The sequence below is a fragment of the Aerosakkonema sp. BLCC-F183 genome, from assembly GCF_041929145.1.
Lineage (GTDB): Bacteria > Cyanobacteriota > Cyanobacteriia > Cyanobacteriales > Aerosakkonemataceae > Aerosakkonema.
On record NZ_JBHFNU010000088.1, the window covers coordinates 1 to 95,218 of the forward strand.

General features: G+C 43.3%; 86 protein-coding genes, 1 pseudogene and 1 riboswitch. Of the genes and pseudogenes, 53 read left to right on the top strand and 34 right to left on the bottom strand.

All coding sequences use genetic code 11. From position 1 onward, the window contains the following. The first annotated feature begins 158 nt into the window (after positions 1–158). Both ACE1CD_RS26660 and ACE1CD_RS26665 read left to right on the top strand, forming a co-directional pair. The gene (locus ACE1CD_RS26660) at positions 159–2,741 is read left to right on the top strand and encodes an AAA-like domain-containing protein (protein ID WP_374826778.1); all 2,583 of its coding nucleotides are present in this window, start codon (positions 159–161) and stop codon (positions 2,739–2,741) included. A gap of 202 nt (positions 2,742–2,943) precedes the next feature. Then, positions 2,944–3,285 (top strand): hypothetical protein, encoded by a 342-nt coding sequence (locus tag ACE1CD_RS26665; RefSeq protein ID WP_374826779.1) that lies wholly within the window; start codon positions 2,944–2,946, stop codon positions 3,283–3,285. Between the two features lie 212 nt (positions 3,286–3,497). On the opposite strand, the gene ACE1CD_RS26670 is transcribed toward ACE1CD_RS26665, so the two are convergent. After that, positions 3,498–9,392 (bottom strand): AAA family ATPase, encoded by a 5,895-nt coding sequence (locus tag ACE1CD_RS26670; protein WP_374826780.1) that lies wholly within the window; start codon positions 9,390–9,392, stop codon positions 3,498–3,500. 304 nt (positions 9,393–9,696) lie between these two features. Beyond that, the gene (locus tag ACE1CD_RS26675) at positions 9,697–10,818 is read right to left on the bottom strand and encodes an HBL/NHE enterotoxin family protein (RefSeq protein ID WP_374826781.1); all 1,122 of its coding nucleotides are present in this window, start codon (positions 10,816–10,818) and stop codon (positions 9,697–9,699) included. Positions 10,819–11,278: 460 nt separating this feature from the next. Here ACE1CD_RS26675 and ACE1CD_RS26680 point away from each other — a divergent pair, with 460 nt between their 5' ends. The 6 genes from ACE1CD_RS26680 to ACE1CD_RS26705 all read left to right on the top strand — a co-directional run bounded on the left by ACE1CD_RS26680 (position 11,279) and on the right by ACE1CD_RS26705 (position 21,985). Continuing rightward, positions 11,279–12,709 carry an AAA-like domain-containing protein gene (locus ACE1CD_RS26680; RefSeq protein WP_374826782.1) on the top strand — a complete coding sequence of 477 codons (1,431 nt, stop codon included), beginning with the start codon at positions 11,279–11,281 and terminating at the stop codon, positions 12,707–12,709. Positions 12,710–12,947: 238 nt separating this feature from the next. Continuing rightward, positions 12,948–13,865 carry a tetratricopeptide repeat protein gene (locus ACE1CD_RS26685; protein WP_374826783.1) on the top strand — a complete coding sequence of 306 codons (918 nt, stop codon included), beginning with the start codon at positions 12,948–12,950 and terminating at the stop codon, positions 13,863–13,865. Between the two features lies 1 nt (position 13,866). Further along, positions 13,867–14,754, top strand: coding sequence for a tetratricopeptide repeat protein (locus ACE1CD_RS26690; protein WP_374826784.1), 888 nt, complete (start codon positions 13,867–13,869; stop codon positions 14,752–14,754). An 83-nt stretch (positions 14,755–14,837) separates the two neighbouring features. Next, a complete protein-coding gene (locus tag ACE1CD_RS26695; RefSeq protein WP_374826785.1) occupies positions 14,838–15,785 on the top strand; it encodes a hypothetical protein in 948 nt (315 codons plus the stop codon). Between the two features lie 61 nt (positions 15,786–15,846). After that, positions 15,847–16,116 carry a hypothetical protein gene (locus ACE1CD_RS26700; protein WP_374826786.1) on the top strand — a complete coding sequence of 90 codons (270 nt, stop codon included), beginning with the start codon at positions 15,847–15,849 and terminating at the stop codon, positions 16,114–16,116. A 10-nt stretch (positions 16,117–16,126) separates the two neighbouring features. Further along, entirely contained in the window at positions 16,127–21,985 is a 5,859-nt protein-coding gene (locus ACE1CD_RS26705) for an AAA family ATPase (RefSeq protein WP_374826787.1), read from the top strand. Between the two features lie 4 nt (positions 21,986–21,989). Here ACE1CD_RS26705 and ACE1CD_RS26710 read toward each other — a convergent pair whose 3' ends face one another. After that, complete coding sequence (locus ACE1CD_RS26710; protein ID WP_374826788.1) at positions 21,990–22,478, bottom strand: DUF1622 domain-containing protein; 489 nt, start codon at positions 22,476–22,478, stop codon at positions 21,990–21,992. Between the two features lie 180 nt (positions 22,479–22,658). After that, complete coding sequence (locus ACE1CD_RS26715) at positions 22,659–24,083, bottom strand: type IV pilus twitching motility protein PilT (RefSeq protein WP_374826789.1); 1,425 nt, start codon at positions 24,081–24,083, stop codon at positions 22,659–22,661. A 300-nt stretch (positions 24,084–24,383) separates the two neighbouring features. On the opposite strand from ACE1CD_RS26715, the gene ACE1CD_RS26720 reads away from it, so the two are divergent. The 8 genes from ACE1CD_RS26720 (at position 24,384) to ACE1CD_RS26755 (ending at position 32,530) form a co-directional block, all read left to right on the top strand. After that, the gene (locus tag ACE1CD_RS26720; RefSeq protein ID WP_374826790.1) at positions 24,384–25,541 is read left to right on the top strand and encodes a DUF58 domain-containing protein; all 1,158 of its coding nucleotides are present in this window, start codon (positions 24,384–24,386) and stop codon (positions 25,539–25,541) included. 263 nt (positions 25,542–25,804) lie between these two features. After that, positions 25,805–26,170, top strand: coding sequence for a ferredoxin thioredoxin reductase catalytic beta subunit (locus ACE1CD_RS26725; protein ID WP_374826791.1), 366 nt, complete (start codon positions 25,805–25,807; stop codon positions 26,168–26,170). Next, positions 26,167–26,589 (top strand): DUF309 domain-containing protein, encoded by a 423-nt coding sequence (locus tag ACE1CD_RS26730; RefSeq protein WP_374826792.1) that lies wholly within the window; start codon positions 26,167–26,169, stop codon positions 26,587–26,589. The genes ACE1CD_RS26725 and ACE1CD_RS26730 overlap by 4 nt, the downstream gene beginning before the upstream one ends. 194 nt (positions 26,590–26,783) lie before the next feature. Next, positions 26,784–28,184: a hypothetical protein gene (locus tag ACE1CD_RS26735; RefSeq protein WP_374826793.1), complete on the top strand. Its 1,401-nt coding sequence runs from the start codon at positions 26,784–26,786 to the stop codon at positions 28,182–28,184. Positions 28,185–28,434: 250 nt separating this feature from the next. Beyond that, on the top strand, positions 28,435–28,920 hold the full coding sequence (locus tag ACE1CD_RS26740; RefSeq protein ID WP_374826794.1) for an LptA/OstA family protein: 486 nt from the start codon (positions 28,435–28,437) through the stop codon (positions 28,918–28,920). Positions 28,921–29,013: 93 nt separating this feature from the next. After that, positions 29,014–29,742: an LPS export ABC transporter ATP-binding protein gene (gene lptB / locus ACE1CD_RS26745; protein WP_374789319.1), complete on the top strand. Its 729-nt coding sequence runs from the start codon at positions 29,014–29,016 to the stop codon at positions 29,740–29,742. A gap of 240 nt (positions 29,743–29,982) precedes the next feature. Continuing rightward, positions 29,983–31,152 (top strand): LptF/LptG family permease, encoded by a 1,170-nt coding sequence (locus ACE1CD_RS26750; RefSeq protein WP_374789318.1) that lies wholly within the window; start codon positions 29,983–29,985, stop codon positions 31,150–31,152. Between the two features lie 142 nt (positions 31,153–31,294). Further along, positions 31,295–32,530, top strand: a complete 1,236-nt coding sequence (locus tag ACE1CD_RS26755; protein WP_374789317.1) for a hypothetical protein — start codon at positions 31,295–31,297, stop codon at positions 32,528–32,530. Between the two features lie 112 nt (positions 32,531–32,642). Here ACE1CD_RS26755 and ACE1CD_RS26760 read toward each other — a convergent pair whose 3' ends face one another. Then, positions 32,643–34,067, bottom strand: a complete 1,425-nt coding sequence (locus ACE1CD_RS26760; protein WP_374794866.1) for an NADP-dependent isocitrate dehydrogenase — start codon at positions 34,065–34,067, stop codon at positions 32,643–32,645. A 449-nt stretch (positions 34,068–34,516) separates the two neighbouring features. Here ACE1CD_RS26760 and ACE1CD_RS26765 point away from each other — a divergent pair, with 449 nt between their 5' ends. From ACE1CD_RS26765 to ACE1CD_RS26790, 6 genes and pseudogenes are all read left to right on the top strand, one after another. Next, positions 34,517–35,188, top strand: coding sequence for a response regulator transcription factor (locus tag ACE1CD_RS26765; protein WP_374794867.1), 672 nt, complete (start codon positions 34,517–34,519; stop codon positions 35,186–35,188). A gap of 386 nt (positions 35,189–35,574) precedes the next feature. Further along, positions 35,575–36,276 carry an RNA-guided endonuclease InsQ/TnpB family protein gene (locus ACE1CD_RS26770; protein ID WP_374794868.1) on the top strand — a complete coding sequence of 234 codons (702 nt, stop codon included), beginning with the start codon at positions 35,575–35,577 and terminating at the stop codon, positions 36,274–36,276. 8 nt (positions 36,277–36,284) lie between these two features. Beyond that, complete coding sequence (locus ACE1CD_RS26775; protein ID WP_374826795.1) at positions 36,285–36,779, top strand: adenylyltransferase/cytidyltransferase family protein; 495 nt, start codon at positions 36,285–36,287, stop codon at positions 36,777–36,779. A gap of 173 nt (positions 36,780–36,952) precedes the next feature. Then, positions 36,953–37,423, top strand: a pseudogene (locus ACE1CD_RS26780) (GUN4 domain-containing protein); the annotation flags it as partial. A 144-nt stretch (positions 37,424–37,567) separates the two neighbouring features. After that, the gene (locus tag ACE1CD_RS26785) at positions 37,568–39,061 is read left to right on the top strand and encodes a GAF domain-containing protein (protein WP_374826796.1); all 1,494 of its coding nucleotides are present in this window, start codon (positions 37,568–37,570) and stop codon (positions 39,059–39,061) included. An 85-nt stretch (positions 39,062–39,146) separates the two neighbouring features. Beyond that, entirely contained in the window at positions 39,147–40,586 is a 1,440-nt protein-coding gene (locus ACE1CD_RS26790; RefSeq protein WP_374826797.1) for an IctB family putative bicarbonate transporter, read from the top strand. An 846-nt stretch (positions 40,587–41,432) separates the two neighbouring features. Here the strand turns inward: ACE1CD_RS26790 and ACE1CD_RS26795 are convergent. The 3 genes from ACE1CD_RS26795 to smpB all read right to left on the bottom strand — a co-directional run bounded on the left by ACE1CD_RS26795 (position 41,433) and on the right by smpB (position 43,274). Further along, positions 41,433–41,951 (bottom strand): DUF29 family protein, encoded by a 519-nt coding sequence (locus tag ACE1CD_RS26795; protein WP_374826799.1) that lies wholly within the window; start codon positions 41,949–41,951, stop codon positions 41,433–41,435. A gap of 31 nt (positions 41,952–41,982) precedes the next feature. Beyond that, positions 41,983–42,498: a DUF29 family protein gene (locus ACE1CD_RS26800; RefSeq protein ID WP_374826800.1), complete on the bottom strand. Its 516-nt coding sequence runs from the start codon at positions 42,496–42,498 to the stop codon at positions 41,983–41,985. Positions 42,499–42,806: 308 nt separating this feature from the next. Further along, positions 42,807–43,274 (bottom strand): SsrA-binding protein SmpB, encoded by a 468-nt coding sequence (gene smpB, locus ACE1CD_RS26805; protein ID WP_374794876.1) that lies wholly within the window; start codon positions 43,272–43,274, stop codon positions 42,807–42,809. A gap of 127 nt (positions 43,275–43,401) precedes the next feature. Then, positions 43,402–43,487: riboswitch (Glutamine riboswitch) on the top strand. A gap of 36 nt (positions 43,488–43,523) precedes the next feature. On the opposite strand from smpB, the gene ACE1CD_RS26810 reads away from it, so the two are divergent. Both ACE1CD_RS26810 and codA read left to right on the top strand, forming a co-directional pair. Further along, entirely contained in the window at positions 43,524–43,679 is a 156-nt protein-coding gene (locus ACE1CD_RS26810) for a hypothetical protein (protein WP_374794877.1), read from the top strand. Positions 43,680–43,872: 193 nt separating this feature from the next. Beyond that, positions 43,873–45,120: a cytosine deaminase gene (gene codA / locus ACE1CD_RS26815; RefSeq protein ID WP_374826801.1), complete on the top strand. Its 1,248-nt coding sequence runs from the start codon at positions 43,873–43,875 to the stop codon at positions 45,118–45,120. A 118-nt stretch (positions 45,121–45,238) separates the two neighbouring features. Here the strand turns inward: codA and ACE1CD_RS26820 are convergent, their stop codons facing one another. Beyond that, a complete protein-coding gene (locus ACE1CD_RS26820) occupies positions 45,239–46,963 on the bottom strand; it encodes a protein kinase (RefSeq protein WP_374826802.1) in 1,725 nt (574 codons plus the stop codon). Positions 46,964–47,522: 559 nt separating this feature from the next. Here ACE1CD_RS26820 and ACE1CD_RS26825 point away from each other — a divergent pair. From ACE1CD_RS26825 to ACE1CD_RS26835, 3 genes are all read left to right on the top strand, one after another. Beyond that, on the top strand, positions 47,523–49,379 hold the full coding sequence (locus tag ACE1CD_RS26825) for a CHAT domain-containing protein (RefSeq protein WP_374826803.1): 1,857 nt from the start codon (positions 47,523–47,525) through the stop codon (positions 49,377–49,379). 128 nt (positions 49,380–49,507) lie between these two features. Then, positions 49,508–51,271 carry a type IV pilin-like G/H family protein gene (locus ACE1CD_RS26830; RefSeq protein WP_374826804.1) on the top strand — a complete coding sequence of 588 codons (1,764 nt, stop codon included), beginning with the start codon at positions 49,508–49,510 and terminating at the stop codon, positions 51,269–51,271. A 494-nt stretch (positions 51,272–51,765) separates the two neighbouring features. Next, on the top strand, positions 51,766–53,121 hold the full coding sequence (locus tag ACE1CD_RS26835; RefSeq protein WP_374826805.1) for a Uma2 family endonuclease: 1,356 nt from the start codon (positions 51,766–51,768) through the stop codon (positions 53,119–53,121). Between the two features lie 112 nt (positions 53,122–53,233). Here ACE1CD_RS26835 and ACE1CD_RS26840 read toward each other — a convergent pair whose 3' ends face one another. From ACE1CD_RS26840 to ACE1CD_RS26850, 3 genes are all read right to left on the bottom strand, one after another. Continuing rightward, on the bottom strand, positions 53,234–54,088 hold the full coding sequence (locus tag ACE1CD_RS26840; protein WP_374826807.1) for a hypothetical protein: 855 nt from the start codon (positions 54,086–54,088) through the stop codon (positions 53,234–53,236). A gap of 139 nt (positions 54,089–54,227) precedes the next feature. Then, the gene (locus ACE1CD_RS26845; RefSeq protein ID WP_374826808.1) at positions 54,228–54,611 is read right to left on the bottom strand and encodes a type II toxin-antitoxin system VapC family toxin; all 384 of its coding nucleotides are present in this window, start codon (positions 54,609–54,611) and stop codon (positions 54,228–54,230) included. Then, positions 54,608–54,844 (bottom strand): type II toxin-antitoxin system Phd/YefM family antitoxin, encoded by a 237-nt coding sequence (locus tag ACE1CD_RS26850; protein WP_374826809.1) that lies wholly within the window; start codon positions 54,842–54,844, stop codon positions 54,608–54,610. The genes ACE1CD_RS26845 and ACE1CD_RS26850 overlap by 4 nt, the downstream gene beginning before the upstream one ends. 609 nt (positions 54,845–55,453) lie before the next feature. On the opposite strand from ACE1CD_RS26850, the gene ACE1CD_RS26855 reads away from it, so the two are divergent. The 3 genes from ACE1CD_RS26855 to ACE1CD_RS26865 all read left to right on the top strand — a co-directional run bounded on the left by ACE1CD_RS26855 (position 55,454) and on the right by ACE1CD_RS26865 (position 56,184). Further along, positions 55,454–55,666, top strand: a complete 213-nt coding sequence (locus ACE1CD_RS26855; protein ID WP_374826810.1) for a hypothetical protein — start codon at positions 55,454–55,456, stop codon at positions 55,664–55,666. After that, on the top strand, positions 55,666–55,857 hold the full coding sequence (locus ACE1CD_RS26860; protein WP_374826811.1) for a type II toxin-antitoxin system RelE/ParE family toxin: 192 nt from the start codon (positions 55,666–55,668) through the stop codon (positions 55,855–55,857). Before ACE1CD_RS26855 ends, ACE1CD_RS26860 begins: the two co-directional genes overlap by 1 nt. Positions 55,858–55,965: 108 nt before the next feature. Next, a complete protein-coding gene (locus tag ACE1CD_RS26865; RefSeq protein ID WP_374826812.1) occupies positions 55,966–56,184 on the top strand; it encodes a hypothetical protein in 219 nt (72 codons plus the stop codon). A 76-nt stretch (positions 56,185–56,260) separates the two neighbouring features. Here ACE1CD_RS26865 and ACE1CD_RS26870 read toward each other — a convergent pair whose 3' ends face one another. Together ACE1CD_RS26870 and ACE1CD_RS26875 are read right to left on the bottom strand one after the other, a co-directional pair. After that, on the bottom strand, positions 56,261–56,695 hold the full coding sequence (locus tag ACE1CD_RS26870) for a type II toxin-antitoxin system VapC family toxin (protein ID WP_374826813.1): 435 nt from the start codon (positions 56,693–56,695) through the stop codon (positions 56,261–56,263). Then, complete coding sequence (locus tag ACE1CD_RS26875) at positions 56,692–56,994, bottom strand: hypothetical protein (protein WP_374826814.1); 303 nt, start codon at positions 56,992–56,994, stop codon at positions 56,692–56,694. The genes ACE1CD_RS26870 and ACE1CD_RS26875 overlap by 4 nt, the downstream gene beginning before the upstream one ends. A gap of 20 nt (positions 56,995–57,014) precedes the next feature. Between ACE1CD_RS26875 and ACE1CD_RS26880 the strand changes: the two genes are divergently transcribed. After that, positions 57,015–57,140: a hypothetical protein gene (locus ACE1CD_RS26880; protein ID WP_374826815.1), complete on the top strand. Its 126-nt coding sequence runs from the start codon at positions 57,015–57,017 to the stop codon at positions 57,138–57,140. A gap of 36 nt (positions 57,141–57,176) precedes the next feature. On the opposite strand, the gene ACE1CD_RS26885 is transcribed toward ACE1CD_RS26880, so the two are convergent. Beyond that, the gene (locus tag ACE1CD_RS26885) at positions 57,177–58,241 is read right to left on the bottom strand and encodes a tyrosine/phenylalanine carboxypeptidase domain-containing protein (protein WP_374826816.1); all 1,065 of its coding nucleotides are present in this window, start codon (positions 58,239–58,241) and stop codon (positions 57,177–57,179) included. Positions 58,242–58,267: 26 nt separating this feature from the next. Next, a complete protein-coding gene (locus ACE1CD_RS26890; RefSeq protein WP_374826817.1) occupies positions 58,268–61,024 on the bottom strand; it encodes a tetratricopeptide repeat protein in 2,757 nt (918 codons plus the stop codon). Positions 61,025–61,176: 152 nt separating this feature from the next. Between ACE1CD_RS26890 and uvrA the strand changes: the two genes are divergently transcribed. The 8 genes from uvrA to ACE1CD_RS26930 all read left to right on the top strand — a co-directional run bounded on the left by uvrA (position 61,177) and on the right by ACE1CD_RS26930 (position 67,539). Next, complete coding sequence (gene uvrA / locus ACE1CD_RS26895; RefSeq protein ID WP_374826818.1) at positions 61,177–64,137, top strand: excinuclease ABC subunit UvrA; 2,961 nt, start codon at positions 61,177–61,179, stop codon at positions 64,135–64,137. Positions 64,138–64,188: 51 nt separating this feature from the next. Then, a complete protein-coding gene (locus ACE1CD_RS26900; RefSeq protein WP_374794888.1) occupies positions 64,189–64,563 on the top strand; it encodes a hypothetical protein in 375 nt (124 codons plus the stop codon). A gap of 92 nt (positions 64,564–64,655) precedes the next feature. Further along, a complete protein-coding gene (locus ACE1CD_RS26905) occupies positions 64,656–65,867 on the top strand; it encodes an AAA family ATPase (RefSeq protein ID WP_374794889.1) in 1,212 nt (403 codons plus the stop codon). Then, positions 65,861–66,574, top strand: a complete 714-nt coding sequence (locus tag ACE1CD_RS26910) for a DUF4276 family protein (protein ID WP_374794890.1) — start codon at positions 65,861–65,863, stop codon at positions 66,572–66,574. Before ACE1CD_RS26905 ends, ACE1CD_RS26910 begins: the two co-directional genes overlap by 7 nt. A gap of 24 nt (positions 66,575–66,598) precedes the next feature. Further along, entirely contained in the window at positions 66,599–66,721 is a 123-nt protein-coding gene (locus ACE1CD_RS26915) for a hypothetical protein (protein WP_374794891.1), read from the top strand. Next, positions 66,718–66,945 carry a type II toxin-antitoxin system HicB family antitoxin gene (locus tag ACE1CD_RS26920; RefSeq protein WP_374826819.1) on the top strand — a complete coding sequence of 76 codons (228 nt, stop codon included), beginning with the start codon at positions 66,718–66,720 and terminating at the stop codon, positions 66,943–66,945. Before ACE1CD_RS26915 ends, ACE1CD_RS26920 begins: the two co-directional genes overlap by 4 nt. A gap of 1 nt (position 66,946) precedes the next feature. Beyond that, complete coding sequence (locus tag ACE1CD_RS26925) at positions 66,947–67,210, top strand: element excision factor XisH family protein (RefSeq protein WP_374826836.1); 264 nt, start codon at positions 66,947–66,949, stop codon at positions 67,208–67,210. Beyond that, positions 67,198–67,539, top strand: a complete 342-nt coding sequence (locus ACE1CD_RS26930) for a XisI protein (protein WP_374794893.1) — start codon at positions 67,198–67,200, stop codon at positions 67,537–67,539. Before ACE1CD_RS26925 ends, ACE1CD_RS26930 begins: the two co-directional genes overlap by 13 nt. On the opposite strand, the gene ACE1CD_RS26935 is transcribed toward ACE1CD_RS26930, so the two are convergent. The 3 genes from ACE1CD_RS26935 to ACE1CD_RS26945 are packed head-to-tail and all read right to left on the bottom strand — an operon-like array spanning position 67,536 to position 69,701. Next, on the bottom strand, positions 67,536–67,682 hold the full coding sequence (locus ACE1CD_RS26935) for a hypothetical protein (RefSeq protein ID WP_374794894.1): 147 nt from the start codon (positions 67,680–67,682) through the stop codon (positions 67,536–67,538). The genes ACE1CD_RS26930 and ACE1CD_RS26935 overlap by 4 nt on opposite strands. A gap of 16 nt (positions 67,683–67,698) precedes the next feature. Beyond that, positions 67,699–68,382, bottom strand: coding sequence for an RloB family protein (locus ACE1CD_RS26940; protein WP_374794895.1), 684 nt, complete (start codon positions 68,380–68,382; stop codon positions 67,699–67,701). 2 nt (positions 68,383–68,384) lie between these two features. Beyond that, positions 68,385–69,701: an ATP/GTP-binding protein gene (locus ACE1CD_RS26945; protein ID WP_374826820.1), complete on the bottom strand. Its 1,317-nt coding sequence runs from the start codon at positions 69,699–69,701 to the stop codon at positions 68,385–68,387. 193 nt (positions 69,702–69,894) lie between these two features. Between ACE1CD_RS26945 and ACE1CD_RS26950 the strand changes: the two genes are divergently transcribed. Both ACE1CD_RS26950 and ACE1CD_RS26955 read left to right on the top strand, forming a co-directional pair. After that, the gene (locus ACE1CD_RS26950) at positions 69,895–70,077 is read left to right on the top strand and encodes a hypothetical protein (protein WP_374794897.1); all 183 of its coding nucleotides are present in this window, start codon (positions 69,895–69,897) and stop codon (positions 70,075–70,077) included. A gap of 33 nt (positions 70,078–70,110) precedes the next feature. After that, positions 70,111–70,338 (top strand): type II toxin-antitoxin system HicB family antitoxin, encoded by a 228-nt coding sequence (locus ACE1CD_RS26955; protein ID WP_374794898.1) that lies wholly within the window; start codon positions 70,111–70,113, stop codon positions 70,336–70,338. On the opposite strand, the gene ACE1CD_RS26960 is transcribed toward ACE1CD_RS26955, so the two are convergent. The 4 genes from ACE1CD_RS26960 to ftsH4 form a co-directional block, all read right to left on the bottom strand. Next, positions 70,316–70,474: a hypothetical protein gene (locus ACE1CD_RS26960; RefSeq protein WP_374794899.1), complete on the bottom strand. Its 159-nt coding sequence runs from the start codon at positions 70,472–70,474 to the stop codon at positions 70,316–70,318. The genes ACE1CD_RS26955 and ACE1CD_RS26960 overlap by 23 nt on opposite strands. Positions 70,475–70,825: 351 nt before the next feature. Beyond that, complete coding sequence (locus tag ACE1CD_RS26965) at positions 70,826–72,265, bottom strand: ATP-binding protein (protein ID WP_374794900.1); 1,440 nt, start codon at positions 72,263–72,265, stop codon at positions 70,826–70,828. A 207-nt stretch (positions 72,266–72,472) separates the two neighbouring features. Then, on the bottom strand, positions 72,473–72,862 hold the full coding sequence (locus ACE1CD_RS26970) for a response regulator transcription factor (RefSeq protein ID WP_374794901.1): 390 nt from the start codon (positions 72,860–72,862) through the stop codon (positions 72,473–72,475). 343 nt (positions 72,863–73,205) lie between these two features. Continuing rightward, positions 73,206–75,077 carry an ATP-dependent zinc metalloprotease FtsH4 gene (gene ftsH4 / locus ACE1CD_RS26975; protein WP_374826821.1) on the bottom strand — a complete coding sequence of 624 codons (1,872 nt, stop codon included), beginning with the start codon at positions 75,075–75,077 and terminating at the stop codon, positions 73,206–73,208. Positions 75,078–75,278: 201 nt separating this feature from the next. On the opposite strand from ftsH4, the gene ACE1CD_RS26980 reads away from it, so the two are divergent. After that, complete coding sequence (locus ACE1CD_RS26980) at positions 75,279–75,503, top strand: hypothetical protein (protein ID WP_374826822.1); 225 nt, start codon at positions 75,279–75,281, stop codon at positions 75,501–75,503. 346 nt (positions 75,504–75,849) lie between these two features. Beyond that, positions 75,850–76,068: a winged helix-turn-helix transcriptional regulator gene (locus ACE1CD_RS26985; RefSeq protein WP_374794903.1), complete on the top strand. Its 219-nt coding sequence runs from the start codon at positions 75,850–75,852 to the stop codon at positions 76,066–76,068. A gap of 21 nt (positions 76,069–76,089) precedes the next feature. Here the strand turns inward: ACE1CD_RS26985 and ACE1CD_RS26990 are convergent, their stop codons facing one another. Beyond that, positions 76,090–76,770, bottom strand: coding sequence for a M48 family metalloprotease (locus tag ACE1CD_RS26990; protein ID WP_374826823.1), 681 nt, complete (start codon positions 76,768–76,770; stop codon positions 76,090–76,092). Positions 76,771–77,012: 242 nt separating this feature from the next. Here ACE1CD_RS26990 and ACE1CD_RS26995 point away from each other — a divergent pair, with 242 nt between their 5' ends. Beyond that, on the top strand, positions 77,013–77,567 hold the full coding sequence (locus ACE1CD_RS26995; RefSeq protein WP_374826824.1) for a hypothetical protein: 555 nt from the start codon (positions 77,013–77,015) through the stop codon (positions 77,565–77,567). Between the two features lie 190 nt (positions 77,568–77,757). On the opposite strand, the gene ACE1CD_RS27000 is transcribed toward ACE1CD_RS26995, so the two are convergent. Beyond that, entirely contained in the window at positions 77,758–77,967 is a 210-nt protein-coding gene (locus ACE1CD_RS27000) for a hypothetical protein (protein ID WP_374794906.1), read from the bottom strand. An 857-nt stretch (positions 77,968–78,824) separates the two neighbouring features. On the opposite strand from ACE1CD_RS27000, the gene ACE1CD_RS27005 reads away from it, so the two are divergent. Together ACE1CD_RS27005 and ACE1CD_RS27010 are read left to right on the top strand one after the other, a co-directional pair. Beyond that, complete coding sequence (locus tag ACE1CD_RS27005; protein WP_374826825.1) at positions 78,825–79,571, top strand: tetratricopeptide repeat protein; 747 nt, start codon at positions 78,825–78,827, stop codon at positions 79,569–79,571. A 48-nt stretch (positions 79,572–79,619) separates the two neighbouring features. After that, positions 79,620–80,993, top strand: a complete 1,374-nt coding sequence (locus ACE1CD_RS27010) for a sensor histidine kinase (RefSeq protein ID WP_374826826.1) — start codon at positions 79,620–79,622, stop codon at positions 80,991–80,993. Positions 80,994–81,102: 109 nt separating this feature from the next. Here ACE1CD_RS27010 and ACE1CD_RS27015 read toward each other — a convergent pair whose 3' ends face one another. From ACE1CD_RS27015 to ACE1CD_RS27030, 4 genes are all read right to left on the bottom strand, one after another. After that, positions 81,103–82,380, bottom strand: coding sequence for a retroviral-like aspartic protease family protein (locus ACE1CD_RS27015; protein ID WP_374826827.1), 1,278 nt, complete (start codon positions 82,378–82,380; stop codon positions 81,103–81,105). Between the two features lie 61 nt (positions 82,381–82,441). After that, positions 82,442–83,503, bottom strand: a complete 1,062-nt coding sequence (gene mtnA, locus ACE1CD_RS27020) for an S-methyl-5-thioribose-1-phosphate isomerase (protein ID WP_374826828.1) — start codon at positions 83,501–83,503, stop codon at positions 82,442–82,444. A gap of 624 nt (positions 83,504–84,127) precedes the next feature. Then, positions 84,128–84,304, bottom strand: coding sequence for a hypothetical protein (locus ACE1CD_RS27025; protein WP_374826829.1), 177 nt, complete (start codon positions 84,302–84,304; stop codon positions 84,128–84,130). Positions 84,305–84,306: 2 nt separating this feature from the next. Then, positions 84,307–84,651 carry a hypothetical protein gene (locus ACE1CD_RS27030; RefSeq protein ID WP_374826830.1) on the bottom strand — a complete coding sequence of 115 codons (345 nt, stop codon included), beginning with the start codon at positions 84,649–84,651 and terminating at the stop codon, positions 84,307–84,309. Positions 84,652–84,727: 76 nt separating this feature from the next. Between ACE1CD_RS27030 and ACE1CD_RS27035 the strand changes: the two genes are divergently transcribed. Both ACE1CD_RS27035 and ACE1CD_RS27040 read left to right on the top strand, forming a co-directional pair. Further along, positions 84,728–84,913, top strand: a complete 186-nt coding sequence (locus ACE1CD_RS27035) for a hypothetical protein (RefSeq protein ID WP_374826831.1) — start codon at positions 84,728–84,730, stop codon at positions 84,911–84,913. Beyond that, positions 84,900–85,370: a type II toxin-antitoxin system VapC family toxin gene (locus tag ACE1CD_RS27040; protein ID WP_374826832.1), complete on the top strand. Its 471-nt coding sequence runs from the start codon at positions 84,900–84,902 to the stop codon at positions 85,368–85,370. Before ACE1CD_RS27035 ends, ACE1CD_RS27040 begins: the two co-directional genes overlap by 14 nt. 423 nt (positions 85,371–85,793) lie before the next feature. Here the strand turns inward: ACE1CD_RS27040 and dxs are convergent, their stop codons facing one another. Then, entirely contained in the window at positions 85,794–87,701 is a 1,908-nt protein-coding gene (gene dxs / locus ACE1CD_RS27045) for a 1-deoxy-D-xylulose-5-phosphate synthase (protein ID WP_374826833.1), read from the bottom strand. Positions 87,702–88,308: 607 nt separating this feature from the next. Between dxs and ACE1CD_RS27050 the strand changes: the two genes are divergently transcribed. The 3 genes from ACE1CD_RS27050 to ACE1CD_RS27060 are packed head-to-tail and all read left to right on the top strand — an operon-like array spanning position 88,309 to position 89,767. Beyond that, on the top strand, positions 88,309–88,482 hold the full coding sequence (locus ACE1CD_RS27050) for a hypothetical protein (protein WP_374794916.1): 174 nt from the start codon (positions 88,309–88,311) through the stop codon (positions 88,480–88,482). Continuing rightward, positions 88,479–88,847, top strand: a complete 369-nt coding sequence (psb28, locus tag ACE1CD_RS27055) for a photosystem II reaction center protein Psb28 (RefSeq protein WP_374794917.1) — start codon at positions 88,479–88,481, stop codon at positions 88,845–88,847. Before ACE1CD_RS27050 ends, psb28 begins: the two co-directional genes overlap by 4 nt. Next, positions 88,844–89,767, top strand: coding sequence for a TIGR01777 family oxidoreductase (locus ACE1CD_RS27060; protein WP_374794918.1), 924 nt, complete (start codon positions 88,844–88,846; stop codon positions 89,765–89,767). Before psb28 ends, ACE1CD_RS27060 begins: the two co-directional genes overlap by 4 nt. A 118-nt stretch (positions 89,768–89,885) precedes the next feature. Here ACE1CD_RS27060 and ACE1CD_RS27065 read toward each other — a convergent pair whose 3' ends face one another. The 3 genes from ACE1CD_RS27065 to ACE1CD_RS27075 form a co-directional block, all read right to left on the bottom strand. After that, positions 89,886–90,134, bottom strand: a complete 249-nt coding sequence (locus tag ACE1CD_RS27065) for a hypothetical protein (protein WP_374794919.1) — start codon at positions 90,132–90,134, stop codon at positions 89,886–89,888. Positions 90,135–90,179: 45 nt separating this feature from the next. Continuing rightward, positions 90,180–90,602: a tetratricopeptide repeat protein gene (locus tag ACE1CD_RS27070; protein ID WP_374826834.1), complete on the bottom strand. Its 423-nt coding sequence runs from the start codon at positions 90,600–90,602 to the stop codon at positions 90,180–90,182. A gap of 120 nt (positions 90,603–90,722) precedes the next feature. Further along, entirely contained in the window at positions 90,723–91,079 is a 357-nt protein-coding gene (locus ACE1CD_RS27075; RefSeq protein ID WP_190464773.1) for an iron-sulfur cluster assembly accessory protein, read from the bottom strand. A 227-nt stretch (positions 91,080–91,306) separates the two neighbouring features. Here ACE1CD_RS27075 and ACE1CD_RS27080 point away from each other — a divergent pair, with 227 nt between their 5' ends. Together ACE1CD_RS27080 and ACE1CD_RS27085 are read left to right on the top strand one after the other, a co-directional pair. Beyond that, positions 91,307–92,944, top strand: a complete 1,638-nt coding sequence (locus ACE1CD_RS27080; protein ID WP_374826837.1) for a hypothetical protein — start codon at positions 91,307–91,309, stop codon at positions 92,942–92,944. 658 nt (positions 92,945–93,602) lie between these two features. Continuing rightward, on the top strand, positions 93,603–94,700 hold the full coding sequence (locus tag ACE1CD_RS27085) for a hypothetical protein (RefSeq protein WP_374794921.1): 1,098 nt from the start codon (positions 93,603–93,605) through the stop codon (positions 94,698–94,700). 30 nt (positions 94,701–94,730) lie between these two features. Here ACE1CD_RS27085 and ACE1CD_RS27090 read toward each other — a convergent pair whose 3' ends face one another. Further along, complete coding sequence (locus ACE1CD_RS27090; protein WP_374826835.1) at positions 94,731–95,099, bottom strand: hypothetical protein; 369 nt, start codon at positions 95,097–95,099, stop codon at positions 94,731–94,733. Positions 95,100–95,218: the final 119 nt, after the last annotated feature.

Here is a 95,218-nt window from a genome sequence, read left to right on the forward strand (position 1 = left end):
CTTGCTTGAACATTGTTTCCAAGTTCAGGTAGAGGGTCATCTCTCCACAAGCGTTAATTTCGGTATGCCCTACCGTATTTGATACATAGCCAAGTATTTGCAATGCTTTAATTAGGATATTAATCGCAGCATTCTCATCCCGATCGCAAGGTGTATGAATGAGAGCAGACCCGAACTTAGCTTATGATTACCAAGTTGGCGGTAGCTTGCCCCTGGATGCACCTACCTACGTCACCAGGCAGGCGGACTTCGATTTCTACAAACACATGATGGCGGCAGAGTTCTGCTACGTCCTCAACTCGCGACAGATGGGCAAATCCAGCTTGCGGGTGCAGATGGTGCGACGCCTTGCCGCCAATGGCGTTGTTTGTGCTGTAGTTGACCTGACAGCGATCGGCAGTCAGAATATCACTCCCGATCAATGGTACGCAGGGATTACCTACACCTTGGCAAATAGTTTCAACCTTTTAGATAAAGTCGATCTTGGCGCTTGGTGGTGCGATCGCGAATTTCTCTCTCCCGTACAACGCTTGAGCGAATTTATCTGCGAAATCCTGCTAAAAGAAATTCCCCAAAAAATTGCTATCTTTGTCGATGAAATAGACAGCGTTCTCAGTCTCAATTTCAAAGTAGATGATTTTTTTGCTTTAATTCGTTCCTGTTTTGAAAAGCGTCACTATCATCCCGAATACAAACGCCTGATATGGGCGCTCTTAGGAGTAGCGACTCCCTCAGAATTAATTCAAGATAGAAGTCGCACACCTTTTAATATCGGTCAAGCGATTCGTTTGACTGGCTTTCAACTGCACGAATGCTTTGCTTTAGCCGCAGGATTAGCCCCCAAAGCCGACAATCCCAAGGCAGTGCTTAAAGAAATTTTAGATTGGACGGGTGGCAAACCTTTCCTCACTCAAAAGCTTTGTAAAATGTCGATCTCCTCTTCAAATTTTATTCGTGAAGGTGCGGAAGCAGAGGCGATCGAAAACCTCGTGAAAAATTGTATAATCGAAAACTGGGAAGCCCAAGACGAACCAGAGCATTTGCGGACGATACGCGATCGCCTCTTGGGGCGCGACCCCAACAGCAGTAAACTTTTAGCTTTATACCAGCGAATTTTGCTTGCCGGGGAAATTCCTGCTAATGACACTCCCGAAGAAATGGATTTGCGCCTGAGCGGTTTGATAGTCAAACAGCAAGGCAAGTTAAGGGTTTATAATAACATTTACAAGTTAATCTTTAACTCTAATTGGGTTCAACAAAAATTAGCAGAAAGACGACCTTACAAAGCAGATTTTGAAGCTTGGTTAGTTTCAGGTCGTCTGGATGAATCGCGATTCTTGAGAGGAGAAAAATTACAGGCAGCTTTAGCATGGGCAGCAGATAAAACATTAACTGCTCAGGACTATGATTTTTTGAATGGCAGTCAGAAAAAGGTCTTAGTCACAATCAAACAAAATAATTATTCTAGATATGATGAGAATCGCTCTACAAACAGCGATGCTCAGTTTTTATACGATCACTTCCTCTACTTAGTACAAAAAGAGTCACCGACGAAGTTAATTGACCGTTTTCGCAAGTTGTTTATCGACGGCATGGGTTATCCCGATCCAGAAATTGAAGCGGCTCTATACAGAGTTATCGCTTTTTTAGGTAACGAACAAGAATTTATCAATTTGCTCAACCGTTGCTGCCATATCCTCATCAATCGCTGGCAATTGCACTCGCACAAACAAAGTGCGATCGCTGACTTAGTGGCTTTGTTTAAAAATTCCTCCTCCCGTTTTATCTACTTAGCATCTCGTTCTCACTTAGTCAAGCGCTTGCAAGAGTTGCTATTACATTTCACTGCCAGTGAAGAGTATCACACTCTCCAACGTTTAGCGCAAGTTGTAGAGCCTAATCTGCTTGTAAATGTGGAAGAAGTCAATAATTATTTAGGGCAATTAATTGGCCGATATCCTTATTTGTATACTCATTATCTGCTACCTGAAAATAACTCTTACGAACACAGACAAACAATCCGAGAAATTCAACGCCAAAAGCAGCGCGAATATGAGCTAAATCTTGCTCAATATATGCCTTATTTGATTGGGCGAATGCAAATGAATTATTCTGTCTCATCAATACAAGGAACAGAATTTTCTCTCGCCAACCCCACCTTGCTAAGCGATGGAGAATTGTATTCGGCTATTAAGGAATTTGTCGGCAAAGTCGAAGAATCTTACACATACCGAGATTTGGCAAGAGTCTTCCTAACTCGTGTAGCAAGGGCGAAATCTTACCGAGCATTTAAAGCAGAGCTATACGAATACCTGATTGCTTCTATTGAGACGAAATACGGCAAGCATCAATTTAACGATCGCTTGTACAATCAATTAAAAAATACATTTCCGGAAAACGATAACCAAAAATTAGATGAATTTTTATTGATGCGGACTTGCAGCCAATTATTCAACTTTTTGGTGGAAAGTCCCCAGCACTCCAATTACTATCTTTTTATTGATATGATTTCTAATATGGGTACGCTCCGCACAATCGGCTTGTTGCTCAAAATCGTCTTGCTTTCCAGCAAAGTTAAACCGCATCTAGAAAAGCGATTTTCGCTTTTGTTTAATTACTATGAATCTAAAACTGTAAATGAAATCTTGTGGCTGGTCAAATCTCTGGAAAATTTAAATGTAGCTTTGGTAACTAATTTTGGTGCGTTGGATTTGTCTTTTATAGAACGCAATCTTATTTAAACAAAATTCAGCTACTTTAAGCAAATGGTTGATGGATTTAGAAAAAATTTGACAAAATGCGACTTCTCGATCTGAATCTATCTACCAAAAGAGGGATAGCACTTCAGAATTTACGAAAGAGAAACTCTCTCTAGAGAGCGGTTTAAACGATCGGCCAGATCGGGTACGAATAGGATATTAAATCTCATGGAGTTTGTATTCAATGAAACTGAATTTTGTGACAAAACGACTATCAACTGTTGGACAGTGGATGGTTACATCTCTGTTTTGCGTATCGGCGATCGCCTTCTTTTGGGTAGGAGCATTCTTCGCGAACAGCCCCGCAATGGCTGCACCTCTTACAAACGCGATCGCATCAGCAGATGTGGGCAGTCAGGCTCAAGGAAAAGCCAGTGAAGATGCTGGACGAACCAAGAATTTTGTCCGAGATGCGGCAGAGCAAGTTAAGGAAACGGCAAATAAAAATGCCAGTCGCGTTGAGCAAGCAACAGACAGCGATGGAAATTTCATCGAGCGCAAAGCTAAGAGATGCAGATCGAATTGAGAAACGCGCAAATGAAGACTCCGCTCGCACTCAAGAAGCAATAGATAACACCAAGAATGCTTTTGAAAGCGCTATTGATGGCATCAAAGATGCTTTTGGTAAGTAGAAAATAGTTACTAATTTGAAATATCGATGTACGTTGAAATATGTTCAATGTACATCGTTTGGTTTATTTCAGTATCAAAAAACAGCACAAAATGCTTACCTAAAATTTAAAATCGATTGATGGGAATTTCAATTACAAATTCTGTCCCCTTACCGAGTTCGGAATTACAATTTAACTGGCCACCATGTTTTTCGACTACAATCTGGTAGGAGATAAATAAACCCAAACCCGTACCGGAACCTACCGGTTTAGTGGTGAAAAAAGGCTCGAATATTTTAGAAAGGATAACTGGATTCATGCCGATACCGTTATCTGCGATCGCTATAGCTATGCGTTCTGAATTAATCTGATAAGTCCGAATCCAAATTGTTGGCTGTTGATTATATCCTTTCTTATATCCTTCCACCAAAGCATCAATAGAATTATTGAGCAGATTCATAAACACTTGGTTTAATTCGCCTGGGTAACAATTGATTAAAGGCAACTGCCCGTACTCTTTATTAACTTGAATTTCTGGAATTTTTCCTTGTTCTTCTTTCTTGGTACAAATCGGAGAATGCAGACGATGCTGTAAGATCGGTAGCGTACTATCGATACCGGAATGAATGTCCACTTGTTTGGCGGCGCTTTCATCGTGGCGAGAAAAATTCCTGAGCGATCGCACTATTTCGCTGATGCGTAATGCCCCCAGACTCATGGAAGTGAGTATTTTTGGCAAATCTTCTCTGATAAAGTCTAACTCTATTTCTTCGGTAATTTTTTTTACTTTCGCTGTTGGATTTGGGTATTCTCTCTGATATATCTGAATCAAATCCAGCAGATTTTGAATGTAATTACAAGTATATTCAACGTTGCCGTAAATGAAATTAATCGGGTTGTTAATCTCATGGGCAATCCCCGCTACCATCTGCCCCAAACCAGACATTTTTTCACTTTGAATTAGTTGAGCTTGAGTTTGTCGTAGCGAGTGCAAAGTCAGATGTAATTGCTGGGCTTGCTCTCTTAACTGCGCTTCCGATTGACGCAAAGCTTCTTCTGCTAATTTGCGATCGCTGATATCCTGTATAGTGCCAAACAGCTTAATCGTTTTACCTTCATAGTTTTTAATAGCCTGTCCTTTACCCACCACATATTTGATACAATCAGGACGGACGATCCGAAATTCTATTTCATAGGATTTTCCTTTATGAATAGCTGACTCTATTGCAGTATTTAAAAGTTTCCAGTCATCTGGATGAATCAACTGTTGGTGTTCTAAAAAAGTTGGCTCTAGTTGTTCTGGATGACGCCCGAAAATGCGAAATACTTCATCCGACCAAGTAATTTTATCTGCGATTAAATCGAATTCCCAATTACCTAAACGTGCCAATCTTTCAGCCTCAGCCAGACGAGCTTCTTTCGCTTTTAATTGCCGCGTGCGCTCTTCTACCCGCTGTTCCAGTTTATGGGAATAATCTTCTAATTGCCGATTGGCTGTGGCTAAATTTTCGTAAAGTAGCGCATTTTCTAATGAAATAGCAGCTTGAGTAGAAATTATGTTTAATATCTTCAACCTGTCCAAAGTAAAAGCACCGACAATCAGATCGTTTTCTAAGTAAAGAATAGCGATAAATTTGCCTTGATTAAAAATAGGCTGGCATAAAATAGATTTAGCTTTGTGCCTTACAATATAAGAATCGCTGGTAAATCTTCCTTGCGTGCTAGCATCACTTAAAACTACATTTGATTTTGTTCTCAACACATAGTTAATTACTGTTAATGGCAAATTTTGATTGGATTCCAATGGAATAGATTGTCGTACAACAACTTCTTCTGTATCTACGGATGCAACAGCTTCGATCGCTATTTTTTTACCTTTAGGTAAAAGTAAGAATCCTTTTCTAGCGCCGGCATTCTCTATCGAAATTTTGATTAAAGAAGCCAGTAGTTTATCTAACTGGATTTCTCCCGATATTGCTTGCGTTGCTTTTACCACTGTAGCCAAATCCAGCATTGAATCTGTGGAATTATTCACAGTAGTTGCAGTGGATATTGTCGAAAATTGGTTGCTGGATTGCATCAAGTTTAAATTGGGAGCTTCTGTGCGGTAAATTAGATCTGGATATCTTGAGTCCAAATCTTTAAGTTTTGCCACCGCACCCCAGCGCATATAGGCATAGTAAGCATCAGTCATGTATGTTTTAGCAATTTTTTGTCTGCCAAGTCCCAAATGAAACTCTGCGGCTAGTTCGCAAGCTAAAGCTTCTTCTTGCACATATCCTTGTTTGATAGCGCCGTGGATTGCTCTTTCATACAAATCCATTGCTTTTTCATTTTGCCCCAAAGCTTTGGCTTTCTCTGCTTCTACTAGATCGTATTTATGCTGAAAGTTACAGGGAGCAAAAGATGCCCAATTTTCTAACATTTTTTGGTTTTCTTCCATAATTTCCAGTTGGGTATTTGTTTGCGGGTACTGTGCTAAGATAGCCAGAGATTGGTAGAAATTGAGTTCGGAAACGTAGTGTGTGCCGCCAACAGAGGAGATGTGCTGTTTTGCTAATGCGGCATTAGTAACGGCTCCGTCATATTGTTTAAATAAATACAAAATAATTGTTTTAGCTATGTAGAGAATGGCTAGCAAGCTATCATGATGAGTTTCTTGTAAATATAGCAAAGTTTCTTGTTCATTTAAAGCATCCCCAATCAAAATACAGTTATCGATCGCACCTCCTCTTAGGTTTAATACAAATTGTTTCCATATTTTTAGTGCGATCGAACTACTATTTTGTTTGAAACTGTCAACCAATTCAATGTATTTAGAGCATCTTTCTTCGACTAACTCTAAATTTATACCACCAAACAAAGAAAAGGTACAATAGTGGAGGGTAGAGTCGCAGGTATAATCTATATCTCCAGTTTCAAGACCGCTTTGAATTCCTTCAATTAGAGGATCTAGTATTTCGAGAAATGGTTCTTTCCAGTGCCTAACCATTGTATTAAATAAGAAATAAACTTTACATTTTAGCTCTTTAGCATTAAACCGATCCAACAGTTTTACGCTGAGTTTGCCAAATTGGTATCCATCGTTAAAATTAAACAATACTGCACTCATGAGTTTGGCATATTCTGCATATACCAGTGGAGCTAAAGGAGAGTTACCATATTCAATACATAGCTCGACCATTTTAAAAATAACTAATAAATAAAGATGGGGAGATGTCACATAAACTGGAATAGCGATCGCAGATAAAATTCGGAGTGCCGCCATTTTATCTAGATCTGTCATTAACGGGAGATTTTGTAAATCTTGAATATGCTTAATTTTTCCGTTTAATTGCTCGTAAAGAATGTCTGGTAAGTTTTTTTCAGTTTCTAATTGATTGTCCAGAGTAACTCCTAGCATTGCTAAAACTTCCAAGCCTGTGTCTCCAGCTTGGAGCATTTTATTTTGATAATAATACAACTCAATTAATTTGTAGTAAATTTTAACTTTGTCAAGCAAACTTTTGGCTTGCAATAAAACTATTTTGGCTAAGTTTTCCGCTTCTTCAAAGTGGGAGTTAAGGTATTGCGCTTCTACTGCTGACTCATAAATTGCCAAGGTCAAGTCGTAGCAATCTTCCCAACAATCGTCAGCTAAAAGTTCCAAAGCAACATTCAAATACCTAAGTGCGGCTTCGTAAGCAGTTGCGGCTTTAGCTTTTTCAGCAGCGACATAATTAAGATGAGCTAGTTCGCATTTTTCGGATACTTCGGTAATTAAATCTACTCCGAAATTAAGTTGATTTACCAGTGCGAAAATATTTTCTTTTTGTTGTTCTGGCGTAGTATGTTTTAGTAAGAGTTGACCGATCTGGAAATGAGTAGATTTTTTTTCTGTTTCTGGAATTAGAGAATAAGCTGCTTGCTGGACGCGATCGTGCAAAAATTTATAGGGTATGTGCAAAGAATTACCAGCATTGAAAACGATATCATCAAGTTGTTCGTTAGCCGATATTTCTGGCACGAAAAACAAAGGTATTTTGTAAGCATCGTTTAACGGCAAAATTAAGCCTGCTTGCAGTGCTGACCAAAGTAGTGCCGAGGTAATTAAAGGAGATTCTTCATTGACGATCGCCAGCACATCTAAACTAAAGCGATTGCCGAGACAAGCAGCCAATTTTGATACTTTTTGGCTACTTTCTGGCAGTTTTTCAATCTGGCTTGTGATTAACTCAATCACCGTTTTATCAGTAATCCCAATTGCTTGAATTTCTTCAATATCCCACTGCCACTGCCGCTTATTGAAGTTATAGACAATCAGCTTTTCTTGATAAAGATTTTTGAGTAATTGAATTAAAAAGAAGGGATTGCCTTGAGTTTTACTGTACAAAAGCTCGGCTAAAATTTTGACTCTTTGTCTAGAATCTGGGTTGACAAAAGTATCGGCGATTAATTGCTTGTAATCATCTATTTTCAGAGGTTTTAGGGTAATTGTCGTCAAACAATCGTTAGTTTCTCGAATTTTATCTAATGTATCGATTAAGGGATGAGTGGCGCTTACTTCGTTATCTCGGTAAGCACCGATGACCAGCAAGTATTGACTATCGGGATCGGTCATCAGCAGGTAAATTAAATTGAGCGATGCGGAATCTACCCACTGTAAATCGTCCAAAAAAATAACTAAAGGATGGGATTTTTGGGTAAAAACATGAATGAATTGCTTGAACACCCGATTAAATCGATTTTGGGATTCGGTTAACCCGAGTTGCGGTACTTCTGGCTGTTCGCCAATAATTAATTCTAGTTCGGGAATAACTTCGGTGACAATCCTGCCTTGCTCTCCTAATGCAGCGAGAATTTTTTGTTTCCAATTTTCTATTTCTGACTGACTTTCTGTTAATAGCAACCGCATGAGTTCGGTAAAAGCTTCAATTAAAGCAGCATAAGGAATATTGCGCTTGAATTGATCGAATTTACCAGAGATAAAATAGCCGCGCCGTCTCACAATCGGTTTGTGGATTTCATGGACTAAGGCAGATTTGCCGATTCCGGAATAACCTGTTACGAGAATCGTTTCTGCGTTGCCGTTGCAGATGCGATGGAAAGATGCTAAAAGTTGCTCAACTTCTGCCTGCCGACCGTACAGTTTTTGCGGGATAAGTAATTGGCTGGATAAATCTTCTCTACCGATGGTAAAATATTCAATTTTACCTGTCTTTTCTAGCCGATCCAAACAATTTTCTAAGTCCACTTTCAGACCTTCTGCGCTTTGGTAGCGGTCTTCAGCGGTTTTTGCCATCAATTTCATTACAATGTCAGAAAGCACTTGAGGAATGTGGCTATTTATCTCTACTGGCGGTACTGGTTGAACTGCGATATGGCAGTGAATTAATTCGAGAGCGTCAGTGGTTTTAAATGGTAGTTCTCCTGTGAGCATTTCATAAAAAGTAGCACCTAAAGAATAAAAATCGCTGCGATAATCAATGCTACGATTCATCCGACCAGTTTGTTCCGGTGGCATATAAGCAAGAGTGCCGGAGAGTTGATTGGGATGACTGTTATTTTGGGTTTCTTTTGATAGGCTGCTCGCAATGCCAAAATCGTTGAGCTTTACCTGCTTTGTTGGCAAATTTATCAGTATATTGTGCGGTTTAATGTCTTTGTGAATTATCTGATTTTTATGTATTTCGGCTAGCGTTGATGCTAATTTAATCCCGATTTCTAAAATTTCTTTGATATGAAGCGATCGCAAATAAATTATTTCCCGAATAGAGACACCTTGAAAATACTCTAGAACCAATATAAATTTATTACCAAACTCTTTGATTTCTAGAGCTTTAACAATACCTTTTATATTTAAATCCTTAGTGATTTTATACTCTTGTCTTAAGCGGGTAACTTGTTCTATTCTAGGATGTTCGCTAGCGATCATCTTGAGAATTACAGGCTGTTGGTCTGACTCTCGGAACGCTTGATAAACGATCGTGTGTATACCTTGATAAATTTTTGAAATGACTTGATAACCAGGAATATGAAGCATAGTTTAGTACCGATTTTGTGTATGCAAAAGCTTCAAATGTTTGTTCGTTAGTTTGAATTTGACAGCGTACTTGAGCAGATGCGAAACAGAGACGGTGAGCTATGCGATCGCCATTTTAGAGAAGATTCAAAACTTCTTAATTTGGCTTGCTTTTAGATTTGCCATAAATTGTCTAATTTTACCTAAAAATAGATAAAATTATGTTGGTTAAAAAAGTTTATCCTGCTCGTTTATAAACACGAGAAAATGGAAAATTTTTAGCAGGAGATTGGGTATTTATGAACGTGTCGATCGAACTGGTATTCTAATTTGACAAATTTAGCACCTGATTTACCTCTTCTGGCTTGAGAAAGACAACGCGGAATAGCATTTTTTGCGCTCTTTGGCTGATGATATGCCACTCTCTACTAGCAAAGTTTAAATAGTCTTCTAGGTGGGCAATTTTTGACATATCGTATGCGCGAATTATTTCTTGTTTAAATCTCCTAATACCAGTAACGATCGATGACCATTCTAGACTGAGGGACTTGTGAGATTCAAGTATGTAATTTGTGGTTTCGCACAATGACTCAAAATGCTCTGCTAGACTATTTGCCAAGACAATATCTGTGTATATTCCTGGATTTTGTTGGTAATTTTTCCGCAGTTTATTACTATAATCGACGAGAGCGCTACCGATATGGATTAATGCTCCCGATCCGGCAATAATTACCGATATCGCACCCACGATAATTGATATTGCCGTCGTATTTGAGGTCAGAGCGGTAAGAGACTCAAATCCTATTATTCCTGCACCGCTAATAATCAACAATGATGCAGCGAGAACACCAGTAATCTTTTTCTGTATTTCTTGTTGAAGAGCTTTGCTTGGATCGGGAAGTTTGTCAAGTACTTCGATTGGATTGCTGATATTTTGCTTTAATCGTTCCAATTCAAAATTAAATTTCTCCTTATCGAGTATAATTCGAGCATTAAAATCATGTAATGCTGTTACCATCTGCTGAGCAGCATCTTTTCTTTTTTTTGCTTCCATCTCTAATTTATCTAATAAAGGGATTAGGCGATCGAAAGGATCATTTTGTTTAGTTGTTTTGGCAGCCATATCAAAAAAATCAACATAAAACTCTTGAAATAATTGGGCAAAACCATCGATATCTGATATGGCTGAAATAATAGAAGGTGTCAGGGAATTTAAAATATAATTTGCGTGCCGATCGCATAATTGTCGATAAAAATTTAAATCGCTAGCAATTGCTTGATGACCGTGCAAATTAAAGTATAATTCCGATTGCTCGAGTATTCGTGTGGCGTATGTTTGCATTAATAGCAGAGCGCCGCTTGTTTTTGAGATATCGTCCTTTATGTATCTGGGTACGAGGAGGTTGTTAGCTACTTTTGATGAATTGATTGTTCTCGATAAAGTCATGGCGATTACCCTTTTTCATTCAATTTAGAGAAGATACGATCTGCCTGATTCTTTTAAAAGCGGCTATAAAGCTTAGATCTGACGCAAGTGTTACAAGACAGAAACAGATTTCTAGGTATGTTGTTGAGTTTTAGCGATAAAGCTCAACAATAGACATCTCCAAAAATTCTTGTGGGGTAGGCATTCTGCCTGCCTTTGATATTCTTTTTTGGAGAGGTCTAATAGACCTTTGTGCGATCGCACACTCGTTCCTTCCAGCAAGCGCGTAAACTTTTGTCTAGCTTGCTTTTATTGGTTCAGTGAAAACACTGTATTTAGTTTGCACCACCTCACCGGATTGCACCACTCAACTTTTGCTATTTAAGATCGCAAGTTAAGATCGCAAGTTAACATTTGTCTGGATTATTTAATCAAACTCGCTGCTGGCTTGGGTTTTGGGGATGATAAACTTTTTGGGATCGTGAAAGTTGAGCTCCTTAACTTGCTAAAATTTTTCTTATCTTGGGAAATCGAGTGCGATCGCATGATACTCTTGCAACATCAACACAAAGAAAAGCGCAAACGCGGTGTAATCCTTACCCTACAAGGATTGCAGAAGTTAGAAGCAGCTAAAGCCGAGTCAGAATCGAAGGACAATAACGGCAATCGGTATACTCTGGAACAAATGAGCGATCGCACGCGGTTAGCCATCAATACCGTGATGAAGATCTACGCTCGCGAAATAGGGGTCGATCGCAGCACGCTGAAAAGGTGCTTCAGCGCTTTCAATCTCGTTTTGGAGCAAAATGATTATTCCTGGGTGTTTCCGCAAGGTGAGGAAGTGGAAGAACCGGAAATCCCACCACCACCAGAAAAAGAAGAAAAAGACATCGAGCCGGAATTACCGGGGGGTCAAGTTCCCCTCAACTCGCCTTTTTATGTGGAGCGCGACTCAATTGAATCTGAGTGTTACAAGGCAATTTTGCAACCGGGAGCGCTGATTCGCATCCAAGCTCCCCGGCGGATGGGGAAATCTTCCCTGATGGCGCGGATTCTCCACAAAGCCGCCGAGCAAGGTTATCGGACGATTACGATCGATTTTCAGTTGGCGGATAGAGAAATTTTTCAAGATTTGGATAAATTCTTGCGGTGGTTCTGCGCTAACGTCGGTTTGGGATTGCAACTTCGCAATCAGATAGAGGATTATTGGGATGAGCTTTTTGGCAGTCAGGTTAGCTGCAAGATGTACTTCGAGCAGTATTTGTTGACCAGCACAACTAAACCTGTAGTGTTAGCGTTGGACGATATCGATCGCTTGTTTCCCTATCCTAACCTGGCGAGCGACTTTTTCGGACTTTTGCGAACTTGGCACGAGGAAGCCAAAAATCGGGAAATTTGGCGAAAACTGCGTTTAGTTGTGGTACACTCCACTGAGATATATATCCCGCTGACTGCCAATAAATCGCCCTTTAATGTAGGACTGCCGATCGAATTACCGCCATTTAACAGCGAGCAAGTGCAGGATTTGGCGAAACGGCAAGGACTGGATTGGTCAGCTGAAAATGCTAAACAACTGACGACTTTTGTAAACGGAAATCCCTATTTAGTACGATTAGCTCTTTATCATATCGGGCGCGGCGATGTCACCCTAGAGCAAGTTTTGCAAACCTCTAGTATCTCAGCGGGAATTTATGGCGATCGCCTACAGCGAGAACTGTGGAACCTACAACAGGAGCCTGATTTACTAGCAGCTTTCGTGCGAATTGTCAACAGCAGCACACCTGTGGAGTTAGATTTAGTGCAGGCATCTAAGTTACAAAGTATGGGGTTGGTAAATTTACAAGGCAATTTGGCAACGGTAAGTTGCGAGTTGTACGGGCAATATTTTCGCGATCGCTTTCGTAGCAATTGAGCGGATTTTTCAGGTTTAGCTATGGGCAAGAAACCCGGTTTCTTGCACTGGTGCAAGATGTGAGTTAAAGAAACTTAAGGTACTTTGCCAAACAATGTAGCTTTTGATACATTGTTTCTTTACTCGTAGATGAAAAGTTTAATTTTATTAAATATGTGTAATAGGAGAAAAAAACCTGGTAATGTGATTTCATCTTCTTCTGAAACTAGAGACAAAAAAGCCATGTATGGAGAGGAATATGGCTTCTGCACGCTGGGGCGATATGCCATCCGGCACGCTACGCAAAGGCGAAACTTTAGCTGACATGAACCGAAGAATAAAACAAAACCCTGACGATGCTAAGGCTCTGGCTCATCGTGGTGAAAACTATCGGCTGACGGGACAGTTTGAAGCAGCTCTAAACGATTTTAATCGATCGATCGAGTTGGAGCCTGATTATGCTTGGGCTCACGCACACCGGGGCGAAACTTATCGGCTGATGAAATGCTACGAGGAAGCCATAGCTGATTTGAGCCGTTCTCTCGCACTTAACCCCAAACACGCCTGGACGCTTGCACACCGAGGCGCGAGTTATTACCAATTAAAGCAATACAGGAATGCTTTAATTGATATTAATCAAGCCATCGGCTTGCAGCCTGATTACCCTTGGGCGCTTGTTTACCGGATTAACCTTTATATAAGAATGGGGAGCTATGAAGAAGCATTAGTAGATTTCGATCGAGCGATCGCTCTTGACAAGACTATCATTGCCCATTGGCCTGGTGAGCGCGGATTGCTACTCAGTTATATGGGGCGATATGCGGAAGTAATTTCTTGTTGCGAACAAGGATTAAAGGATAACTCAAACGACTATATTACTCTGTATACCCTTGCTGTTGTCAAAGCACGCTTCGAGGGTAGGGCGGCGGCGCAAACAGAGATCGAAACAACGCGAAACGTTTTACAAGCGGTCAAAGATCGATCCAAACGTGCTGGTGTTGTTTACAGATTAGGTGGTTTAGCTGCTCTTGAGGGCGACTGGGATCTGGCATTGAACTGTCTCCAAGAAGCTATTTCTTTAGACAATGAGCCACTGGAATTAGCCCGTCGCGACGTAGCTTGGCTTGAGTTACGGGAACATCCACGTTTTCAATCATTAATTAATCAGGAGGGTTAACTTGAGTAGCTATGGAGAAATTCTGGCCAACTTGAATGAAACTATCGCATATAATCCCAACGACATTAAAGCGATCGCCCATCGGGGAGACATCTACCGCTTACTTAAAAAGTATGAAGAAGCACTAGCTGATTTTAGCCGAGCGGTTGGACAAAATCCCATCTACGTTTGGGCTATTGCCCGCCGAGGGGAAGTATACCGCATGATGAAACGCTATCCCGAAGCCCTAGTTGACTTCGATCGGGCTATTGAATTAAAATCTGACTATGCTTGGGCGATCGCTCATCGAGGCGTAACTTATCGCTTCATGGGACATCGTTATTACGAAAAAGCTTTAGCGGATTTTAGCCGCTCTATTGAATTAAAGCCAGACTATGCTTGGGCAATTGCTTACCGCGCTCGCATTAATGATATGCTGAGACGGTATGAAGAGGCGTTAGTAGATTTCGACAGAGCGATCGCCCTCGATCGAACCCTGTTTAACGATCGGCTTAGCGAGCGCGGGATGTTACTCAGTTATTGCGGGCGATATGCTGAGGCGATCGATTGTTGCCGAGAAGCGTTATTAGAGAATTCTGACGATAGTTTTGCTCTTTACAACATTGCTGTATTCAAAACTCGCTGGCAAGGATTAGTTGAGGCTCAACCAGATATCAATACAGCGCGAAGCGCATTACTAGGTCTAGTAAATTCTGAAGCGCGAGGTATAGTTCTTTACCGATTAGGAGGTTTAGCTGCCCTGGAAGGCAAGACCGAGCAAGCGTTGAATTATCTTCAAGAAGCCATCTTACTTGATGATGAAGCGATCGAGTTTGCACCGCACGATATAGCATGGCTGGAACTGCGAAGTTCTCCTAAGTTATTAATGCTAATTGCCGAACACAACTAGAAACATAATTTCAATGTAGAGAACTCAAGTTAGTTGCTCGATCAGTTTTTTGAACAATCACTCAACACATAAGGAGACACACAATGGGCAGAAAAGAAGCCATATCTAAAGCCAGAGAAGGAGAGAATTTGCGGTTGATGGCTAGGTATAATGAAGATGAGTATATTGAGGATAACATCAGTCAAATACTTAACAATGCAGCACAGTATTTTGAACAAGCAACTGTAGCGGATAGCACCTATGCGTGGGCGTGGGCTCACTGGGGTGCAACTCTCTCTTACTTAGGCGGTATTGAGAAACGCCTAAATCCTAGTAAATCTCACTTTTACAACGAAGCAGACAAAAAGTATGAGAAGGCAATTCAATGCAATCCTAATTATGCCTGGGCTTTGGCGCATCGGGGTGAAAACAAGATTTGGTGGGCTATAGACCAAAAAACCAGAAGCATATATAAGAACGTAAAAATTCTTTTAACGGACGCAGAACAGCATTTGAACCAAGCGATCGAGATCGACACAAACTATACTTGGGCTTACGTCCGAAGGGGTTTCCTCTACCGCTTTCTTGGGCTACTCAATGGAGAGGACGGTGGAGGACAAGGCACACAACAACAGCCATACTACGATAAAGCAATACAGGATTTCGATAGAGCAATTCAGTGCAATGATAAGTATGCCTGGGCGAGGGCTTTTCGGGCTGTAGTTCATAGGCAGAAAGCTCGCGCTTTGCAAGACGCTGGACTTATCGAAGAATCACGACGAGAATGGGAGCTTACCTATCAAGATGTAGAGATAAGCTTAAAAACTTATGCAAAAGTTTTTAAACGGCCTGAAGTTTTAGACCTTGGCGATCTGTTTCTTCCTCCGTATGAGAATCCTAGAGAAACCTATAGTTTTGATGAGTCGCCTTCTGGACAGTACGCTGAGCTTGCACTCCATGCTTATGAGGAAGGGTATGAGCGCCTCAACAAAGAGGAAATTGATAGAGTGTTAGCAAAGATAGCTGAGGAGTGGGCTAGCGTCGATCGATAAAATAATTCACTTTTAGTGTCGTGTTGAAATTATTCTCAAATTGTTAGGAGACATATCGACTATGAGCAAACTACTCAATTTTTTGACCGATATCGCCATTAATCCCAAACAGCAGATAGCATTTGCTCAGCAGCCTAAAACCGTGACAGATGCGTTCGGATTATCTGAAATGGACAAGGCGTTGATTGAGAGCAAGAGTCGTACAAAAATTACAGCTTTCTTTGCCGATAACCTTACTCCATTGGCAGAAATTTGCAACGATCCTAACCCAGAAGATCCTTTTCCCGATCCAGACCCCGAACCAGAGCCCGAACCTTCTAAAGAAAATTAACTTAAGATGAATGTTGACATCCTTTCCAGGCTACCGAATCACCGAAAAACTCTATGAGAGTGCCAATTCCTTTGTCTATCGTGGATATCGGATAGAAGATTCGCAACCGATCGTACTCAAAATTCTCAAACCAACCTATCCCTCACCGGAAAGAATAGCTTGGTTTAAGCGAGAGTATGAGACGACACAATCCTTCACTCAAAAAGGAGTGGTAAAAGCCTATGGCTTAGAAAACCATTTGTATCAGTGGATAATGGTGTTGGAAGACTTTGGCGGTGAATCTCTCAATAGTGCAATCCCGAACCAACCGTTTGCTCTCGCTGAGTTTCTCCCACTTGCCATTCAGGTTGTTGAAATTTTAGGTCAAGTACATCAGCAGCACGTTATCCACAAAGATATTAACCCATCGAATATTGTTTTCAATCAGACCACTAGACAAGTCAAACTAATTGACTTTGGCATCTCTACAACACTTTCACGCGAAAACTCAACATTTCGCAATCCGAATTTGTTGGAGGGGACACTGGCCTATATCTCGCCCGAACAAACTGGGAGAATGAACCGGGCGATCGATTATCGAACTGATTTTTACTCACTGGGGGTGACATTCTACGAGTTACTGACAGGTCAATTACCGTTTCCTATCCAAGATGCACTGGAATTAGTGCATTGTCATCTTGCCAGACAACCAGAGCCACTGCACGAATACAAACCAGATATTCCGCCAGTAATCTCAGAGATAGTTCTGAAGTTAATGTCCAAAAATGCTGAAGAGCGTTACCAATCAGCACATGGGCTAAAAGCAGATTTAGAAGAATGTTTGCGACAGTGGCAGGCTAAAGGACAAATTGACCTTTTCCCACTCGGTCAGCAGGATGTTTCTGACAAGTTTCAAATTCCGCAAAAGCTGTATGGACGAGAACGGGAAATTGAGACATTGTTAGCTGCTTTCGTTCGCGTAGCGTGTCCGGAGGACAATCGCGTTAGCCAGGGAACTAGCGAAATGATGCTGGTGTCCGGGTATTCCGGCATTGGCAAGTCAGTCTTAGTGCAGGAAATCTATAAGCCTATTACTCGCGAGCGCGGTTACTTTATCTCCGGTAAATTTGACCAGTTTCAACGCAATATTCCCTACGCCTCACTCATCCAAGCATTTCGCTCATTGGTGCTACAACTGATAATGGAAAGTGAGGCAGATATTGCCACTTGGAAAGAAAAACTTCTAGCGGCTTTAGGTTCCAATGCACAGGTAATAATTGAAGTTATTCCTGAAGTGGAACTAATTATTGGTTCGCAACCTGCTGTCCCTGAACTACCACCGAAAGAAGCAAAAAACCGCTTTAACCTAGTCTTTCAAAACTTCATTAAAGTATTTACCCGTCAAGAACATCCACTGGTACTTTTCCTAGACGATTTGCAATGGGCAGATGCGGCTTCATTAAAATTAATCGATCTGTTAATGACGGCAGCAGATAGTAAATATCTATTTTTGATTGGAGCTTATCGGGATAACGAAGTTAATGCAGTTCATCCCTTAATGTTAACTCTAAATGAAATCGAGAAAGCCAAAGTAACAGTCAATCGGATTTCGCTTTCGCCTTTAGGCTTGCCACACATTACCGAGTTAATTAACGATATTTTTCACTGCCAATCAGCAACCGCCCTATCTTTAGCTGAATTGGTGCTAACCAAAACAGGTGGTAATCCTTTTTTTATCGGTGAATTTTTAAAGTTTTTGTATGCCGAAGCATTAGTCATTTTTAATTATGAACGAGCTGCTTGGCAATGGGATTTAGGACAAATACAAGCCCAACAAATAACCGATAACGTAGTAGAATTGATGGTGGCTAAGGTGCAAAAATTACCACCACAGACACAAGCTGTTTTGAAATTAGCAGCTTGTATGGGAAACAAATTTGACTTGAAGCAGTTGGCAATTGTTTATGAGAAAGCAGCACGAGAAACAGCAACGGATCTTTGGGCAGCGATCGCAGAAGGCTTAATCTTACCACTGAATGATGCCTACAAATTGATAGAAATGGATGTGGCAGCTCTGTCCGAGCAGTTAGCGGTAGAATACAAGTTTGCCCATGACCGAATTCAGCAAGCGGCTTATTCCCTCATTCCTCAAGCAGATAAACAATCGGTACATCTGCGAGTCGGTCAATTGTTAATAAAGAATACGTCGCCAAGGGAACTTGAAGATAATCTATTTGATATTGTTAACCAATTGAACATCGGTCAGATGCTAATTGACCAACAAACTGAACGGGATGCTTTAGCGAATTTGAATCTACAGGCAGGGAAGAAAGCTAAAGCTTCAGCAGCCTATCAACCAGCATTTAACTATTTTAAATTTGGTCTGGATCTGCTAGAGGAAGGCAGTTGGCAAAGGCAGTACGATCTAACACTAGAACTCTATGTAGAAGCAGCAGAGGCAGCTTACCTGAGTACCGATTTTGAGGAAATGGAGCGCTTAACGGAGATAGTCCTGAAACAAGCCAAGACGCTGCTAGACAAAGTAAAAGTCTACGAAATTTCTATCCAAGGGTATGGGGCAGAGAACAAACACCTGGAAGCTGTTAACACTGCGCTCAAAGTGCTGAAGTTGTTAGGAGTGGTCTTTCCAACACAGCCAAGTCTGGCGAATACGATGCTTACTCTGGAGGAGACACAGTTAATTTTAACAGGAAAAGCGCCCTCGGACTTAATTGACCTGCCAACAATGACCGATCCGATCGCACTAGCAGCCATGCAGATTATGACCATTGTATGGAATTCTGCTTACATAACAGTGAATGAACTGATTCCCCTGATTGCCTGCAAACAAGTTAATCTTTCGGTTACGAAAGGCAACGCACCCGAGTCAGCTTTTGCATACGCTAACTATGGATTGATTATCTGTGGCAACGGACAGATTGATACAGCATATCAACTAGGTCAGCTAGCTTTATATCTGTTAGAACGGTTCAATGCCAAAAAACTTCAAGCTAGAATCCACGTTTTCTGTAACTTTGTAAGACATTTGAAAGAGCATCTCAGGAAAGTGTTGCTATACGAGTTAGAAGCCTATCAAAGCGGACTGGAAAGCGGAGATTTTGAATTTGCTGCCGGTGGTGCAATGGGTTACTGCATGATGTCTTATTTGAGTGGCAGGGAATTGTTAGAACTCGAACGAGAACAGGCAACCTACAATCAAGCTATTACTCAACTCAAGCAAGAAGGATTCCTTCATTGGCATCAAATATTTTGGCAGGTAGTCCTAAACTTGATAGGACGGTCTGGAGAGCCGTCTTGTTTAATTGGTGAAGTATACGATGAGAGGAAAATGGTGCCGCTTCATCTTAAGGTCACAGATAGAACCGCAATGCTTCACTTGTATACTAATAAACTTACTCTGTGTTATCATTTTTATGAGTTTCAGCAAGCAGTTGAAAATGCAGTTCAGTTGGAAGAATATATAGTTAATGCGTCAACAACTTGCTTTGCTCCTCCAGCCTATTTATATGATTCGCTAGCTCGGTTAGCAGTTTTTCTTAATGCCTCAGAGACAGAACAAAATCGCATTCTTGAAAAAGTCACTGCCAACCAAGAAAAGATGGAACTATGGGCGAAGCACGCTCCCATGAATTACCTACACAAATTCTATCTAGTCGAAGCAGAACGCGATCGCGTATTAGGCAACGATAAAGATGCCAGAGAATATTACGACAAAGCGATCGCCCTAGCCCAGGAAAACGAATATCTCAACGAAGAAGCCCTCGCTTACGAACTAGCAGGAAGATTTTATTTAGCCAGAAATCAAAATCATCTTGCTCGTCACTATTTGCAAGATGCCCACTATGCCTATCAGCGTTGGGGCGCTGTAGCGAAAGTAAAAGATTTGGAAGCGCGATACCCGCAGTTTTTAGCTCTCCAGTCGGTTGGTTCAACTCAAAATACCAAAAATTCGATTACCACAACATCTGGAAGAGCGGGCGAAACCTTGGATTTTGCCGCCGTAATGAAAGCATCCCAAGCTATCTCCGGCGAAATCGTTCTAGAACAATTGTTAAACCAGGTGATGCAAGCTGCGATCGAAAACGCAGGCGCAGAAAAAGGTTTTCTCATCCTGGATAAAGGCGGGAATTGGGTTATAGAAGCCCAAGCAGCCGTAGAGTCGGGAGCATCCCGATTGGGTAGTGCGAGCGTCTCGCTCGCTACTGAATTGAATAGCGAGCGAGACGCTCGCACTCCTGAAAAAAACGTCTTTTTGCCAAAACGGGATGCTCCCGTAGAGGGCGATCGCATTACCATTTTACAATCCATTCCCGTAGATTCTGTAGACCCTGCAACTGGAATTCCCCTCCTATCAACCGCCATCGTTAACTACGTCGCTCGCAGCCAGGAAAACGTAGTATTAAATAACGCCACCGAAGAAGGACAATTTACCCGCGATGCTTACATTATCGCTACTCAAGCCAAATCGATCCTCTGCACTCCCCTACTCGATCGCGGCAAACTAACAGGCATCCTCTACCTAGAAAATAACCTCGCGATCGGCGCATTTACCCCCCAACGAGTCGAAACTTTAAAAATCATTGCCGCTCAAGCCGCCATCTCCATTGAAAACGCTCAACTCTACGAACAATTAGAAGATTATAACCGAACTTTGGAGCAAAAAGTAGAAGAACGCACCAAAGAATTGTCGCACACCCTGGAAATTCTCAAAGCAACTCAAGCCGAATTAGTAATCGAAAATGCGCTGCTCAGGAGTGCAGACGAACCGCCGAATTACGATTACCAAGTAGGCGGAAGTTTGCCCATCGATGCACCTACTTATGTAGTGCGATCGGCAGACCGACATTTATACAAAGCTTTAAGACTCGGACAACTTTGTTACATCCTCAATACCCGACAGATGGGTAAATCCAGCTTGCGCGTCCAAATCATGAAAAAGATGCAAGCAGAAGGCTTTGCTTGTACTGCGATCGACATTTCCGTAATTAGCAATCCCCAGGCAACTTTAGAACAGTGGTATGCAGGTTTTGCTTACCTCCTAGTCAGTGGTTTGCAACTATTAGATAAAGTGAATATCCGCGCTTGGTGGCGCGATCTCCAAATATTATCTCCCCCACAACGTTTATCAGAATTTATCAACGAAGTCTTGTTACCTAATATTTCCGAAAAAATTATTATTTTCATCGATGAAATCGATAGCATACTCGACCTTCAGTTTGACAGCAGTGCATTTTTTGGCATCATCCGCACTTGCTATAACAAACGCGCTGACAGTTCCGACTATCAGCGTTTGAATTTTGTTCTGTTAGGCGTAGCGACTCCTTCCCAACTAATTCAAGATAAAAACCGCACTCCTTTTAATGTCGGTCAAGCAATTCAACTCAAAGGTTTCCAAGCGCATGAAGCGCAACCTTTACTGCAAGGATTGACCAAACGAGTCACCAATCCCCAAACCCTACTCACAGAAGTAATCGCCTGGACGGGAGGACAGCCTTTTCTCACCCAAAAAGTCTGCAAGTTCATTTGCACTTCCGACTCTCCCATCCCCACTAACGATGAAGCAGCTTATGTGGAAGAATTAGTGCGATCGCATATTATCGAAAATTGGGAATCCCAAGACCAACCAGAACATTTGCGAACAATACGCGATCGGATTCTCAAAGATAAACAGCGTGCGATCGAACTGCTCGAACTTTACCAACAAATTTTACATACTGGACAAATTGTCGCGCTTGATAATTCCGCAGAAACAGAATTAATCATGTCCGGCTTAGTAGTCAAGCGAGACGATTATCTCCAAGTCAATAACCGTATTTACCAATTGGTATTTGACGATCGTTGGGTAGAGAAACAAATCAATCTTCTTTAATCTTTTAACTCGATTCGCGATCGCCTACCCGGCTTTCCTCTACCTGCCTAATTTCGCGTTCTAAAAAATAATTCAATAAAGTTCGTAACAGAACGATCGCACCCAAATTTAAAATATCTTGGCGAGTGGGCGCAACTGCCGTGCGAAGGATATCGCTAGCAACCGTAAATTCCAATCCCAACGTCAGCACACGCCCCAATTGCAACCGGATCGACTCCGTAGAATCAATATGCTGTCGCCCTCGCGAAAACAATTGACGAAAATAAGCCGCAATTCCGCGAATAACCGCACCTCCAATCACCACCGCAGCCGCAATTTCTGCCCCTGCTGCTAAATAGCCAACAATCAGCTTAAGCGATGACTCCAGCGGCGTACTCAAAACTTCTGCGTCACTTTCTTCCACATTCAAACTCAAGAGGAGAACCAACCCAAAAATTAATCCCAGCGGCAATATAATATTTAGTAAAGAATCGCGTATCGGCTCTCGTTTCATGGAATTTTCGGTCTATTTTTGCTGGGATAACTTTAGTAAGTTTGCATCACTACTGCTTGTGCCTTTTGAAAGATTTTATAGCCAGCTAATAAGCTGGGGGATTTCGTATTAGGGACGGTCGCGACCGCCCCTTCTGTTCTTTCCATGAAATTGAGAAGCACCCTGTTGATTCCCTTGCCGCTATAACGGTCTGTAACCACTATCGTGACTGCTAAACTCGCGACTGGCACGAGCTGGATCGACCCCTTCATTGCGAACCCGACGACGCAAATCGCCCACATCTGAAGAAGCTTTCACAGCTTCATCACCGCTGATTTTACCCATCAGCACCAATTCGCAGAGAGCTTGGTTAAGCACCTGCATACCCTCATCAATGCCATTTTCAATTAAATGATAAGCTTCCTCCTCATTGCCCTTCATCAAAAAGTCCTGCATAGCAGGAGTATTGATTAAAATTTCGTGAGCTGCCGTCCGACGCCCATCAGTTGTTTGTAGCAATATTTGAGCAACCACTGCTACCAAAGAATCGGCGATTTGAATACGCATTGATGGCTGTTCGTCTGGATTGTAAATACCCAGCAACCGATTCACAGCATTGAGAGCGTTACGAGTGTGCAGAGTACCGAAGACCAAGTGACCGGTTTGTGCAGCTTTTAAAGCTATGTCAACTGTAACGCGATCGCGCATTTCCCCGATCAGAATCGCATCCGGGTCTTCCCGCAAAGCCGCCCGCAGCGCATCGTGAAACTCATGCGTATGCAAACCGACTTCTCTCTGACTGACAAGACACTTGTGGGAAGAGTGAACGAATTCTATGGGATCTTCGATCGTAATAATGTGCTTTGCCAATGTTTCGTTCATATAACGAATCATTGCCGCCAGACTCGTTGATTTCCCCGAACCCGTTGGCCCCGTAACCAAAATCAGTCCTTGCGGGCGCTGCACAATTTCTTTCAAAATAGGTGGCAACCCCAAGCTATCAATAGAAGGAACATCCAACGGAATCAACCGCAGCACCATCGCCCCGCCCAGCAGCGTTTCAAAACAATTCACCCGACAGCGCACAACGCCGGGGTAGTAAAGGGCAGTATCCAATTCCTTCGTTTCCGCAAACCGCTGTCGCTGCGCTGGAGTGACAGTTTCAGATAGATAGTGTTCAAAAAGTTCCGGCGTTACCTTGTCATGATTCCCCAGCGGTACCATCTGACCCCGAATTCGATATCTCGGCACTTCCCCAACTCGGATGTGAATGTCAGACACTTGCTGAGAATGAGCGTGCTTCACCATCCGTTCGATCGAAGGCAAAACGTTAGCAGCATTTCGGGGCTGTGCTGACTGCCCTTGACCCGGTGGTGGTACTGGCGGATTGCTTCCTTGAACTTGAGTTCTCTGTTTTGTGGCATCCGGTGCTTGGCCCGCAATTGGCCGATCGGAGCCTTCCAACCGAGTTCTCTGCCTTGTGGCATCCTGGATATTATCTGCCGCTGTCGGCTCGTGCGGTTCTTGAAACCGAGCTCTAGACGTTTTTACACCCTGCAATTGACTCGGTGGTATGGGCGGTTTCTCCTGAGAATTCTCCAGAAGGTTTCCAGATGTTGTTGACATTTTTGTTCTCTTCCTTAGTACGCTGAAACGAATAACGTCAAAGGGGGTTAGGGGTTAGGGGTTAGGGGTTAGGGACTAGGGGTTAGGGGTTAGAGGACAGGGTACAGGGGAGAGGGAGGACTTTTGACTTTTGACTTTTGACTTTTGACTTTTGACTTTTGACTTTTGACTTCCCATGCCCCTATTCCGTAAATATACTTAAATTCTATGTTTACCCAAACAAACTTGTGGGAAATTACTTAATATTTAGAGAAACTTTACAAATTTTTTCAATGTTTACGCATAAATTAGAGAGCATTTATGAGCATGGTGCATCGATTTGCCAATTGGTTAGAAACCCACTGGGTTATCCCCGCTTACAGCGGTTGGGTTCTAGCCGCTTTTTCCATCTGCTTTTTAGCTTCGGCAATCAATACAATGGCTGGGTGGCTGTATGTAATTAGCGGCATCAGTTTTGCTTTATTGGGAATAGCAGCACTTTTGCCTGTGCGATCGCTCCGAGGAATTCGAGTGCAAAGGCGACCGATCGATCCAGTCAGTTCCGGCGATCGACTCACCATTGAATTAGAAATACAAAATCAGAGTAAAGACCCGAAAACACTGCTGCAATTTCAAGATATGATTCCCTTCGTACTCGGTCAGCCGATACAGAGAACGATCGAAACAATTGCCCCCCAAGAAACTTACCGCTGGATTTATTACCAACCCACTCAACAGCGCGGCGTTTATCGCTGGTACACAATGCAACTGAGAACCGCAACGCCATTAGGATTGTTTTGGTGTCGCCGCCACCGTCACGCCCCTGCCACAGCCATAGTCTACCCCACCGTATTGCCACTCGTCGCCTGTCCTCTGGTAGATGAAATGGGGCAAGAAGATAGCCCAGAATTTCACAGTCGCGATCGGCGATCCAACGCAGCCAACGAAAACATCACGCGATCGCTCAGACCCTACCGCTGGGGAGACCCCATCCGTCTCGTCCACTGGCGAACTAGCGCCCGTTACGGCCAATTGCGGGTACGCGAATTAGAAGTCTTTACAGGCGGTCAAGAAGTCGTTATCTGTCTCGACAGCGCCCATATCTGGCAACAACAAGATTTTGAACAAGCTGTAATAGCCGCCGCTTCTCTTTACTTCTACGCCGCACGGCGTCAGCTCAATACCCGACTCTGGACAGCCGACACCGGTTTATTGCAAGGCTACCGCGTTGTTCTGGAAGCTTTGGCATCCGTTAACCCCGGCGAAGAACCCAGCAAAAGTGGCCCACCAAACCGGCCTTTAATTTGGCTCACTCAAAATCCTTTAAGTATAAATACGCTTCCCGCCGCTAGTCGTTGGGTGCTATGGCCTTCAGCATCGCCAACAGAACAAAAAAACTTACTCACCAGAGAACATTCCGGCATCTTAATCAACCCCGAACAACCACTGCACAGTCAACTGCAATCCCCCCTCAGATAGAAAGTCAAAAGGAGCAGGGGAGCGGGGAGTGGGGGAGTGGGGGAGTGGGGGAGTGGGGGAGTGGGGGAGTGGGGGAGTGGGGGAGTGGGGGAGTGGAAGAATTAATATTTTCCCCTCTTCCCTCTCCCCTTTCCTCTTCCCGACGCCCGACGCCCGACGCCCGACGCCCTAACCCCTAACCCCTAACCCCTAGTCCCTCTGCTAACCCCTACGGTAGAATCTAACAATGTCAGCTGACCTAGAGAGAAGAGAACGCGATCGCAATGCAATCAACAGAAAACGAAACTAAATCCACCGACAAAAACCTAGAGGCAATGCGGCAGTTTTCCGAACAGTACGCCAAACGCACTGGAACATACTTCTGCGTTGACCCCTCAGTAACTGCCGTCGTTATTGAAGGACTCGCCAAACACAAAGATGACTTGGGATCGCCTCTGTGTCCCTGTCGCCATTACGAAGACAAAGAAGCAGAAGTAAATGCCGCTTTCTGGAACTGCCCTTGCGTCCCCATGCGCGAACGCAAAGAATGCCACTGTATGCTGTTTCTCACCGCAGATAACGATTTTGCCGGTGATAAGCAGGAAATTTCCTTAGAGGAAATCAAAGCTGTACGAGATAATATGGGATGATGGAAGCAGTGCCTCAAGAATTCTGGCAAGGCGTAGAGCAGTTTAACAACAAAGATTACTACGCCTGTCACGATACCCTAGAGGCTCTGTGGATGGAGTCAACAGAGCCACAAAAAACTTTCTATCAGGGGATTTTGCAAATTGCTGTTGCCTTATATCACCTTGGTAATCATAACTGGCGCGGTGCGGTAATTTTGTTAGGAGAAGGTATCAATCGATTGCGGTATTACCAACCAACTTATGCCGAGATCGACGTTGAACAATTCTCGATCGAGAGTCAGCAACTCTTGACGGCGCTGCAACAAGCAGGCCCAGAAAAAGTAGCTGAATTTGTGCAACAATTTCAGACATCTGACACTTACATAGATAGTAACCGCACTTTACAATTACCAAAAATAGTCAGAGTTGCTCTACAGTAAGCGATCGCCATCAACCAAAAACTTATTTCTAATCTTTGAACGCGCCTAAAACCTTCAGGGTTGCTTTGAAAAAAAGAAGGTAACAGACCCAGATTTGGTATACACCAAATCTGGGGAAAATCTGGGCTCTCAAAAATCAGTAAATTCAATTAACTTAATTCAACAAAACTTTTCACCTTAATCAGGAGAAACTTATGGCCATTTCCATTTTAGGCTCCAAGTTTATGAAGAGTAAGTTTTTTCCCAATTCTTCTACTGACACTTCTTCAGTCAATTTTAATATTTGGGGTGATGGTTCGATCGACCCTTCGGGGCGTATCAATACTGACGAAGCAACCTATGTCATCATACATGGCTGGCGCAACACTGGTGGCAACGCAGGCAATAACTACACACCTACCGACTGGATGGCAGGGCAAGCTCAAACCATTCGCCAGCGAGAATCTAACGCTAATATCATTTTGGTAGACTGGGAAGCACTCGCAAGTAACTCCTTCTATTTCCCTTCTGCTAACAATACGGATGATGTTGGCAATCACCTAGCTGCTTACTTGAAAAATAGCGGTGTAGATCCTAATTACACCACCTTAATCGGACATAGCCTGGGAGCGCACGTTGCTGGATTTGCTGGCTCTGCTTATCGTCAATCGACCGGAAGTTCTATTTCCCAAATTGTCGGATTAGATCCTGCTGGCCCTGGCTTTGAAAAAAAAGGTGCAGACGATCGCTTAGATCCAACAGACGCTACTCGCGTTGTAGCTTTACATACCAGTGTGCTTGCGGGTTTCAACGATCCGCTGGCTACTCTAGATGTGTACGCTAACAAAAAGAACTTAAACCAGCCCGGACAGTTCGGCCCTAGTGAAAACCATAGCTATGCTCATATCCTCTTCGCGGAATTGCTCCAAGGCAACAGTTTTACCCAGCCTAATAGCTCTCTCCTGAATCTGAACACAGTAGTCAACGCGGCATTTATTGGAGAGAACAACGCTACCACTAAAAACAATAAAACCGTTGTTGCCCTCAACTTATCGGGTACTGGCAACAACGATAACCTAGCAGGTGGCGCAGCCGACGATACCATTAGTGGCGGTGCGGCAAATGACAAAATTAGTGGTGGGGATGGCAACGATTTGCTCTTAGGGGATAGTGACAGCGATATCCTTAATGGCGGACGCGGTAATGATTCTGTTTTCGGCGGTACTGGAGGCGATCGCGTATTTGGAGATGTAGGCGACGATATACTGACAGGAGCGGATGCAGCAGTAGGAAGAGGTTTTGGCGAAATCGATCCCTTGACTGGTGGTGTTGGGAGCGATCGCTTTGTCCTGGGCGCTATTGAAGCAACCTTCTACAGCGATGGTAATATTAGCAGTTCCGGTATCGGGGACTACGCCCTAATTACTGACTTCAATGCCTTGGAAGACACGATCCAACTGTCCGGCTCCAAGTCGAGTTACAGTCTGGGAGAGTCACCGACCGGTTTAGCTGCGGGTACAGCCATCTTCCTGAATGAAAGTCTTCCCGAACTGATTGCGATCGTTCAAGGTTCCACCAGCCTCAGTCTCAGCGCCAACTACTTCGTAACTGTCTAGAAAATTGGTTTGGTAGAAGGCACGATCGTTACTTACCGAAAAACTGGAATTTTTTATATTTTATGAGGTATGTGGTGATTTCCACATACCTTATTAATGGCTAATCGCATTTGGCAGCATCATCCCACGTAATTTATCGATTCGCGGTTGACAGGACAGGTTAAACTACCTAGAGAACTATAGCAATAACTTTTCAGTCATAACTATTGTCCCCCAGACAAATCAACTTCCTCAGCTTGCACGATACATGATGCCTGCCGCTCGATTACCTGAATTCTGGTTGCGTCGCCTTGGGATAGTCTTAACGGTTCCAGCTGCTTTAATAATAAGTGCGATCGCCCTTTTCCCCCAACCTCAAAGCGCCAAAGCCCAAAACCCCGGTGACGGTCGCGCCCTCACCGTTCGCGCCGACATTCAAGAAGCCAATCAACAAACTGGAGTGGTAACAGCACGGGGTAACGTGCAACTTTTCTACCCCGCCCGCCAAATTCAGGCTACAGCCGCCCAAGCCCAATACTTCACCAAAGAACGCCGCATCGTACTCACCGGCAACGTTTATATATTGCAGCAAGGCAACAGCATTCGCGGTGAGCAAGTCGTCTATCTTATCGATGAAGGTCGATTTATCGCTCAACCTCAACCCAATCGGCAAGTAGAATCGATTTATATTATTAGCGACCCCAACCCTTCCACCCAATTGCCAGGGACATCTGCGCCCAGACCCCCCCAAAGATAACCATCCCACTTTGGCTAGCGATAACTTTTGCGATCGAGTGCTAAAATCAAGACCAATTTTCCGACCCAGCACCACTGAGGGGGAGAGTGTAGCGTGAAAATTGTCTTGGAAAATATTCACAAGTATTATGGCAAGCGAGCGATCGTCAATCGCGTCAACCTCTCCGTTGCTAGAGGGGAAGTAGTGGGATTGCTGGGGCCCAACGGTGCGGGTAAAACGACAACATTTTATATCGCCACAGGTCTAGACAAACCAAATCAGGGTAAAGTTTGGCTCGACGACCTGGACATCACCGAAATGCCAATGCACCGACGCGCAAATTTGGGTATTGGTTATCTCGCTCAAGAAGCCAGCATTTTTCGCAACCTCAGCGTGCGGGAAAATATTCTCTTAGTTCTAGAGCAAACCCAAGTGCCTCGAAGAGAGCGCCAGCAGCGTCTGGAAGAATTATTGCAAGAATTTCGCTTGGAAAGAGTTGCCTACACCAAAGGAATACAAGTTTCTGGGGGAGAGAGAAGGCGAACCGAACTGGCAAGAGCCTTGGCATCTGGGCGAGAAGGGCCAAAATTTTTGTTTTTGGACGAACCCTTCGCCGGTGTTGACCCGATAGCTGTAGCAGAAATTCAGGAAATGGTGGCCCAATTGCGCGATCGGCAAATGGGAATCTTAATTACAGATCACAACGTCCGCGAAACTTTGGCAATCACAGACCGAGCCTACATCATGCGAGATGGGCAAATCCTCGCCTCTGGCAGTGCCGACGAACTCTACAACAATCCGCTTGTGCGGCAGTACTACCTCGGCGATAACTTTCAAATATAGCAGGAAGTCAAAAGTCAAAAGTCAAAAGTCAAAAAAAAGGGGCTAGGGCTAGGGCGTCGGGGATAGGGAAGAGGGAAGAGGGAGAGGGAAGAGGGATTAGGGAAAATACTAATTCTTCTGCACCCCTGCACCCCTGCACCCCCGCTCCCCCACTCCCCCACTCCCCCGCTCCCCCTCTTCCTTCTTCCCTAACCCCTAACCCCTAATCCCGACGCCCTAGCCCTATACCCTTCCTAAATTATGAAAATCGTCACTCAATATTTCAATCCATTCAGATCGCTAACTTTCGGTACGTCAATCATGGATCGCTACCTGATCGGCGAACTGATACCACCATTTTTGTTTGGCTCGGCGCTTTTTTCATCTGTAGCAGTGGCGATCGGCTCTCTCGATCTGGTTCGGAAAGTTACAGAAGCAGGGTTACCGCTGTCCACTGCGTTAAAAGTTTTTGTGTTAAAAATGCCCTTCTTCATCGCTTTTTCCTTACCGGCATCAATGTTGCTTGCCACCTTACTAGCTTACAGTCGTCTTTCCAGCGACAGCGAACTAATTGCACTACGCAGCTGTGGTGTGAGCGCCTATCGGCTGATTTTGCCGGCCATATTTATGAGTTTTGCTGTCACGGGCATCGCCTTTACTTTTAACGAATTGGTTGTACCCGCAGCTAATTACCAAGCGGAGTTAACTCTAGATATAGCTCTGAAACAGGACAGGAAAGATTTTCAGGAAAACAACATTATTTATCCAGAATTTGGCGAAGTAGAACAACCTAATGGCGAAAAATTAGAAGTATTGAAACGCTTATTTTATGCCGAACAGTTTGATGGCGAAGTAATGAAAAATATTACCATCGTAGACCGCTCTCGTACCGGAGTTAATCAAATTGTCGTGTCGGAATCTGCTAAGTGGAATACAGTAGAAAACACCTGGGATTTTTTCAACGGCACTATCTATCTCATATCTCCTGATAGTTCCTATCGCAATATTTTGCGGTTTGAACATCACCAATTGCAACTACCCCGCGCTCCCCTAGATTTTGCTAGAAAAAGACGAAAAGCTGACGAAATGAACATCGCACAAGTTCAAGAACAAATAAAGTTAATCGAACCTAGCGGTGACTACAAGGAAATCCGCAAATTGAATATCCGCCTCCAACAAAAAATAGCCTTACCTTTTGCTTGCCTAGTGTTCGGCTTGGTAGGCGCAGTTATGGGAACCAGACCGCAAAGGACGAACAGAGCGACAGGATTTGGCATCAGCGTATTGATTATTTTTGCTTACTACTTGTTGCGGACGATGGGCGACGCTCTGGGGATGAGCGGCTTTCTATCACCTTGGATGGCAGCTTGGTTACCCAACTTGTTCGGGTTGGGAATGGGCACTTGGCTGCTGTTGCGGATCTCTCGCTAACAAAAGTTTGGGACAGGAAATACCGATCGTCAATTTGGAGAGCAAAATTTTTGCAAAAATGAGAGAGTATTACCTGCGATCGAAGCTATCCTAGCGGTAAAAGCATTCACCTACTCGTGCCAAGTTAAGCGGCACTCCTGCTATGTCATCTTCTCATCGGCCCCCGGCTTCGCTCCGCTATTTGAAAGCTAGGCTACGCCCTTTAACCCAGCCTATAGTTTGGGTGACGATCGCATTTCTATCTCTGGTCGGTTTCTTTACTTGGGCCTACTTCAACCACCCTGAGTGGCTAGCCCTTAACCAGGAAGCAGAAACTCCAACTCCCAGCAATGCCACTGCCGAGGATCAAACTCTTTCTGATGAAGACAAAGCAATTGGGGTTGACATTGATAATCTTTCTGTGCTAAAGAAGGAGATTAGTGATTCTGAGCCTCTCCAACTTACTCCAGAAGAAGACCAAACAGAGCTGGGCTTATTTGATGAGTTTATGAAACAGAAAGAAGCGGCTATTAATGCCGAAAAATCATCTGACTCATCGGCGACAGAGAAGTTAACAGCACAGCCTACAACTGCCAATCCCTTTGCCCTCAAGTCAGAATCTAGCTCAAACAGCAGCACAGTTGTTTCCGGAAATTCTTTTACTCCCCCATCTTCTAACTTAGGCGTAGGCAGCGCAGCGAATTCTGCCAAAAACCTGAATTTGCCAACCACCTCGAATCAAAATGCCACTTTACCGTCAGTGAGTCCGTTACAATCAGCATTAGACCGTTTGGGTAATGGCAGTAAATCATCTATTCCAACTCCGGCTGGGGTATCCGTGAGCCCCTTACAATCAGCATTAGACCGCCAGGGAACAGGCAGCAAATCAACTATCCAAAATCCTTTGCAGTCAGGATTGGACACCGCAGAGGCAAGCAGTAAAACCGGCGCAACCTCGCCATCTCAAGCATCGCCAGATAATTTAGGTCAAAACGCCACAGTCAAGCAAACACTTACACAACCAACTTCTTCTTATCCCGGTGCAACTGGTTACTCATCTGTCCCAGGACAAGGCTATGGGCAAGTATCGCCCGTTCCCGGTGCAACTTCTTCCAATTCTTATACATACTTGAACCCACCCCAAGCATTACCGGGCGTACCCTCAGCGGTACAGGTAAATCCCAGTCTGGCACCCGCAACACCCAGCAATTTTGGGCAATCTCCATTCCAGAATACTGCCCCGGCAAACGGCTTCTCTAACCCAGGATTTAACTCTAATTCGGGCAATTCCGTTACTCAACCGTCTCAATTGCAGCAGTCGCAGAATTTTTCCGTCCCCCGTTCAATTCCAGGGAGACACATCGGTGGGGGAGAGATAAATTCGTTCTCAAATCCTTAAGTGGGAAAGCCAAAAGTCAAAAGTCAAAAGTCAAAAGTCAAAAGTAGGAATTTCTTCGCTCTTCTTTTTTAATTTTAACTTTTGACTTTTGACTTCCTTTTTACCGACTTCCTTATTTAAAGTGTTTAATCACTGCTTCGGCAAATTCAGAACACTTCAGGGGCGGCTCTACAGGGGGTTCCATCAATCGAGCTAAGTCGTATGTTACCTCGCGCTTGGCGATCGCATCCCCAATACCCTTTTTGATTAAGTCAGCTGCTTCTTGCCAACCCATGTACTCCAGCATCATAACGGCGGATAGAATTAGCGAACCTGGGTTAATTCGATCCAAACCGGCGTGTTTCGGTGCTGTGCCGTGAGTCGCCTCAAAAATCGCACACTCGTCACCGATATTAGCTCCAGGGCCCATACCCAGACCACCGACAATAGCAGCTGCGGCATCGGATAAATAATCGCCATTGAGGTTCATGGTAGCTAGGATGGAGTACTCATCCGGGCGGGTCTGAATTTGTTGGAAAATGCTATCGGCGATGCGATCGTTCACCATTATCTTATTTTTCCACTGTCCGTTCCCGTGAGTTTCCCAAATAGAGTTAAGCACATTTTCTACTTCCCGGCAGATGCCAGCTTGCTTTTCCGGCGTTAAAGCGTCGTACCCAGGCTCGATTTGACGGGCATTTTCTTCCAGAGAAATATCGGCTTTCTTCTCCTTGTTACTGAGAATCCAGGATTCCCGTTCGGTTACGCACTCAGCTCGAAATTCCGCAGTTGCTAACTCGTAACCCCAATCGCGAAACGCACCTTCGGTGTATTTCATAATATTGCCCTTATGCACCAAAGTCACCATCTGCTTATGCTTGGGCAATCGTAAGGCGTGCTTGATCGCACGGCGGACAAGGCGCTGAGAACCTGTTTTGCTGATGGGTTTGATCCCGATACCGGAGTCGAGGGGAATCTGTTTTTTGCCGTGTTCCGGAGTAGCTGGGATCAGTTCGTCATTGAGCAAGTGAATCAGTTTATCACCAATCTCGCTACCTTGCCGCCATTCAATACCCAGGTAAATATCTTCTGTATTTTCCCGATAAACGATGACGTCCAGTTTTTCTGGATTTTTGTGGGGTGAGGGAGTACCTGCATAGTATCGACAGGGACGGATACAAGCATAAAGGTCAAAGATTTGTCGCAATGCCACGTTTAAAGAACGAATCCCACCCCCAATCGGGGTTGTCAGTGGGCCTTTGATGGCAATACCGTATTCTTTAATAGCCTGGAGGGTGTCTTGAGGCAAATACTGATAAGTACCGTACTTTTCACAGGCTTCATCGCCAGCATATACTTTAAACCAACTGATTTGACGCTTGCCACCATAGGCAAATTGGACAGCGGCGTCGATCGTCTTTTGAGTGGCAGGCCAAATATCCACGCCTGTCCCGTCTCCGCGAATATAGGGAATAATTGGGTTATCGGGAACAATGGGTTCGCCGTTTTGGAAGGAGATCTTAGACCCTGTTTCGGGAGGAGTTATCTGTTCGTACATACTGGTAGCAGCTCCTGATAGCTAGGCGGCGGCAATAATAAGGTAAAATTTTAATCTTGCCAGTAAGCCTTATCAAGCTATCAGATATTTTGCGCTATAGCAGCTCGGTATAAACTTTTTTGCAAATAAATCTAGCTGCATATAGTTAAAGGGAAACGGATAGGCCATCGGTGTATTATTTTGGCGATCGCAACTGCTTTAGGCTCTAGCCATGTTGCTGGGGAGCATCTCTCATCAGCAAAGGCTCGTTGGGCAAAGTAAATTTGGTTCGAGTATTTTGCTGAAAATATGGTAGGAATACGGAGAATCCGCGCACAAAACTGCTTAACTCGCGATTTTGTCACCTTTTTTTGGCCAGCGCTCGGTCAGAGGGTCTGGTTGCCAAAAGGTGAAACAACCGCTCCTATAGCTTTTAACCGACAAGGGGATGTGGTTTCTCGGAGGTCTTGATGAAGCGCATTTTGGTCGTGGATGACGATAAAACCTTATGCACCGTATTGTCCGACTATCTGGAAAAACAAGGATACGTAGTGGAAAATGCCGATTCCGCTGAGCAAGGGTTGGCAGCTTTTGCCAAAAATCCCCCCGATTTGGTCATTTCTGATATTATGATGCCGGGAATGGATGGGTTTGAATTTTGCCGTCGCCTGCGAGCCACCCGTGAGGGTCAATTGCTGCCGTTTATTTTTTTGTCAGCTCTGGGTCAGATAGATTGTCGGGTGGAAGGCCATTCGATCGGGGCGGATGATTATTTGCTCAAACCGTTTCACCCACGGGAATTAGTGGCCAAAATAGAAGCGCAGCTAGAACGATCGCGTCGCATCCATGCAGAAATTGTGCGGTTGATGCAACGATCTACCAATTTGACCGCGCACCAAACACCTACACCCCCTCCCCTACCTCTGACACCAGCAGAGGAAAGAGTATTCTGGGAAGCGGTTAGGGGTTTTACCAACAAACAAATCAGCGAACGCCTGTTTATCAGTCCCCGTACAGTCCAGAGTCATCTGAGAAATATTTTTAACAAACTTGAAATAGAAAATCGCTCCCAACTGGTTCGCTTTGCCTTTGAAGTGGGATACCAACCTCCAACAGATAGCCAGTGTGCTTCGGACAGTTAAAGCTGCGGAAGCTCAAGAGGTATGGCTGTAGGCAAAGCGGTCACCCGATGAGATGATTTTGGATGAGAGGATTTTCGATTGGCTGTGCCTTCAATATTGGAGAGACGTTTCATGAAACATCTCTCCAATATTGGCAAAAATTTTTTGATGATTCCTCTGGAAATGGGAAGCTGGAAACTTCTTTTTTTCAGTCATAATGATAATCGTTAAAAGTTTAGCTTGAACCGCAAGAAGCTTCACATCTCACCTAATAGGGGAGTGTGAGATGAATTCGGGTGAGTTGACGGCAGTCTCCCGACCGATGCGACTTCCTCTTAGTCGGGAAACAGGTCGGAAACGAACAATTTCCGTGTTATACTTACTGGGAAACCTCTGTTTACTCTAATATGTTAAGAGTTGTCAAAGTCAGGCTACAACCAAGCACTCAACAGCAACAGTCACTAGCACAAGTTTTTGGCTCTTGTCGCTGGCTATGGAATTATTGCCTGAATTTGATGAATCAAACATATAAAAAGATTGGTAAAGGGTTATCTGGGTATGAAGTTAAAAAGCTAATTCCGCAGTTAAAAAAAGAGCATGAGTGGTTAAATTTAACCTATTCACAGTGCTGGCAGCAGGTCTGCTTAAACTTGGGAGTGGCATTTAATAACTTATTTGAAAAACCAGCTAAATTCCCTAGATTGAAATCAAAGTATGGTAAGCAGTCAATCCAAAAAAATCCAAATGTAAAGGTTGCAAACAAGTATTTAATAATTCCAAAAATCGGAAAAAAATCGGCAATTATTCATAGAGCTATTCAGGGAAAAATCAGGACTGTAACTATATCCAAGAATTGCTGGAATCATTACTTTACGGTAATTATTTTTGACGATGAAAAAGACAAACCTTCCACAAGTGCAGAAGGTAAGGCAGTCGGTATTGACCGGGGGTGGACTGACTTTGCTGTTACTAGCGATGTGACCTCTGGAACGGGGGAGCAAGCCTGTTGTCCAGATGTAAGACGCCGTAGGGGACGACGCCAGAAATCCACTCCGGTGCTTTCTGTTGGTCAGTCAGCCTACACCCTACCGTTAGGTCAGTGTGGGTAGTTCGCGATATGATTACCGATCTATACAGCTTAACCGAACTGGAGGAGGCGATCGCTATTGCCCCAGCGCAATGGCGACCATTGGTATTTACCAATGGCTGCTTTGACCTACTCCATGTCGGACACCTGCGGTATTTACGGGTAGCAAAATCCTTGGGGCGATCGCTGATTGTGGGGTTAAATAGCGATGTGTCTGTGCGAACCATCAAACCGCATCCGACAGGATGGCCACAGCGACCCATTATCCCAGACATACAGAGGGCCGAATTATTAGCTGCCCTCAAGCCAGTCGATGGGGTAGTGATTTTTTCCCAAACCACAGCCGCTCAAGTTATAGATAGGCTCAAACCAGAAATTTACGTAAAAGGGGGAGACTACCGAATCGAAACGCTGCCCGAAGCACCGATTGTTCAAGCCTATGGAGGCAGGATCGAGTTAGTCAGAATAGAAATACCTACTTCTACCAGTGGTATAATCGATCGCATTTTGCAGACAGCTAGGTGAAAAGTTTGCAAAACCAGAGTGATACTCAACTGGACTAACGGCGATACTTGTGAAAATTCCTTTGTGCTAATAGTTAATCGGTAATGGGTAATCGGGAATGAAGAAACCAAAAACAAAAGTCACCGACGATCGCAGACCAATAACCAATGACCAATAACCAATTAGCAATGAACACCAGTATCGTACCGTTGATTTCAGAGCGCAACATAGATTACACTCCCCTGCAACAACTGCTGGCGCAGCAAGATTTTCAAGCAGCCGATCGCATGACGCTGCAATTGCTGTGCGAACTTGCAGGTGCGGCAGCAGTGCAAAGAAAATGGTTGTATTTTACTGAGGTAGAGAAGTTCCCCACATCAGATCTGCAAACCATTAACAACCTCTGGCTGGCTAATTCCGAAGGCAAGTTTGGCTATGGAGTGCAACGGGAAATTTGGCTGAGTTTGGGCAAAAATTGGGAAAAATTCTGGCCCAAAATCGGCTGGAAGAATGGCAATAACTGGACGCGATATCCCCACGAGTTTATCTGGGATCTGAGTGCCCCCAAAGGTCATCTACCCCTCTCGAATCAGTTACGAGGAGTGCGGGTCATCGCCTCCCTGCTGTCTCACCCTGCCTGGTCGAGTACATCTCTTTCTGGTTAATGGTAAAAATTCTCAAAAACTGATGATATTTCTCCATAACCTGTTCGTTGAGAATACAGTTAGGGAATTTTAAGGATAAGCTCTTTGTCTGCGGCAGCAGCTAGATAAATGATAAATTCAGCAAGTATAGGGGTAGCAGTTAGCATGGTAAACCCTGAAAACACTCTCTTTTATCGTCTCAACGGTTTGACACCTCAAGCGCGAGAACAACAGCGCCTTTTAGCTTTAACAGAGTCGGGACTGCTGGAAGCAGAGACAATCCCGATTTTCGATGAGGCAACTCAGACGGCTGCCCACTTTTTAGATGCCCCCATCTGCATTTTGGGCATCATGGACAAAGACCGTCAATGGTTCAAGTCATCTGTGGGTTTGTCCAGGTTAGGTTTGATGAATAAGCTGGCAACATCCCGTCAGCTATCGCGGCAGGAATCTCTGTGTACGCACGTAGTAGACTCTCATAAAGTTTTGGCGATCGGCGATACTACCGTTGAGCCGATTTTTGCCAAGAGTTTGTTAGTTCAGCACTATGGCATCCGCGCCTATTTGGGCGTGCCATTATTAACCTCTACCGGACATTGCCTGGGTACGCTTGCCGTGATGGAACGAGTGCCGCGTTCCTTTACTGACAGGGAAACAGAGTTTTTGGAACTCATGGCCCGCTGGATTATGAGCGAATTTGAGCGCAATCGTGCCCTCAAAGATAATGCCCCAGGGGTGTTGGTGAATCTCAACACGCAAATATCCTCTGGAAATTTAGGCAGCCAGCAACTCGCCACCAATCAAATTCAAGTCAAATTGCTGGGCCAACTGACTCAGGAACTGCGGACGCCTCTGACCTCAGTGATGGGAATGGCCAGCGTTTTGAGCCGCGAGATTTATGGCCCCCTAACTACCAAACAAAAAGAATATTTGGAGATTATTCAGCACAGCGGTCAGTACTTGCTGTCGCTGGTAAACGAAATATTGGCACTGGGATCGCTAAACCCCGATAATCCAAAACTGAATATTTCTGCTGTTGATATAGAAATGTTGTGCCAACAGGCGATCGCTACATTAGAAGAAGCAGCCAATCGTCGAGGGCAACAGATTCGTCTTTCCGTAGAGCCCGGAAATCGCATCTGGCAACTGGATAAGGAAAAAGTCCGCCAATTGCTTTATCACTTGGTATCAAGTGTGCTGCAAACGGCTGATGCTGGCAGTATTGTCCGCATTCATATCTCTCGTAAAGTAGAAGGGTTAAACATTGCCGTTTGGGTTTCTCACCCCTGGCTGGGAGATGGCCTTCCCCATCTGGAAGGGTACTTTTTCAATACGTCTCCATCTGTACCAACTTACTCGGAGCCCCGGTTTTACGATCGCGAAGATGAAAACCTCGAACAAGTATCATTCCTACCTGCTGAATCAGCCGAGAAGAGTAGCTTGAACAAATCTGAGGAAAAAGTTTTGGTTACTGCTGAGCAATCGGAAGATCTTGAGAATAATATAATCGATCGATCTTCTGAAAACTTGGGGCTGTTGCTCAGCTGTCATTTGGCTCAAATGCACGGCGGACAAATCTCAATCCAAGGCTCGCAAGAGTCTGGCTTTAGATATGTGGTGAGCTTGCCAACAATAACAGAAACTGATGTAAATATCTAAAAATTTTAGATTTTAGATTTTAGATGAAAATATAATCTAACATCTCAAATCCAAAATCTAAAATGGTTCACTAGAATAAAAATTCATGAACGCTGTTTGGCAACAATTAACACTATCTAATCTGCCGCTGTATCGGTGGCGCAATGCTAGTTATTTGTCCCGTTTGGTAGGTCTGCTGCAAGCTTGGCGACAAGGCAGCTGGTTGATGCGGTGGGCAGAACCTTTGGGCGCGTTGTTGGTAAGCTTGGTGTTTGCTCTGGCTCCCTTTGTATCCAACGATTTGATCGGCGTACTGTTGGTTGCTTGCGGTGCCTTTTGGGTGCTGCTGACTGTATCGGATGAGGTTGTCAGAGAAAGGGAGAGGGAAGAGGGAGAGGCAGTATTTTCTCTTCCCAAATTTACGCCTATTCATTTGCTGGTATTGCTTTATTGGGGCATTGCTGTGGTGGCGACAGCTTTGTCACCGGTAAAGGCTGCGGCGCTGACCGGTTTGGTGAAGCTGACCCTGTATCTGTTGCTGTTTGCTTTGATGGCGAGGATTTTGCGATCGCCTCGTCTGCGGTCTTGGTTAATTGCGCTATACTTGCACGTAGCTCTGATCGTCAGTGTCTACGGTCTGAGGCAGTCGTTTTTTGGCGCTACAGCACTGGCAACTTGGGTAGATCCGGAATCTCCTCTGGCTAAAACCACACGAGTCTACAGCTATCTGGGAAATCCGAATTTATTGGCAGGGTATCTGCTACCGGCAACTGCTTTGAGTTTGGCAGCTGTTTTTGCTTGGCGTGGCTGGGTCTGCAAAGCGTTAGCAACGACAATGTTTATCCTCAATTCAGCTTGTTTGATATTAACTTTCAGTCGGGGCGGCTGGATCGGTTTTGTCGTGCTGCTGTTTGTGTTTTTGTTGTTGTTGATTTATTGGTTAAGTATTCACTTACCTCCTTTTTGGCGCACTTGGTCTTTACCGATATTGCTAATAAGTTTGGCTGCCATATTAGGATTGGCAATAATATTTGTGGAACCGTTGCGCGATCGCGTTTTCAGTATGTTTGCGGGTCGCGAAGATAGCAGCAATAATTTTCGCATCAATGTGTGGGCGGCTGTGATGGAGATGATCCGCGATCGGCCCATTATCGGCATTGGCCCCGGCAACAATGCTTTTAACAAAATTTATCCTCTCTATATGCGTCCCCGCTACAGCGCTTTGAGTGCTTATTCTATTCTCCTAGAAGTCGCGGTGGAAGCCGGTTTGATTGGATTGGGTTGTTTCCTCTGGCTATTGTTGGTAACCTTTAACCAAGGTTGGGTACAATTGCGCCGTCTGCGGGAATTTGGTAGCCGGGAGGCATTTTGGTTGATAGCTGCGATCGCCAGTCTTTTAGGTATGCTAGCTCATGGTACTGTAGATACAGTTCTGTATCGTCCGGAAGCCAATACTCTCTGGTGGATGATGATAGCTTTGATCGCTAGTTATTACACTATTTATCAACCATCTCGGAGCGAAAATTTACCTCCACAAGACTTGTAGGGACGAAGCATTTGGGCTAGAGTTGGTAACTCTAGCCCAAGATTTTTTAACGAACCGCTTTCGACGCGAAGAACGCGAAGAGAAGATAAGAAATAGGGTACGTTGTTGCGCTTTAGCGCTAAAGCGCAACAACGTACCTTATAATTTACTCCAAGTTCTTCGCAATTTTGTCAATAACGAATCCGTAACCCTTGTATCCTTGTAGGTTGGGTTGAGGTACGAAACCCAACAAATGCGTTAGTTTCGCTTATTTAAAACCAATTATAGAGATATTGCACCCGCGCATTCACCCGCCTGCGAATCAATGAGCAGCGTCATAGCAAAACTCCACTCAAGTGGACTGAAAGAGTATCCAAAAAACCAATCAAAAACAGCCATCATCTGCATAACAAAAAATCTACATCTATAGCAGTTCGCGCTGGCGTATTTACAAACACTGAGTCAAATCTCTGTGGAGCTTCAGCGTACTTTATCGTAATGTGTAACTATACCAGCGCGAAGCGCTATACATCTGCGTTCATCCGCGTTCATCTGCATTCATCTGCGGTAAAAAATATCCAAACTTTGCATAAGGTCAGAAACCGGGGTTTTCCCCATTAACCCCACGCCAAAACCTAGAGCGCCAGTCCAGTAAAAGAGGTTGACAAAAGCAACATAATGTTGACTTGGCTTTAGACCCCGGCTCCGGCGTTGCATTTGGACAGAAAATCTTGTATTTTGTGTAAGAAATTGTCGCCCAAATGCTGAGCCCCTACATAAAACATATTTCGTTCTTTTTGTCAATTCATTCTACTGGACTGGCGCTCTAGTTTGTTAGGTTTAATTATACTCCTTAAAGCCTTTATTCTATCGCCTCCCAGCTTTCCAATCTTCCCCACCTGATAGTTGAGCCAAATAATCATCAATAGCTGCGGGTAACTGCTTCAGGGAATAATCATAAGTTAATGCCAACAAACTTTGAGAATGACTAATTACCAAACTTCTATCTACCATTTCAGCAAGTTGAAATGGACTGTAAGTACCATTCAATACTTCCTCGCTCGCTTCGCGGATAGCTTCTTCAAATTCATCGTCTACCATCTCCTCCCACTCATCTATCTTAACGTAGTAAAATGTTTTATTATCTTGCAAATTCAGTTTTTTAATTTCTCTCACTGAATTGCGAATAGAATTAGCCCAAGAGTTTGTTAATCGCTGTTCCACTTGGTTTTTAATCAAGTGAATTAACAAGATTTTGAGATAAGATTGAATATTACGCAGAATTGCTTGTTTGCTCATTCCTTCCAATTCATCTACAATTGCCAAAGCTTCCGAGTATCTTCCTTCCAAAATGCTTTTTCTTAAATCGATTAGTTCTTGAGTCATAACTATTACTCCACTCTTTTGGTTGATGATTTTACCTATTTAATTTCCAATCTTCTCCACCAGGTAAATGAGCCAAACTCTCCGCGACCACGGCGGGTAAATTTTTAACCGAGTGAGCATATATTAAATTTAATAAATTTCGAGCAATTTCAACTACCTGGGTTCTATCCACTATCTCAGAAAGTTGAAATTCGTTGTAAATGGCATTCAGCACTTCCAAGCTTGCATCGCGAATAGCTGATTCAAGTTCTTCTTCAAGTAAATTATTCCATTCATCATTATTAATGTAGTAAGATGTTTTATTGTCCTTTAAATTCAGTTTTTTAATTTCTACAATTGAATTCCGAATAAAAGCAGCCCAAGAATTAGTCAATCGCTGTTCCACTTGGTTTTTAATCAAGTGAATTAACAAGATTTTGAGATAAGATTGAATATTACGCAGAATTGCCTGTTTACTCATTCCCTCTAATTCATCTACAATTGCCAAAGCCTCGGAGTATCTTCCTTCCAGAATGCTTTTTCTTAAATCTATTAATTCTTGAGTCATAGTTATTACCAGCATTCGCACTAGCGAGTAAAATTATACCATTTGGAAAAGACTGCACGGTTTTTTCGGCTTTATGCTGAAAAATGTTATTCTGTTATAGATAAGGCAGATGGTGGGTTACGGCACGGTTTGTTAATTATTGGTTGAAAGTGCTGAATTTATCGCCGTGCCTAACCCACCCTACGATTAAGTAAGTTTTTACGACTCCCACATTTATGGAAAAGCCAAAAACCGGGTTTTTAGCGATTAATTTGACACCAAAGCCAAAATCTTTGCCAAAAAACCCGGTTTGTTAGGTTTGAATCGACTTAATAATTCTTCATGGCGCGTTGCATCTCGCGCTTATCGTCGCGTTTCTTCACATCTTCCCGTTTGTCGTGCAGCTTCTTACCTCTACCCAGACCAACGCTAACTTTTACCAAACCCTTTTTGAGATACATTTTCAAAGGAATTAGGGTCAAACCCTTTTGTTCCACTTTACCAATCAGCTTGCGGATTTCTTCTTTGTGCAGCAGCAGTTTCCGCGTGCGAACGGGGTCGTGGTTAAAATACTGGCTGGCGGTTGAGTGAGGTGAAACGTGGACGTTCAGCAGCCACGCCTCGCCATTCCGAATCAGCACATATCCATCGCGCAGGTTAGACCGACCTTCGCGAATGGACTTGACTTCTGTCCCTTTTAACTCAATCCCAGCCTCGTATGTCTCTAGGATTTCGTAGAGGTAACGGGCTTGGCGATTGTCGCTAACGATTTTGATACCTTCGCTTTTTTCACTCATATTGCCAATTTAGCGTTTAAACCAACGACTGTGGCAGTTTATCTAGGATTGAATTGAGCTTGATTGTAAAGTTTTATGTAGCACTTGACATTTATCGGAAAAACGGTAACAATAAATACAGAAATAAATCGTTCATCTCTTCAGGTAGACGCCGATCGACGGTTAGATGCAGTGAGGAGACGGAAGTAGGGAGCAATCCCGAAGGAACGCGCCTCAATTCACTACGTTTGTACTTTAGGAGGCGAAAACATGAGCGCTATTAACCACGAATCCAACAACCGCGCAGTTGAACAAAGAGCTCGTTCCCTGATGCTGAATCATCAGCGGTCAATGGAGAACCGTCAAAAAGCTATGTTGATCCGTTCCGCGAGGGAAGTCGGAGTAGCAAATAATATTTCCGAATAGCAAATTGAAAACTGACGGAAAGAAACCGGGTTTCTACGAGATACGGACGAGAAACCCGGTTTCTCATATTCAGTACATTCCATAAACCCGGTTTCTTCAAGAAACCGGGTTTATGCTTAGAGAGTAGTTCCAGGTTGCGGTAGGGTTTAAAATTCCTTTATGGATTTGTTGGATAAACCAGAAAGGAATATTTATGTCGCTATTATCGTGGGATATATTACTGCGTCGGTGTCGTTGGCAGGATCGGGAAGTCGATATTGGGATTCGAGATGGTAAAATTGGAGCGATCGCACCTCATCTCAGCGAACCAGCGCAGCTAGAACTGGATATCCAAGGAAAATTAGTCAGTCCGCCTTTCGTGGAATCGCATATTCATTTGGATTCAGCGCTGACAGCAGGCGAACCGCGATGGAATGAAAGTGGAACTTTGTTTGAAGGAATTGAAATTTGGAGAGAACGCAAGCAAAGTTTGACGCTGGATGATGTGAAAAAACGGGCAATAGAAGCGCTCAAATTACAAGCATCTCAAGGTATTTTATTTGTACGCAGTCACGCAGATGTGAGCGAAGAGTCTTTAACTGCATTGCAAGGTTTGCTAGCAGTGCGAGAAGCGGTCAAAGATTGGATAACTTTGCAAGTGGTGGCTTTTCCGCAAGATGGAGTTTACGGTAGTCCTAAAAATGAGGAATTATTGGAAGAAGCGCTAAAGTTGGGTGTGGATGCGGTGGGTGGAATTCCTCACTATGAGTTTACCCGCGAAGATGGGGTAAAATCGGTGCATCGAATATTTGAATTAGCGGAAAAATATAATCGATTAATTGATATTCACTGCGATGAAATTGATGATGACCAGTCGCGCTTTTTGGAAGTTGTGGCGGCTTGTGCGATTCGTTCTGGTTTGGGAGAAAGAGTAACCGCGAGTCATACAACTGCGTTTGGTTCTTATAACAATGCTTATGCGCTAAAGTTAATGGGTTTGTTGGTGCGATCGCAAATCAATTTCATCGCCAATCCTTTAATTAATATTACCCTACAAGGGCGCACCGATACTTATCCCAAACGTCGAGGTGTGACGCGAGTGAAAGAATTGTGGCAAGCTGGATTGAATGTGAGTTTGGGACACGATTGTATCCAAGATCCCTGGTATAGTTTGGGGACGGGAAATATGCTCGAAGTGGCGCACATGGCGGTTCACGTTTGTCAGATGACGGGGATGTCTGAAATAGATGCTTGTTTTGATATGGTCACACTGCATGGAGCGAAAACTTTACATCTGGAAGATAGCTATGGAATTGAGGTGGGTAAACCTGCAAATTTGATTGTGTTAGATGCTGATAGTCGCTATGATGCGATTCGTCGTCGAGCGACTGTACGTTACGTAATTTCACGGGGAAGGTTGTTAGCTCAGACAGAATTACCGATCGCAACAATGAACAATTAACAATTCGTTTTTAATTTTCAATTGTTCATTGTTAATTAGACATCTCCAAAAATTCTTCTGGGATAGGCATCTTGCCTGTCTCTGAGATTCTTTTTTAGAGATGTCTATTGTTCATTAATTATCTCGTTAACTTACTCGCCATTTTTGCACTGCCAGACTTTTCAACAGCTTGCTTAACCCGCTGTTTTTGCTTATATTCAGCGATTTTAGCTTGCACTTTAGAGTATTCTGGTGTTTGGGGAGAAATTTCTTCCAGAAGTTTCACTGCACCAGCAAAGTCTTTCTTTTCAGCCAAGGCAAAGGCTTTTTTCCGTAATTGGTAAATTTCTACAGGTGTTTGCGCCTTTCCTCGAACATTAGGCTTTTGTTTCTTTTCCCAAAAACAGATATAAGGAATTTGGCAAACTTTTTTAGCTCCTTCCTCCCACTGCACTTGGTCAATGATTGAATCCAATTGTTTAAATTGAGAAGGATCGGGTTGGGACATATAAATGTATCCAGCCATTGCAGCCAGAGCATTCATCGCCATACCTACACCAAATAAAGCCACTATAGGAGGGATTTTTGGTAATTTAAAACCAGGTTTGCTCTTTTGCGGCTGAGCGGGTGAGTCCGTTGCATCTGTAGCATCTGGGGTGGGTGTTGCCTCATAAAGTTGCGTTTGAGGCATTACAAATATGAGGGATTCTAAAGGCGAAGATTCGGCAACAGGGTTTTCAGTAGAGTATTGAATTTGTTCTGAATCTGCTGTTTTGGTTTCTGAATCTGGCGGGAATAAGCTTAAGGGGATTTCAAGTGTTTCTGAGGCGATCGCACCAATAGAGTTGTCCGCAACTTTTGACTCCTCAATTATAGTTGGGGATATAGTTGGGGATATAGTTGGGGATATTGGCGGCAACGACTTAAAGGTAATATTTAGCTTTTCTGAGCCGATCGCCCCCACACCGCTACTGACAAATTCTGTTGTCTGACTGGCGATCCCCGAATCATGAAGAGCTTGGATAACTTCTGTCGCCATTTGGTAGCGCTCTTTGTAGTTAAGGCGTACCATTTGGTTGACTACAGAAACCAGTCGATCGCTAACTTTTACTTGTTTGTGCCAAGAATCCAAATTCCCATCTATTTGCAACAGCGCCGGATACATTCCCGTCAGTGCTTGAATAGCGATCGTACCTAACGCATAAATATCGCTATTTGGCTGTGGGTGATATGCCAGTTGTTCTGGCGGTACATACCCTGCCGATTCAAGAGGAAAAGTGATTTCTGCCTGTTCTTCAACGTTAACTGCTGGCGTCCGTATCGGCTGAAGCGAGCCAAATTCAATCAAACAATATTTGCCGTCTGAGGCGCGTTTAATTATATTGTTTGGCTTGATATCGCAATGGATAATATCCTGACTGTGAACGAATTCTAGTATGCTGGAAACTTCTGCTAGCAACTGGATAGCTTGTTTTTCCTGCCAGCGTTTGCCGCAGCGTAGGCTAGTTGGCAGTAAAGCACTCAGAGGCTGTCCTTCAATAAACTCTTGCACCAAGTAAAATCCTTGGTCGTCTTCAAAGTAAGCTAGCACTTGGGGAATGCGATCGTGTTCGCCCAATCTTTTCAAAGTCTCTGCTTCGTTAAGAAACAGATGTCTGACGGTTTGCAAGTAGTTGGGATCGTTACTAGCAGGTTTGAGATGCTTAATTACGCATTTGGGGTTACCCGGTAATGTTGCATCTTCGGCAATGTACGTTCTTCCAAATGTTCCGGCACTTAAAACTTGAACTATTTGGTAACGCTCGTCTAATAAATTACCCAACATTGGGTGACTCGCTTCGGTGTTCAACAGGACTCTTGGCATAAGACCCCGGTAATGTTTCGTCAGATTTGATATTGCTAGAGAACGCAGCCCATCCTATGTGCTTCGCCGATATGAAGACGCCAGTTGAAAGTTTGGTTAGGATTAACTGTGTAGAAACTTTGAGAATTCGCGTCTACATCAATGTCTTTCAGAGAGGCGTCTGGTCGTTCAGGATGAAACTGCGGAATTCACTGAAAGAGCTGAGGCGGTATAATATCGTTTCTGCTTTAACACCTAATGCTACCTGGTCGAGACAGAAAATGGCAGAGGATTCTATCCCCCTACACCCCTAGATTCTCAGACTTTGAGTTGGAAGCAGGGGCAAGGATAATTACGATCCCTCTCATGAAGGATTGAGCTTCCAGGTCATACAATTAGAGTAAAAAAAAGCCGCTCAACACTTTTATGCTGTTGCCAGCTACTTTTGTGGCTCGGACGCACATCAGCAATTGCGAGATCTGGTTTTACCTGCTCAGCCCGAAAGTGCAGATGGCTTCTTTCCACGTCTAGATATGGATCTTACCCTCAATTGAGAGTTTGAGGAGGTTGGATATACTCTATGAAGATTAAGTTTATTGTCCAATTATTTGCTGCATTTTCGTTTGTGCTGGGTTGCACGGCTACCAGCAGCAAGATTGGCTCTGCTCAAAGCGCGACCTTCTTCTGCGGTACTAGAAAGGATACTCCAGCGACTGTTGCTCGCACCTCGCGTGGGGACGTTCCCATAATTAGGTGGGTATCTACCTATTTTAGCGGTACAGGCTACACTCCTGCGAGCCGATGTGTCGAGGTTTCCAAAAGATTTCAGACTTACTACGACAATGGAACGCTCAACTATATCACCACTGGCACAGTCAACCGCCAACCGGTAGTGTGCGTTGCTCAAAGTCCTGGGAGCGGTTGCAGTCAGGTATTATTCACTCTGGAAGAAAGAGACGATCCCAACCAAGTTTTGCAAGAGTTATTTGATATCCGGGTTAGGGCTGCCAATGGCCCAATTACCAGAGGGGAATCGCAAGCTTCTCAGGAGCCCATATATATAGATATGAATGAATATCTGAGCAAGACTCCTGTGGAGGAAGGTATTACCCCGATTTCGGAAAACAGCCCAGAAAATGCGCCTGTGCGATCGGCTACCCCTCCCAACTTGGGACAAGCCCTTCAGCAAGTTAAGTCGAATGAGGAGGCCGTTGGGACAATAGAGAAAAGTTGGGAAAGGGATTATGAAAATTATTTTAAAACGAATCTTTCTGACACGTCAATGGGGTCGGAAGAGATCGCAGCTACGTTAGGAAAACTCGCCGCTCAAACTGGAAAAAAAACTGCCTTAATCTACGCAGTTCCAACACCTAATACATTGGAATTGGTGTTAGTGATGCCCCAAAGAAAACCGATTCGTAAGACGGTAACGGCAGCTAATACCGAAACTTTGCAGAACGTAGCGAAACAGTTGACTCAGGAAATTACGGACTTCACAAAAGTGAATACAACGAGTTACTTGGCTCCGGCTCAACAACTCTATCAATGGATCGTTGCTCCGCTGTCGGCTGAGCTGGAAGCTAATAAAATCGATAATTTAATTTTCTGCATGGGTGGCGGTCTGCGTAGCTTACCCCTGGCAGCTTTACACGACGGACAACAGTTTCTGGTGGAAAAGTACAGCATCGGTCTTATCCCTGCTTTTAATATGACCGATCCCGTTTATAAAGACGTGAAGAATTTACCAATTTTGGCAATGGGAGCGTCGCAATTTAAAGAACAAGCTCCCTTAGCTGCTGTGCCTGTGGAGTTGGGGGCTATTATGCAAGATCTTTCTGGCGTTCTTTGGCCGGGTTCTTGGCGGGGGAAAGAATTTTTAAATCAAGAATTTACCTTAGATAATTTAAGGTCACAACGCGCTTCGCAACCATTTGGAATTGTTCACTTGGCAACTCATGCAGAGTTTAAGTCGGGGGCACCGGAAAACTCTTATATTCAGTTTTGGGATAGTAAATTAACTCTGGATAAGATGAGGCAGTTGCAGTGGAATAATCCACCGGTGGAATTGTTGGTGTTGAGTGCTTGCCGCACGGCGGTGGGGGATAAAGATGCGGAAATGGGGTTTGCGGGATTGGCGGTGAATAGCGGCGTGAAGTCGGCGCTGGCGAGTTTGTGGAGTGTTAGCGATGAGGGAACTTTAGCGCTGATGACTGAATTTTACCAGCAATTGAGGGTAGCGCCGATTAAGGCTGAGGCGTTGCGGCAGTCGCAGATAGGTATGTTGCGAGGACAAGTGGTGTTCGAGGGTGGTAAATTGCGCGGGCCCATGCTGAGAGATGGGATGCTTCTGCCACCCAAATTAGCGCCTTCGGGAACAAGAAATTTTAAGCATCCTTTTTATTGGGCTGCTTTTACGATGATTGGCAGTCCTTGGTAGCGAGGACAGGGTAGTGCGCTTACCGAGTTGGCTGTGCCAAAATTGATATTAATTATGTGGGTGCTATGGGCTAAAGCCTTATCTGGTTTGAGTGCGATCGTCATCCTTACGCAACAAATATTAATCTCATGTCGGCAAACATACTCGGTGGGCGCTACCAAATTATTAGAGGGCTGGGATGTGGGGGTTTCGGTAAGACTTATGTGGCTGAAGATAGCCATCTACCGGGTAAACCTCACTGTGTCGTCAAGCAGTTCAAACCTAGAACTACGGATATCCCAACTTTACAGATAGCAAGGCGTTTGTTCGATACAGAAGCGGAAGTTTTGTACAAGCTGGGAAAACACGACCAAATTCCCCAGCTTTTCGCTCACTTTGAAGAAAATGAAGAATTTTATTTAGTTCAGGAATACGTTGAAGGTAATAGTTTGTGTGATGAAATACTCCCTGGTCACCAGTTGGATGAAGATTTTGTTGTTAGTATCTTACAGGAGATCCTGACAATATTAGAATTTGTCCATCAGCAGCGGGTGATTCACCGCGATATTAAGCCTTCAAATTTAATTAGACGCAAGCACGATAACAAGATTGTTTTGATTGACTTTGGGGCGGTAAAAGAAATCGGCACTACCACGGTAGACGGGCACTGTCAGACAACTATGACGGTTACAGTAGGCTCGCCTGGGTATATGCCAAATGAACAATTAGCAGGGAATCCGCGTTTTTGTAGCGATATCTACGCGGTGGGAATGATTGGTATTCAAGCGCTGACAGGTTTAGATCCTAAAAAACTTAAAAAAGATGCCAATACGGATGAAATTATTTGGCGGGAGTGGGCACAGGTCAGTCCCGGTTTGGCATATGTTTTAGATAAAATGGTGCGTTATGATTTCCGTCAGCGTTATCAGTCTGCTACTTCAGCTCTTGGGGATCTGAAAAATTTGAGCAGTTATGCTTCGGGTATGATGGCTTCGACTATAGTAACAAGAACTCCTACCCAAATACCTAATTCTGGAAGGAAGACGCCTTCTCAAATTTCTACTCAGGTGGGGACAAAGAAATCAAATTCTATTTCTGGGCAGAAAACGCCATCTCAAATCTCTACGAAGGTAGCAACAAGTAATTCAACTTCTACTGTTATAGAACACACTCAATCTCCAAAGCTTAACGAGATTGGCTCTACGATAGTGGCAAATAATAATAAGCTGAAACCTAACTGGATTTGGTTTGTTGTCGCTGGGATTCTAGCTTTGCTAGGTACTCAAATATATAGTTATCGGCAACTGCAATCGTTGATTGCGAAAAGTTCTTCTCCGACTCCGCAAGTAAATTTACAAATAACTTCTCCGACTCCGCAAGCAAGTGCGATCGCTTCTCCTTCTCCAACTCCGCAAGCAAGTGCGATCGCTTCTCCTTCGCCAACTCCCCAAGCAAGTGCGATCGCTACTCCTTCTCCAACTACCCAAGCAAGTGCGATCGCTACTCCTTCGCCGACTCCCCAAGCAAGTGCGATCGCTAACGTAGACCCAACTAAGTCAGCAGAGGCTAAAAGAATAGTTGGTTTAATTAACAGCACACAACAACTTTTTTATTTAGAGAATAACCGATTTGCTTCTACATGGCAAGATTTGAAATTAAATATTGAATCGAGGACGGAAGATTATGACTATGAAATTATCTGGGGCGATCGCACCAAAGCTTTAGTTACAGCTACAGCCAAAAATCCTGGATTAAAAAGTTATTCTGGTGTAGTTTCTATGCAAGGCGAAACAGTTGTAGATAAAATTTGCGAAACCAACGAACCATCCACTGCGCCTCCTAGAATACCGCAAGCTTTTGGTAAGGATTTTCAATGTCCTTATGGCTCTACTGGAGTTTCAGGGCTTTTGTAATCTCAACGTAAATTACTGGGGATTAGTATGGTAAGCACATCAGTATAATTAAAACCAAGTAAAGTTTTGTAAAAGTTACCCAATCTAGATTAATGCTTGAACCAAGCATTTACATTTATTCACTGAATAAAGTTTATTTGCGCCTATCGCTTTAGTATAAATAAAGCAAATTAGGAATAGGGGTGTTCCCCCTATATCCAAATCCAATTTAATTAGATATTATATATTTCACCAAATCATCTGGCTGCTTTTCACAGATAACTGACCGATGTTTTAGGTTCATATTTGGCGAGCCAAAAATAAATTAATCATCAGACATCTGCGATCCGAAAGGCAAGCAAAAGATGATTATTGGGATTTTGGTTACTCAACTATTATAGTTGATTTGAATCATTTCTTTGCAGACGCGAACAGCGTCTGCCCCAACACTTTAATTTGGAATTGTTCCAAGGGGTAGTCTGCATTGAATAATTTTAGATCGGGAGTGTTTAAATATGAGCGTGGCCAACAGCGATACCCTTGACGATGCAAAAGAGTATTTAGATTATGAAAAAATCAGTGTATTCAAGCAAGATTACAGGCAAGAAGAGGTCTATGAAATTGATGAATCAAGCGAGCTACACGACAGCATTTGCGTTAATTTGATATCTTTACTAAAGAGTAAAAGTCGCGCTTTAGGCTACCGGGTTAACACAGGAAGGGTAAAAGTTAATATCGATAGGGAGAATATTGTTTATTATCCCGATGCGATCGTAACCTCTGATGATAGAGATAGAGGTAGCGAAAATTTCAAGCGATATCCCCGTTTAATTGTGGAAGTAATGTCTCCAGAAACGGAAGCTTTCGATCGCGGTGATAAATTCGCTGATTACCGTAAATTAGCAAGTCTGCAAGAATATGTACTAATTAGCCAAGAACGGGTATGTGTGGAGTGCTTCCGTCGCAACTCAGAGGGACTTTGGATTCTTTATCCCTATGGCGAAGGAGAAGAGGTATACTTTGCCAGTATTAACTTTCAGACGCCTATTATAGCGTTGTATGAAGATTTGTCCCTACCTTTAGAGGCAAGGTATAGTTTTGAGCATAAAATCCGCAATCAAAAATATACCAAGTACCCCATCAACAGATCGATAATTAATGTGACAGAGGATGCACCCACTCAAATAGCTAGTCACATTCCCTTAACTACTTCTACCAAAAGTACCAAATCGAGTTTTAACAATCTTTGGGTGGCAGGAGCTTTAATTTTGGGTTTTGCAGGCAGTAATATCCATAATTATTGGCAAAATATCTTATCTAGGAGTAACGTTTCTTCTGGATCGATAAGTCAGGCAAACGCCGTCGTTGCTAGTTCTCAAAGCATTACATCAGAAAAAATCGAACCATCTTTGGAAAAACAGAAAGATAAAATACAAGAAAATGAACCAAAGGATTTACTTCCAGTCCCAGCAGTAGAATCAGATCGTTTGGACGCTAAAGAGATGATTGCTTCGATCAACAGAATCCAAAAAGGTTTTTATCTCGAAAACGGACGATTTGCTTCTACATGGGAGGATTTGGGATTTAATATTGAATCAAAAGAGCAAGACTATGAATATAAAATTGCTTGGTCAGATCGACATAAAACAATAGTAACAGCTACAGCTAAAAAACCAGAGGATAAGAGTTACACAGGCATAGTTTTTGCGGAAGGTCAATCGGCAGTGGATAAAATTTGCGAAACTGACCAACCATCAACTATACCTCCTGTTATACCTGAAGCGGTAAACAAAGATATGCTATGCCCGCCTGGAGCTTCGATTGTTTCAAGTGTTGGGAAAAGCGATGAGGCGCAAATTGCCAGTCCTTAAAATAGGCACTTCATTTATTTCTAATAAATGAGCGATTTTACTGGATTATAACAGAGAGCGATCGCGCAAATTATTCACGCCAAAAATAGGCGATCGCTTTCTTTAGTTTTGGTTAACCTTTATCACTTGAACCGGGCAATAACAATCTTGAATTAGTAGGTAATTTCCTAGTTATTTGTCGATACATCTCCGGTCGGTTTTGTGCGATCGCAACTTCCCTGAAGCGGTTGATGGTGACACCAATATTCATACCCACGAGGGACAATCCTAGTAATCGCCCCACAGTACCTCCACCAAATTCAAATAGCGAACCCAAAGGATCGAAAAACAAACCACCGATAGCTCCACCAATACCTCCACCGATGAATCCAAACTTTAGATCCCCTAAAGTATTTTCTTTAATACCATAAGAACCCCCTAGTAGAATTCCTAAGATACACCACCCAGCGGTACGAGCAAAAATTAAAAGTGCAAGGGGAGGAGCGCTGTCAACTGTAGAAAATGAAAGGATGGAAACGAATACATATTGTGCAATAAACCCTGAGATAACACCACTAACTAAACCTAAAGTCGAGCCAACTTTAAGACCGTAATATAATTTTGTCCGATCTTTTCTAAAAAACCCTTCTGCGGCTCCCATCACTGCTCCCAAACACATCCCAAATGCTCCGAACGTTATCATTGCATTCAAAAAAGTATTTGTTGTAGCTAAAATCCGGCTAAGTTGGATAATTTCAACTACAATAAAGCCTATTAAGCTACCGACCCAGCCAACGAGGAGTGGCTTTTTGTTGTTGGAGGAAAAACCAAAAACATAACGCTTGTAGTTAAATTCATGTCTGCAAGTCGGACAGGTAACTCGTAATTTTTTCTTCCGCTTGGGAATACGTAGTTTTTGAGAGCAGTTTTCACACAAAATGATAATTTTTACTTCATTATTATTTTCAGCAGATTGGGGTTGATTCATTTTAGTTATTTTCCTTAGCAGCGTTCAGTAAATCGGCATCAATAGCAGTTAAAAATATTGTAATTATACCTTGGGCTAAAACCTTACTTGGGGCTAGCGCAACAAAAATTTACCGATCGTCTTCTGACAGTAAGCGTTCCTAGATAACGCTGACTGAGTATGCACGAACTGCTGGATCTACCGTCGCCATTGTCAAGCCATTTTGTAAAGCTTGACAGATGAGCATCCTGTCAAATGGATCGCGATGTAATGGCGGTAATTTTGCCAGTTGAATTACCGTACTTTCATCAAGCGCAAGACTGACAATTTGATGAAGATCTCGCTGTTTCGGTAAGTAAGTTTCGGGATGCTCAGGCAGAGGTAACTTACCCAACTGGTATTTGACAATTGCTTCCCAAATTGAAATTACACTCAGATAGACTTCGTTATCTCGATCGCGAATTGCATTCCGAATATCCGTTGATAATTTATGATCGCCACTGATGAACCATAAAAAGATATGTGTATCTAACAGAATCTTCATTTGGCCTCGAATGCGTTGAGAATATCTTCTGGCAAAGGAGCATCAAAATCATCTGGAACGGTAAACTCGCCTGCACATAAACCATAAGGTCGTAATTGTTTACTACTGGCAATAGGTCTAAGTTCGGCGATCGGTTTATCAGAGCTAACAATTACAATAGTTTCACCTGCCTCTACTTGACGGAGATATTTCAAAGGATCGCGTTGTATTTCATCAACAGTGACGTTCAACATTAGGTTGCCTCAATGCAACTAAATCTGATTTACTAAGTATATGGTAACAGCGGCACGATCGCTATGCGATCGCACCCACATATGCACAACGCTCAAATCGAAATTTACTCAGGAACTTGCACAAGAGCGGCGATCGCACTTCCCAAACGAGTAAAATGATTCGGATTAAGCGTCAGGATAACATCAACCTCTGCTTTGAGGGCAGCCTTGTAGGTTGGGTTGAGGTACGAAACCCAACAAATGCGATAGGTTTAGTTTATTTCAAACTAATTATGGAGATATTGCACCCGCGTATTCACCCGCCAGGGGTTTTAACCCCTGGCTAATAGCGAAAGTCCACTTTAGTGGACTGAAAGAGTATTCAAAAAACAATTAAAAACAGCCATCATCTGCATAGCCAAAAATCTCCATCTACATCTGCGTTCATCTGCGTTTATCTGCTTTCATCTGCGGTAAAAAAATATCCAAATTTTGCATAAGGTCAGCAACCGGGTTTTTCGCCATTAACCCCACGCCAAAACCAAAATATTTGGCAAAAAATTATCGATATTAATAATTTGTGGCCAAACAAGCTAAAATATTAACAGTCAAACTGCCAAGGAGATGGAAATGCAAGTCAAAGATATGACAGTTGAACAACTCTCCGACCTAATTAGGCATATTGTCGAACAATGTCTGGACGAGTATTTAGATCCTGATGAAGAAAAGGAAATTAAAGCAGAAGTTAAGCAGCAGTTGATAGAATCATTGAATAGCACAAAAGCTGGGGAACGCGGTATCCCACTTGATGAAGCTGTCAAAAAACTAGGATTAAATCGCTAATGGACTACTCTGTTGAGTTAAAGGCAGAAGCCCTTGTTAGCTTGGAAAGCGTCACCCAAGTTGTGAAAAACCGCATCACCCGTAAAATCTATTGGTTAGCTGCAAACTTCGACTTGATTACCCCTGAATCTTTGACAGGTAATTTGGCGGGTTTGTTTAAGCTAAGAGTTGGTGATTACCGGGTAGTCTAATCCTTCAGCACGGAATCAAGAATTATCACTATTCACAAAATTGGACACCGTAGCGAAATTTACGGTTGATTGACTCAAATTTTGCAATACCAAAACAATTTTTCCTCTATGAACGCTTTGCCAGAAATTGAAGCAGCGATTAAACAGCTTCCAGAAAATGATGTTCGCAAATTGGCTGGGTGGATTCAGAACTATTTAAATGAAAAGTGGGATAGACAAATGGAAGAGGATTTGGCAACAGGTAAATTAAATGCTCTGATTGCGAAAGCAGAAGCAGATATAGCAGCAAATAACGTGAGGGATCTTTATGATGCTTTGCTGAATTGATGGAGTGGCGATATGCCTACGGCAGGCTACGCCAACGCACTCCACTCAAAAATCCCGATAGGGCTAAAATCGGTATTTACTCAGGAACTTGCATAAGAGCGGCGATCGCACTTCCCAAACGAGTAAAATGATTCGGATTAAGAGTTAGAATAACATCAAACTCTGCTTTGAGGGCAGCTTGAGCAATTAAAGCATCAAAAATACCCCCACCGGGAATGTTTAAGGTTGCCATTTGAGCAATGGCAATTTGATAGTCATTGGAGAGCAGTGGAATCACTTCAAGGTACTGCAAAACATCTACAATAATACTCTGAGCTTGTTGGGTAGTAATGCGTGGCTGAATTGGCAACCGCGTGATTACAGAATAGGTTTCTGCTAAACTGTGAGTTGAGATAAACCCTTGAATTTGTTTAGATTCTGCTGCTTTGAGCCGTGAGAAGCAAACAGAATGCTTGGGATGGCTGACAATTAATGCAGGAACCAAAACCGAGGTATCAAACAATACTTTCATAAACCCATTTGATTTTGAATACGTTCTTCTCTTAAGTCATCTATGAAAGTATTAAGATCGAAATTTTCTGGTAATTCTGCATCTAATACCAAAATTCCTGATTTTCGATATATTTTTGATTGGTTAGATGGCGGTATATTTGTTGATTCCGAGCTTTTATCGAGAGATTTTTCAGCCGATTTTTGATTTAAGGCATCAATTTTTTCGGCTACAGCTTCCCAAATAAACTGTTCTGGTGAAATTCCCTGAATGGTTGCCCATTTTTCGATATTTTGTTTGAGTTGAGGAGGAAAGTTCATAGGAATGATATAGATTAGATATGACAAAGGAATTAGTTGTGTATTTTTTACTGCAAAGCTATTTGACAACCTGCAATCCACAAGGCGATCGCTCTAAGTTTAGCACTCAAAAATCAGCGATCGCTCTCGATTTAAGTTTGATGTAGAGCGATCGCTACCTGTGCAAGCATTGCTAGGATCAGCTATACAAATGTTTGCACTAAATGTTCAGGCAAATAACGAGGCTGGACTAACAAACTATTTTCACGCAGGTTTCTAAGCTCTGGCAACATACTAAGTGCTACTTTCCCACACATCAACAGAGAATAATCATCGGGATAGCGTTCAAGATAGGCTGAGACTTGACGAAATCCCTCCAAGTAAACCTTATCTTTGACGTGGCATCCAGGAACATTTGTATCAATGAAACCACGTTTTGCACGGGCGACTATATCAAAAGCTTCATCTAAAGTTGTATACTGAACAAGTTCATGGAAAACTTCGTAGAAGCTATGATTAAGGCTCATGTCAGCCGCTATCACCCGCAACGCATAGCGACGCTGATCAGCAGGCGACTGCACACCATAGGAAGCTTCATGGTAATTTGCTAACCCTTCTTCTGTAAGCAGATAGTTACAAAGACCGAAGCGTAAAAGCCTGAGAGGTTGCAAATCGCCATTCACAGCCCTAAAAACATGAGTGCCTATTTCATGTACGAGCAACCGCTTCAATTCACTAGGGCTAAAAAGATACTCTGCATTGACTTTTACCTGCTTATCTATAGAACGAACGCTAATTCTGGCACTCATGGCATTACTAATTATTACACACCAATCAGTCAAACCTGCTTCGGTAAGCGCTTTACGCATCCTAGCCGCCATATCTTCAGATGGGATCGTGCGCGGCTCTAAGTCCAGAGGCAATTTAGCCAACATTTCATAAGCAATCTGAACTAAGTCAGCTGAGGGTTCACCATAGACTTTGACTGTTGCCTCAGTAGCCAAAACTGGATCGCGGGTTGCTGCTGCTCGCATTAGCTCCAGTGTAAAGTCAACATCTTTATAAATCCAATTCTCCCAAATGTTCTGATGAGGTTGTAACTCAGAAATAAACTGAGAAAAAGGTTCCTCCCAGCCAGAAGGCGGTGAATGATAGCTAAATTGCGGATTATAGATTTCTCCTGCTGCATGAGATGTGAAAAGCTGTTGCTTCTCAGTATCGCGATTCAGAGGTGCAGTGTAGTGATCCACATCAATGGATGCGTACAAAATTTGTAACTGCTCACACAGAGTATTTAATCGTTGGAGAGTCTGTTTTTCCATGCTATTTGTCTCTTCCCAGTTAGTTCTTGTTCAATTAGCTGTAACACACCATCTGGATCTGCCTTCTGTATCTCTCGGAGAATAATCAGAGCATCATTCAGAATACCTAGCCAGCCACAGGTATCAATGGCATATTGAAAATATTGTGTTGCGTTGGCTAAATAGTCATGACGCAAGCTGGGGGGAGCCAAGAGCGCTATCCCTGCCTGGGCAAAAGCACGATGATACCGATAAGCCCATCGCTGGCTATAAAGTTTCTCAAGAGCAGTATCCTTTGCACGCTGAAAGAAGTAGCTTGCCTCTTCCAACTTTTCCATTCGCAGATAAGTAATTGCCTCCAAGAGTGTTTCACTGTAAACATTCAAGTTTGCAGTGAACTTTTTAAGTAATGGCTTTGTTTCTTCAACAACTTGCAATGCTTCATCAAGTTGGTTTTTAATTAAACAAGAAATTAATAACCTGTTTCGGCTATCTACTTGTGTCTCAATACGGTTATATTGATCGGCTATTTCAATACTTCGCTGCCATTGTTCAACAGCTAGGTCAATGTTGTCTGGATTTGTATGAAGTAAGAGAACTCCCCAATTTTCATAAGCTACTGATGTATATTGAGTGTTTGAAATTTTGCTTGTAAGTTCTAAATGTTGCTCCATATAACTTTTGGCTTTTTCATGGTTACCCAGATTGCGATAACTAACAGCAAGGTTATCTAAATATATTGCCTGTCCGCTAAGGCGGTGATGCTGTTGTCCTAATTCCAGAGCCTTTTTATAATACTCAATTGCTTTAGGATAATTACCAAAAACTTCGCCATAAACAGCACCCAAATTATTTAAACACGCCATTTTCTGAACGACATCACCAATTTGATCAGTAATTTGTAATGCTTCTTGATAAAGAGAAAGGCGTTCATCATTTCGATTGTTCTGACCGTAGATGATGCCCAAAACACGCATAGCAGAACATTCCAGACTCCGGTTAACAGTTTGTCTAGCAATGCTTAGGGCTTCTTGAGCAACAATCATAGCGCTTTCAGAATCATGTTGTCTTCGTAAACTTTGTGCTAAACTAACCAATCCTTGAGTAATACTATTGTTGTCTTTTAACTGCCGAGCTATTTCAATGCTTGTACGATAATGAGTCTCGGCATCTCTATAAAATCCTGTGTGGTAATAGGTTTCCCCAATCCACCATAATAACTGGGAACGATTAAGAGCATTCCACCCTGCATCCTCACCTATAGCTGCTAAAGCCTGATTGAAAAATGTCCGAGCTTGATTAAACTCACCTAACTTAAATGCCTGTTCACCTGCTAGCTGAAGATAGGTTGAAGCTTTTTGTGTTTGGCTTGCTTCGGTATAATGATATGCCAGTTGAACCGCAATCATTTCAGTCTTTTCATTACATAGAGCTTCTAGGGTTTCTGCGACTTCTGTATGAAGCATTCGGCGCTCTGCTTTAGACAAGATGCTATATAAATAGACTTGAAAAAGGGCATGGTTAAACATATAGCGCGATAGCACGGTTTTGCCCAATTGAACTTCGCCAGTCTCTTGTACCAAATGATGACACCGTTCCAGTTCACGCGACAGTTTGCTTACCAGTTCTCGTTCTCTAATTTTTTGAATTTTTGCAATCACTTGAACAGTGAAGTCTTGTCCTTCAACACAGGCAATATTCAGTATCTCACGCAACTCATTTGACAAACGCCCAATTCGTTCCTCAATAATGCCTTCAACTCTTGCTGGTAGTCTATCCCAATTTAATTGTGGAGATTCTAGCCAATATCCATCTGTATCTTGAATTAGATCACCTCGTTCTTGCATAGAACGCAACAACTCTTTGGTGAACAGAGCATGACCACCAGTGCGCTCAAACAGGACATCCCGAAATACACGGCTTAGCTTATTTGGTTGGCTATTAATCAAAGCATCTACAAAGGCTCGGCCATTCAGATGAGTAGTTTGATCCAAATCAATCCATACATCACCATAGATACGTTTGATTTCGTTTAGAGTTGGCTCCAGAGGATGACGCTCATGGTTGCGTCCTGCTGCCACATCACTAGGACGATATAGCCCAACAAATAAAATTGGACAGGTTCTTAGCTCCCTAACAAGATGAAAGAGGAGCGCATTAGATGCAGGATCTACCCATTGAAGATCATCCAGGATAATCACTAACGGATATTCTTCGGACAGCCGTCGTAAAAGACCAGTGTATTGCAGAAAGATTTGGGATTGCTCAATGTCGCTCTGGTTTGTTTCGGCAGCAATTGCCCGTTCCTCCAAACCTCTCAGCAATCCCCGTTCCTTAGCCCCCGCACGGGCTAGGGCAGCTACAACACCCATACCCGGAATCAATGTACCGATTAGTTCAGGAGCAACTTCTAGCAGAATACGACCTGAAACTCGAAGCACCGTGCTAAGACGTTGGGCATTCTGGCTGGTAATCGCATTGGTATTATCTCCAGTCAGCATCCCTAGAATAATTCGGAAGGGTATATAGGGATCGCTAATCCCAGTTTGGGCATTGCAGTTGCTCCTAGTAAAGAGCAACTTTTCGTCTAGTCTTTCTGATTGCAATACAAATTCTTCAATTAGCCTTGATTTACCTGTTCCCGCCTCACCATTGATAAAACAAACCTGGGTTTCACCATTCAATGCCCTTTTCAAAAACGTACTCAACCGCTCCAACTCTTGTTCTCGGCTTACAAATCCTTGGCTCATACTCTTACGGCATCCATACTGATATTGATTTTATTATGCTTTAAACTCACGATGAATATAATGTTTTGCTGAATTGATAGAGGTTCGCTCGCACTCCACCCAAAAATCCCCACAGCGCTAAAATCGTTAAGCAACATAACGCTCTGTCCCTCATGTCCCACGCTGCCGACACCAAAAACGGTCATCATCCCACAGGGGTAAATCTGAATAACCAAAATTCGATTCGCATTCGGGGTGCGAGGCAGCATAACCTGAAGAATATCGATTTGGAATTGCCGCGCGATCGCCTGATCGTTTTCACTGGCGTTTCTGGTTCCGGCAAGTCTTCTCTCGCTTTCGATACCATCTTCGCGGAAGGGCAGCGTCGCTACGTGGAATCCCTCAGCGCCTACGCGAGACAATTTCTGGGACAATTGGATAAGCCGGATGTGGATGCGATCGAAGGTCTTAGCCCAGCAATCTCCATCGACCAAAAATCGACTTCCCACAATCCGCGTTCCACAGTCGGGACGGTGACGGAGATTTACGATTATCTCAGATTGCTGTTCGGACGCGCTGGCGAACCTCATTGTCCGATTTGCGATCGCTCGATCGCTCCCCAAACCATCGACCAAATGTGCGATCGCATCCTGGAACTTCCCGACGGTACGCGCTTCCAAATTCTAGCACCTGTCGTGCGCGGGAAAAAAGGCACTCACCGCAAGCTACTTTCTTCTCTCGTTTCGGAAGGATTTGTCCGCGTGAGGGTAAATGGGGAGGTGCGACAACTCGATGAAAATATCGAGTTGGATAAAAATCATACACATAATATAGATATCGTCGTTGACAGGCTGATTAAAAAACCCGATATTCAGGAGCGTTTGGTCGATTCTCTCTCCACTTGCTTGCGGCATTCACAGGGAATTGCCGTTATAGAGGTATTAAATAATACATCGGATAAGGTAAGCGCGTCGCGAAAAGATAGTACGTATATAATAAAGGATGGGGAAAACGGTGTCAATAGCTATGCAGAATTACCGCCAGAATTGATATTTTCGGAAAACTTTGCTTGTCCGGAACATGGCGCGGTGATGGAAGAATTATCGCCGCGTTTGTTTTCTTTTAATTCGCCTTACGGTGCTTGTCCGAACTGTCACGGATTGGGAACTTTGCGAACATTTTCCCCAGATTTGGTAGTGCCAGACCCAAAAGCGCAGGTTGTAGGAGCGATCGCACCTTGGGTGGAAAAGGAAACTTCTTACTATACTGAATTGCTTTACAGTGTGGGGAAAGCACACGGGTTTGAACTGCACACGCTTTGGAAGCAGTTAACAGCGGAACAGCAACAGGTGATTTTGTACGGTTCCGAACAACCAATTTGGATGCACGATCGCAACGATTACAGAAAGTTTAGCGGCGTAATTCCAATGCTGCAAAGGTATTTCGACGAAAGTGCATCGGAATTGCAAAAGCAGAAGTTAGAGCAGTATCTTGTCGATCGACCTTGCGAAGTTTGTCAGGGGAAGAGGTTGAAACCGGAAGCGCTATCTGTGAGGTTAGGTCAGTATCGGATTTTGGATTTGACGGGGGTTTCGATCGCGGAATGTAAGGAAAGGATTAACGATTTGAAGTTGAGCGATCGCCAAGCGCAAATCGGCGACTTGGTACTGAGAGAAATCAAAGCGAGATTGCAATTTCTCCTCGATGTCGGATTGGATTATCTCAGTTTAGATCGTCCGGCGATGACACTTTCCGGAGGAGAAGCGCAACGCATTCGTCTCGCCACGCAGATCGGTTCCGGATTAACAGGCGTCCTCTACGTTTTGGACGAACCAAGTATCGGTTTGCATCAAAGAGATAACGGTCGTTTGCTGAAAACTCTCACCAAACTTCGCGATTTGGGAAATACATTAATAGTAGTAGAACACGACGAGGAAACGATTCGCGCCGCCGACCATTTAGTTGATATTGGCCCTAAAGCGGGGATTCACGGTGGGGGGATTGTAGCGCAAGGGAATATAGAGACTTTGTTGGCGGCGGAAGATTCGCTGACGGGTGCTTATTTGTCGGGAAGAAGGGTAATTGAAACGCCAGCAGAAAGGAGAAAAGGAAATGGGCGATCGCTCATCCTCAAAAATTGCCATCGCAATAACCTTAAATATATAGATGTGGGGGTTCCCCTCGGTAAACTTGTCTGCGTTACCGGAGTTTCCGGTTCGGGAAAATCTACCTTAATTAACGAATTGCTTTATCCAGCTTTGCAACATCACCTGACTCGCAAAGTACCTTTCCCCAAAGAGTTGGATACTGTCAAAGGATTAGACGAAATCGATAAAGCAATTGTGATCGACCAATCGCCGATCGGTCGCACTCCCCGTTCCAATCCAGCTACTTACACAGGAGTCTTTGATGTCATCCGCGATATCTTTTCCCAAACCATCGAAGCGAAAGCAAGAGGTTACAAACCGGGACAATTTTCGTTCAATGTGAAAGGGGGAAGATGCGAAGCTTGTGGCGGACAAGGGGTGAATGTCATCGAGATGAATTTTCTGCCGGATGTGTACGTGCAATGCGAAGTTTGTAAAGGCGATCGCTACAATCGAGAAACCCTGCAAGTGAAGTACAAGGGGAAGTCGATCGCCGATGTTTTGAACATGACAATTGAAGAAGCTTTAGACATCTTCCAAAATATTCCCAAAGCAGTCACCCGCTTACAAACATTAGTCGATGTCGGTTTAGGTTACATCCATTTAGGACAACCCGCACCCACCCTTTCCGGCGGTGAAGCGCAACGAGTCAAATTAGCAACCGAACTATCTCGTCGCGCCACCGGAAAAACACTTTATTTAATAGATGAACCCACAACGGGTTTATCGTTTTACGACGTTCACAAATTGCTGGATGTCTTGCAGAGATTAGTGGATAAAGGTAATTCGATTTTGGTCATCGAACACAACTTAGATGTAATTCGCTGCGCCGATTGGGTAATTGACTTAGGGCCGGAAGGTGGCGATAAGGGAGGCGAGGTAATTGCTGTGGGAACGCCGGAAGAGGTGGCGGAGTGCGATCGGTCTTATACTGGGCAATATTTGCGGCAGGTGTTGCAGCAACATCCGCCAAAGGTAACTGCTTAGCTGAATATATAATCAAAAAAATCAAATCAACTTTCTGCTAAACTAGAAATTATGACATCGGAAAAACAAATGAATGCGATTATGTATGAATATGTTATCGATCTCGTTGTTCCCCTTATACCTGCAACTGTAGACACAGGTAGTGAGAAACCTCAAACTTGGGAAATTGCAAAATACAACTTTGACCCTTGCCTACAAGTTGGTGATGATGTTTTGATAAGTAATCTCAAGATAGGCAATCAGCCAGATGAAACTTTTAATTTAATGGCGGGAGTTATAAAACGTGAAAAAGAAATATTAGTTGCTAAAAAAGCAGATGAATCTATTTTTAGAATATTAATTACAATAGAAGTAAAAGATAAAGACGAATTTCCAAGATTTATTGAAATTATGAAAAGACATAATCCGGCTGCCTTTAGAAACTAAGCAGGCATTCTTGGAATACAAACGCTGTTACTCAATGATTTAGCACTGAGAATAGCCATTATAATATTAACAGATTGTAATCAAAGGATGACATGGAAGATAAAAGATTTATCCGCACCCTACGATTAAAAAACTTCCTATCCTATGGAAGCGAGGGTGAAACAATTGAACTACAGCCCCTGAATGTGCTGATTGGGCCAAACGCATCTGGTAAGTCGAATTTAATCGAAGCAGTTGGACTCTTAAAAGCAACACCTACAAATTTAACTGTTCCTATTCGCAAAGGGGGAGGTATCAGCGATTTTCTTTGGAAAGGTGAAAGAGGTATTCCGACTGCTGAAATTGAGGTTACCTTAGATAATCCTGCCAATATGCCGCTCCGCTATCGTATTAGTTTCACCGTAGCTGGTCAAAGACTGGAATTGGTAGACGAAGCTATAGAAAATGAAACATCATATTCAGGCGAAAATGATGTCTATTTTTACTACCGCTATCAGTATGGACGCCCAGCTTTAAATGTGAAAACTAGGCTGGAAGGGCAAACTGGTACAATCACTGATAGAAGCGAACGCCGTCTTCGCCGAGAAGATCTAATCCCAGATCAATCTGTTTTATCTCAAAGAAAAGACCCCGATCAATATCCAGAACTCACTTATGTTGGCAATCAATTTTCCAGTATTGCTTTATATAGAGACTGGCATATAGGACGAGATTCAGATCCCAGAATGCCTCAAAAATCTGACTTACCCGAACATCCTCTCCTAGAAGATGGAAGTAACCTTGGACTTGTTTTAAATAACTTACAACACCAACTGGGAACAAGACAAATTATAGAGAAGCTAAAGAAATTTTACGATGCAGCAGAAGAACTTACAACCAAGATTTACGGGGGTACAGTACAAATATTTATTCGTGAGGAAGGTCTAACTCAACCAATTCCTGCAACTCGTCTTTCAGATGGAACACTGCGTTATTTATTCTTAATGGCTTTACTGCTAGATCCAACTCCACCACCACTCATTTGTATTGAGGAACCAGAGATAGGTTTACATCCAGATATTCTACCCACAATTGCTGAAATGTTAATCGAAGCATCTCAAAGAACACAATTAATTGTTACCACTCATTCTGATGCTTTGGTTTCTGGTTTGAGCGAATATCCTGAATCAGTTTTAGTTGGCGAACGGAATAATACAGGCAGTCATCTGCGCCGTCTTGAGCCTAATCGACTTAAAAACTGGCTTGAAAAGTACACTCTAGGAGATCTCTGGCGGATGGGCGAAATTGGTGGTAACCGATGGTAAGTGAGATTCGCATTTACATCGAGGGAATTGGAGATAGCGATGAAACTGCGCCTTTGCCTAGTGCGCGGCTAGGTTTTCGCAGTAGAATCAGAAGTGGAAAAGAAACTACAGCTGGTCTGCGCCCCGGGTTTCGCAAATTCTTTCAAGAACTCTTTGATATTGCAGACAGTAAAGGAATCAAGATTACCTCGATCCTGTGTGGGTCGCGTCGCGATGCTTATGAAGATTTTAAAATGGCTTTGAAATCTCACCCGGATGCTTTTAATATTTTACTGGTAGATTCGGAATCTCCTGTATGTGAAACTGATACACCTTGGGAACATCTTAGGAAAAGAAAAGAAGACCAACCCTGGATTTTAGATTCTGTGGATCTGGATGAGGCTTGTTGTCACCTAATGGTGCAAACAATGGAAGCTTGGTTTATCGCGGACATAGATGCTTTAAGAGCGTTCTACGAGGAGGGATTTAGAGAAGAGAAGATTCAGCGAGGAATGGAACAATATCAGAGCGTAGAACAGGTTTCAAAAGCTACTATAGATGTCTGGTTGAAAGCCGCTACGCGCCACACATCTAAGGGGAAATATAAAAAGGCAATTCACGCTCCCGAAATTTTAAAACTGTTGAATGTTGCTAGGGTACGTCAAGCGTCTCCTAATTGCGATCGCATCTTTACAACCCTTGCCCAAATCATGGAAGAATCAGCATGAAAAGTTGAGATGTAAGAGCGAGAGATGAGCGATCCGATCACCATTTCAGGTAAAGATGGGGATGATGCTAAACCCTATTTAGAAAAAGAAGTTACTCAAAAATTAGCTAAATTACAAACAATTCAAAAAAAGGAGTCGGAAGAATGAAATTACCTTATACTATTGTCATTCAATGGAGTAATGAAGATGGATGTTATTTAGTCCATTTACCAGAGTTTACCACTCAACAATTTCACACTCATGGCGATACCTATCAAGAAGCATTAAGCAACGCGCAAGAGGTTTTAGAATTACTCGTTGAAGAATATCAACAAGACGGTAAACCTTTGCCTGAACCTAAACCGCTAATTACTATTTCTCAAGTTGCTTAAGGTGTTGGTGTTGGGGTGCGATCGCATTTTGGGTATGTGCGAGTTTGGGAGTGCGATCGCCTTAGCCTCGCGGGGACAATACATACTATATCGTAATTTACTAAAATTAAACAATCAGGGATATGAAATTTATTTAGCAGTAAGAGACAGTATATTTGATACCTTTTTCCAGAGGAAATCTATTCAAGCAGTTGTCAAACTCAATGAAATTGCTTTGATTGTTTTTAGTAATGAAAGAGAGGAGATTGTAGAATGGATAAATTAACCCATTATCGCAATTTAATCAAACAAGTTCTTACCGAATATAATAATTTGTCTAATCAATCTTCCGATCGGCATTCTGAAACCTGCTTGGTGTTTGATGAAAACCACGACCATTATTTATGGTTAACAGTTGATTGGCAAGGAAGTAAACGACTGAAATATACTCACGTTCATATTAGAATCAAGAACGACAAGATTTATATAGAAGAAGATTGGACAGAGGAAGGAATAGCAATTGAATTAATGCGTTTGGGTGTTGCTAGCAGTGAAATTGTTTTGGCTTTTCAACCGCCAGATGTGCGAGGGTTTACAGACTTTGCTATTGCTTAGGAAGATTGGTTGGGGATTTGTGGAGGAAAGAGCGATCGCACTTTGGGTATGTGGGAGTTTTGGAGTGCGATCGCACTTTGGATATGTGTGAGGAGAGGGAGTGCGATCCGTACACCAAAAACCTTATCGACACTCAACACCACACTTATTCAAAAACCTTTATTCCTGTTGAGGCGCAAAAATTACTTCATTAAGCTTTTCCACCAATCTATAAACTGTTGTTGATGGATTTTGATTATGTATTCTTGTTATATCTTCCAGAGTTAAATTATCCAACTTATCGGGATCTATACCATAACTAGACAAAAGTTTTCTAGCATATTTAATAGCATTAGCTTGTTTATCTTTAAGTCTTTCATACATATCCTCACAGTTTTTCTCATATTTCTCCCCTAGTCTCGCCTTACTACTAAGCATCTCTTTTAGATCGCTGCGATGTGTTTCACTTACATAATATTCATAATGTAATAAATACCATAGCTCAAAAGCATCATTAGAAATAGCTAAATTTACTTTATTTTCTATAGCTAATCTAATTGCTTCATTAAAATTTTGTTGATTATAATTTTCCTTCTTGGCATCTCTATCAAATACACACCAAACCTCATCTTCACCATAAGAACCATCATCTTTTAATTTTTTAGCTTTTTTTACTACCGTTATACCGACTGCACTCGCTGGTATAATTTGAATAGTGGCAGTTTTGGTATCTCTGCCTATTTTTTGGAAAGCTGCAAAATAATTCGGCTCAGTTTCTATACCTTCACAAACAATCAAAAATGTTTTCCTTGGGATTTTGTAATTGGTTTTCCTCTCAAAACGGTTAAGATTTTTTTTACTCATTTCTATTGATTAGCTAAAAGTTGCCGAAAATTACCGATAAAAGGTATTGCTCCGTATTTACCGCGAATATAATCAGATTCAAAGGAAGCATCTTCTGGAATATCATACTCAACTAAAGAATATAAATCTGTTGCTCCTTGTTGATTTTTTTCTGTAAACCATATTTGATCTCGCCTTAATAATCTGCTGCCAAATAAGCGAGAACTCAGCAAGTTTGTATCGTGAGTCATAAAAATTAGTTGCGCTCCTTTTGAGTTATATTTATTGGAATTAAACATCTGTACGATTTGACGGGTAATAATAGGATGTAACTTTGCATCTAATTCATCTATAACAATAAGATGTCCGTTTTTTAGAGCATTTAAAAGAATACCTGATAAATAAAATAATTTTTTTGTTCCTTCCGATTCATTTTCTTCTAACTCAAATTTTTCGGTTCCCACTACCTCACCTTTTTCATTATACTTTTCATGCAATGTCTGAACGCTGGATACTTCATTTGATGATCGCAAATTTGATGACCGCAAAATTAACTTTCTTAGTTCTTCCGGTATGGCTGAAGGCAAAGTTTCAGAAGATATGCTTTCCTTAGTCATCCGAATATCGTAAATGGATAAATCTAAATCTTTAATAAATTGGACTATATCTCGTCGTAGTGGAGATTCAAAAAATTTGAGGCTGATATTTCTGTATAAATTATCGTGCGTTCCCGAAGCGGAAATAACTTGGCATTTATTAAACCATTTTAATATTTGCTCGGAAATTTTTCCATTAAATTGGGCTACTACAGACAGGAAGAGAGAATTGTGTTTGGTTTTTTCTTCTAAACCTTTTCCCTCTTTAAATGATTTTAAATTTATTTTGAAATCATTTCCATATCTTCTAAATAAATCATACTCTTTTTGATTATTTAGACAAGATAAAACTTCAATATGGACTTTTTCTGTGGTTATTCCAAAAGCATATTTATAAATTTTATTATTTAGCCCAAATGTAACCTGAAAAAATGAAGGACTATATTCTGTTTCCGTACTAAGTCTAAATGGTTCAATATCGATATCATCGGTAATTTGAATTCCTGTGGAAGAATTAATAACAAACCATTTCATAAATCCAAATGCTTTAGCAAAATTACTTTTACCACTTGCATTTGCTCCATAAATAGCAGCCGCTTTCAGTAAGCTCAATTCTTCATTTACTGTGAATACACTATTACTGTCTAGTTCGGCATCTTGACTGTCAATATCCGATGCTACCATGCTGAACGTAACTGTCTCCTTAAAAGACAGGAAGTTACCAACTTGAAACTCAATCAGCATGAAGTTAATTTAACCTTTTTTGCTTGTTTGTTCTAGTTAGTATTAGAGCATATTCTAGGGACAGTAGCAACCCTCCCGTGCCAAACCTTTATCCAGTAATACTATGAAGCTCACAACTAGCGGGGCTGTAATCATTATAGCCCAGGAATAAAAATTTTCTCTTGGCCCATAAGGGTCTTTAGACAAGTGCGATATGCCTACGGCAGGCTACGCCAACGCACTTTGGCTGTGTGGGAGTTTTGGAGTGCGATCGCATATCCAAAGGCAAGCTCAATCTTTAGCTATGTGGAACTGTTGGAGTGCGATCGCCAATAAATATGCTAAAATAATAAATAACCAAGTATTTAGAAAAAAAAGTGAATCAAAAACTAGCTAAATTACAAACTATTCAAGAAAAGAATCCGGAAGAATGAAATTACCTTATACAATAGTCATTCAATGGAGTGATGAAGACGGATGTTATTTAGTCCATTTACCAGAGTTTCCCTCTCAACAATTTCACACTCATGGCGATACCTATCAAGAAGCATTAAGCAACGCGCAAGAAATTTTAGAATTACTCGTTGAAGAATATCAACAAGACGGTAAACCTTTACCTCAACCCAAACCGTTAGTTACTTTTTCTCAAGTTGCTTAGAGTGTTGGTGTTGGGGTGCGATCGCATTTCGGCTATCTGCAAGTTTGGGAGCGCGATCGCTGCTCCAAACACAAGCGCGATCGCACTTTTTCTCTATGCCAATTTTACTCAACAAAAAAACTTCTTGAACAGTCATATTTGACAAATAAAAATTCAAGAAGTTGTCAATTAATTTCTAAATAAAACTATGGTGTAGTGATACTTAGATTGCGAGTAGGAGCAAGACGGCTTGGTTCTAGATTAGGCTGCCTAAATGAATCGTTATTGGGTTGTTCATTAGTAGAACGGCGACCGGAGTTTTGCAAACCACTACCAGTATTATCACCACTCTCTCCCGCAGAGCTTTCGGGACAGTAATATTGAGGAGCTAACTTGAGCGTAATTTCTATATTTTGCTTGCGTGCATTATCCTGGGTAAAAGTATACGGGTTAGGAGCGTTGAGTAATTGGTTAGCTAAATCCGAAATTTCTTTAGCGGCTCGAACATTTAAGCAGCAGAGCGCATTTCCAGAGGAAGGTAAATAGTAAATATTGCTCCTTTAGTTTGGCTGGAACTCTGAGCGACAATACTGCCGCCATGAGCTTCCACAATTCGGCGTGCGATCGCCAATCCCAAACCGGTACCGCTGCCTTTACGCGAGGGATCTGCGGTATAAAACTTTTCAAAAATATAGGGTAGATCGGTATTGCTAATACCAGGGCCTTGATCTCTAATTTTTACAACTGCCTGATTGCCTTCTTTATAGACAGAAATAAACACTTGAGAATTTGGCCCTGAATATTTAATCGCGTTGTCGAGTATATTCAAAAAAGCTTGTATAAGACGTTCTGGATCGCCATGTAATTCCACCATCTCGGCCACATCTAAATGTATGCCGACTTGATGGGATTGCATCCGGGTTTCCATCGCTTGTACGGCGCGATCGATCAGGAATTTCAGTTTCAACGTTTGCCGTTCCAGTGCCGTTACGCCAGCTTCCAGTCGTCCGAGATCGAGAAGGTCGTGAATTAGTCGCGACAAGCGTTTAATCTCATCTTGTGCAGTTTTGATAAAGCGATCGCGCAGTTCCGGTTCCTCAGCAGCTCCATTTGCCAGCGCCTCCAGCGTCACAAACACATTGCTCACAGGAGTACGCAGCTCGTGCGACACACTGGCAAGAAATGCTCGCCGCTCATTATCCAAAGAAGCTAACCGCGCACTCATTCGGTTCAATTCTACTGCTAATTGCCCAACTTCATCGCTTTGACGGATATTTAATTTATCGCCAAAATTACCGCCACCCATACGAATGGCAAAATTGCTCATTGCCTGGATCGGTCTTGCAATACTCCGAGTCAGGTATTCGCTGATCGCAGCGCAGAGAATGAAAATTAGAACTAGCGTTCCTAAAATCGTCCAAATAATTGTTTGAAACTGACGCTGGAACTGCCGTAGCGTGATCGACATCCGCAAGACACCCAGCACGCGACCGTTGCGGACTATAGGACGCGCCACGTACAAGCGATCGTCTTTTGACAGCACGCCTTTGGCAATACCTTGCGCTGTCTGATTTGCAAATGCTTCCCTCATTCCCGGAACTGCAAACCAATCGCTTACCTGATGATCGATATCGGGAGCAGAAGTTGACAGTAAGTGACCATCTGGCGAAAAGACGCGCAGAGTAACTGTTTCTGGCGCTCCGTAGCGTTTTACTGTCAATTCCACCCGCTCTAATTTATTCTCTTCCAGTGCATCAGCTACACTTTCGCTCAACGCAGTAGTCCAAGCATCTAGATCTGCCTGCCTACTTCTCATAAAATAACCGTAGAAAGAAAGCAGAATGTAACCCGCTAACAGGGAAGTTCCCAGCGCTGTCAGTGCCAGATAGGTGGCCAACAATTTTGTGTGAATCGAATTCCATTTAATGCGAATTGGAAACGTCATCATATCGTATCCGGTTACTGTTATCGTTTACGCTGCTTTCAGAACAGAAGTACTTTTAGAGCAGAAGGGAAACAAACAACGAGTTTCTGCACATTCAACTATAGGATAACGATGCTACCGTACTTGATATCCAAGATTGAGATCTTGCAAAAAAACTACCCCGATCGCATTTGAAGTTTAATCGGGATTTCTGAATACTTGTAGCTTTTTTTAATCTTCTGCCGAAGCGCTTTTTTCCCCAGCACGACGCCGCAGCACAGCTTTTATCCGTGCCATGAGTTCGCGAGTGTTGAATGGTTTGGTAACGTAATCGTCTGCACCAGCTTCTAAACCCCAAATTTTGTCAATATCCTGATCTTTTGCGGTCAGCATTACTATCGGTACGTCAGAATAAGCTCTCAAACGCCAGCATATTTCCATGCCGTCTATTCCTGGCAGCATCAAGTCTAAAATTATCACGTCTGGCACCTGCTTGTGAAACAGTTTGAGCGCAGTCATTCCATCTGGCGCTGTCGTCACCTGATAGCCTTCTTTCATTAAAGAATAAGAGAGGCTAGCGCGTAAGGCTTCTTCATCATCAACTAATAAAACGTGTGGCATAGCGGATTTACTCGATTATGCAATACTTGGCTACTTTGTAATAGTTTTTTTTGAATGCTAATAATAAGTCTGATTTAATATTACTCTCTAGCGGTAGATAAGGCTTCTGTCCAAGGAAGTATTGCGGCTGTGTTCGCTTGGTACTTAGTCTGGTGACGATCGCCTGCGTTTGTTTATCTGGCTCGGATCTGAATCTACACGATAGCCGTTGCTAATAATTCTATCTAAAGATATAGGCGAAGAGCATCGCCTTCAAATAAAATGACAGCTTGCAAATTAACTTGTTTAATTTGCAAGCTGTCATTTAGAACTAGCTAGTTAGTACAGCTATGTAAAATTGTTCTTAAACAGCCGCCATTGCAGGGGTAATAGATTTAACCTGGGCTAGCAGATTGTGCAATTCTTCACCCTCAATCACTTCTGTTTCCAGGAGTTTGCTAGAGATAGCTTCCAACAAGTCGCGGTTGGTTTTGAGGATATCCAAAGCTTGGTGATGGGCGGTTTCGACAATTTCCTTCACCTCGCGATCGATCGCTTCTGCCGTCTCATCGCTGACAGCGCGGCGCGGATTGGGCATACCATCGCCCAAGAACATAGACTGCTGACCTTTCTCGTAAGCTAACGGCCCCAAAACCTTGCTCATACCGTAGCTAGTCACCATCCGTTCTGCCAAGTCGGTTGCCCGTTGCAAGTCGTTGGATGCACCTGTTGTGATGCTGCCAAAGACGATTTCTTCTGCGGCGCGTCCGCCCAAGAGGGTAGCAATTTCACCGCGCAGTTCGCCTTCATCCATCAAGAAGCGGTCTTCTGTGGGCAATTTCAAAGTGTAACCCAAAGCAGCCATACCGCGAGGGACGATCGAAATTTTCTCGACTTTACCGCTACCGGGCATCAAGAAGCCAACCAAAGCGTGACCGACTTCGTGATAGGCGACAATCTTTTTCTCTTTATCGTTGAGGACGCGGCTTTTCTTTTCCAAACCGGCGACGACGCGCTCGATCGCTTCCGCCAAGTCTGCTTGGGCCACAGCTTCGCGGCGGTTCCGCGCTGCCAGCAAAGCGGCTTCGTTAATTAAGTTTGCCAAATCTGCACCGGCAAAACCGGGAGTGCGGGTAGCGATCGCTTTGATGTTAACATCCGGCCCCAGCTTAACTTTTTGGGCGTGAATCTTCAGAATTGCTTCGCGACCCGCCAGATCCGGACGGTCTACCAAAACTTGACGGTCAAAACGTCCGGGACGCAGCAGTGCCGGGTCGAGAGTTTCCGGACGGTTAGTTGCCGCCAGCACGATCACTGTTGTGTTGGCTGCGGCAAAACCATCCATTTCCGTCAACAACTGATTAAGAGTTTGTTCGCGTTCGTCATTGCCACCGTAGAAACCGTTAGTACTGCGAGACTTACCGATCGCATCCAGCTCGTCGATAAAAATTATACAAGGAGCTTGCTTCTTCGCTTGCTCGAACAAATCCCGCACCCGTGCCGAACCGACGCCGACGAACAGTTCCACAAACTCCGATCCGGAGATGCTGAAGAACGGTACACCGGCCTCCCCAGCCACAGCTTTGGCTAGCAAAGTTTTCCCAGTACCTGGGGGGCCTACCAACAGCACACCTTTGGGGATACGCGCCCCAATTTGAGTGAAACGACCGGGATTCTTCAGAAAATCGACGATTTCCACCAATTCCGTCTTGGCTTCTTCCACCCCAGCAACATCGGTAAAGGTGATTTTAGTTGCCTCGTTTTCTACATAAACCTTAGCTTTGCTCTTGCCGATCGAGATCGCACCTTGAGGGCCACCGCCGCGACCGATGAAAAACTGCCAAATAGCAATAAAGATCAGCGGAGGTATCACCCAACCTAGTAAACTGGTAAACCAGGTATTCTTAGGTGGTGGGGGAGCAGCAAATTCAACCCCTTTTTCCTGTAGGAGTGTGGGCAAGTTTAGATCGAAAATGGGTGTAGTAGAAAGCACTTGCCCTAGCTGACCTTCTTCACCTTTGATCTGGTAACGAATTTCGTTTTGACCAACCAAGGCACGCTCGACCTGTTGTTCTTCGACTTGGTGAATAAACAAGCTGTACGGAACTCTAGGAATCTGGGGGCCAAACAAACTCGGTAAAAACAAGTTCGCTAGCAGGAACAAGCTGGACAGCAATAAAAAAATACTGCCAATCTGGCGAAAACGAGGAGGTTGAGGCTGGTCTTTGATTGCCATTTATTTTAAGTCTGCCTTTCAAAACGTGTGTAAACCCATTGATTTCTTGGTTTTACCCAAGTACATCGCACCCAATATCTCTGAACTATTCGCTTTTAGCTGTTGACTAATTGGTAAGAGCTAAAAGCTGATTGCTTTCAGGTTTGGATGTACGCCCCGATGCTGGGAAGAGACTTGCAGTTGAAAGCATGAGTCTCGTAAATGCGGTTTTGCAACCGTTTGGGGCAATTACGCTTTCAGCAACGCCAATCAACGTTTTTTGATTCAAGGCTGTGGCGTCAACCTGCTACTTCCATAGGTCGTTACTCTATGTTTTATGGGCTAATTGAATACCTTTTGATATATTTGCCCACAGAAGTCAGGAACTTGATTCACCTCCTTAAATTCAACCTAATTATGGCTGGAATTGTACGGCAAACCGCTTAATTCCAGCTAATAGGGTTGACATTGGCGGATTATTCTCCTCCAAGCCATGACAATTTCTATCTATCTGTTACAAGCTTAACATTTTGTTACTTCATCCGGGGATTGAGGGGAGTGGGGAAGTTAAAAGTCAAAAGTTAAAAGTCAAAAGTCAAAAGGAAGAGGGAAGAGGGAAGAGGGAAAAGATTTATTCTCCCACTCCCCCACTCCCCCACTCCCCCGCTCCCCCGCTCCCCCCCAGTCCCCCAGTCCCCAGTACCCATGATTCCGGAGGAACAGTCTAGTGCATTGTAAAGAAACAATTAGTTTGAGGTCGTCAATCAATAAGACGGCTTGCTCAGTCTCACCCATGAACACCCGCGAAAAGATTCTTAGAGCTATAGTAGAAAATCCCGGACTGACCACACGCGAAATAATGGCGATCGCCCAACTGTCGCGCACAAACACGCGGGAGCATTTGCAAAAATTGGAAAGCATGGGCTCGATCTATTCCGAAACGGATGCAAACAATCCCAACAAGCATCGTTACTATCCGATCGGCGAATCACCGAATCGCGAAACCGAATAGTCAGATGCTCTGGAAGACTCTCTATACCAACACGGCAGAACCTTGCTGTTGCCTAGCCATTTCCAGCAAACGCCAAATACGCTCCTCAATTGGGGGATGGGTGCGAAAAAGCGATTGCAAACCTTGTGCGGAAAGAGGATTTACAATTAGTAGCGGCGACATGGCCGGATTGCCGTTCATAGGAATTTGGTGTCCGACAGCCTCAAGCTTCTCCAGCGCACTGGCAAGCGCTAAAGGGTTACCTGTGATTTGGGCCGAACCTAAATCAGCAGCAAACTTGCGTGTACGGGAAATAGCCAGTTGGATTAGAGTGGCCGCTAAAGGAGCCAAAAATACAAGGAACAAAACCCCCAGCGGGTTTGCGCCCCTGCGATCGTCGCGGGTGACGGGGTAATACAAACCTCCAAAAGTCAAAATGCGCCCGATGAAAGTAATCGCTCCGCCTACAGTACCTGCAACCGCCTGAGTCAGGGTGTCGCGGTTGCGGATGTGGGTAAGTTCGCGAGCTAAAACTCCTTCTAGTTCTTCTTTCGAGAGTAGTTGGAGAATGCCTTCAGTAACTGCCACCGTAGCATTTTCAGGGTCTCTACTTGTACCGATATATAGCTCCTGTTCGTTCCCGATCGGGTAGTATCCACCCAGAACCAGCAGACCGCTGAGCAGTCCCAGCAAAGCTGCCGTTTTGATTTGATTTCCTAGCATACTTGTTAAAAATTTTATTCCTGTTTTTTATAAGTTCTCAAATTTCGTGGGTTTACCGTCTCTATCCCATCAAGTAAAAAAGTCTCTAACTACGGGCAGAGACGATATAAAAAATCGATTAACTTAACTTTAAAATAAAATTAAATCGTTTAAATATGAAGCATATTTTTAGTATAATGAATGTATGCAAAACCAATGAAAATTATCAATTTCTCTAAACTTAGGAGCATAGGAGATTGAAAATGCCACAATATTCTTTAGCCGAAGATCCATCCATTATACTGGACATTCCTGGCAAGAACGATACCAAGAAAAGTCGTGAGGCAGCGATAGAAAAATTGCTAGAAATGATGGATGCAGGAGAAGTTGATATCGACTTGAAAGATGGATTTGGCCCAGATGAGTTAATTCTGATTAAAGCACCTGTCAAGCAAGGCGCTTCCTATCCACAAGAGAAAACAGAAGAAACTGATACGATCGCACAAGCAGTACAAGTTCTGACCCAATTTGCTACGCTCCGCCAAAAAGTAGAAGAATTACGTCCAGCAGCACAAGAAGCCCGCGCCCAAATTGACCTTTTATTTGAAGGTAATGTCAGCGTCGAACAAATACAACAAATCAAAGAAGGACTTAAATCTTTAAAAGGTTTCGCCCAAAACAATATCCAACTTCGAGAAGCTTTACCAGAAGCGGAAGAAGCGCGTAAAACTTTGGATGAGGCAATGGCTACCGCTGCAATAGAAAAGGCAGCGATAGAAAAGGCAGCGATAAAAAAAGCGACCGAAGCTAATCGGTGATTGCTGACTGGTAACTGGGGAATATAAAATTTTATATTCCCCATAAGCCTCTCCCTGACATACTGTATAATTTATATATAAACCAAGATACTTTATAAAGTAGGCATCGCCCACGATTACTGCTGTTCAAACGTTACAAGCATTTCTCTGGGTACTGCCTACTCTACGTTTAATTCTGTTGACCTACTTACTATATCAGCTTAATACGCCCTTTCATAAGCGCACGATGCAGACGGTTAACTACCCGATGTTCTTCTTCGTTTAGTTGATTTTCTAAAAAGGCTTTTTTTAACACATCTTGGTCTGCTGCTGTAATCTGATGAGAATTAGCAATTCTCGCCAATATCTCGTACAGTTCGGACGGTACAAAAGAAGATGTTTCAGAAATAGAGTTCTCCATATCTAAACCTTGTTCTTCAAACTGCTGTTATCCTACTAGAAGTTATTTCATGGACAAGGGAAATATTTGCTCTGCTAAAAAAGAGATTTATGGCGATGCTGTTGTTGTCTTTTTTAGCTAAATAATCAGGGCTTATGCAGATTTAACTCGATCGTTTGCGAGTATATTTGCTTAGCCCTCCATTTTTTCCAGTTATCAAGGCTTGACGTCAGCCTTAATAACTTAAGAATAGTTATGGAAGAGTCTCTGCGACTCTATCAAGCGTAGTAACTGCGTATTACTTCCAAAGGACGATGGTAGCTATGCCAGAATCTAGAGCGAAACAATTCGAGAACAAAACTGAGTGCAGGGCGGCTTTACACCGCTTGCTACAAGGAATTGTTCTCCTATGCTTAGCATCGATTTAGGCCCTATTGTTCTCTGTTTTTCCACAAGCTCACAAAGTAAGGGTTTATTCAATACTTGTGAGTGCTGTTTACAGAATAGCATTTTTGAAACAAAATCTAAAAAAAAGATATTACTTTAACGTCAGAACAGCTTCTTAGGTAAATTTGCAGTATTTTTTAGCTTCTGTGTGTAAGAAATAACTCTTAAAAAGAAGTATTGCGGAAGTATATACGATCGGCATATATGATGGATATCCAATAATTAACATAATTTTGCCCAAAAGTGTGTCGATATAGTAGAAATAGCCTAAAAAGAGCATTTTCATCTATATTTAAAGGACAATCTTCACCTTCTATACGTCGCTGGGAAATACCTCCTTATTTCAGTAGTAGAATTATTTTCGGGCTATCTGCTATACCGCTTGCCAAGGTCAGTAGGAAGCTTAACCCTGGTTTTCTCAAGGGTTATCTATGACCAAGCACCACAATATCCTGCGCTGCTGTGCCGGAATCAGTTACTGGCAGCAAGCTGTTGACGACGTGAAAGCAATCGCAAACGCAAAGTCAGAAAAGTCAAGAGGAAGGTTACTCATTTTAATGGCCAGTCACATTTCGCTAATTGATGAACTGTCTTGGTGGAACAACGTTATTCGCGCTCACCCCTACAATGCAAAGGCTTACCTTCGGCGAGGGATGGCCAATTTTAAACTGGCTGAGATCGATCGCTCCATCCAAGATTTTGATACAGCAGAAAAGCTCGATCCCAGTGTCGCGCCATACTTGTGGCAACGGGGCTTATCTTTTTACTATGCAGAAAGATTTGTGGAGGGTGCCAACCAGTTTGAGTTAGACTTGACCGTAAATTCCCAAGATGTAGAAGAGACTGTGTGGCGATATCTCTGCATCGCTCGATGGGACGGTGCGATCGCCGCCCGAAATTCCTTACTTGTCGTCAAAAACGATCCGCGACTGGTGATGAATTGGATTTACGAACTGTACGCGGGAAATCGCACGCCAGATGATGTCCTTGCCGCAGGCGAGAAAGAAGGCAACTCAGCCAGATTTTACAGCCATCTTTACGTCGGATTGTACTACGAATCGCAGACAGAACAGGAGAAAGCGCAAAAATTCATTACAAAAGCAGCTCAAGAATACCAATTGGATGACTATATGTGGTATCTGGCGAATGTACACCAACAATTGCGAGGTTGGAGTTAAAGAAAATGGCTCTCAAAATTTCTGGTTTTCAGATTATTTTTAGGAATTATGGCATCCCAAGGCAGGCAGTGGATGATAATTAACAGGGTATTGGAGGCTCTAGCAAGGAAAGTACTAGCAATTTTTGTGCTATTAAAACCTGCTGCTGAGTCACCAGACTACAAAGCATGGAGAGAGCGATTTCTGTTGGAACGTGTGCGCCTGAGTTTATGGGTGGCACTGATTTGCCTGTTCACATTTACGATGCGCGACCTCTATAATGTAGCGTTTCCGCTCAAGGAATTGCAAAATATTCCGCAAGAGTTAAAAGATTTTTGGATTGTCTTGGATATCGCAGTTACACTGCTGTTACTTAGCTGTCTTGTCTTGCACAGAACTCCGTTAGCTCGTCGTTATCCGGCGGCACTTTTTCTGGGACTATCTTGGTCGATCGCGCTAGTACCGCAACTTTTGGCAACAACGCTAAAAGGTTCGCCGTTTCCAGATTTAATGGCCTGGACTATGCTGTTCCTCGTGCAAGCAACCTTGATTCCCGTTAACTGGCGGCTGCATTTGCTGTCGCAATTGGGGGTATTTATTTATTATGTGGGCGTAAATTTAGCACTGGGGTTTACAACATTTCTGGGGCGGCCTATTTACAATGTGACATTTTTTTTATACTTCTTTTGGTTTTGTTTTGTTTGCGATTTAGCAGTTTATTTGTACGAACGACTGCAACGGGCCGAGTTTGAATCTCGCCGAGAATTGAGAGCTTTTTTGCACGCGGTTTCTCACGATTTACGCAATCCCGTTACGGGAACTGCAATGGTGTTGCAAAGTTTGTTGAATCAGCCGGAGCAAAAAATAACTGTCAGTAGATCTATCTTGGAACGGATGCTTCAGGGCAACGATCGTCAACTCAATTTAATCAATTCTTTGTTAGAAGCTCACAATAGCGAAGTACAAGGTATAGTGTTGCATTGCCAACCGCTTCATCTCAGCACTTTAGTGCAAGCAGTTTACTCAGATTTAGAACCTATCTTAACAAAAAACCAGGTGATTTTTAGGAATTTGATTACAGATAATTTACCCTCGGTCAGCGCCGATTCAACTCAGCTATGGCGTGTATTTAGCAATATCATTACTAATGCTGTGAACCACAATCCCCCAGAAATTACTATTACTCTAGACGCTACTATTGAAGGCAAAATGATTCGCTGTAGCATAGCGGATAACGGCGTGGGGATGAGTTCAGAACAATGCCGACGAGCGTTTGAATTGTATGCACGGGGCGATCGCGCTCGCTACGTACATGGCCTTGGTTTGGGATTATACCTCTCGAAGCAAATCGTTACCGCTCACGGCGGACAAATTGAGGCTAATAGTAACCCTGGAATGGGGACGACATTTTGGTTTACTTTACCAATTTTTGCAAAAAAGTGAAAGTGTTATTTTCGGTCGGAATCTAGGCTATGCAAGCGATCGCTCAAATTGTGTAATCCCTGACGCCGTTGACGAGATTTCTCTCTCGCTTTTTCTTAATAACCGCTGACTAATTAGCTAAAGGAGTCAATACCAAACTACCCGATTCAATAAATCCGATGGCGTTTCGCTTACCAAAACGCCAATGTTGCTGATATTTGTTGAGGAAACTTTGACCGATAATGCCATCTACTCCCAGCAAATTAAAAATATTGCTGTTCAGGATAGCACTATCGATATGATTAACTTCATATTGCCCCAAACTCACACTATCTAACTTGATTTGCTTCGCTTTTTGAGCGCCGCAAAACCCGAATACTTCTGTTTCTTGTGCATTTATACTGTTGAGAGAAAGTCGCTCAGCCAGATTTGTAGAGAGGACGATCGCATCAGCGCCTGTATCCAACATAAAAGTAAATGGCCCTCGACCGTTAATGCGAACTTGAGCGGTTATATTGCCTAATTTTCCCGCCAAAGGAATCGCTCCTCCCACGGGTATGGAAGGACGCAGAAATTGAACTTGTAGCGTTTTAGGATTCAACACAACATCAAAGTTGCTGAGAAAATCTAAACCTAAAACCCCAGATAAATTACCTGGAATTGAAGTTGGTGGCAATCCCATACCATTCAGCCCTTGCACGGTTGCTGCATCCACACTTATAATAGGTAAAGGATGCAAATTTGCTTTGACTTCAGCGCATTTGTCACCCACAACAATATATTTTAAAATGTCGCTAGGAATAGGCGTACTTGGCAAAGCTAGCTGTTGTGCAGTTTCAGTATTAATAATCGAAGAAGAAGCGCCTGTATCCAACAAAAAAGTTTTGGTTTGTCCGCCAATTTGCACGGGAAGCGTAAAAACTTGGCTATCGGGGAGAGTTTTGAGTTGCACGTTAGCTTGTCCGCGACTGACAGGTTCGGGCAAACTTACGCCGCTAACTTCGACTAAAGCAGTCAGGCGATCGCTCGCATCTGGACGAACGCTACCATCAGGTGCTAAAATAACAACTTGAAAGACACATTGCGTAGAAGCTACTTGCAATAATTCCACAGAAGTTTGGCGTGGATTGGGAAATTTAGCCGCTACACATAGGACTACTTGTTGCAGCAGCGCTTCACCAAGGTTTTTAGGCGGTTCTGTTATATCTTGTTTATTCTGATTGGGTAATTTCAAAGAAGAAATTACCATATGGTTAGTATCCTGACTAACAGCAGGTTTGACAAGACTCGGCAAAACACCGCTAAATAAAAGACCAGCAATAAAAATTAAACCCAACACAAAGCTTTTGCAACGGCGTCGGTTTTGTTTTTTCTGGAGTAAATGCAGCAATTTGACTCTGACTTTCATCAAAATTTACCATATATATAGATAATTAAGATAATTGGTGGGCATTGCCCACCCTACTTGCTTACACCACTTGTTTGGTTTGAAACTGTTGTAACTCAGCCGGGACTACCGCACCATACTCGGTAATAATTGCAGCAATTAACTCCGCAGGCGTCACATCAAAAGCGGGATTATAAAATTCTACACCCTCCGCCGTTAGCCTGGTATTTCCCACTTGGTAAATTTCTACCGGGTCGCGTTCTTCAATCGGTATTTGACTACCATCGCTAATGGAAAAATCGATTGTAGAAAGAGGTGCAGCCACACAGAAAGGAACCTTGTGCGCTTTCGCCACAAGTGCTAAACTATAAGTACCTATCTTATTAGCAGTATCCCCATTAGCAGCAATTCGATCGGCACCGACAACTACCGCATGAATCAAACCGCGCTGCATACAATGCGCCGCCATATTATCCGTAATTAAAGTAACGGGAATACCTTCTTGCACGCATTCCCAAGCTGTTAGTTTCGCACCTTGCAAACGAGGACGAGTTTCATCAGCATAAACTCTTGCCAAACGTCCCGCCGTCCAAGCAGAACGCACCACACCCAAAGCCGTACCGTATCCAGCAGTTGCCAAAGCACCAGCATTGCAGTGAGTGAGAAGCGTTAATTTTTCTGGATTTTTGGGTAAAACTGCCAAACCTTTATCGCCTATCGCCTGACAAGTTTGGATATCTTCCGCGTTGATAGTTTTCGCCGTTTCTAACAAAACATTTTTCAGATATTCTACAGGGCCTAAAGTTTTACGGGCAGTATTTAACATTCGTTGAATTGCCCAAAACAAATTAACAGCAGTCGGACGAGTTTGCCCCAACATTTCGCCAATTTTTTCCAACTCATTCAAAAACTCATCGCGGCTTTCAGTTTGAATATCCCTTGCACCCAGATACATTCCGTAAGCTGCTGCAACACCGATAGCTGGTGCGCCGCGCACAATCATCGTTTTAATTGCGTGCGCCATATCGTCGCAGCATTTAATTTCCACAAAAGTGTACTCGTTGGGTAAGCGATTTTGCTCGATAAGTAAAACGCGGTCATCTTGCCAAATGACTGGGTAAACCTGGGACGTAGTAGATGTCATGAGTGAATTTAAATTACTGAGTTTATTTTCAGGCATTTACAGTCTATCAGAAAAGTTTATTTTAAATATTTTTAAATGCAGATGAACGCAGATGTTTGGCTAATTGCTGACTTGATTTAGTGTGCAGTCTGTAGAGTGCGTCACATAGCCTAATTTTAGGCGAGGAAGTTGAAATTTGATGATTCTGACGCACCCTACTGAATCTGGAGCGCTAAAGCGCAACTACGTACCTACTGCGTTACTATAATGACAACACGCTGCACTTACCCCCATGCCCCAAGAATCCAACCCTGCACCGCAGCCTTCCGATTCAACTTCCGAGTCTGCTGAGACAGAGAAGAAACCTGAGACAGAGAAGAAACCCGAGACAGAGAAGAAACTAGAATCTGCGCCTCAGTCACCCCCGGCGGAGAAACCGGAACGCCAGTTTGTTCAGAAAAGCGTTCAGGCATTTATTCAGTGGAGTCCCCTTGGCGGTAGTTGTGGGTTATTATTGCATTTCTTATTAGAGCTTAGCAGACAAGCCCGCTTAGATTTGGCATTAGCAAACAAGCCCGCCTGGGGTTCAAACCCCAGGCTAATAGCGAAAGTCCTCTAAAGAGGACTGGGTAAATACGCTTTCTTTTAATTTCCAGCATTCACCCCAGTTTGCTGTTTTTCTGCTTGTTTTTCTCGAGCCCGATTTTCCCACTTTTCGGCTATTTCTGTTGCCGTTTCATACATAACTTTGGCTTTTTCGTAAGCATCTTTGGCAAGTTCAAGCAGTTCATCCATTTTGCGATTGTCTGGTAATTCTTTCATAATTAATTCTGTAAACGCTCGACAATTCTTCTGACACCTATTTTAGCTTCTATTACCTGTCCCAGTAGTGTTCCCAATTCTTCGCCTGCTTCCTTTATTTCCAAATCAGTTACATCTGAATCTGAAATTTTTTCAACAATGGTTGGCAAGCGTCTTGTTCTGCACATCTCCACGAAAAATAGAATACTGCTGAAATAGGCAAAAAACTGAGTCAGTGCGACATTTTCGGGAAACTGTGACAAAATTGGTCTAACTAGGCTTATTCCCTCCGTTGCTTCTTGCTCGGTTTCATTTATTTCTTGGTTTATTCGGTCAATTAGCTCCCTGATTTCTGACGGAATAGGCATTTGGTAATATAATTGATTTTTTAATTATATTATATAATAGCATAAAAAATGCAATAAAGGAGGAAAACTAATTGCTATGAAAGGTTATATCAAAGGAAAAAGCATTATTCTTACAGACTCATTGCCAGAAAATATAAAAGATGGCGATGAAGTAGAGGTATCTTTTTCAGTCATCCCAAAACCAAAATATTCATTTCCTACTTTCAATCTGGGAATTAAAGACGAGTACCTGAAAAGAGAAAAAATCTATGAGTCAGATTAAGATATTTTTTGATACAAATGTTTTGGTCTATGCTCACGATGAATCTGCTAGTTATCATACAGAATCGGCAGAATTGTTGCAAATGGCTTTTGAGGGGAAATTTCAAGGGATAATCGCCGAACAAAACATCATTGAGACATACAGAATCCTGACTAATACCGCTGCTATGAAAGGTAATGCTTTAACTGCATCGCAAGCGAGAGATTTAATCGCCGGAACTTACTTAGGAGGTGCGTTTGAAATTCTTTATCCAAATCGTTCTAGCGTAGACAGGGTATTGCAATTAGCAGTCAATGGTAACTTCATATTAGCCAGAATTTTCGATATTCGACTTGCGGCTTTGATTTTAGATGCAGGAGTTGACTTTTTTGCCACTTACAACATTAGCCATTTTCTGGGAATAGCAGGTTTAAACCCAATGACACCCGCGCAAATTTTGATAGCTATACCAGATTAGATTGTCAAAATAAAAACTACTGAATTAGTAAAACGTCTGCTAAAAGCGCTCGATCTCATCATGCAAAGACGAGGAATAAATTCCCTGTCGGACAGACTCCACGCATAGTTAACACTTCCCTATGACAAATAAAAGAAATCCTTATATCACAAAATCCCTCAACCAGTTGACTAAATGTCAAACTCGCGTTTACAATTATTTACATAACCAAACAAAATTTTGAAAAGCTTTTAAAAAAGCTGATAGTGTCTAACATCTTCAAGCTCTCCTAATTCTACCTTGGCTAACTACCAGGGTTTTTTATTTTGACAGCCGTTTTCAGGTGAGTCCAGAAACCAGGTTTCTTTAAGAAACCTGGCTTCTGGGGTTATTCATAACCGCCGATAAATGCAAACAAACACAAAGCGGTTAAAACTTTTCCAACTAACTAACAACAGAAGGTTGTTTGCTAAAGAAAGCATTTCGCACTCGTTCGGCAATTTGCGGCGGCGTCAAACCGAGTTGTGCAAAAGACTCTTTCGGTTCGGCATGATCGACTAAAATATCGGGTATGCCAATGCGTTTGACTGGCACTACCACATCATTATCCATCAAACTTTCCACAACTGCCGAACCAAAGCCGCCCATAATGCAGCCTTCTTCGAGGGTAACAACGCGACCGATTTGTTTTGCCAAAGGTGCAATTAATTCGGTATCCAAAGGTTTGGCAAATCGCGCATTAATTACGGTGGCTTCAATACCATATTCGCTGAGAATTTCGGCTGCTTGCATTGACGGATAAACCATCGAACCGTAGCCTAAGATCAGCACGTCGTCACCTTGGCGCAGAATTTCGGCTTTACCGATCGGCAAACCTTCCCAACCTTCTTCCATCAAGGGTACACCATAGCCGTTACCGCGAGGATAGCGAAGTGCGATCGGTCCATCAGTATAGTTTATCCCCGTCACGAGCATCTGCTGCAATTCTGCCTCATCTTTCGGTGCCATTAACACCATATTGGGAATGCAGCGCAAATAAGAAATATCGTACATTCCTTGGTGAGTCGGGCCATCAGCACCCACAATTCCCGCCCTATCCATACAGAAGAAAACAGGCAAGTTTTGGATGCAAACATCGTGAATTATTTGGTCGAAGGCGCGTTGCAAGAAAGTAGAATAAATTGCTACCACAGGACGCATTCCCTCGCAAGCTAAACCAGCTGCCAAAGTAACAGCGTGCTGTTCCGCAATACCTACATCTATATATTGTTTGGGTAATTTAGCGTGCAATTTATCCAAACCAGTTCCGGTTGCCATCGCCGCAGTAATACCGACAATTTTGGGATTATTTTCTGCCAGCTTTACTAAAGTGTGGGCAAATACTTTCGAGTAGGCGGGAGGTTTGGGTTTGTTGGAAGGAATTGGTTTGCCAGTAGCTAAGTTGAAAGGACTTTGAGCGTGGTAGCCAACTTGGTCTTGTTCGGCAATTTCGTAACCCTTTCCTTTCACCGTGGCGACGTGAACCAGTACCGGCCCAGAATGTTGATGCGCTTCTTTGAAAATAGCAATTAATTCTTCCAAATTATGGCCGTCCACAGGCCCCATGTAGGTGAAGCCCAACTCTTCAAATACCGCGCCCACTTTCGGTACTGCTAAGCGCTTCATCCCTTCTTTGATGCGTGCCAATTCGGGAGAAAAAGAGTCGCCGAGAAAGGGAAGATGCTTGAATTGTTCCTCTAGGTTATCCGTGATAAACTGCACTGGCGGACTGAGGCGCATTTTGTTGAGGTAGCGGGGAATTGCACCGACATTGGGCGAAATTGACATTTCGTTGTCGTTGAGAACTACCAGCAGATTGGTTTTGGGCAAATGTCCGGCGTGGTTGATTGCTTCCAACGCCATACCGCCGGTCATCGCACCGTCGCCAATTACGGCAACTACTTTAAAGTTGTCGCCTTTCATATCCCGCGCTAAGGCCATACCCAAGGCAGCTGAGATGCTGGTGGAAGCGTGACCTGCGCCAAAATGGTCGAATTTGTTTTCACAACGCTTGAGATATCCAGCAATGCCATCTTTTTGCCGCAAGGTGTGGAAGCGACTGTAGCGACCTGTAATCAATTTATGGGGATAGGCTTGATGGCCCACATCCCAGATTACTTTGTCGCGATCGAGGTCTAGGGTCTGGTAAAGTCCTAGTGTCAGTTCCACCACACCCAAACCAGGGCCGAGATGTCCGCCGCTGGTAGCCACGGTTTGCAGATGCTTTTCCCGAATCTGACGTGCAATTTGCTTGAGTTGATGAATAGAAAGACCGTGCAACTGGTTGGGATGGGTGACTTCGCTTAGGTGCATTAGATCTAGTTCTCCAAATTCTTTTACTTTCTGTGCTACTATTTGCCCTGTGGAATGCTTCCACAGTCGGATTGATGGCCAAGACCTTGGACTTTAGTCCTCTGCAACGTCTTCTGTTTCAACAAGAAGGGGCGGTTAAAAGTCGCCGAAGCTTGAGAGGGCTTGCAATTCGATCTGTGGAGACGTTACACGCGATACCTCTAAAAAGTATGGCGGGATTCCACAGTACCGGGTTGCCTCGAAAAGACGCGGCACGCTACGTCTGTGCAAAATCTCAGCTTTTTGTGCAACCATACTGGCGTACTTTCTAAATGATTATTGGATTGTACCTATTTCACTTTAGAGGATTTCGATCGACAATTTACTCACTAATCGGGTTTTGTTGACCTAAAATCGGCGATCGATCCGGTTCTATGGCAGCTATAAACCTGATTATCTGCTATTGTGTTAAATTGCTGCGATTTTTAACTAAAATAAGTAATGATGGCAGATAAAACTTGTGTGTTTGCCTCTAAGGTGGCAATGCGATCGCTCTGGCAAATAAATATCAAGTGTTTATGAATATCATTAGACATCTCCTCCAAAAGAATCTCAAAGGGCAGGCAGGATGCCTACCCCACAAGAATTTTTGGAGATGTTTATTGTTAATGCGATCGATGCAATCGATGAAGCAAGAACTATCACCGAAAAACAGATTCGGATTAGTAGAGAATTGGAAAATCGAGATAAGACAACAGCTGGCTGTATAATGATTGTTAAGTTTCTTATCATCGTCTCATGACTGCCCAAGTCCCCTCGATCGAGTTCTTTGAAGGAATTTCCGAAGAATTGAGTAACGTCAGCCTGCGGCGGAATCGCAGTACAGGCGTGCGATCGGTTTTGATGACGTTCGCTCATCTCAAATCCTTGGAAAGATTTAACAGCTTTACCAAAAAATTCTCCAAAGCTCTGCTTTTAATCGATACTGAAGGTCGAATTAGCGTTGAGCCTTCTTCGGTAAAATTCATCTTCGGTGGGCCAGAGGGAGACGAGCTCGATCGGGTCGAGTGTGTGTTTGAGATCGAGCGGGAAGATCATTGGGAACGATTTATGCGGTTTATGAACCGCTATGCTGAAGCTAATGGAATGGCTTACGGGGAAAAATGAAAGTAGCGATTACAGGTGCAACGGGATTTGTCGGCAGTCGCTTGGTGGAACGGCTGCGCGAGTCGGGCGATCGCGTGCTGGTATTGACAAGAAACCCAGAACGTGCTAAGCGAGTTTTTCCCAGCAGTACTTTCCCCAATGTGGAAATCGTCGCCTATACACCCACGGAGTCCGGCGAGTGGCAAAAATCCCTATCGGGTTGCGACGGTGTGGTCAATTTGGCAGGAGAACCTTTGGCAGAAGGTCGCTGGACGCCAGAACGCAAGCAAGCGATTATGGATAGCCGCAAAATCGGCACCCAAAGAATAGTAGAGGCTATTTCCCAGGCAAATCCCAAACCAAAAGTATTGGTGAATACTTCTGCGATAGGGTACTACGGCACCAGCGAAACCGCTACTTTTGATGAAAGCAGTGCCACCGGTGAAGGTTTTCTGGCTGAGGTTTGTCAAGCTTGGGAAGCCGAAGCCCAAAAAGCGAAAGACTTGGGCGTGCGATTGGTTATCCTGCGAGTTGGGATTGTGTTGGGGATGGGAGGTGCGATCGCCAAAATGATACCACCATTTAAACTATTTGCCGGTGGCCCTATTGGTAGCGGTCGTCAGTGGTTTTCTTGGATTCATCGCGAAGACCTTGTGAATCTGATTTTGGCCTCGTTACGTCGATCGGATATTGAAGGTGTCTTCAACGCCACTTCCCCCCATCCTGTACGTATGACTGATTTCTCCCACACTATGGGAGAGGTTCTCAAGCGTCCTTCTTGGTTACCCGTACCCGGTTTTGCTTTAGAAGTGTTGCTAGGAGATGCGGCGGTAGTGGTATTGGAAGGTCAGGAAGTTGTGCCCAAACGCACTTTGCAGTTTGGCTTTGAGTATCAATATCCCAATCTCAAGTCAGCTTTGGAAAATATTCTCTTTTCTTAGGGAATAGGGCGTCGCGGCTAGGGGCAAGTGGGAGAGTGAGAGAATTTATACGTACATTTTCTCCCATTCTCCCTTTTCCTCTGATTTTTGACTTTTGACTTTTGACTTTTGACTTTTTCTAACTCGCTTTTGAGTTGAAACGTTTAGAAACCCAACTGGCTATGCCGCTGACAATGGCCCCTGCCATAAGGATGCTAATGGCAGGCATAAATATCGGTTCCCAAAGTTTGTGCCAAAGGTCGAAGCCCAAGGGAATGTCGGTAGCTTCACCGATAAGTGCGATCGCAAACCAGAAAAAACCGATCAAAACGAGGAAAAAATCCCACATTAAAGCTACATTGAGCCATTTGAGCAATTTATCTTTCATTTTTAGTCATCAATCATCGTCGCTCGGTCAGGCGTAACCAATTTATCAACCAAACAGCCAGGTCTGGATGCGCTTAAGACTCTTCCATTCTGGTTTTCTGGTTAAACCTTCTTCAATATTTTCTTGAATCTCGCGACGCAATTCCGAATCTAAAGCAAGTATCTGTCCGACAATTTCGATATGTTGCCGCACCCCAGTTTGATTGGTTTCCAGCATAGCAGATGCGAGATTAATGCGTGCTTGCGGTTCTTGCGGCGTTAACTTCACTGCCTTTTGGGCTGCTTTGTAAGCTTGATTTGGTTTATCGTCCAACAGGTACAACCAAGCCAAACAAGTCCAAGCGGAACCGTTTTTAGGAGTGCGATCGCAAATATCTTTGAAATAGGGTATGAGAGTCTCCGGAGTTTCGCCAGCTTTATAGCGTTCAATACCAGATTCAAAAATCTCCGCAGCTGTTTCTTGGGTCATCGGTGTTCAAAAAATAGATTAAAAAATAAAAAAGAAAGAGGTAAGCACAATTTTTCCTTTTTCTTTTTTAATTAGTGACAATGGCTGCTTTCGACCGCTCCGTGCAGGACGGGATACTACTTACACAGCAAAAGACTTACCGCAGCCACAGGTTTGACTGGCATTCGGATTGGTGAATTGAAAGCCACCGCCAATCATAGCATCGCTATAGTCCAGAACCAAACCGTACAAATAAAGTAAGCTCTTGCGATCGCAGACCAGCTGAAAGCCATCATAGTCAAAAACGTCATCATTCTCCGTAATGGTGCTGGGATCTATAAAATCCATCATGTATGACATCCCAGAACAGCCACCTTGGCGAACGCCCACGCGCAAGCAAAGGTCTTTTCCTTGTTTATCCCGCAAAAATTTAACTTGCTGGAGGGCACCATCCGCGATCATGATACCGCGTTGCTGAGACTGAGTTGCTGATGTCATAAATTTATATCGCTCCTTGGCCTGTTAACGTCTATAGATTTTTACCTTCTAGTATATTTTATCTAGCTTGAGAGCATCCCAAACTCAAAAGCAGAAGCACAAGCCAAGCAGGAATGCCTTATCGTGAAGATAAGGAAACCCTTCCCTATACAGGGATGGCAGGATCTTACGGTCAGTACGGATACCGAACCCGCAACCTGCTGATTATATTAGTAACGGCTTACTCTATGACAACTCTCAATCGCTCTACCCGTCGCCGGTTAAAACAATTAAACCAAATTCCCAGCGTGTGGGAGGGCGATCGCCGTCCGTTATCGCCTGACGGCGAATCGGACACAGAAGGAAAAGGTGATTGCATTTTGTGGGTAGATGGTTCGCAAGGAGTTGTCCGTGCGATCGACATGGTAGCATCAGAATCCGGCCCAGAAGCGGTAGTACGCACACTGCTGCGAGCGATGGAATATCCCCAAGGGCCAGTCAAACCAGCTCGACCCCAGAAAATAGTGGTGCGCGATCGCGAAATTCAATTTTTCCTGCGCGGAGTACTGCAAGAACTGGATATCGCCATAGAACACGTACCGACACTGCCCTTAATTGACGAACTGTTTCGGGAATTTCAAGAAAACGCTAACAGCCAACCGCCCCAGTTACCGCCCCAGTATGCCGATCGACTCATGCAAGCTGCATACGAGATTTGGAACGCTGCCCCTTGGGAATACCTCGAAGAACATCAAATCCTATCCATTGAACTGAATCGTTGGGACATTGGTACCCTCTACGTTTCTGTCATGGGGATGTCGGGAATGGAGTACGGCATTTTACTGTACCGTTCGCTCGACTCCCTCAAGCGCTTTCGGGCCACTGTTTTGCAGGAAGAAGAATCTCTGGAAAAGCTGGAAGAAGCTTTCCTGGGGCAAGACTGTCTGTTTGTCACCTTTGAGTCCGCAGCTGACTTGCAAGAAGATGAAGACATCGATTTAAGTGACCTGGCATTTTCAGAAATCGAGCCAAATTTTGGCAATATCCACCCATTAGAAGGTATCCGTGCCTCATTATTTGAAGAAGAAGCCCTCATCGTTTTAATCGCACTCGAAGCCTTCAATCGCTTTCTTCGCGCCCAGCGCCGCCAATTAGCTGGCGACACGTTCCCCTCTCTAAGCAATCGCTATCGCATTTCTGTACCCCAAGAAGATTCCCAAACCGGCACTCAACAGGCATCTGTGAAAGTGGCAACGCTACCAGATATCTCCAAAGAACTGTTGAAAATGATTGAGTGGGAAGACGACGAAGATGATGAGGCGCTTTTTCTCAAAGCTATGCCCGTTCTCAGAGATGACTTGGTGCCGCAAAATTCCTTCCTCAGCATCGGGATGGTATCTTGGGAAATGGTGGAGTATTTGCGGATGAGTCTGGGACAGAATCCATCGATGGAAAAAGTAGAAGCGCTGGGAGATGGGTTACCGGTAATTTTGATCCAAACCTCGCGTCCCAAAGCTAAAACCTTGATCGAGAAAATTCAAGCAGCAGGCGGTGTTAAAGGCATTATCTTTAATCCGGGGGAAGACCCGTTTGAAGATAATACTTACGACTTGGGAATCATCCAAACCAACAATGAGGAAATGCACGTTTTTGGCGAGTTTATCCAAAATGACCCCATTCACGCAGAAGCGCGTAAGAAGTGGGATCGGCGGTGTAAGAAAACGAAGGGTCACTGCGGGTTGCTGATTAGTAAAGGGTTAACAGGTGCTTCGCGAGGAAATCCTCAGTTACAAGATATGATGGCTCTGTTTGAGGCGCGATCGCTCTCTCATAAAGAATTGGGCTTAGGTACTCTGCAACGGATGTTGCAAGTGGACTGGGAATAAGAAAGCAGGGACTAGAAGAACGCCGCGCTAGTTTTGAGAAGTTTAAGAAACCCGTTTTTTAGACAATATCCTCGAATCAAGTCGGTGTCATCCCAAATGCGGGTCTCCTACCCCTTTTTCAGGCTCAATGTTATATCAAATCCGGGTTATTTACCCCCTTTATATTTTTCCTCTTCTCTCCCCCACTCCCCCACTCCCCCACTCCCCCACTCCCCCCCAACAATAACGGAGGTAACTGAAGCCGATTTGGGATCGGTTGTCGATCGCAGTTTAAAAAATAGCTTCACAAGTTTTTCACTTTTTTAAGGTTAGCTATCAAATAGGACATCCGTGCTGACCAACCATGAGCTATCTAGAACACCAGCTTGGGTATGTTCCTTTGCTGCCATCAAGATTTGCTCATGGTTGTGATTATATGGTTGTGATTATCTACTTAGCCATGAATAAAAAAATAGATGTTATAAGTATATTTACGCAAACAATTGCATTAGATCTAAAAAACCTGAATTGTCACATAGAGAAGTATATTATATTGCCGAAATCAGCAATCATACGTTGATAGACAATTTCTAAATAGCAAAGGCAAATTTTGATATGCCAAACTAAAATTAAAGATGTTAATCTTTGCAGCATCATCAGCTATCTAAAGGGGGAAGTAATGGCTAAAGCAACAGTTCAATCTATAGCTCAACAATGGGCTAAAAAGTATATTGAAAACCTCCAAATAAATTCCCAAAATGAATCCTCAAAACAGCCTCATAAGTTAGCAGATATAGTTTCCAGAGCGGGACGGGAGGAAACCGCTGAAAAATTAATGCACTCGCTCCGATTTGTGAGCGCCCAAGCCTGGAACAAAACCGAAGGATTGCTAGCGAAAGAAATCTATAGGCATAGGATAAATCCCAGATTAATCAATCCTTGGGAAATTGCAGCAGATTCGTTTCGCATTTACGAAAAAGCGCTCTTAATTTACACGCAACAAGCACCGCCGAGACGTCTTTCTGTGGTGATGGGGCTTGATAACCAATACGACGAGCTAGACAAAAATGCACTGGAAGTTTATACAGAACAGATTGCTCCCAGCCAACTGGCAAGTTTGATAGGTGAGGAAATCGGCGAACTTCAGAATAAGTACACTGCAAATGACCCGCGAGTCAAAGGTTTTGTGAGTATGCAGTTGCACTATACCAGCCAGATGCTGTTGGAGATGCTCTCCCCCACAGAGCAAATGCTGGTAGGTGTTTATTTCAAAGTAATTGACGACCACTTCTATATGCCTTTGCAGCGCTCTTATCAAGCGGCAGCAAAACTCGACTACGACTCACCGGTTTTGGCAGCTGTGCAGCAGTTGTTACCGGAAAGTACTAAGATTGCGAAAAAGATTAATGAGCGGGTAATTCAGCTCTACCCAGGTTATCGCAGCTACAGCGGTGCTTTAACCGACCCAACAGTGCAAGTTTCCAGTATCCGCGATGTGGAAATGTTCCAAGTGTATTTGTGGGTGTGCGCCTTGGAAGAGAACATCGCCGCTATTCAACAAGAATTATTTCCTCTATGCGTGATGCTCTACCCTACTTTGGGGGTCAAGTGGGAGCTGCTGCGGCAAATGCTGTATTTATTGGGTAAAGAAATCCGCAGTCGTTTGACTGCGGAACAAGCAGCGAAATTTATGCCATATTTTCAGGCATTGTGGGAAATGTTTTCCCCCGATGTCTTTGCCGGTCTTGGGGAAGATGAGAATTTATTAGCAATATAAGCTTTATTTCTTAAAGATCGGCAGTTTCTGTTACCTTTGGCCTAGCTGCCTCTTCAATTGTGCAACTTGTGCTTCCAGCGCTTTGACGCGCTGGTTTAGCTCAACTGCTAGGTTAGCGAGTCGTTCAAACATGGGATCTTGAGATGGTCTTTGCGTGTTGATTCTGGGAGTGGCGCGTGGGGGTAAAGGTGCTGGTGTCGGTCTGGGTATTTCCCGTCTGGGAAACTCGGAACGGTTGCTAATTCGATATATTTGGGACTCGATGCGCTCCACTTGCGATCGCAATTGGGAGTTATCTGTCTCCAATCTAGAAATACGGGATTCCAGGTAACCTGTTGATTGTGCCAGCGTCAAACCCGGCCATAGGGCAATTCCTAAACTGGAGTTCCCTTTTGACAAAAAGGGGGAAGGTATGCTGGGCTTGGCTTTAAGGGTTCAAGCTCGGCCAATTACATGGGTACACTACAACCCAACTCCCAGCAAATCCAAAGCTGTTTGTTGCAGAGGAGTAGGCTGGG

What these genes read in the sequence shown, in the direction of transcription:
- ACE1CD_RS26660 (WP_374826778.1), top strand. Translation starts at nt 159, where the DNA reads ATGAGAGCAGACCCGAACTTAGCTTATGATTACCAAGTTGGCGGTAGC.
- ACE1CD_RS26665 (WP_374826779.1), top strand. Translation starts at nt 2,944, where the DNA reads ATGAAACTGAATTTTGTGACAAAACGACTATCAACTGTTGGACAGTGG.
- ACE1CD_RS26670 (WP_374826780.1), bottom strand. Translation starts at nt 9,392, where the DNA reads ATGCTTCATATTCCTGGTTATCAAGTCATTTCAAAAATTTATCAAGGT.
- ACE1CD_RS26675 (WP_374826781.1), bottom strand. Translation starts at nt 10,818, where the DNA reads ATGACTTTATCGAGAACAATCAATTCATCAAAAGTAGCTAACAACCTC.
- ACE1CD_RS26685 (WP_374826783.1), top strand. Translation starts at nt 12,948, where the DNA reads ATGGCTTCTGCACGCTGGGGCGATATGCCATCCGGCACGCTACGCAAA.
- ACE1CD_RS26695 (WP_374826785.1), top strand. Translation starts at nt 14,838, where the DNA reads ATGGGCAGAAAAGAAGCCATATCTAAAGCCAGAGAAGGAGAGAATTTG.
- ACE1CD_RS26700 (WP_374826786.1), top strand. Translation starts at nt 15,847, where the DNA reads ATGAGCAAACTACTCAATTTTTTGACCGATATCGCCATTAATCCCAAA.
- ACE1CD_RS26705 (WP_374826787.1), top strand. Translation starts at nt 16,127, where the DNA reads ATGTTGACATCCTTTCCAGGCTACCGAATCACCGAAAAACTCTATGAG.
- ACE1CD_RS26710 (WP_374826788.1), bottom strand. Translation starts at nt 22,478, where the DNA reads ATGAAACGAGAGCCGATACGCGATTCTTTACTAAATATTATATTGCCG.
- ACE1CD_RS26715 (WP_374826789.1), bottom strand. Translation starts at nt 24,083, where the DNA reads ATGTCAACAACATCTGGAAACCTTCTGGAGAATTCTCAGGAGAAACCG.
- ACE1CD_RS26720 (WP_374826790.1), top strand. Translation starts at nt 24,384, where the DNA reads ATGAGCATGGTGCATCGATTTGCCAATTGGTTAGAAACCCACTGGGTT.
- ACE1CD_RS26725 (WP_374826791.1), top strand. Translation starts at nt 25,805, where the DNA reads ATGCAATCAACAGAAAACGAAACTAAATCCACCGACAAAAACCTAGAG.
- ACE1CD_RS26730 (WP_374826792.1), top strand. Translation starts at nt 26,167, where the DNA reads ATGATGGAAGCAGTGCCTCAAGAATTCTGGCAAGGCGTAGAGCAGTTT.
- ACE1CD_RS26735 (WP_374826793.1), top strand. Translation starts at nt 26,784, where the DNA reads ATGGCCATTTCCATTTTAGGCTCCAAGTTTATGAAGAGTAAGTTTTTT.
- ACE1CD_RS26740 (WP_374826794.1), top strand. Translation starts at nt 28,435, where the DNA reads ATGCCTGCCGCTCGATTACCTGAATTCTGGTTGCGTCGCCTTGGGATA.
- ACE1CD_RS26750 (WP_374789318.1), top strand. Translation starts at nt 29,983, where the DNA reads ATGAAAATCGTCACTCAATATTTCAATCCATTCAGATCGCTAACTTTC.
- ACE1CD_RS26755 (WP_374789317.1), top strand. Translation starts at nt 31,295, where the DNA reads ATGTCATCTTCTCATCGGCCCCCGGCTTCGCTCCGCTATTTGAAAGCT.
- ACE1CD_RS26760 (WP_374794866.1), bottom strand. Translation starts at nt 34,067, where the DNA reads ATGTACGAACAGATAACTCCTCCCGAAACAGGGTCTAAGATCTCCTTC.
- ACE1CD_RS26765 (WP_374794867.1), top strand. Translation starts at nt 34,517, where the DNA reads ATGAAGCGCATTTTGGTCGTGGATGACGATAAAACCTTATGCACCGTA.
- ACE1CD_RS26770 (WP_374794868.1), top strand. Translation starts at nt 35,575, where the DNA reads ATGTTAAGAGTTGTCAAAGTCAGGCTACAACCAAGCACTCAACAGCAA.
- ACE1CD_RS26775 (WP_374826795.1), top strand. Translation starts at nt 36,285, where the DNA reads ATGATTACCGATCTATACAGCTTAACCGAACTGGAGGAGGCGATCGCT.
- ACE1CD_RS26785 (WP_374826796.1), top strand. Translation starts at nt 37,568, where the DNA reads ATGGTAAACCCTGAAAACACTCTCTTTTATCGTCTCAACGGTTTGACA.
- ACE1CD_RS26790 (WP_374826797.1), top strand. Translation starts at nt 39,147, where the DNA reads ATGAACGCTGTTTGGCAACAATTAACACTATCTAATCTGCCGCTGTAT.
- ACE1CD_RS26795 (WP_374826799.1), bottom strand. Translation starts at nt 41,951, where the DNA reads ATGACTCAAGAACTAATCGATTTAAGAAAAAGCATTTTGGAAGGAAGA.
- ACE1CD_RS26800 (WP_374826800.1), bottom strand. Translation starts at nt 42,498, where the DNA reads ATGACTCAAGAATTAATAGATTTAAGAAAAAGCATTCTGGAAGGAAGA.
- smpB (WP_374794876.1), bottom strand. Translation starts at nt 43,274, where the DNA reads ATGAGTGAAAAAAGCGAAGGTATCAAAATCGTTAGCGACAATCGCCAA.
- ACE1CD_RS26810 (WP_374794877.1), top strand. Translation starts at nt 43,524, where the DNA reads ATGAGCGCTATTAACCACGAATCCAACAACCGCGCAGTTGAACAAAGA.
- codA (WP_374826801.1), top strand. Translation starts at nt 43,873, where the DNA reads ATGTCGCTATTATCGTGGGATATATTACTGCGTCGGTGTCGTTGGCAG.
- ACE1CD_RS26820 (WP_374826802.1), bottom strand. Translation starts at nt 46,963, where the DNA reads ATGCCAAGAGTCCTGTTGAACACCGAAGCGAGTCACCCAATGTTGGGT.
- ACE1CD_RS26825 (WP_374826803.1), top strand. Translation starts at nt 47,523, where the DNA reads ATGAAGATTAAGTTTATTGTCCAATTATTTGCTGCATTTTCGTTTGTG.
- ACE1CD_RS26830 (WP_374826804.1), top strand. Translation starts at nt 49,508, where the DNA reads ATGTCGGCAAACATACTCGGTGGGCGCTACCAAATTATTAGAGGGCTG.
- ACE1CD_RS26835 (WP_374826805.1), top strand. Translation starts at nt 51,766, where the DNA reads ATGAGCGTGGCCAACAGCGATACCCTTGACGATGCAAAAGAGTATTTA.
- ACE1CD_RS26840 (WP_374826807.1), bottom strand. Translation starts at nt 54,088, where the DNA reads ATGAATCAACCCCAATCTGCTGAAAATAATAATGAAGTAAAAATTATC.
- ACE1CD_RS26845 (WP_374826808.1), bottom strand. Translation starts at nt 54,611, where the DNA reads ATGAAGATTCTGTTAGATACACATATCTTTTTATGGTTCATCAGTGGC.
- ACE1CD_RS26850 (WP_374826809.1), bottom strand. Translation starts at nt 54,844, where the DNA reads ATGTTGAACGTCACTGTTGATGAAATACAACGCGATCCTTTGAAATAT.
- ACE1CD_RS26855 (WP_374826810.1), top strand. Translation starts at nt 55,454, where the DNA reads ATGCAAGTCAAAGATATGACAGTTGAACAACTCTCCGACCTAATTAGG.
- ACE1CD_RS26860 (WP_374826811.1), top strand. Translation starts at nt 55,666, where the DNA reads ATGGACTACTCTGTTGAGTTAAAGGCAGAAGCCCTTGTTAGCTTGGAA.
- ACE1CD_RS26865 (WP_374826812.1), top strand. Translation starts at nt 55,966, where the DNA reads ATGAACGCTTTGCCAGAAATTGAAGCAGCGATTAAACAGCTTCCAGAA.
- ACE1CD_RS26870 (WP_374826813.1), bottom strand. Translation starts at nt 56,695, where the DNA reads ATGAAAGTATTGTTTGATACCTCGGTTTTGGTTCCTGCATTAATTGTC.
- ACE1CD_RS26875 (WP_374826814.1), bottom strand. Translation starts at nt 56,994, where the DNA reads ATGAACTTTCCTCCTCAACTCAAACAAAATATCGAAAAATGGGCAACC.
- ACE1CD_RS26880 (WP_374826815.1), top strand. Translation starts at nt 57,015, where the DNA reads ATGACAAAGGAATTAGTTGTGTATTTTTTACTGCAAAGCTATTTGACA.
- ACE1CD_RS26890 (WP_374826817.1), bottom strand. Translation starts at nt 61,024, where the DNA reads ATGAGCCAAGGATTTGTAAGCCGAGAACAAGAGTTGGAGCGGTTGAGT.
- uvrA (WP_374826818.1), top strand. Translation starts at nt 61,177, where the DNA reads ATGTCCCACGCTGCCGACACCAAAAACGGTCATCATCCCACAGGGGTA.
- ACE1CD_RS26900 (WP_374794888.1), top strand. Translation starts at nt 64,189, where the DNA reads ATGACATCGGAAAAACAAATGAATGCGATTATGTATGAATATGTTATC.
- ACE1CD_RS26905 (WP_374794889.1), top strand. Translation starts at nt 64,656, where the DNA reads ATGGAAGATAAAAGATTTATCCGCACCCTACGATTAAAAAACTTCCTA.
- ACE1CD_RS26910 (WP_374794890.1), top strand. Translation starts at nt 65,861, where the DNA reads ATGGTAAGTGAGATTCGCATTTACATCGAGGGAATTGGAGATAGCGAT.
- ACE1CD_RS26915 (WP_374794891.1), top strand. Translation starts at nt 66,599, where the DNA reads ATGAGCGATCCGATCACCATTTCAGGTAAAGATGGGGATGATGCTAAA.
- ACE1CD_RS26920 (WP_374826819.1), top strand. Translation starts at nt 66,718, where the DNA reads ATGAAATTACCTTATACTATTGTCATTCAATGGAGTAATGAAGATGGA.
- ACE1CD_RS26930 (WP_374794893.1), top strand. Translation starts at nt 67,198, where the DNA reads ATGGATAAATTAACCCATTATCGCAATTTAATCAAACAAGTTCTTACC.
- ACE1CD_RS26940 (WP_374794895.1), bottom strand. Translation starts at nt 68,382, where the DNA reads ATGAGTAAAAAAAATCTTAACCGTTTTGAGAGGAAAACCAATTACAAA.
- ACE1CD_RS26945 (WP_374826820.1), bottom strand. Translation starts at nt 69,701, where the DNA reads ATGCTGATTGAGTTTCAAGTTGGTAACTTCCTGTCTTTTAAGGAGACA.
- ACE1CD_RS26950 (WP_374794897.1), top strand. Translation starts at nt 69,895, where the DNA reads ATGCCTACGGCAGGCTACGCCAACGCACTTTGGCTGTGTGGGAGTTTT.
- ACE1CD_RS26955 (WP_374794898.1), top strand. Translation starts at nt 70,111, where the DNA reads ATGAAATTACCTTATACAATAGTCATTCAATGGAGTGATGAAGACGGA.
- ACE1CD_RS26960 (WP_374794899.1), bottom strand. Translation starts at nt 70,474, where the DNA reads ATGACTGTTCAAGAAGTTTTTTTGTTGAGTAAAATTGGCATAGAGAAA.
- ACE1CD_RS26965 (WP_374794900.1), bottom strand. Translation starts at nt 72,265, where the DNA reads ATGATGACGTTTCCAATTCGCATTAAATGGAATTCGATTCACACAAAA.
- ACE1CD_RS26970 (WP_374794901.1), bottom strand. Translation starts at nt 72,862, where the DNA reads ATGCCACACGTTTTATTAGTTGATGATGAAGAAGCCTTACGCGCTAGC.
- ftsH4 (WP_374826821.1), bottom strand. Translation starts at nt 75,077, where the DNA reads ATGGCAATCAAAGACCAGCCTCAACCTCCTCGTTTTCGCCAGATTGGC.
- ACE1CD_RS26980 (WP_374826822.1), top strand. Translation starts at nt 75,279, where the DNA reads ATGCGGTTTTGCAACCGTTTGGGGCAATTACGCTTTCAGCAACGCCAA.
- ACE1CD_RS26985 (WP_374794903.1), top strand. Translation starts at nt 75,850, where the DNA reads ATGAACACCCGCGAAAAGATTCTTAGAGCTATAGTAGAAAATCCCGGA.
- ACE1CD_RS26990 (WP_374826823.1), bottom strand. Translation starts at nt 76,770, where the DNA reads ATGCTAGGAAATCAAATCAAAACGGCAGCTTTGCTGGGACTGCTCAGC.
- ACE1CD_RS26995 (WP_374826824.1), top strand. Translation starts at nt 77,013, where the DNA reads ATGCCACAATATTCTTTAGCCGAAGATCCATCCATTATACTGGACATT.
- ACE1CD_RS27000 (WP_374794906.1), bottom strand. Translation starts at nt 77,967, where the DNA reads ATGGAGAACTCTATTTCTGAAACATCTTCTTTTGTACCGTCCGAACTG.
- ACE1CD_RS27005 (WP_374826825.1), top strand. Translation starts at nt 78,825, where the DNA reads ATGACCAAGCACCACAATATCCTGCGCTGCTGTGCCGGAATCAGTTAC.
- ACE1CD_RS27010 (WP_374826826.1), top strand. Translation starts at nt 79,620, where the DNA reads ATGGCATCCCAAGGCAGGCAGTGGATGATAATTAACAGGGTATTGGAG.
- ACE1CD_RS27015 (WP_374826827.1), bottom strand. Translation starts at nt 82,380, where the DNA reads ATGAAAGTCAGAGTCAAATTGCTGCATTTACTCCAGAAAAAACAAAAC.
- mtnA (WP_374826828.1), bottom strand. Translation starts at nt 83,503, where the DNA reads ATGACATCTACTACGTCCCAGGTTTACCCAGTCATTTGGCAAGATGAC.
- ACE1CD_RS27025 (WP_374826829.1), bottom strand. Translation starts at nt 84,304, where the DNA reads ATGAAAGAATTACCAGACAATCGCAAAATGGATGAACTGCTTGAACTT.
- ACE1CD_RS27030 (WP_374826830.1), bottom strand. Translation starts at nt 84,651, where the DNA reads ATGCCTATTCCGTCAGAAATCAGGGAGCTAATTGACCGAATAAACCAA.
- ACE1CD_RS27035 (WP_374826831.1), top strand. Translation starts at nt 84,728, where the DNA reads ATGAAAGGTTATATCAAAGGAAAAAGCATTATTCTTACAGACTCATTG.
- ACE1CD_RS27040 (WP_374826832.1), top strand. Translation starts at nt 84,900, where the DNA reads ATGAGTCAGATTAAGATATTTTTTGATACAAATGTTTTGGTCTATGCT.
- dxs (WP_374826833.1), bottom strand. Translation starts at nt 87,701, where the DNA reads ATGCACCTAAGCGAAGTCACCCATCCCAACCAGTTGCACGGTCTTTCT.
- ACE1CD_RS27050 (WP_374794916.1), top strand. Translation starts at nt 88,309, where the DNA reads ATGCCTACCCCACAAGAATTTTTGGAGATGTTTATTGTTAATGCGATC.
- psb28 (WP_374794917.1), top strand. Translation starts at nt 88,479, where the DNA reads ATGACTGCCCAAGTCCCCTCGATCGAGTTCTTTGAAGGAATTTCCGAA.
- ACE1CD_RS27060 (WP_374794918.1), top strand. Translation starts at nt 88,844, where the DNA reads ATGAAAGTAGCGATTACAGGTGCAACGGGATTTGTCGGCAGTCGCTTG.
- ACE1CD_RS27065 (WP_374794919.1), bottom strand. Translation starts at nt 90,134, where the DNA reads ATGAAAGATAAATTGCTCAAATGGCTCAATGTAGCTTTAATGTGGGAT.
- ACE1CD_RS27070 (WP_374826834.1), bottom strand. Translation starts at nt 90,602, where the DNA reads ATGACCCAAGAAACAGCTGCGGAGATTTTTGAATCTGGTATTGAACGC.
- ACE1CD_RS27075 (WP_190464773.1), bottom strand. Translation starts at nt 91,079, where the DNA reads ATGACATCAGCAACTCAGTCTCAGCAACGCGGTATCATGATCGCGGAT.
- ACE1CD_RS27080 (WP_374826837.1), top strand. Translation starts at nt 91,307, where the DNA reads ATGACAACTCTCAATCGCTCTACCCGTCGCCGGTTAAAACAATTAAAC.
- ACE1CD_RS27085 (WP_374794921.1), top strand. Translation starts at nt 93,603, where the DNA reads ATGGCTAAAGCAACAGTTCAATCTATAGCTCAACAATGGGCTAAAAAG.